The organism is Pseudomonas sp. 22189, assembly GCF_052045635.1.
Taxonomy (GTDB): Bacteria; Pseudomonadota; Gammaproteobacteria; order Pseudomonadales; family Pseudomonadaceae; genus Aquipseudomonas; species Aquipseudomonas parakoreensis.
Window position 1 is genome coordinate 115,344 of sequence record NZ_JBQEPG010000009.1, and the last position, 115,343, is coordinate 230,686.

Here is a 115,343-nt window from a genome sequence, read left to right on the forward strand (position 1 = left end):
TCGGCCCGCTTCCGCGCTCGCGGTTTCTCGGCCAACCAGTTCCGCCTGAGCATGTCGCGCAACGAAATCGGCAATTACCTGGGCCTGGCGGTGGAAACCGTGTCCCGGGTATTCACCCGCTTCCAGCAGAACGAACTGATCGCCGCCGAGGGCAAAGAGATCCACATCCTCGACCCGATCCAGCTCTGTGCCCTGGCCGGCGGCTCGCTCGAAGGCTGATCTCGATCCGCGGTTGAGCGAAGCGTTTCAGCCGCGGGTATACTGCGCCGTTTGCAGCCCTGCCAGGACACCTCGACGATGGTCTTCGACTCCTTCGACATCAAATCCCTGATCCGCCCCGTGATCGACTTCCCGAAACCGGGCGTGATCTTTCGCGACATCACCCCGCTGTTCCAGTCGCCCAAGGCCCTGCGCCTGGTGATGGACAGCTTCGCCCACCGCTATGTGGAAGCCGACTTCACCCACATCGGCGCGATGGATGCGCGCGGCTTCCTGATCGGTTCGGTGCTGGCCTACCAGTTGAACAAACCGCTGGTGCTGTTCCGCAAGCAGGGCAAACTGCCGGCGGACGTGTTGGCCGAAGGTTACGCGACCGAATACGGCGAAGCGTTCCTTGAAGTCCACGCCGACAGCCTGTGCGAAGGTGATTCGGTGGTGATGTTCGATGACCTGATTGCCACCGGTGGCACGCTGATCGCAGCGGCCAACCTGATTCGCCGCATGGGCGCGCGGGTGCATGAGGCAGCGGCGATCATTGATCTGCCGGAGCTGGGCGGTTCGCAGCGTCTGGAAGATATGGGCATCCCTACCTTCTGCCTGACGCAGTTTGCTTTGACCGATAAATAGTAAAGATCAAAAGATCGCAGCCTTCGGCAGCTCCTACAAGGGATGTGCGTTTCCCTGTAGGAGCTGCCGAAGGCTGCGATCTTTTGCTTTTAAAGCCCCATCTGCTTGCTGATGATCTCGTTCATCACCTCCCGTGTCCCGCCGCCGATCGACAGAATGCGGTTATCCCGATACAGCCGCTCCACAAGACTTTCGCGCATGAAACCCAGGCCACCAAGAATCTGCACCGCCTCGCTGGTGATCCGGTCCGAGGTGTCCGTGGCGACGTTCTTGGCCATGGAAATCTCCTTGATCACGCTCTGCCCCGCCGCCATTTTCGCCGCTTGCCGATAGGTGAACTCGCGCGATACTTCCAGCGCCGTGGCCATTTCGGCCAACCGATGTTTGATCACCTGAAACTTGCCGATCGGCTTGCCGAATGCTTCACGCTCGCGCGCCCATTTCAGCGCTTCTTCGAGCGCGAGCTGCGAGGTCATGTTGGCCATCAGCGCCAGCGCCAGTCGTTCACTCTGGAAATTGCCCATGATGCAGGCGAAGCCCATGTTCTCGGCGCCGATCAGATTGCCCACAGGCACCCTGCAATCGTCGAAGAACAGCTCAGCGGTGTCCGAGGCCCACCAGCCCATTTTTTTCAACTGGCGGCCGACGGTGAAGCCGGGGGTGCCCTTCTCGATCAACAGCAGGCTGATGCCGCCGAAACCCGGCGCTCCGGTGCGCACGGCGACGGTATAGAAGTCGGCGCGTACGCCACTGGTAATGAAGGTCTTGCTGCCGCTGACCCGGTAGACGTCGCCGTCACGCACGGCGCGGGTTTGCAGGCTGGCAACGTCGGAACCACCGCCGGGTTCGGTAATCGCCAACGCACTGATTTTCTCGCCGCTGAGCACTTGCGGCACGACGCGCTCGCGCACTTCGGGCCGGGCCCATTTGACGATCGGTGGCAGGCCGATATCCAGCGAGCCGAGGCCGGCAACCAGACCACCGGAACCGCAGCGCATCAGTTCTTCGCTGGCGGCAACCTTGGCGAACAGATCACCTTCGTGGCTGCCACCCAGCGCTTCGGGAAAACCGATGCCAAGAATCCCCGCCGCCCCGGCCTTCAGGTACAGCTCACGGGGAAAGCCTTCGGCTTCTTCCCACGCATCGACGTCCGGCAGGATCTCGCGCTCGACGAAACGTCTGACGCTGTCGCGGACCATTTGGTGGCTGGGGTCGAAGTATTCCTGGAAGGCAGGCATCGGCGAACTCCATCGAAGGATTGGCCGACGTTAACCGAGCGCTTGCTTGGTTTTCAACACAATTGTGTGAATCAGCCAAATCGAGGTGCGCCCATCGCTGGCAAGCCAGCTCCCACAGGTTTCTTTAGTGTGCACAACATTTGTGAACGACCGAAATCACTGTGGGAGCTGGCTTGCCAGCGATGGGGCCAGATCAGGCGATACACCTGTCAGAGGGAAATCGGTTTACGCCCTGCAAACGAATGCGCCAGCGTCCCGCCATCCACCAACTCCAGCTCACCACCCAGCGGCACACCGTGGGCAATCCGCGAGGCGATCAGGCCTTTGTTGGCCAGAAGCTGGGCGATGTAATGCGCGGTCGCCTCACCTTCCACCGTCGGGTTGGTGGCGAGGATGACTTCGGTAAAGGTGCCGGCCTCTTCAATGCGCGCCATCAACTGCGGAATACCGATGGCTTCCGGCCCCAGACCATCGAGCGGCGACAGGTGGCCCTTGAGCACGAAGTAGCGTCCACGGAAACCGGTCTGCTCCACCGCATACACATCCATCGGCCCCTCCACTACGCACAGCAGCGTGTCGTCGCGGCGCGTGTCAGCGCATTGTGGGCACAGATCGTCTTCGGTCAGCGTGCGGCACTGACGGCAGTGCCCCACCCCTTCCATGGCCTGGCTCAAGGCCTGGGCCAGGCGCGTGCCGCCGCTGCGGTCACGCTCGAGCAACTGCAACGCCATGCGCTGGGCGGTTTTCTGACCCACGCCGGGCAAGGTGCGCAGGGCGTCGATCAGTTGGCGAATCAAAGGGCTGAAGCTCATGGGTAAAAAGTCCGACAAAACAACGAGACGCGGTTTATACCCGCGCCTCTGGCCAGCGTCAAATGCTCAGTCCTGGGCAACCTTCACCACCAGTTTGCCGAAGTTGCGTCCCTCCAGCAGACCGATAAACGCCTCGGGTGCCTGCTCCAGACCTTCCACCACGTCTTCGCGGAATTTCACCTTGCCGTCGCGCACCCACGGCACCATGTGGCTGATGAACTCCGGCTGACGGTCGCCATAGTCATCAAACACGATGAAGCCCTGAATCCGCACACGCTTGGTCAGCAACGTACGCTGCAGCATTGGCAGACGATCCGGGCCCTGCGGCGCTTCAGTGGCGTTGTAACCGGCAATCAGCCCGCACAGTGGAATGCGCGCCTTGGGATTGAGCAGCGGCACCACCGCATCGAAGACATGCCCGCCCACGTTTTCATAATAGATATCGATGCCGTTCGGGCAGGCCTTGGCCAGTTGCTCGGCAAAGTCCGGCGCCTTGTGATCGATGCAGGCATCGAAACCCAGCTCTTCGACCACGTATTTGCATTTGTCGGCACCACCGGCCACACCCACGGCGCGCAGGCCTTTGATCTTTGCCACTTGACCCACCACCGAGCCGACGGCGCCGGACGCAGCAGCCACGACAAGCGTTTCACCTTCTTTCGGCTGACCGATGTCGATCAGCCCCATGTACGCAGTCATACCCGGCATGCCCAACACGCCAAGCGCCATCGACGGACTCGGCAGGCCGGACGGGATCGGCATGATATTGCGGCCATCGCTGATGCTGTGGCTCTGCCAGCCGGTGAGGCCGACCACCAGATCACCCTGGTGGAATTTCGGATGACGCGAATCCTCGACTCGGCTGACAGCACCACCGGTCATCACTTCACCGATTTGTACCGGCGCGGCGTAGGACGGTGCGTCACTCATGCGTCCGCGCATGTAAGGGTCCAGCGACAGGTACAAGGTTTTCAGCAGCACCTGGCCGTCTTCGAGATCCGGCAACGCTTCGCGCTCCAGACGGAAGTTTTCCGGGGTCGGCGCACCGACAGGGCGCGAGGCGAGGACAAAGCGTTGGTTGAGGGTCAGAGGGTCGGACATGTCAGCGTCTCCTGTGAATGAAGAATTCGGGGGTATAGGGAGCAGACCTTTGTGGCATTGGGGCGTTCGATGTTTATTCAATTGTACCGAGGTGAGTTCATTCGCGAGCAGGCTCGCTCCCACAGGGAAACGCATTCTAAGGTGGGAGCGAGCCTGCTCGCGAAGGCGGCCTCAGAGACACCCCACCTCCAGGAAGCAGAAACAAAAATGCCAGGCGCGATGCCTGGCATTTTGTGTAGCTCATCCAACTCGCGATGGCGAATCAGAATGGCAGTTTCATACCTGCTGGCAGGTTCATGCCGGCGGTCATGCTGCCCATTTTTTCCTGGCTGTTGGCTTCGATCTTGCGCACGGCGTCGTTGACGGCGGCGGCGACCACGGCTTCGAGCATTTCCTTGTCGTCTTCGCTCAGGCCTTCAACCAGGCTTGGGTCGATGCTGACGCTTTTCACGTCGTGACGACCGGTCATGACCACGGTGACCATATCGCCACCGGCCTTGCCAGTGACTTCGGCGTTGGCCAGTTCTTCCTGCATCTTGGCCATTTTTTCCTGCATCTGCTGCGCCTGCTTCATCAGGCCGGCCATGCCACCTTTCATCATGGGAATCACCTCAAAAGTACTTGGATCAAAACAGCGCCCGGCGCTTAACGCCGAACGCCCTCAGTTATTAGCCTTGGGCGACCAAGGCATCGACAGGTTCAATAGTATCGTGTCGCACGACCGCACCGAACTGCTGGACCATCTGCTGGATGAACGGATCGCCGTGGATCGATTCCTCCGCCTCGCGCTGACGGTTGGCCCGACGCCGCGAAGCAGCCTGCGCCGGGGTTTCCTGCTCGGGCTTGATCAGCTCGATGGTCAGGCTCAGCGTGCGACCGTGGAACTGGTTCAACGCATCGTTCAGGCGCCGCTGTTGCGTGGCGTTGAACAGTGCACTGTGCGCCGGGTCCAGGTGCATCAGCCAATGATCGCCATCGACCGCGATCAGCGTGCAGTTGGCGGCGATGCTGCCGGTCATGCCGGAGATCGGCAGTTGCGGGAACAGTTCCAGCCATTGCAACGCCAGACCGGTGGCCGGCGCGGCGGCAGGCTCCGGCTCGGGTTCCGGGGCCGGTTCGGCGGTGTGTTCGCTGGCCAGGTCGTCGAGGTAGCTGTAAGCCGAATCCATGTCCGGCTCGATGTAGTCTTCGTCCAGCGGCGGCTCATCGTCGAGGTCCATGCCCGGCGTGGCGGCATCGACGTCGGCGACCGACGGTTCGGGAATCGGCGCAGCGGCCCACTCCGGCGCATCCGGCACCACGCTGTCCGGGGTCGGCAGCGGCATCGGCGGCAATTCGGGCTGCTCGCTGGCGGTTTCCAGTACCGGCTCAACGGCCGGTTGCTGCACAGGTGCGGGGTCCGGCTCAGGTTCGACCGGATCGTTCCACGGCAGATCGACCACCGCTTCGGCGACTGGCTCTGGTTCCGGCGCGGCGGTCACCACAGGCGCTGCCTCCGGTGCCGGCGCAGCAACCGCCGCTGGCGTTGGCGCAACGGCCGCAGCGACTACCGGCGCAGGCTTGGGCGCGGCAGCCACGGAGTTTGCGGAATCAACTGTGGCCTGGCTGATCCCCACTGGCTTTAGCGGTTGCCTCGGGGCGTCCGCGGTGTCTGCGGGCCGGAAGGCCAGCATCCGCAGCAGCACCATCTCGAAACCGCCACGCGGGTCCGGCGCCAGCGGCAAGTCGCGGCGGCCGATCAGGCCCATCTGGTAATAGAACTGCACGTCTTCGGCCGGCAGCGCCTGAGCCAAAGCCAATACGCGGTCACGGTCGCCATGGCCGTTATCGACACCTTCAGGCAAGGCCTGGGCGATGGCGACGCGGTGCAGCACGTTGAGAATTTCCGAGAGCACGCCGTTCCAGTCCGGGCCTTGCTCGGCCAGGTGGCGCACGGCTTCGAGCAACGCCTTGGCGTCGCCTTCGATCAGTGCATGCAGCACGTCGAAGACCTGGCCGTGATCCAGCGTGCCGAGCATCGCCCGCACATCAGCGGCCAATACCTTGCCTTCACCGAAGGCGATGGCCTGGTCGGTCAGGCTCATGGCGTCACGCATCGAGCCGTCAGCGGCGCGGCCCAGCAGCCACAGCGCGTCGTCTTCGAACGGCACATTTTCGGCGCCCAGGACGTGGGTCAGATGCTCGACCACGCGCTCGGGCGTCATGTTCTTCAGCGAGAACTGCAGACAACGCGACAAAATCGTTGCCGGAAGTTTCTGCGGGTCGGTGGTCGCGAGGATGAACTTGACGTATGGCGGCGGCTCTTCAAGGGTTTTCAGCAGCGCATTGAAGGAATGGCTGGAGAGCATGTGCACTTCGTCGATCAGGTAGACCTTGAAGCGCCCACGGCTCGGCGCGTACTGCACGTTGTCGAGCAGTTCGCGGGTGTCCTCGACCTTGGTCCGGCTCGCGGCGTCGATCTCGATCAGGTCGACGAAGCGCCCTTCATCGATCTCGCGGCACACCGAACACTCTCCGCAGGGGCTGGAAGTGATACCTGTCTCACAGTTCAGGCATTTGGCAATGATCCGCGCAATGGTGGTCTTGCCGACCCCGCGGGTACCGGTGAACAGGTACGCGTGGTGCAGCCGCTGGCTGTCCAAGGCATTGATCAGAGCCTTGAGCACATGGGTCTGGCCGACCATTTCGCGGAACGAGCGCGGACGCCATTTACGTGCAAGAACCTGATAACTCATCGAAAACCGTCGCAACGAAGGAAGCTGAAGCGGCTAATGCTAGCGGAGCAAGGGCAAAATTGCATCCGGTGTGCTCGTCTAATCTGGCTAAGCTGCTGTTGGCGAGGAAATTTCGCTCGTGGTCGGGACTCATCGGAGCATTTATGCGTTGGGCCTTGGGAGCTTTGTTGGGGATCAGTCTGAGCGTGAACGCCGCCGAACCGCCGCTGCGCTTCGTCGTGGCCGACAGCTGGGCGATGCCCATGGTGCAAATCGAGCACGGCCGCCCCACCCAGGGCATTCTCCACGACATCATGCTCAGCCTGGCGACACAGGTCGGCGTACCCGCCGAATTCCATGTGCTGCCGCGCGCCCGGGTGCAGAACGCCATGGAACACGGTGAAGTCGACGTGCGCTGCTATGCCGCACAATCATGGTTGCCGAATCAGTCCGGAGACTACATCTGGAGCCTTCCGCTGCTGTTCCAGCGCGATCTGCTGATCAGCCGCGACGATCAACCGCTCCACGTCGATCCCGCCCGCCTGCCCCGCCAATCGATCGGCACCGTGCTCGGCTACACCTACCCGACTCTGCAGCCGCTGTTCGACGCCGACCACCTGCAACGCGACGACGCGCGCAATCAGGAACAAGTGCTGGAAAAACTCCTGGCCGGGCGTTATCGCTATGCGGTGAGCAATCAATGGACGCTGGACTGGTTCAATCAGCGCCTGCTGCCCACGCAGCAACTGCAGGGGGTGGCGGTGCTGCAGGAACAGCATGTCGGCTGCTATGTGAGGAATGACCCGCAGGTGCCGGTGCAGCGGATCCTGCGCACGTTGCTGCGGATGAAAATGTCGGGGGAGATTGATGACATCATCCGGCTGTATACCGGATCCTCGGAAACCACCCCATAACCCCTTTTTTTGGGAGGAAATTTCCCACAGAGAATTATTCAGTAACCGTGCGACTCACGGAATTTCTGGTAGTCGTGAAACTCGATCCACTCGACCACATCGTACGGCAGGTAAAGCTGCTGGCGGGCGCGGGAGATGGCGATGTACACGGCGCAGATCCGCTGATCGAACGCGTAGGCGTCCTTGAACTGCACGTTGGTCAGCAGCTCGGGCGTCAGCAGAACGCGGTCGAACTCCATGCCGCCCGCCTCCTGGGCCTGCATCAACAAGCAGCTTTTGCCGGGGCTGCCGATCATCCGGTTGAGCCGGGTCAGGTCAGCCACCTTGAAGCCCTTCTCCAGCTCGGCCTCGACCCACAGAAACGCCTCGTCGTACTGGTTGGCCTCGCGCACCTGCTGCCACTTCGGCACGTCGCTGAAATAGCGATGCGGGCCCTTCTCGCTGTGTTCGGCACTGTAGAAGTCGACCCTGAACAGTTCGATGGCGGTGATCATGAAGTGTTCGAGGTCGCGCTGCGCTTTCATGTCGGCAAAGCTGAACGGGCAATTGGCATCGTGCAACTGCATCGCCCACTTCATGGTGTCCCAGAGTGACGCCGTCAGCACCACACAACCTTGCGGCGGGACAAAGCCCTGTGGATAAAACTCGATGCCGACGTCCGCCTCACGCGCGCCTTCGAAGGGTATCTTGCTCTTTTCCGAGTGCCGGGAAATCAGCGGATTGACCAGACGCTCGACGTTGCGCCCCGAACGCACTGAATAAGTGATATCGCTCTGGCGCACTTCACGCTTTCTTTTCACCAGATCACGCTCGGCATGCTGGTACTCATCGCCCAGCGTGATCAGCACCTGCCGGCCGCGCTCGATAATCTGCAGCAGCGACGCAGGAATGTCCTGGCTCTCGTCGATCAGCACGTGGGTATACCGCGGCGGCACCACGCAGCCCGCGAGGCTTGCCCGCTTGATCAGTAACAAGGCTTCGAAGCCGCTCTGCCGGCCCCACGCCGGGTTGGCCTCGAGATAAGTCCAGACGCGGCTCGAATACTCCAGCAACACCTTGGACTCAAGGCTGGACAAGGACAGCTTGAAATACGGCAGATGATGCGCCGACAGGCTGTAGTCCCGGGATTGGCAATAGCGCTCGAGGGTTTCCAGACAGACGCTCAGGGTGCGTTGCGCATCGTGCTCGCGAAAGCCCAGGATGTTCAGCGCCTGCGCCAGACTCTGTTTGCTCGCGACTCGGCCAGCGGCGCTTGCCGGCTGTGGCTTGCGCCCATAAATCAGCCCGCGCGCGAACGCCTCAAAGGTGATGCCGGGCTTGCGCTCACTGGCAACACCCATGCGCTGACACAGGGTCGCGAGTTTTTCCGGTGTGCGTGCCAGCAGCAGGGTTTTCCCGGGACCCAGACACTCGGTCAAGGCGCCGATCAGATGACTCTTGCCGATCCCGGCGTAGCCTTGGACGTGCAGGTCTTCATCGAGGTTGGCGCGGAAGGTTCTGACCAGTTTGTCTTGCGCGGCGCTGAGCCAGCGCTCGCGGTGTGCCGGGCTGATCATCTGCTGGCTGAACGGATTGTTGGCCGCGTGGTGGCGCGTTTTGAACTCGTCATCCCACTTGCCATCGGGCAGCAGGTAATCCTGCGCCGACACCTCGTCAGCCAACAGCAAACGCAGATTCAATCCCCTGATGGCGTTCAGGCCGAAATACAGCTGACGCGGATCGAACAGGCGTTGCGCCTCGGACAGCAGCCCTGTCCGGCCATCGACCGCCCACGCAATCAGCCGCGCCAACACCTTCTCCGCCGCAGCGGCAGTGAGATCCTTTTCGGTGGCCTGGGCCAGATTCTGGATGACCAGGACGGCGGCGAGCTGCGCATCTGTCAGCGTGTCGAGGATTGTCACGCCATCGGACTGCAACAGGCTCGCGCAGGTCTCGTCCGTCACGGGCAAATAAACGGCGGTGGATAAATCGTGATGTTCCGGGTGCATACAACCTCGTAGCCAGGACGCGAACTTGTCAACGGCGCGCGCAGCAAGACGGTGGAGTATGCCACTGTTCAACCTTGGTGGCTGAACAGGCATCGGGGCGGCTGCCTTCGCGAGCAGGCTCGCTCCTACAGGGGCTGGCGTGATAGCTCAAATCGCGGGCATAAAAAAACCGCAGTGGGCGAAACCCATGCAGTTCTGTTGAAGCGTTCTTTGTTCGTTAAGGTGGTAACCCCACCAGCCACACCCCGGCACACAATGTTCCCGCTGTGGCTGCTTCCTTCCGGATCTGACCAGGTTCACGGGTAATCGTTGCGGGGGGACCGATGGGGTCACCATAACGACACTCACCTGTCGGCGAGCCGCGCCATTGTACCTATCTGAGATGAAGTTACAACCGTTGGTTTCAGATAAAAAATATGAACGGGTTCAAGGACATGCGCTGCGCCTGAAAAGATCGCAGCCTGCGGCAGCTCCTACAGGGTCAGCACCTCGTCCGCTTTGCCGCCTGCCTGCTGGATCACCAGATGAATGAAGTGCAGCTTGGCAATCGCCGCCGCCGGCAGCACGAACGGGTAGAAATCCGGCTGGCCCATGCTGCGTGACAGCTCGTTGAGCATGCCCGCCAGTTCGATCCACGCATTGACGAACGACAGGAACGCCGCGCCGCCGGGATGCTCCGGGTCATACAGCGTGCTCGGTGGAAACGGCTGATAGTCGAAGTCCATTTCCCGCGCACTCATGCCGAAACCCAGTGCAGTGTCCACCGCGTCCATCATGTGCAGGTAATGCGCCCAGGTCTCGGCCCAGTCTTCCCACGGGTGCATGGTCGCGTAGGCGCTGACGTAGTGTTGCGGCCAGTCCAGCGGTGCGCCTTGCTGGTAGTGACGGTCGAGCGCTTCGGCGTAACTGGCGCGCTCGTCGCCGAACAGCTTGCGGAAAGGTTCAAGCCACGGGCCGTTGGCGATCAGACGATCCCAATAATAATGCCCGACCTCATGCCGGAAATGCCCGAGCAGCGTGCGATAGGGTTCATGCATCGCCGCCCGCACCTGCTCGCGATGGGCGTCGTCGGCTTCTTTGATGTCGAGGGTGATCAGGCCGTTGGCGTGGCCGGTCATTGGCGCGTTGCCTTCGAGGTCGACGCCGATGAAATCAAAGGCCAGGCCGCGCTCTTCATCCACGGTTTTCGGGATGACCGGCAGCCCGAGGGTGATCAGTTGCGCCACCAGCCGGCGTTTGGCGATTTCGACTTTGCGCCAGCGCTCAGGGTTTTCCGGCACCGAGAGGTCGGGGATGGTGCGATTGAGGCTGCAGGCGACGCACAGGCTGTCGCGGCCGTTATCCGGCAGCAGCCAATTGCAGGCGGCGGGGGTGTCGAGATTGGCGCAGCGACGAAACAATCCGGCGTCAGGATCGGCATCGAGTGTCCAACTGCCGTCCTGTGGCCCCGGTTGCAGCGAGGTCAGGCGACTTGCTTCAGGCTGATAGCCGAGCATGGCGCTGCAAGCCAGGCACTGGCTGTTGCGAAAGAACAGCGACTGGCCGCAGCGGCACGGCCAGATTTTGCTGTTGCGTGAAGATTCGCCCATGAACGGCGCGACGATGCGAGAACTGAGCTGCTCGAAAAAGCGGTACATGGCGATCTCTCCCTGGGGCTTGCCAAGACTAGATCATCCTCGTGCGCTGATCGTTCCCACGCTTTGTGTGGGGAAAAGCAAAAGATCGCAGCCTTCGGCAGCTCCTACAGGGGGTCAATGTGGCAAGACACTAATTCTGTAGGAGCTGCCGCAGGCTGCGATCTTTTGTTCTTAAACGGACAGGCCGTGTCCCTTCAGGAAAGCGATAAACGCCTCTTCGTCCATCACCTTCACGCCCAGCTCATTGGCCCTGGTCAGTTTCGAGCCGGCACCGGGCCCTGCGACCACGCAATGAGTTTTCGCCGATACCGAGCCGGCGACCTTGGCGCCGAGGCTTTCCAGGTGTTCCTTGGCCACATCGCGGCTCATCAGCTCGACCTTGCCGGTCAACACCCAGGTTTCGCCGGACAGCGGCAAGCCTTCGACGACTTTCTTCTCGCTCAGCCAGTGCATGCCGAAATCACGCAGTTGTTGCTCCGCCGCTTCGGCAATCTGCCGGTGCTCGGCCACAGCAAAAAAATCGCGCACCGAATTGGCCTGCTTCTCCGGCAGCGCCTGGCGCATGTCCAGCCAGTCGGCATTCATCACCGCGTCCAGCGAACCGAACTTGTCTGCCAGTTTCTGCGCGCCGCCCGGGCCGACAAAGGGAATGTGCAGTTTGTCGAGCAGACCGCCGAGGGTGGTGCTGGCGGCAAATTCGGCGCCCAGATCGCCCTGATCCTGAATTTGCAGGCCATGCCCCAGCAACTCGCTGATCACCTGCTGGTTGTGCGCATCTTCAAAGAAGCTGTGAATCTCGTACGCCACTTCCAGACCGATGTCCGGCAGGTAGGTCAGCACCTGTGGCAGCGCCTGTTGCACGCGCTCCAGCGAACCCAGCGAGCGCGCCAGGACTTTGGCCGTCTCTTCGCCGACATCGGGAATGCCAAGGGCGTAGATGAAACGCGCCAGCCCCGGCTGCTTGCTGTCTTCAATCGCCGCCAGCAGCTTGTTGCTGGAGACTTCAGCGAAGCCTTCCAGATCAACAATGTCGTCGAACTTCAGCGCATACAGATCGGCCGGCGAATTGACCAGACCTTCGTCGACCAGTTGCTCGACGCTCTTGTCGCCAAGGCCTTCGATGTCCATCGCCCGACGCGAGACAAAGTGAATGATCGCCTGCTTCAGTTGCGCACCACAGGCCAGACGGCCAACGCAGCGGTACACCGCACCTTCGCTGATGGTTTCCTTGCCTTTGCTGCGCTTGACCAGTTGCGTGCGTTCGACATGGGAGCCACAGACCGGGCAGCTCTCTGGAATCGCTACAGGACGCGCATTCTCGGGGCGACGCTCGGTGACCACTTGCACCACCTGCGGGATCACGTCTCCGGCGCGGCGGATGATCACGGTGTCGCCAATCATCAGGCCCAGGCGCGCCACTTCATCCATGTTGTGCAAGGTGGCGTTGGCCACGGTGACGCCCGCCACCTTGACCGGTTTCAGCCGCGCCACCGGGGTGACCGCGCCGGTACGGCCGACCTGAAATTCCACGTCGAGCAGCTCGGTGAGCTCTTCCATGGCCGGGAATTTGTGCGCAATCGCCCAGCGCGGTTCGCGGGCACGGAAGCCCAGCTCGCGCTGATCGGCGATGCTGTTGACCTTGAACACCACACCGTCGATTTCGTAGGCCAGCGCGTTACGCCGTTCGCCGATGTCGCGGTAGTAATCCAGGCACTCGCCGATGCCTTTGGCCAGTTTCAGCTCGTGGCTGATCGGCAGGCCCCATTTCTGCAACTGCTTGAGGTTGCCGATGTGGGTGTCGGAAATATCGTGGGAGACTTGGCCGATACCGTAGCAGCAGAATTCCAGCGGGCGGTTGGCGGTGATCTTCGAATCCAGCTGGCGCAGGCTGCCGGCCGCAGCGTTGCGCGGGTTGGCGAAGGTCTTGCCGCCGACTTCCAGTTGCGAGGCGTTGAGGCGCTCGAAACCGGCCTTGGACATGAACACTTCACCACGCACTTCGAGGGTCGCCGGCCAGCCGTCGCCATGCAGCTTCAACGGAATGTTGCGCACCGTGCGCACGTTGACGCTGATGTCTTCACCGGTGGTGCCATCGCCACGGGTAGCGCCGCGTACCAGCACACCGTCCTGATACAGCAGGCTGACCGCCAGGCCATCGAGTTTCGGCTCGCAGCTGTATTCCACTGCCGCGCCGCCACCGAACAGATCACCGGCCGGCAGATCCAGACCTTCGGTCACCCGGCGGTCGAACTCGCGCATGTCGGTTTCTTCGAAAGCGTTGCCGAGGCTGAGCATCGGCACTTCGTGACGCACTTGGGTGAAGGCAGTCAACGCCACGCTGCCGACACGCTGGGTCGGCGAGTCGCTGGTGATCAGTTCGGGATTGGCCGCCTCCAGCGCCTTGAGCTCGTGGAACAACCGGTCGTACTCGGCGTCCGGAATGCTCGGCTCGTCGAGGACGTGGTACCGGTAGTTGTGCTGATCGAGTTCAGCGCGCAGCTCTAGAATGCGGTTTTTGGCGGCAGTCATGGGTGTTCTCTCATAAAGCAAAAGAGCAGCCGAGGCTGCTCCAGTTTCATCATTCAAAGATCGCAGCCTCGTTGCACTCGACAGCTCCTACAGGGATCGCGTTCCTCTGTAGGAGCTGCCGAAGGCTGCGATCTTTTGATCTCGGCCTTAGCGCTTCTGGGTCAGGGCGCGGCGTTCGAATTCGACGATGCGCTGACGGTAGTGCTCGATGGTCTGTGCGGTCAGCACACTGCGCTGGTCGTCTTTCAGCTCGCCGTTCAACTCCTGGGACAGCTTGCGCGCTGCCGCCACCATCACGTCGAAGGCCTGCTTCGGATGACGCGGGCCTGGCAGACCGAGGAAGAAGCTCACCGCCGGGGTGCTGAAATGGTCGATGTCGTCCAGATCGAAGATGCCCGGCTTGACCGCGTTGGCCATGGAGAACAGCACTTCACCGTTGCCGGCCATGCTTTCGTGGCGGTGGAAAATATCCATCTCGCCAAAACGCAGACCGCTTTCGAGAATGTTCTGCAGCAAGGCCGGGCCTTTGAAGCCGGCGGCGTCACGGCAGATCACGCTGATCACCAGGACTTCTTCGGCTTGCGGCTGATCCTTGTCGGCCACGGCCGGCGCCGGCTTGCTGTCTTCGACGAAGTCATCATCACGGCTGCTGAAGCTCGGGCCGCCGTCCAGATCCAGGTCGAGGTTCAGGTCGCCCTGGGCCGGACCATTGCTGCCGCGCTTGCCACGCTTGGAGCCGGATTCGCGAGGCTCGCGTGCTTCGCGGGCCGGCATGCTCACCGACGGCAGATCGTGTTCGTCCAGTTGCGGCTCTTTATGCGTATCCAGCACGCGGGCCGGGCCCAACAGCTCAGCGCTGGTGTCCTCGTCCGGCAGGTTGGACAGACTTCGGTCAAGACGGAATTTCAGTTTTCCCTTGCCGCCGCGCATACGGCGCCAGCCATCGAAAAGAATACCGGCTATCACAATGATGCCGATGACGATCAGCCACTCGCGCAGACCGATTTCCATGTAATCCCGTGCCTCTATAAAAAATGCTGAAAAATAAGGGGTTTACATTGTGCAAACCGCTTTAAAACGTGGCGCCAACTCTATGTTCTGACAGGCGTTTTGCCCACGTATACGAAAAATTGACATTAAACTAGCACGACCAAAGACAACTTTACACCGTCTGTCACGTTGGCTTGCGCGAATATGTCGATTGGCCAGCAAGTCGAAGTCGGTAAAAAAGTCCTACAGACTACTTATACCCTTCCGACACCACGCTGACTCAGGCGTCCACCATCGCCATTGCCTCCTCGACATCCACTGCAACCAGTCGCGAACAACCCGGCTCGTGCATCGTCACGCCCATCAGTTGATCGGCCATTTCCATGGCGATTTTGTTGTGGGTGATATAGATGAACTGCACAGTCTGCGACATCTCTTTAACCAATCGTGCGTAGCGTCCAACGTTAGCGTCATCCAGTGGCGCGTCAACTTCATCGAGCATGCAGAACGGCGCCGGATTCAATTTGAAGATCGCAAAAACCAGTGCCAGTGCGGTCAGGGCTTTTTCCCCGCCAGAGAGCAAATGGATGGTGCTGTTCTTCTTTCCTGGCGGCCGCGCCATGATCGTCACCCCTGTATCGAGTAGATCTTCGCCCGTCAGTTCCAAATACGCGCTGCCGCCACCGAAAACTTTCGGGAAAAGCGCCTGTAAACCGCCATTGATCTGATCAAAGGTATCTTTGAAGCGGTTACGGGTTTCCTTGTCGATCTTGCGAATGACGTTTTCCAGGGTCTCCAATGCTTCGACCAGATCGGCGTCCTGCGCATCCAGATAACGTTTACGCTCGGATTGTTGGGTGTATTCGTCGATGGCCGCGAGGTTGATCGCGCCCAGGCGCTGAATCCGCGCATTGATCCGTTCGAGTTCTTCTTCGGCTGCGCGTTCACTGGCCTCAGGCGTCAAGGTCGCGAGCACGCCATTGAGATCGTAGCCGTCTTCGAGCAATTGATCCTGCAACGCCTTGCGCCGCACGGTCAGTGCTTGCCATTCCATGCGCTGCTGTTCGAGCTGGCCACGGATCAATTGCGATTGCTGCTCGGCCTGGGTCCGGCGCTTTTCCGCCTCGCGCAGTTCGCGGTCGGCGTCTTCCAGCGCGATCTGCGCGGTCTTCAGCTCCTCGTCGACGGTCATGCGCTTGTCGAGCAGTTCTTCGAGTTTCAGGCGCAGCTCTTCCAGCGGTGCCTCGCCCTCCTCCAGATTCAGACTCAACTGCTCACGCTTTTCGGTCAGGCGCTCGGCCTGCATCTCCAGACGTTCCAACGCCTGACGCGTGGAATCGTGCTGCGCACGCAGCGAACCGAGACGCACCGCCAGTTGATGGGCGTGATCCTTGTGCTGCCGGGCTTCCTGACGCACGCGATCAAGGCGTTCGCGCAGGCTGTCACGCTGGGCCAGCAGCAACTCGCGCTGCTCGGTGTCCAGCGCCATGGCATCGAGCGCTTCCTGCAATTGCATGCGCGCTTCGCCGACCTGTTCGTGCTCAAGCTCGCGCTGCTCGGCGAGCTCGATCAGCTCTTCGTCAAGCCGCGTGCGGCGCAGCGTCAGTTGTTCAGCCTTGGCTTTACCGGCAGACAACTGGGCTTTCAATTCACCTTGGGAACGGGCTTCATCCTGCAGCAGGCGACGCAAATGTTCGCGGCCGTTTTCCTGCTGACGCTGTTGCGCACGCAAAGTCTGCAAGCGGGTTTCCATGGCTTCGACCGTGGCTTCGCGCTCTTCGCGCTCGGCCTGCAACGTCTCGATTTCCTGGCCACGGGCGAGCATGCCGCTCTCGGCTTCACTGGCGCGACGTACGCGCAGAAAGTGTCGGCCAACCCAGTAACCGTCGCGACTGATCAGGCTCTGCCCGGCACTCAACTGCCCGCGCAGGGCCAGCGCCTGTTCGAGGCTGTCGACCGGTTTGACCTGGCCGAGCCATGGCGACAGATCGATCTGCGCCTCGACTTTATCCAGCAAACTGCCCGCGACGCGCACGCCATCACTGGCGGGGCTGAGCAGGCGCAAATCCCCTTGGGTGAAACCGGACAGATCGAAACCGTTGAAGTCGTCCACCAGCACCGCTTGCAGATCGGCGCCGAGCACGGTTTCCACCGCCAGTTCCCAACCAGCCTCGACCTTCAAGCCTTCGGCCAGACGCGGCCGTTCGGCGAGGTTGTGTTCCTTCAGCCATTCGGCGGTGCCGGTGCCCGGGTCGAGCGCGGCTTGTTGCAAGGCTTCCAGCGAGGCCAGTCGTCCGTTGAGCCGCTGCAAATCGCCCTGCGCCTGTTGCTGCGCGGTCAGTGCCTGCTGCAATTCCTGACGCAGTTGTTCAAGTTTTTCGACCTGCGCTTCTTCGCTGGTCTGCAAATCTTCGAGGGTCGCTTCGGATTCGGCGAGCTGCTCGTTGAGTGCCATGATCGCCGCGTCTTCCGGGTCGGCGGAGAGCAAGTCGCGCTCCTCGGCGAGACGCTTTTGCCGATCGGCCAGCCGTTCCATGCTGGTTTCCAGTTGCTGGATCCGCGACTGCTGCACTTCGGCCTGACGCCGGGGTTCGGCGGCGGTCAGGTTGAAGGTGTCCCACTGCTCCTGCCAGCCGTGCATGACGCTTTCGGAATCTTCAAGCGCGGCGGCGGCTTCTTCGGCGGCGGCGCTGGTGACTTCCTGCTCGGGGATGAGCATGTCCAGCTCTTCGCCGAGGGTCAGCAGCAACGTGCGGTCGTGGCCCAGGTGCGATTCGGTTTCCAGACGCGCGCGCTCGGCTTCTTTCAGATCGTCCTGCAACTGACGCAAGCGCTGCTGGCCGTGCTGGATGCTCTGCTCGACCCGGGCGATGTCGCCGCCGACCGAATAGAAGCGTCCCTGCACCAGATTGAAGCGTTCGGACAGTTCATGGTGCCCGTCGCGCAGGCGCTCGATGGCGGCATCGGCATTGCGCTGCTCGGCGACCAGCGCTTCGAAACTGACTTCCTGGTTGCCGATGATCGATTCGCGCTGGCCGACCTGATCATTCAGATCCTGCCAGCGCAGGGCCGACAGTTGCGCCTTGAGCTGGCGCTCTTCGGCTTTGTATTCCTGATACTTCTTGGCGGACTCGGCCTGCCGGTGCAGGCGTTCGAGCTGGCGCTCCAGCTCTTCACGCAGGTCAGTCAGACGCGCCAGGTTTTCGTGGGTGCGGCGGATGCGGTTTTCGGTTTCGCGCCGACGCTCCTTGTACTTGGAGATGCCCGCCGCTTCTTCGATGAAGTTACGCAGGTCTTCCGGCTTGGCTTCGATCAGCTTGGAGATCATCCCCTGCTCGATGATCGAGTAGCTGCGCGGGCCGAGGCCGGTGCCGAGGAAGATGTCGGTGATGTCGCGACGGCGGCATTTGGCGCCGTTGAGGAAATAGCTGTTCTGGCTGTCGCGGGTGACCTTGCGGCGAATGGAAATCTCGGCGTACGCCGCGTATTCGCCGACCAGGGTGCCGTCGGAGTTGTCGAACACCAGTTCGATGCTCGCCTGACTCACCGGTTTGCGGCTGGTCGAGCCATTGAAGATGACGTCGGTCATCGACTCGCCACGCAGGTTCTTCGCCGAACTCTCGCCCATCACCCAGCGTACGGCGTCGATGATGTTCGACTTGCCGCAACCGTTCGGCCCGACGACTGCCGCCATGTTACTGGGGAAGTTCACCGTGGTCGGGTCGACGAAGGACTTGAACCCCGCCAGTTTGATGCACTTTAGCCGCACGCTCAGGCAACCGTCAGGGCGGAGACCACCAGATCGCTGCTGCGCTGGGCATAAGCCGTCAGCACGATGCGAATCTGCGGCAAATTACGGGCGAGCACAGCGGCCAGCAGGCGTTCGAACAGTTCGAGGAACTCGCTCATTTCGGCCTTGCGCTGTTCGAGGGCGAGGAAGTAGGCGCGACTCATGGCCGGCTGCAGATTCTCGACGGTCTCTTGCAGGTACGGGTTGTTGGCAAACGGGTACGCCGCGCGCATCACGGCGAAGCTGTCGTCGACGAAGGTGCGGATGTCCTGACGCTCGTAGCTGGCGGTCAGGCGCTGCTGGATCTGCACGAACGGCGCCATGTCGGCCTGGGTCTGCCAGCCGTTGGCAACCGCATTGCCGAGCAGGATGTACAGCTCGCTCATCAGCGTGCACAGGCTCTGCACCTTGTGCGCGGTGAGTTCGGTGACATGGGCGCCACGTCGCGGCAGGATCGCGATCAGGTGGCGGCGTTCGAGGATCAGCAAGGCTTCGCGGACCGATCCGCGGCTGACATTGAGGGCCAGCGTGACCTTCTGTTCCTGAATGCGCTCTCCCGGCTTCATTTCGCCGCGAATGATGCGTTCGGCGAGGTGGTGAGCGATTTGCTCGGCGAGGCTGTCCGGCGCCTTGAACGTCATGGTTGTCCTTCAAACTCTTCGATCTGCACAAGCGGCGCAGTGTAGCGCAAATGCACGTGCATGGCGGAGTGCCCGCACGGCGCTTTTTGGCACGATTCAAGCAAAAAAGCAGTGGTTCCGCTCAGGGTCAATACTCAATAGAGCACGCGTTAATCGACAAAACCGATTTTCCTGACCTTTAAGTCAGAAAACCATTGACCGAAAAGTCAGACCTGCTAAATTCGGCTCACGTCGGTTAACAACAATAATGAGTCTGCGAGGCCTTCCGTGATCCAGTTTTTACTTAACCAGGAACTCCGTAGCGAGCACGCCCTGGACCCGAATCTGACCGTGCTCAATTACCTGCGTGAGCATGTAGGTAAATCCGGCACCAAAGAAGGCTGCGCCAGCGGCGACTGCGGCGCCTGCACGGTGGTGGTCGGCGAGTTGCAAACCGATGACGCCGGCCGCGAATACATTCGCTATCGCAGCCTCAACTCGTGCCTGACCTTTGTGTCGTCGCTGCATGGCAAACAACTGATCAGCGTCGAAGACCTCAAGCACCAGGGCGAACTGCACAGCGTGCAGAAAGCCATGGTCGAGTGCCACGGCTCGCAGTGCGGCTTCTGCACCCCCGGTTTCGTCATGTCGCTGTTCGCCCTGCAAAAGAACAGCGATGCACCGGATCAGGCCAAGGCGCACGAAGCGCTGGCCGGCAATCTCTGCCGCTGCACCGGCTACCGGCCGATCCTCGCCGCCGCCGAGCAATCGTGCTGTGGCAAGCAACCGGACCAGTTCGACGCCCGCGAAGCCGAGACCATCGCCCGCCTCAAAGCCATCGCCCCGACCGATATCGGTGAACTCAACAGTGGCGACAAGCGCTGCCTGGTGCCGCTGACCGTCGCCGATCTGGCCGATCTGTATGACGCTTACCCACAAGCGCGACTGCTGGCCGGCGGCACCGATCTGGCGCTGGAAGTCACCCAGTTTCACCGCACCCTGCCGGTGATGATCTACGTCGGCAACGTCGCCGAAATGAAGCGCATCGAAAGCTTCGATGACCGCCTCGAAATCGGCGCCGCCACCGCCCTCTCCGATTGCTACGAAGCGCTGACTGCCGAATATCCGGACTTTGGCGAACTGCTGCACCGCTTCGCCTCGCTGCAGATCCGCAACCAGGGCACCCTCGGCGGCAACATCGGCAACGCCTCGCCGATCGGTGACTCGCCACCGCTGCTGATCGCCCTCGGCGCGCAGGTGGTGCTGTGCAAAGGTGAAACCCGGCGCACGCTGAACCTAGAAGATTACTTCATCGACTACAAGGTCACCGCCCGTCAGGAAAGCGAGTTCATCGAGAAGATCATCGTCCCGCGCGCCACGGCCGAGCAGCGTTTCCGCGCCTACAAGGTCTCCAAGCGTCTGGACGATGACATTTCCGCCGTCTGCGCCGCCTTCAATCTGCGCGTCGAAAACGGCGTGATCACTGACGCACGCGTGGCGTTCGGCGGCATGGCCGCGATCCCCAAACGCGCCGCGCATTGCGAAGCCGTGCTGCTCGGCCAGCCGTTCAACAACGCTGTGATCGAACGCGCCTGCGCCGCACTGGCCGAAGACTTCACGCCGCTCTCGGACTTCCGCGCCAGCAAGGAATATCGCCTGCTCAGCGCGCAGAACCTGCTGCGCAAATACTTCATCGAACTGCAAACACCGCACATCGAGACTCGGGTGACCGCTTATGTCTAACCATCACGCCGTAGAGAAGACTCAAGCCGAACTGGCGGAACTGTTCGCCAGGGACCTGACCACCGGCGTCGGCCGCAGCGTCAAGCACGACAGCGCCGCCAAGCATGTGTCCGGTGAAGCGCAGTACATCGATGATCGCCTGGAATTCCCCAATCAACTGCACGTTTACGCACGGCTGTCGGACCGCGCCCACGCGAAAATCCTCCGCATCGACACCAGCCCCTGCTACGCCTTCGAAGGCGTGCGCATTGCGATCACCCACGAAGACGTGCCGGGCCTGAAAGACATCGGTCCGCTGCTGCCGGGCGATCCGCTGCTGGCGATCGATGACGTGCAGTTCGTCGGGCAACCGGTACTGGCCGTGGCGGCGAAAGACCTGGAAACCGCACGCAAAGCGGCCATGGCGGCGATCATCGAATACGAAGATCTCGAACCGGTGCTCGACGTGGTCGAAGCCCTGCGCAAACGTCACTTCGTGCTCGACAGCCACACCCATCAGCGCGGCGATTCGGCCTCGGCATTGGCCACCGCCGAACACCGCATTCAAGGCACGCTGCACATCGGCGGCCAGGAACACTTTTATCTGGAAACCCAGATCTCCTCGGTCATGCCCACCGAAGACGGCGGCATGATCGTCTACTGCTCGACGCAGAACCCCACCGAAGTGCAGAAGCTGGTGGCCGAAGTGCTCGACGTGTCGATGAACAAGATCGTCGTCGACATGCGCCGCATGGGCGGTGGTTTTGGCGGCAAGGAAACCCAGGCCGCGAGCCCGGCGTGCCTGTGCGCGGTGATCGCGCACCTCACCGGCCAGCCGACCAAGATGCGCCTGCCACGGGTCGAAGACATGCTGATGACCGGCAAGCGCCACCCGTTCTATGTCGAGTACGACGTTGGCTTCGACAGCAGCGGGCGCCTGCACGGCATCGCCATGGACCTGGCCGGCAACTGCGGCTGTTCGCCGGACCTGTCCGCCTCGATCGTTGACCGGGCGATGTTCCACTCGGACAACTCTTATTACCTCGGCGACGCGACCATCAACGGTCACCGCTGCAAGACCAACACCGCGTCGAACACTGCTTACCGTGGTTTCGGCGGCCCGCAAGGGATGGTCGCCATCGAAGAAGTGATGGACGCGATTGCCCGTCATCTCAACCTCGATCCGCTGGCGGTGCGCAAGGCTAACTACTACGGCAAGACCGAGCGCAACGTCACCCACTACTACCAGACCGTCGAGCACAACATGCTCGAAGAGATGACCGCCGAGCTGGAAGAAAGCAGCCAGTACGCCGAGCGCCGCGAAGCGATCCGCCGCTACAACGCCAACAGCCCGATCCTGAAAAAAGGCCTGGCGCTGACCCCGGTGAAATTCGGCATTTCCTTCACCGCCAGTTTCCTCAACCAGGCCGGTGCGCTGATCCACGTCTACACCGACGGCAGCATCCACTTGAACCACGGCGGCACGGAAATGGGCCAGGGCCTCAACACCAAAGTCGCGCAGGTGGTGGCCGAAGTGTTCCAGGTGGAAATGGATCGGGTGCAGATCACCGCGACCAACACCGACAAAGTGCCGAATACCTCGCCGACTGCGGCTTCCAGCGGTGCCGACCTCAACGGCAAGGCTGCGCAGAACGCCGCCGAGATCATCAAGCAGCGTCTGGTGGAATTCGCCGCGCGGCACTACAAGGTCAGCGAAGAAGACGTGGAATTCCACAACGGCCATGTGCGCGTGCGTGACCACATCATGACCTTCGAAGCGTTGATTCAACTGGCGTATTTCAATCAGGTCTCGCTGTCGAGCACCGGCTTCTACAAGACCCCGAAAATCTACTATGACCGCAGCCAGGCCCGTGGTCGGCCGTTCTACTACTTCGCCTTCGGTGCGGCGTGCTGCGAAGTGATCGTCGACACCCTGACCGGCGAGTACAAGATGCTGCGTACCGACATCCTCCACGACGTCGGTGCCTCGCTGAACCCGGCGATCGACATCGGTCAGGTCGAGGGTGGTTTCGTCCAGGGCATGGGCTGGCTGACCATGGAGGAGCTGGTCTGGAACAACAAGGGCAAGCTGATGACCAACGGCCCGGCCAGCTACAAGATCCCGGCCGTGGCGGACATGCCGCTGGACCTGCGGGTGAAGCTGGTGGAAAACCGCAAGAACCCGGAAGACACGGTGTTCCATTCCAAGGCTGTGGGTGAGCCGCCGTTCATGCTCGGGATTGCCGCGTGGTGCGCGATCAAGGACGCGGTGGCGAGCCTCGGTGACTATAAGCATCAGCCGCAGATCGACGCACCGGCGACCCCGGAGCGGGTGTTGTGGGGGTGTGAGCAGATGCGCCAGCTCAAGACGGTGAAAGCGGTCGAAGCTGAAACCGAGTTGGCTCCGCTCTAGACCGAGGCGCGGCCAATCGCTGGCAAGCCAGCTCCCACAGTGATCCGTGGTGATTTCAGGATTTGCGGTACACCACAAAACCTGTGGAAGCTGGCTTGCCAGCGATGCGGCCCGAACAGACAACGACAGATGTCGAGGTGAACATGTACAACTGGATCGACGCCCTCGCCGACCTGCAGAACCAGGGTGAACCCTGCGTTCTGGTGACGATCATCGAAGAACTCGGCTCGACCCCGCGCAACGCCGGCTCGAAGATGGTCGTCAGCGCGAAACAGACCTTTGACACCATCGGTGGCGGGCATCTGGAATACAAAGCCATGCAGATCGCCCGCGAGATGCTCGCCAGCGGCAAGCAGGACACCCATCTGGAGCGTTTCAGCCTGGGTGCCAGCCTCGGCCAGTGCTGCGGCGGCGCAACCGTGCTGCTGTTCGAACCGATGGGCCAGGTGCAGGCGCAGATCGCCGTGTTCGGCGCCGGGCATGTCGGCCGCGCGCTGGTGCCGCTGCTCGCCAGCCTGCCGTGCCGGGTACGCTGGATCGATTCGCGGGAAGAGGAATTCCCCGAACAGATCCCCCATGGCGTGCGTAAAATCGTCGCCGAAGAGCCTGTGGATGAAATCGATGACCTGCCCGCCGGCAGCTACTGCATCGTCATGACCCACAACCATCAGCTCGACCTGGAACTCACTGCCGCGATCCTCAAGCGCAACGACTTCGCTTACTTCGGCCTGATCGGTTCGAAGACCAAACGGGCCAAGTTCGAACATCGCCTGCGGGATCGCGGTTTCGACAGCGGCGTCGTGCAACGCATGCGCTGCCCGATGGGCATTGGCGAAGTCAAAGGCAAACTGCCTGTGGAAATCGCCATCTCCATCGCCGGCGAAATCATCGCCACCTATAACGCCAATTTCGGCCAGCACAGCGCCAGCGCCGAACCGATTGCCAAACTGCTGCCGGTTTCCCGGCGCAGTCAGGCCGCCACACTCAAAGCCTCAAACTGATTAGAGAACCCTCATGCCTCTGACTCGCAAAGCCTACCGCGCCGCCATCCTGCACAGCATCGCCGACCCCGCCGAGGTCGGGATCGAAGCCTCCTACGAATATTTCGAGGACGGCCTGCTGGTGGTCGATGGCGGCAAGATCAGTGCCCTCGGCCACGCCAGCGAATTGCTGCCGACCCTGCCGGCGGACATCGAGATCACCCACTATCAGGACGCGCTGATCACCCCGGGCTTCATCGACACCCACATCCACCTGCCGCAAACCGGTATGGTCGGGGCCTACGGCGAGCAACTGCTGGACTGGCTCAACACTTACACCTTCCCGTGCGAAAGCCAGTTCGGTGACAAGGCCCACGCCGACGACGTGGCCGATATCTTCATCAAGGAACTGCTGCGCAACGGCACCACCACTGCGCTGGTGTTCGGCAGCGTGCATCCGCAGTCGGTGAATTCGTTTTTCGAGGCCGCCGAGAAGCTCGACCTGCGGATGATCGCCGGCAAGGTGATGATGGACCGCAACGCGCCGGACTATCTGATCGACACCGCCGAATCCAGCTACGTCGAGAGCAAGGCGCTGATCGAGCGCTGGCACGGCAAGGGCCGCCTGCATTACGCGGTTACCCCGCGCTTCGCCCCGACCAGCACCCCGGAACAACTGACCCTCGCCGGCCAACTGCTGACCGAATACCCGGATCTGTACATGCAGACCCACATCAGCGAGAACCTCAAGGAAATCGAGTGGGTCAAGGAACTGTTCCCGGAGCGCAAGGGCTATCTGGACGTCTACGATCACTACCAGCTGCTCGGCGAGCGCTCGGTATTCGCCCACGGCGTGCACCTGTGCGACGACGAATGCGCGCGGCTGGCGGAAACCGGCTCGGCGATCTCGTTCTGCCCGACTTCGAACTTCTTCCTCGGCAGCGGCCTGTTCAACCTGCCGATGGCCGAGAAGCACAAACTGAACGTCGGTCTGGGCACTGACGTCGGCGGCGGTACCAGTTTCTCGCTGCTGCAAACCCTGAACGAAGCCTACAAAGTCATGCAATTGCAGGGTGCGCGGTTGAGTCCGTTCAAGTCGCTGTACCTGGCGACCCTGGGCGGTGCGCGGGCACTGCGCCTGGAAGACAAGATCGGCAACCTGCAACCGGGTTCTGATGCGGACTTCCTGGTACTCGACTACAACGCCACGCCGCTGCTGAGCTATCGCCTGAAACAGGCCAACAACATTGCCGAAACGTTGTTTGTGCTGATGACGCTCGGGGATGACCGCACGGTGCAGCAGACGTATGCGGCGGGGGCTTTGGTGCATCAGCGCTGAGTTTTTCCGAGGCATAAAAAATCCCCCAGCGCTTTTCAGCCTGGGGGATTTTTGTTGCCTGTCAGATTGCTATCGCTGGCAAGCCAGCTCCCACAGGTTTTCCGGTGTATCGCAGATTCGGTGAACACCACAAATCCCTGTGGGAGCTGGCTTGCCAGCGATTGGGGCGACTCGGTGTCAGCTCAAAGCTTGGCCGCCGGGCGCCCAGGCTTCTTGGTTTGCAACAGATGCGAGAACACCGCATGCAGGTCATCCGACGCACTTTCCTCATCGAGGTTGAGCTTGCTGTCGATGTGATCCATGTGGTGCATCATCAGGTCCACCGCCAGCTCACCGTTGCGCGCTTCGATGGCGTCGATCAACTGGGTGTGCTCGTCGTAGGAGCAATGCGAGCGGTTGCCGCTTTCGTACTGGGCGATGATCAGCGAGGTCTGCGAGACCAGGCTGCGCTGGAAGCTGATCAGTGGCGCGTTCTTCGCCGCTTCGGCCAGTTTCAGGTGGAATTCGCCGGACAGACGGATACCGGCACCACGATCGCCACGGGAGAAGCTGTCACGCTCGTCGTTGACCATCTGGCGCAGTTCGGCGATCTGCTCGGCGGTGGCGTGCTGCACGGCCAGTTCGGTGATCGCGCGCTCCACCAGACGGCGGGCCATGAACACCTGGCGCGCTTCTTCTACGCTCGGGCTGGCGACGACGGCGCCACGGTTCGGCCGCAACAGCACCACGCCTTCATGGGCCAGACGCGACAGCGCGCGGCGAATGATGGTGCGGCTGACCCCGAAGATTTCCCCCAGCGCTTCTTCGCTCAATTTTGTGCCGGGCGCCAGACGCTGTTCGAGGATGGCCTCGAAGATATGCGCGTAGACAATATCGTCCTGGGTTCCGCTGCGGCCGGCTTTGCCTGCTCGCGGTTGTTTCTTGAGGGGTTGCAACTGTTCGTTCATGGGCACTCGAGTCGGGAGAACTGCGGCGAATAGACCGTGACTGTAATACGGCACAGTAGGTCGCTGGCAAGTATCGCGTAAAAAACAGCGCGATTGTACACAATGGATGGTGGCAACACGACTGTATGGCTGTTTGTGACCACGGCTGTATTGCAACGATCCGTTACGATTGAGTTTAGGCTTGATCGCAGAATCCGCCTTTGCGCACACCTGCTCTTATGTAGGAGCTGCCGAAGGCTGCGATCTTTTGATCTTGCTTTCAAACATCAAAATCAAAAGATCGCAGCCTTCGGCAGCTCCTACACAGTTCAGCGTAATTGCGGGGATCTTCATCTGTATAAGGAACACCGCCGTCATGAACGACGCCACCTACACCCGCCTGCGCCCTCTCGCCGACACTTCGCCCTCAGCGATCGTTGCCGGGTTCATTGCAATGATGACCGGCTACACCAGTTCGCTGGTGCTGATGTTCCAGGCCGGGCAAGCGGCGGGCCTAAGCAGCGGACAGATTTCCTCGTGGATCTGGGCGATCTCGATCGGCATGGCGGTGTGTTCGATCGGCTTGTCGCTGCGCTATCGCACACCGATCACCATCGCCTGGTCGACCCCCGGTGCAGCCCTGCTGATCACCAGCCTGGGCGGTGTCAGCTACGGTGAGGCCATCGGCGCCTACATCACTTGCGCAGTACTGGTGACCATTTGTGGGCTGACCGGCAGCTTCGAACGCTTGGTGAAAAAAATCCCGGCATCGCTGGCGGCGGCGTTGCTGGCGGGGATTCTGTTCAAGATCGGCAGCGAAATCTTCGTCGCCGCACAACACCGTACCGGGCTGGTGCTGGGGATGTTTTTCACCTATCTGCTGGTCAAGCGCCTGTCGCCGCGTTACGCGGTGCTCGCTGCATTGCTGATCGGCACCGCGCTGTCGGGCTTCATGGGGCTGCTGGATTTCAGCGGCTTTCATCTGGAAGTGGCGACGCCGGTCTGGACCACGCCGCACTTCTCCCTCGCGGCGACCATCAGCATCGGCATTCCGCTGTTCGTGGTGGCGATGACCTCGCAGAACATGCCCGGCATCGCCGTGCTGCGCGCCGACGGCTACAACGTCCCGGCCTCGCCACTGATCACCACCACCGGCATCGCCTCGCTGTTGCTGGCGCCGTTCGGCTCCCACGGCATCAACCTCGCGGCGATCAGCGCAGCCATCTGCACCGGGCCGCACGCCCATGAAGATCGCAACAAACGCTACACCGCCGCGGTCTGGTGCGGGATTTTCTACGGGATTGCCGGGGTGTTCGGCGCGACATTGGCGGCGCTGTTTGCCGCGCTGCCGAAAGAACTGGTGCTGTCGATTGCCGCATTGGCGCTGTTCGGTTCAATCATCAACGGTTTGAGCATTGCCATGACCGAGGTGAAAGAACGCGAGGCGGCGCTGATCACGTTCATGGTCACGGCGTCGGGGTTGACGCTGTTTTCCATCGGTTCGGCGTTCTGGGGAATTGTTGCTGGAGTGCTGACCTTGCTGATACTCAACTGGCGTAAAGCTTAAAGCAAAAGATCGCAGCCTTCGGCAGCGCCTACAGGGAAACGCATATCCCGATGTAGGAGCTGCCGAAGGCTGCGATCTTTTGATCTTGCAAAAAAACGGCGACCCGAAGGTCGCCGTTTTTTTCAGTATCACTTGGCCGCGTTGATCGGCTTTTCCGGATACCAGACGTCCAGCAGCGGGCTGACGGTCATGCCGGTCAGTTCGCTACGGTTTTTCAGCCAGGCTTCAACGGCAGCGCGCTGCTCTTCGTTGACCGAGCCACGCTTCTGCAGGCAAACCAGACCGAAGTCATCGCCGCCAACATAACCCAGACCGTTGGCTTCCATGGCTTCTTTGATGAATGCTTCGAGGAAAGCGTCAATGGCTTCTTCGGACAAGTCTTCTTTGAAGTCCAGGTTCAGTTCGAAACCCAGCTCTTGGAATTCATCAACGCACAGTTTTTTGCGCAGACGCTGGGAACGGTTAGTCGCCATTGGAACAATCCTCTTAAGTAATAACGGCCGGCACTTTACCAGTTTAAGCGGTCAATTGCCCGACTCTCTGGGTACGGTGGCCGACCGCCTGTAAAAAAAATAACGAAATGGCCGCTCCGGGCAAGGCACAAGCTGTTACACCTTGGGGCATAATGCCGACACTTTCATGACCACTGAGGGCTTTTTCATCCATGCCCTCGTTATTTTTCCCCTCTTCTGCAGGGTTTTATTTCATATGATCAAATCGTTGCGTCCTCTGTTTCTTGCCGGCCTTCTTCTGCCCCTGGCCCTGCCGGTTGCCGCTGCCACTATCAATACCGCCCTCACCCCTAACGTCGAAAAAGCCCTCAAGGCCAGCAAACTGCAGCCGACCGCGCTGTCGCTGGTGATGATCCCGCTCGACGGCCCGGGCAATCCGACCGTGTACAACGCCGACGTCTCGGTCAACCCGGCCTCGACCATGAAACTGGTCACCACCTACGCCTCGCTGGAAATGCTCGGCCCCAACCATCAGTGGAAAACCGAGTTCTACACCGACGGCGACCTGAGTGGCGGCATCCTCAATGGCAACCTGTACCTCAAGGGTGGCGGCGATCCGAAGCTGAACATGGAAAAACTCTGGCTGCTGATGCGCGACCTGCGCGCCAACGGCGTGACCCAGGTCACCGGCGACCTGATCCTCGACCGCAGCTTCTTCATCCAGCCACAACTGCCGGAATTCAACGACGACGGCAACGACGAGAACAAACCGTTCCTGGTCAAACCCGACTCGCTGCTGGTCAACCTCAAGGCCCTGCGCTTCGTCGCGCGCAATGACGGTGGCCGGGTGCTGATCTCGGTGGAACCGCCGATTGCCAGCGTGCGCATCGAAAACACGGTCAAGGCGCTCAACTCCAAGCAATGCACCGGCGGCGTGCGCTACAACCCGGTGACCCAGCCTGACGGCAGCGTGACCGTGACCGTCGCCGGTCAGTTGGGCGATGGCTGCAGCTCGCAGACTTATCTGTCACTGCTCGACCATGCGACCTACACCGCTGGCGCCGTGCGCGCGATCTGGAAAGAACTGGGCGGCAGCATCCAGGGCAAGGATCGCCTCGCCGCGACCCCGAGCAGCGCCAAGCTGCTGGCCCGCGCCTACTCGCCGGATCTGGCGGAAATCATCCGCGACATCAACAAATACAGTAACAACACCATGGCCCAGCAGCTGTTTCTGAGCCTCGGTCAGAAGTACCGCAACGAAGCCGACGGTGACGACGCCAAGGCCGCACAACGCGTAGTCCGCCAGTGGCTGGCGAAGAAAGGCATCACCGCGCCGCACCTGGTGATGGAAAACGGCTCCGGGCTGTCGCGCGCCGAACGCGTCAGCGCCCGCGAGATGGCCAACATGCTGCAAGCGGCCTGGCACAGCCCATACGCTGCCGAGTACATCAGCTCGCTGCCGATTGCCGGCACCGACGGCACCATGCGCAAACGCCTGAAAACCACCGCGATGCGCGGCGAAGCCCACGTCAAGACCGGCACCCTGAACACCGTGCGCGCCATCGCCGGCTTCAGCCGCGACGTCAACGGCAATACCTGGGCGGTGGTGGCGATCCTCAACGACAAAGCCCCGTTCGGCGCGTCGTCGGTGCTGGATCAGGTGCTGCTGGATCTGTACAAGCAGCCACGTTTGCCGCAGACCGCTTCGGCCCTGTAAACCACCGTTGAACCTGTGGACGCAACTCTCTGTGGCGAGGGAGCTTGCTTCCGCTGGGCTGCGCAGCGGCCCCAATGATTTTGTGAGCGCTACGCACTCATGCGGGAGCAAGCTCCCTCGCCACAAAACAGGGTTCCACAGGGGATTGGTGTAACGGCTTAGCTCATCTGCTCCACCCGATCGCGCCCACCCTGCTTCGCCGCATACACCCCGGAATCCGCCCGCAGCAGCAGCGCATCCGCGCCTTCCCCCGGACGCCAGCTGGCGATGCCGAAACTGGCCGTCACCACCCCGACCACGTCCACCGGCGCGCTGCGCAGGCCTTGCCACAATTCCACCGCCAGCATGTACGCGTGCTCGCCGTCGATGTCCGGGCACAGCACCATGAATTCCTCGCCACCGAGACGACAGAACACATCGGTCCGCCGCAAGCGATGGCCGATGCGCTCGCACACCGCCTGCAGCACCCGATCGCCGACGGCATGACCGTACTGGTCATTGATGCGTTTGAAGTGGTCGATGTCGAGCATGATCACCGACAGCTCACCGCCGCCGCGCTCGACCCGGGCCATTTCGGTGGTCAGGCGTTCCTGGAAGTAGCGGCGGTTGTGGATGCCGGTCAGCGAGTCGGTGACCGACAGCGCCCGCAGTTCCTCTTCCACCCGTTTCAAGTCGGAAATGTCCGAGATGTAGCCGTGCCACAGCACGCCGCCGCCCGGCAGTTCCTCCGGCGTCGCCTCGCCGCGCACCCAGCGCAGGCCACGCTCGGGCAACTGCACGCGGTATTCCTCGCGCCATGGGCTGAGGCTGTCCGCCGAAGCGCGGATCGAGCTGCGCACTCGCGAGACGTCCTGCGGATGAATGCGGGTGAAAATCGCCTCGGCATTGAGCAGCAGCACGTCCGGCTCCAGCTCGTAGATCTCGCGGATGCCGTCGCTGGCATAAATCACGCTGAAACGCCCGTCGAACTCCATCTTGAACTGGTAGATGCCGCCGGGCACATGAGCACTGAGTTTTTTCAGCAATACATCGCGCGCCGCCAGTGCTTCGTGCACGCGCTTGCGCTCGGTGATGTCGATGCAGATCGCCAGATGCCCGACCCACAAACCCTGCTCATCCAGTACCGGGGTGGCAAGCATGTTCACCGGCAGATAACTGCCGTCGCTGCGCACCAGCGTCCACTCGCGCGCCTCGTGACCGCCCACTTCACCGCCCTCGACCAACATCGCGTGGCAGGTCGGAATGCTCTTGCCGTAACGCGCACTCAACTCCGCGGAACGCGCGGCCAGCTCTCGCGGCAGATGCAGGTTTTCCAGGGTCATGTGGCCGACCACATCGGTGCTGCTGTAGCCGAGCATCTGTTCCGCGCCGGGGTTGAAGGTGTTGATCACCCCGCGCAGATCCGTGGCAATGATCGCCACCTGGGTCGCGGCATTCAGCACCCCGCGCAACTGACCGTGGGTGCCGCGCAACTCCTGCTCGCGGGCGTGCAGTTCCTGCGTGCGCAGTTCAACCATGCGCAGGGCGCGCTGGCGTTGACTGACCAGCACATACAGCAACGCGCTGAGCAACAGGCTCAGCAGCGCGCCCAGCACCACTAGGCTGCTGATGGAAGAATGGTTGGCCTGTAAAAATGCCTCGCTGGGCTGAATGTCCACTTGATAATCATGGTCGGCCATGCGAACCAGACGTGTCGCGGACAGGTCGCTGGCCCCGGCCTTGTTGGCGGACTCGTAGAGCACTTCATGCTGATCGTCGGTGGACAGGTCGAGAATACGCACCGTGAGGAAATCCTGGGTTTCCTCCGGCAGTCCGTCGGCCAGCAACTGCTGCATGCTGATCACCGCCATCACGTACCCTTGCGCAGAACCTTTCGCCGCGCCCTCCTCGGTGACCGGCGCCAGCAGCAAGACGCCCCGGGCATAGGCCGGATCAATCCCCACCAGATGCAACGGCTGCGACACCGCCATGTGCCCGCTGCGGTCGGCGCGTTCCAGCGTCGCCCGGCGCAACGGTTGCGCCAGCAGGTCATAGCCCAGCGGGGTGGGCAAGCGGCTCTGGCTCTGGGTGTAGATCACCGGAACGTATTCGGGACGATCACCGGCGGTCTGCAACTGGCCGTCAGCATTCAGCTCGCGAAAGGTGAAGGTGCTGAACCCTTCGCTACGCACCGCTTGTTCGATCGCCGAACGCTCGGCATGGCTGACCCGCGGCGCATAGGAATAGGCCTGGGTGCGTAACAGAAGCGGTTTGGCATAGCCGTCGAATTCGCTACGTGAGACCGAATCGGAGTTGGCGAAAAAACGGCGCAGGCCGTCGAGACGCTGTTCCTGATCCTGGAAACGTTCTTCGATGCGGCTGTAACGCTCATTGGCCAGCAGCTGAAAGCGTTGGCGCAGTTGATGGTGAAACTGATTGAGGGTGGCCCAGGCGAGCAGCCCCGTGAGAATCCCGCCGGCGAGCAATACCAGTATCGCGACCAGCCAGGCCGAGACGTCTTCACTGATAAAACCCAGAATCTTTGGGCGCACGGGGTGCAACGACATAGGGGCAACTCACGACGCCATTGTTTCGGGGGGAAAACCCCATTGGCCATGCGTTGAGTTATAGCTATTAGCCATTAATTTGGCTAGCGCTGATCGGATCCAAGAGCCTTTAAAAATCAAGGCTCTGTGGATCCAACCATGGCAAGTGTCAACGCGCCGTGATTTTCCAGGCGCGGTGAATCTTGGTATTGCGGGCGAAATCCGGATCAATGGTCTGCGCGCTGATTTCCTCGACCGCGTAACGCTCGGCGAGGTTCTCCTCCAACTGGAACTTTCGGAAGTTGTTGGAGAAGTACAGCACGCCACCCGGAGCCAGACGTGCCATGGCCAGGTCGATCAACTGCACCTGGTCACGCTGCACGTCAAAGATGCCTTCCATGCGCTTGGAGTTGGAGAAGGTCGGCGGGTCGATGAAGATCAGGTCGTACTCGTCGCGGCTGCTTTCCAGCCACGCCATCACGTCGCCCTGCTCCAGACGGTTCTTGTCGGAGAAGCCGTTCAGCGACAGGTTGCGCCGCGCCCAGTCGAGGTAAGTCTTCGACAGGTCGACGCTGGTGGTGCTGCGCGCACCGCCCTTGGCCGCGTGCACACTGGCGGTCGCGGTGTAGCAGAACAGATTGAGGAAGCGCTTGCCGGCCGCCTCTTTCTGAATGCGCATGCGCATTGGCCGGTGATCGAGAAACAGCCCAGTGTCGAGGTAGTCAGTGAGGTTCACCAGCAGCTTGACGCCGCCTTCGCTGACCTCATTGAACTTGCCCTGCGCCGCCTGACGTTCGTATTGCTTGGTGCCGCTCTGGCGCTCGCGGCGTTTGACCACCACGCGGCTCTTGTCGACGTTCAGCGCCTGGGGGATCGCGGCCAGGGCGTCGAACATGCGTGCCGAGGCCTTTTCCGGATCGATCGACTTCGGCGCGGCGTATTCCTGCACGTGCACCCAGTCGTGATACAGGTCGATGGCCATGGCGTATTCCGGCATGTCGGCATCGTAGACGCGGTAGCAGTCGATGCCTTCGCGCTTGACCCACTTGCTCATCGCCTTGAGGTTTTTCTGCAGGCGGTTGGCAAACATCTGCCCGCCTTCGCTCAGGCGCGGCTGCTCGATCACCGGGGCCGGGGCTGGCGTCGGTTTGATCGGGTTGCCGTTCTTGTTGAACTTGCGCTCTTGCGGCTCGTTCGGGGTTTGATCGTAAGCAGCTTGCTCACGCTCGGCCTGACGCTGTTCCGGGGTCCGCCGCTCGCCGGTGACGAACTGATCCGGCAGCACTTTGATCAACAGCAGTTTGCACGGCAACGCGCCGTTCCAGAACGAATACTGTTTGTGGCTGCGAATGCCCATGCGCTTGCCCAGATCCGGCGCGCCGGTGAACACCGCCGCTTCCCAGTTCAGGCAGGCCTGACGCAGTCGCTCGCCAAGGTTCTGATAGAGGTAAAGCAGGCTGGCTTCGTCGCCCAGACGCTCGCCGTACGGCGGGTTGCAGATCACCAGACCTTTCTGGTTCTGGTCCGGACGCGGCTCGAAGGTCGCGACTTCGCCCTGATAGATCTTGATCCACTCGCTCAGACCGGCACGCTCGACGTTGTTGCGACCCGGTTGAATCAGGCGCGGGTCGGCTTCGTAACCGCGAATCCACAGCGGCGGCTTGGCCAGACCGGCAGCGGCACGCTCGACGGCTTCTTCATGGAGTTTTTTCCACAGCGCCGGGACGTGGCCCAGCCAGGCGGTAAAGCCCCACTGCTCACGGCGCAGGTTCGGCGCCATGTCGGCGGCGATCATCCCGGCTTCGACGAGGAACGTACCGACACCGCACATCGGGTCAGCCAGCGCGCCGCCTTCGGCCGCAATGCGCGGCCAGCCGGAACGGATCAGGATCGCTGCCGCGAGGTTTTCCTTCAACGGCGCCGCGCCCTGCTGCAGGCGGTAGCCGCGCTGGTGCAGGCTGTGACCGGACAGGTCGAGGGACAGAATCGCTTCGCCGCGATCCAGGCGCAGGTGAATGCGCAGATCCGGGTTGAGCTTGTCGATTGACGGACGGTCGCCTTGCGGGGTACGCAGTTTGTCGACGATGGCGTCTTTGACTTTCAGCGCGCCGAAGTGGGTGTTGTCGATGCCCGAGCCGTGGCCGCTGAATTCCACGGCCAGGGTGCCGTCGGCGAGCATGTGATCCTGCCACTCGACGTCAAGCACGCCGTGGTACAGGTCTTCAGCGTCTTTCATCGGGAAACGCTTGAGCACCAGCAGCACCCGGTTGGCCAGACGCGACCACAGGCACAGGCGATAAGCGGTTTCCATGGTCGCCATGCCACGCACGGCAGAGGTGTGCTCGCGGGCCTCTTCAAGGCCAAGCCCGACGGCTTCCTCGATGAGCAGGCCTTCAAGGCCTTTGGGGCAAGTGAGGAAGAGTTCGAAACGATCGGACATGGTATTTCCAGAGCCTTTGGCTAGTGAACCGGCAACGCATTGCCGATCCGGTTTTCAATCAGGCGCTTTTCCACAAGAACGCCCGCGTGGCACGAAGGTGTGCCGTTCCATCCCCGCTGCTCGGGTTAAAAGAGCTTAGATGCCGGGACAGATAAAAAAGTTGATGAAACAAAAAGTCTTAAAGCGACCCTTCGTCGCATATTACCCAAGCGCAAACGTGGGTCATTCTCACTAAAGGATTAACCCCATCATCCAGCGCGGGGCCGATCATACCGGGGTTTGCTGCAGAAACCTTCATGAAACCCGTCGTTACTTATGGCTGTAGCACTACTTTCGTTACGTCCTTATGACAAAACGATCATTCCCTCGCTGTGACTCATTGGTTAGAACTGACCACAGGTTGACGTCGCAACGGCGTCAACACCTTGGCTCGCCACGCCGGCAGCGAGCCGCCCAACGGCAGAGTTTTTTCTGCCAGACCTCGATTGAGGTCAACGCGACGAAAACAGTCAACAAGTGAGGGGAAACACCCTATGAGAAGACTTAAGCGTGATCCGTTGGAAAGAGCATTTTTGCGCGGATATCAATATGGCGTTGGTGGCAAATCCCGCGAGCTTTGCCCATTTACTCTACCGTCGGTACGCCAAGCCTGGATCAACGGCTGGCGAGAAGGACGCGGCGACAACTGGGACGGTATGACCGGCACTGCGGGGATCCACAGACTCAACGAACTTCACGCCGTCGGCTGACACAGGGCACTTATTGCAACACGACAATCTGAATTTCTAGCGACTTACCATGCACGTCCTTCCCGGACGGCGGGCTACGGCCCAGGGGCTCCTTCGAGGAGCCCTTTTTTATGCTTGCCCCGGACGATACAGATCCCTGTGGCGAGGGGATTCATCCCCGATGGGCTGCAAAGCGGCCCCGAATCCATCCACCCGAGTGAGCCAGGCGAACGGCGGATGCAAATTTTACGACTGCTGCGCAGTCGATCGGGGATAAATCCCCTCGCCACAAAAGCCCCTCATCACGAGTCCTCAACAGCCTCAGCGCAGCGCGGCAATCGCGTCGACCGATTCACGAATCAAGGCCGGGCCTTTGTAGATGAAGCCCGAGTAAATCTGCACCAGACTCGCACCCGCCATGATTTTCTCGGCCGCATGCTTGCCTTCAGTGATGCCACCCGCCGCAATGATCGGCAACCGACCACCCAGTTCCTCAGCCAACACCTTCACGGTATGCGTGCTCTTGTCGCGCACCGGGGCGCCGGACAAACCGCCCGCCTCGTCACCGTGCTCCATGCCTTCGACGCCGACGCGACTCAGGGTGGTGTTGGTGGCGATCACCGCGTCCATCCCGGTTTCGATCAGCGCCTGAGCCACCTGCGCCGTTTCTTCGTCGGTCATGTCCGGAGCGATCTTGATCGCCAGCGGTACATGTTTGCCGTGACGCAGGGCCAGTTCGGCACGGCGCGTGGCCAGATCCGCCAGCAACTGCTTGAGCGAATCACCGAACTGCAGGCTGCGCAGGCCCGGGGTGTTGGGCGAACTGACGTTGACCGTGACATAGCTGGCGTGGGCATACACCTTGTCCAGGCAAATCAGGTAGTCATCTACCGCGCGCTCGACCGGAGTGTCGAAGTTTTTGCCGATGTTGATCCCCAGCACGCCCTTGTATTTGGCCGCCGCGACCCGCGCCAGCAGGTTATCCACACCGAGGTTGTTGAAGCCCATGCGATTGATGATCGCCTCGGCCTCCGGCAGGCGGAAGATCCGTGGTTTCGGGTTGCCCGGCTGCGGACGCGGGGTCACGGTGCCGATTTCGACAAAGCCGAAACCCAGTTGCGAGAAACCGTCGATGGCCGCGCCGTTCTTGTCCAGACCCGCCGCCAGACCCACCGGATTCGGGAAGTCCAGGCCCATGACCGTCACCGGCAGGTTCGCCGGCTTCTTGCACAGCATGCCGTTGAGGCCCAAACGCCCACCCGCGCCGATCAGATCCAGCGACAGATCGTGGGAGGTTTCCGGGGAAAGTTTGAACAACAGCTGACGGGCCAGGGTGTACATGGGCGGCGATGACTCGGGCGGCGAAAAGAGGCGGCGATTATAGCCGGGCATCGCCCCCCGGCGCGAGGCGCACAGGCAAATCAGCCTGACTGGCATATGCCTTGCACTTTCAGGGTTATCAGCCCCCAGGCCAATGACGGCGTGCGGGCACGGACAATGGCGTCGTTCGCAGGTTTTGCCTGAGCAAAACCTGGGACGGCGTTTTTTTGAGGGTGGCTTTATATGAGTGATTCGTCCGTCGGGCCACTGGCCTGGGTCAACGGCAGTGATGCCCCGGAAAAAAGCGTGATCAATCTCGGTTTCATGGCCTTGAGCGACTGCGCCTCGGTGGTCGTGGCCGCCACGCAAGGCTTTGCCCAGCCCTACGGCCTGACAATCAACCTCAAGCGTCAGGCGTCCTGGGCGACGTTGCGCGACAAACTGGTCAGCGGTGAACTGGATGTCGCCCACAGCCTGTACGGGCTGATTTACGCGGTGCATCTGGGCATCGGCGGCGTGGCGCCGAGTGACATGGCGGTGCTGATGGGGCTGAACCAGAATGGCCAGAGCCTCAACCTGTCCCACGGCTTGCAGCAACTGGGCGTGACCAGTCCTGAAGCGCTGGATCGGCACGCGCACCAAACCCGCGCAAAACTGACCTTCGCCCAGACTTTTCCCACCGGTACCCACGCGATGTGGCTGTATTACTGGCTGGCGAGTCAGGGCATTCATCCGTTGCAGGACGTCGACAGCGTGGTGGTGCCGCCGCCGCAAATGGTCGCGCACCTGCAAGCCGGGCGCATCGATGGTTTCTGCGTCGGTGAGCCGTGGGCGGCAGCCGCCGTGCAGCAGGATCTGGGGTTCACCCTGGCGACCAGCCAGAGCATCTGGCCCGATCATCCGGAGAAAGTCCTCGGCTGCACCCGCGCGTTCGTCGAACAATACCCCAACAGCGCCCGGGCGCTGGTAATGGCGATTCTCGAGGCCAGCCGCTTCATTGAACAAAGCGCGGAAAACCGCCGCAGCACCGCGCAGTTGCTGAGCGCCCCGGAATATCTCGACGCCCCGCTGTCCTGCATCGAACCGCGTTTTCTCGGGGATTACGCCGATGGCCTCGGCAACCGCTGGCAGGACCCGCACGCCTTGCGTTTTCACGGCAACGGCGAGGTAAATTTGCCGTATCTGTCCGACGGCATGTGGTTCATGACCCAATTCCGTCGCTGGGGCCTGTTGCGCGAGGATCCCGACTACCTCGCGGTGGCCCGCCAGGTTCAGCAACTGGACATCTACCGCGAAGCCGCCACCGCCGTCGGTGTCGCCGCGTGGGGCAAAGAGATGCGCAGCAGCCAGTTGCTCGATGGCAAAGTCTGGGACGGCAGTGATCCGGCCGCTTACGCCCGCAGTTTCAAGCTGCACGCCCTGAGCGACGCCGCTCCTCTGCTCGCCCGCCGCTGACAGGAGACCGCCAATATGCTGCGCATTCTGCTGATCAACGACACCGCGAAAAAAGTCGGGCGCCTGAAAGCCGCGCTGATCGAGGCGGGTTTCGAGGTCATCGATGAGTCCGGCCTGATCATCGACCTGCCGGCCCGCGTCGAAACGGTGCGCCCGGACGTGATCCTGATCGATACCGAGTCACCGGGCCGCGATGTGATGGAGCAAGTGGTGCTGGTCAGCCGTGACCAGCCCCGACCGATCGTGATGTTCACCGACGAACACGACCCGGGGGTGATGCGTCAGGCGATCAAGTCCGGGGTCAGCGCCTACATCGTCGAAGGCATCCACGCCCAGCGCCTGCAGCCGATTCTCGATGTGGCCATGGCCCGCTTCGAAAGCGATCAGGCCTTGCGCGCGCAACTGCTGGCCCGCGACCAGCAACTGGCCGAGCGCAAACGCATCGAGCTGGCCAAAGGGCTGCTGATGAAGATGAAGGACTGCAACGAAGAAGAGGCCTACACCCTGATGCGCCGCCAGGCCATGAGCCGCCAGCAGAAACTGATTCAGGTGGCGGAGCAAATCATTGCCATGAGTGAGTTGCTCGGCTGATTGAAGAGCAAAAGATCGCAGCCTTCGGCAGCTCCTACAAAGGCACGCAATTTCCTGTAGGAGCTGCCGAAGGCTGCGATCTTTTGATCCTTGGCACAAATCTGGCTAAGCATTCAGCACAGGTAACCAACGGCGGTTGCCCCACCCACGACAAAGACGTCGCTCACCCCGCTCGCCCCATCGGCGAACCAGGTAGCGGCGTTTTTGCGTTTTGGCCCCACAGCCCGGGGCCGGTGGTGCGGCCGTGGCGGCGCGCCACCTGCTGTGACTCCTTTCGAGACTCTTTTCAGCTGAGGTGCGCGATGAATTCAAGCTTCTGGAAATCCGGCCACACCCCGACCCTGTTCGCAGCGTTCCTGTATTTCGACCTGAGCTTCATGGTCTGGTACCTGCTCGGCCCGTTGGCGGTGCAGATCGCCGCCGACCTGCACCTGAGCACCCAACAACGCGGGCTGGTGGTGGCGACGCCGATACTCGCCGGTGCGGTGCTGCGATTTGTGATGGGCATGCTGGCTGATCGTCTGTCGCCGAAGACCGCCGGGCTGATCGGCCAGGTGATCGTGATCTGCGCGCTGTTCGGTGCGTGGAAACTCGGTATCCACAGTTATGAACAGGCGCTGCTGCTGGGGCTATTCCTCGGCATGGCCGGTGCCTCGTTTGCTGTGGCCCTGCCGCTGGCCTCGCAATGGTATCCACCACAACATCAAGGCAAGGCGATGGGCATCGCTGGCGCCGGTAACTCCGGCACCGTGTTCGCCGCGCTGATCGCCCCGGTGCTGGCCGCGTCGTTCGGCTGGAGCAACGTGTTCGGTTTTGCCCTGATTCCGTTGATCCTGACGCTGGTGCTGTTCGCCTGGCTGGCGAAAAACGCGCCGCAGCGGCCCAGGGCCAAAGCCATGGCCGACTACTTCAAGGCCCTCGGCGACCGCGACAGTTGGTGGTTCATGTTTTTCTACAGCGTGACCTTCGGCGGCTTCATCGGCCTGGCCAGCGCCCTGCCCGGCTACTTTAACGATCAGTACGGTCTGAGCCCGGTAACCGCTGGTTACTACACCGCTGCCTGTGTGTTCGGTGGCAGCCTGATGCGCCCGCTGGGTGGTGCGCTGGCGGATCGCTTCGGCGGCATCCGCACCTTGCTGGCGATGTACACCGTGGCGGCGATCTGCATCGCCGCCGTCGGTTTCAACCTGCCCAGCTCCTACGCCGCACTGGCGCTGTTCGTCTGCACCATGCTCGGGCTCGGCGCCGGCAATGGCGCGGTGTTCCAGTTGGTGCCGCAACGCTTCCGTCTGGAGATCGGCGTGATGACCGGGCTGATCGGCATGGCCGGCGGCATCGGCGGTTTTGCCTTGGCGGCCGGCATGGGCGCGATCAAGCAAAGCACCGGCAGCTATCAACTGGCGCTGTGGTTGTTCGCCAGCCTCGGCGTGCTGGCGTGGTTCGGCCTGCACGGGGTCAAACGTCGCTGGAGAACCACCTGGGGTTCGGCGGCGGTCACTGCTGCACGCGTGTGAGGCGGCAATGCCCCTGCAACTGAGCTTTGCCCAGGCCAGCGCCACCGGACCGCGCGCGGAAAACCAGGACGCCCTGCGCCTGGTGACACCCGCCCCGGCGCTGGCCGCGAGCAAAGGCTATCTGGTCGCCATTGCCGACGGCGTAAGCCAATGCGCCGACGGCGGCCTGGCTGCACGCTCGACCCTGCAGGCACTGGCGCTGGATTACTACGCCACACCGCAAACCTGGAGCGTGCCGCAGGCGCTGGATCGCCTGCTGCTCGCGCAAAATCGCTGGTTACAGGCCAATGGCGGCGGGCAACCGTTGCTGACCACGGTCAGCGCGCTGGTTCTGCGCGGTCGGCGTTTCACCCTGGCCCACGTCGGCGATTGCCGGGTCTATCGCTGGCAGGCCGACGCTTTGCAGCGGATTTCGCAGGATCATGTCTGGGAGCAGCCGGGCATGCAGCACGTGCTCAAACGCGCGCTGGGGCTGGATCAGCATCTGGTGCTGGATTTTCTCGACGGTGAATTACGCGAGGGCGAATGTTTCGTGCTGCTCAGCGATGGCGTGTGGTCGACCTTGGGCGATACCGCAATCGCGGCGATCCTGCGCGATCAACCGGATCTCGACCGTGCCGCACACACGCTGGTCAATGCCGCGCATCTGGCCGGCAGCCAGGACAACGCCAGTGCGTTGCTGGTGCGGGTCGATGTGCTGGGCGAGGCGAGCATTGGCGACGCGCTGATCCATTTGCAGCAATGGCCACTGCCGCCAGCGTTGAAAACCGCGCAGATGTTCGAAGGCTGGCAGGTGCAGAACGTTGTCGCTCAGAGCCAGCAATCGCTGCTGTATCGAGTGCTGGACGGGCAAGGTCGGAGCTGGTTGTTGAAAACCCTGCCGCCACGGCTGGCCGATGATCCACAGGCCGGGCAGGCCTTGTTGTCGGAAGAATGGTTCCTCAGGCGTGTCGCCGGGCGGCATTTTCCTGAAGTCCACAGCGGCACCCAGCGTCAGCATTTGTACTATGTGATGCGCGAATATTCCGGGATGACCCTGGCGCGGCTGTTTCAACACAGCAGCCCGTTACCGTTGGCACAGTGGCAGGACATTGCCGAGCGTCTGCTGCGGGCGGTGGGCCTGCTGCATCGGCGGCAGATTCTGCACCGCGACATCAAACCGGAGAATCTGCACCTGGGCGACGATGGCGAGTTGCGCCTGCTGGATTTCGGTCTGGCGTATTGCCCCGGCCTGTCCGAAGACGCACCGTCAACGCTGCCGGGAACCCCGAGTTATATCGCCCCGGAAGCGTTTCGCGGTGAGCCACCGAGTGCGCAACAGGATCTGTACGCGGTGGGCGTGACCTTGTACTTCCTGCTCACGGGGCATTTTCCCTATGGCGAAATCGAAGCCTTTCAACGGCCGCGCTTCGGCGTGCCGGTGAGTGCCGGTCGCTACCGCCCGGACGTGCCGGAATGGCTTGCGCAGAGTCTGGAGCGAGGCGTGGCTGCCGATCCGCAACAGCGCTTTGAAACGGCTGAAGAATGGTTGCTGGTGCTGGAACAGGGTGAGCGACGCAGTTTGAGTGTGCGGCCCAGACCTTTATTGGAGCGCGAGCCGTTGAAGGTCTGGCGGACGGTGGCGTTGTTGGCGCTGTTGGGAAATCTGGTGCTGCTGGTGGTGGTGTTTCACCGCTGATACCGCGTCGCGCCCTTCGCGAGCAGGNACGACACCGATCCACTGTGGGAGCGAGCCTGCTCGCGAAGAGGCCACTCCAATCACAGCAATTCTGTCTGCCTGAATGCCCCGCGAACGAGCAACCCGCGTCGATTCGGTGCAAAAAATCCCGTCTATAACCGCTTCCGCCTAATAAACACGCCATCCTGCCACTTGGCACAACCACTGCATTACCCGTTTCACCATACATAAAGCCCAACCTTCAACGACGAAGGTTGCGCTTCCCGAGAGAACGGGACCAGGACAAAGGCGTCCTCGCTAGGCAACTAGCGGGACGCCTTTTTTTGTTTGCGCAACATTTGTCGAGCACGGCCTGACTGCCCACAAGAGGCCAGCCACCGCTCCCCGGAGAACCTGATGAAAAAACTCAAACTGGTGATGATCGGCAATGGCATGGCCGGGGTTCGCACCCTGGAAGAACTGCTCAAGCTGAGCAACGAGCTGTACGACATCACGGTCTTCGGTGCCGAACCGCACACCAACTACAACCGCATCCTGCTGTCGCCGGTGCTGGCCGGTGAGCAGACCTTCGAAGAGATCGTGCTCAACGACCTCGACTGGTACCTGGAAAACCACATCAAGTTGCTGCTCAACCGCAAGGTGGTGCAGATCGACCGGGTCAAACGCCGGGTGATTGCCGAAGACGGCACCGAGGCCGAATATGATCGCCTGCTGATCGCCACTGGTTCGACACCGTTCATCCTGCCGATCCCCGGCAATGACTTGCAGGGTGTGATCGGTTACCGCGACATCGCCGACACCCAGGCGATGATCGACACCGCCAGAACCCACAAGCACGCGGTGGTCATCGGCGGCGGCCTGCTAGGCCTCGAAGCCGCCAACGGCCTGATGCTGCGCGGCATGCACGTCACGGTGGTGCACATCGGCGAATGGCTGCTGGAGCGGCAACTGGACAAGACCAGCGGGCAACTGCTGCAAAGCGCCCTCGAAGCCCGTGGCCTGCACTTTCGCTTGTGCGAGCAGACCCAGGCCCTGCACGACGCGGGCAATGGCCGGGTCGGCTCGGTGCAGTTCAAGAACGGCGAGATCATCCCTGCCGATCTGGTGGTGATGGCTGCCGGCATCCGCCCCAACACCGAACTGGCGGAGCGCGCCGGCATCCCGTGCAATCGCGGGATTCTGGTCAACGACACCCTGCAAACCTACGATCCGCGCATCTATGCCATTGGCGAGTGCGCCAGCCATCGCGGCATCGCGTATGGCCTGGTGGCGCCGCTGTTCGAACAGGCCAAGGTGTGCGCCAACCACCTCGCGCAACTGGGTTTCGCCCGGTATCAGGGTTCGGTGACCTCAACCAAATTGAAAGTCACCGGCATCGACCTGTTTTCCGCCGGCGATTTCATGGGCGGCGAAGGCACCGAAACCATCACCCTCTCCGACCCGATCGGCGGCGTGTACAAAAAACTGGTGATCAAGGATGACGTGCTGGTCGGCGCCTGTCTGTACGGCGATACGGCAGATGGCGGTTGGTATTTCCGACAGATTCGTGAGAATCACGCCATCGGCGAGATCCGCGATCACCTGATGTTCGGTGAAAATTCTATCGGCGACGTAGGACATCAGGGCCAGGACAAAGCCATGGCCATGGCCGACACCGCCGAAGTCTGCGGCTGCAACGGCGTGTGCAAGGGCACCATCGTCAAGGCGATTCAGGAACACGGCCTGTTCAGCGTCGATGACGTGAAGAAGCACACCAAGGCTGCAAGTTCCTGCGGCTCCTGCGCCGGGCTGGTCGAGCAGATCCTGATCAACACCGTCGGCGGCGCGGCGGACGTCAAACCGAAAAGCGAAAAAGCCATCTGCGGTTGCAGCGACCTCAACCACGGGCAGATCCGCCAGGCGATCCGCGAACAGCATCTGCTGACCATCGCCGACACCATGAGCTACCTCAACTGGCGCACCCCGAATGGCTGCGCCACCTGCCGTCCTGCGCTGAACTACTACCTGATTTCCACCTGGCCCGGCGAAGCCAAGGACGATCCGCAATCGCGCCTGATCAACGAACGCGCCCACGCCAACATTCAGAAGGACGGCACCTATTCGGTGGTGCCACGGATGTGGGGCGGCGTGACCAACCCTGCGGAATTGCGGCGCATCGCCGACGTGGCCGACAAGTACAACGTACCCATGGTCAAGGTCACCGGCGGTCAGCGCATCGACCTGCTGGGGATCAAGAAGCAGGACTTGCCGGGCGTCTGGAAAGACCTCGACATGCCCTCCGGCCACGCCTACGGCAAATCCATCCGCACCGTGAAAACCTGCGTCGGCAGCGAGTTCTGCCGCTTCGGCACGCAGAATTCGACGCAGTTGGGCATTGAGCTTGAGCACGACCTGTTCAACATGTGGTCGCCACACAAAGTGAAACTCGCTGTCTCCGGATGCCCACGCAACTGCTCGGAAGCGGGGATCAAGGACGTAGGAATCATCGGCGTCGACTCCGGCTGGGAGATGTACATCGGCGGCAACGGCGGGATCAAGACGGAGGTCGCCGAGTTCTTCGTCAAGCTGAAAACCGCCGAGGAAGTCCGCGAGTACAACGGCGCGTTTCTGCAGCTCTATCGCGAAGAAGCCTTCTACCTCGAACGCACCGTGCACTACCTGCAACGGGTCGGCATGGAGCACATCAAGAAAGCCGTGCTGGAAGACCCCGAGCGCCGCAAGGCCCTGAATGAGCGCCTGCAGTTCTCCCTGTCGTTCGAACAAGACCCGTGGAAAGAGCGCCTCGCGCAGCCGCAACTGAAGAAAGAATTCGAGGTGATCCCCGTGAAAAACCTGGAGGTGCCGGCATGAACTGGCTCGATATCTGTGCCCTGGAAGAGATCAATGCCCTTGGTTCGCGGATCATTGCCGGGCCGAAAGGCGACATCGCGATTTTTCGGACGAGCGATGACGAGGTTTTCGCCCTTGACGACCGCTGCCCGCACAAGGGTGGGCCGCTGTCACAAGGTTTGATCTACGGCAAACGCGTGGCCTGCCCGCTGCACAACTGGCAGATCGACCTGCAAACCGGCGAGGCCCAGGCTCCGGACATCGGCTGCGCGCACCATCATCCGGCCCGGGTCGAAAACGGCCGCGTGCAATTGGCACTGCGGGAAGCGGTCTGATGAACCGCCAGACGACCGCCTCGACCTGCTGCTACTGCGGCGTCGGCTGCGGCGTGCTGATCGAGCATGACGGCGAGCGCATCCTCGGCGTCAGCGGCGATCCGGCGCACCCGGCCAACTTCGGCAAACTGTGCAGCAAAGGCTCGACCCTGCACGTGACCGGCGATCTGGCTGCCCGGGCGCTGTACCCGGAGCTGCGCCTGGGCAAAGGCCTGGCGCGCAGCCGTTGCGACTGGGACACGGCGCTGGATCACGCAACTCAGGTCTTTGCCCAAACCATCGCCGAACACGGCCCGGACAGCGTGGCGTTTTACATTTCCGGGCAGTTGCTGACCGAGGACTATTACGCCTTCAACAAATTGGCACGAGCACTGGTCGGCACCAACAACATCGACAGCAATTCCCGGCTGTGCATGTCGTCGGCGGTGGTCGGTTACAAGCGCAGCCTCGGCGCCGATGCGCCGCCGTGCAGTTACGAGGATCTGGAGCTGAGCGATTGCGTGATGATCGCCGGCAGTAACATGGCCTACGCCCATCCAGTCCTTTTCCGACGCCTGGAAGAGGCAAAATCGCGCCGGCCGCAGATGAAAGTCATCGTCATTGATCCCCGGCGCACCGACACCTGTGAGTTGGCCGACTTGCATCTGGCGATTCTGCCCGGCACCGATGTCGCACTGTTCCATGGGATTTTGCATCTGCTGCTGTGGGAAGACTGGATCGACCGCGACTTCATCAAGGCGCACACCGACGGTTTGCCTGAGCTGAAAAATCTGGTGCGCGACTACACCCCGCAAATGGTTGCGCAACTGTGCGGGATCAGTGTCGAGCAATTGCAGCAGTGCGCCGAATGGGTGGGCACCGCGCCAAGTTTCCTGTCGCTGTGGTGCATGGGCCTGAATCAGTCCACCGCTGGCAGCGCAAAAAACAGCGCGCTGATCAATCTGCACCTGGCCACCGGGCAAATCGGCCGCCCGGGTGCAGGACCTTTCTCTTTGACCGGTCAGCCAAATGCCATGGGCGGGCGGGAAACCGGCAGCCTGTCCAATTTGCTGCCCGGTCATCGTGAAGCGGCCAATCCTAAGCATCGCGACGAAGTGGCAGCCTGTTGGGGTGTCGATCAACTGCCTCAAACCAGCGGCCTCAGCGCTATCGAGCTGTTCGAGCGGATGCGCAGCGGGCAGATCAAGGCGCTGTGGATTGCCTGCACCAATCCCGCACAGTCCATGCCTGATCAACAGGCGGTGCGCGAGGCGCTGCAGACCTGCCCGTTCGTGGTGTTGCAGGAAGCCTTCCGCACCACCGAGACCGCCGCCTTCGCCGACCTGTTGTTACCCGCAGCCAGTTGGGGCGAGAAGCAAGGCTCAGTGACCAACTCCGAACGGCGCATTTCCCACGTACGGCAGGCCATTCTCCCACCGGGCGAAGCACGGCCGGACTGGGCGATCACCGTGGATTTCGCACAGCGGCTGGAGAAACGTCTGCGCCCACTTCAGCCGAGCCTGTTTGCTTTCGAGCAGCCGGCGCAGTTGTTCGACGAATACAAACAACTGACCCGTGGACGCGATCTGGACTTGTCGGGCCTCAGCCATCAATTGATTGATGAACTGGGACCGCAGCAATGGCCTTTTCCGGCCGGCGCCCGGCAAGGCACGGCACGCTTGTATGGCGACGGGATTTTTCCCACGGCTAACGGTCGCGCGCAGTTCGTCGCCGATCCTTATCGCGCCGCCAAAGAACAACGCGATGCACGGTTCCCACTGACGCTGATCACCGGCCGCCTGCGCGATCAATGGCACGGCATGAGCCGCACCGGCACGGCAGCGCAATTGTTCGGGCATGTCAGCGAAGCCGTGTTAAGCCTGCACCCGGACGAGTTACGCCGGCAGCGCTTGCAGCCGGGGGATCTGGTCAACCTGAAGAGTCGGCGCGGTGCCGTGATCGTCGCGGTCGACAGCGATGACGGCGTGCGCCCCGGTCAGGCATTTCTGCCGATGCATTGGGGCGACCGGTTTCTCAAGGGCGGGGTCAACAGTCTGACCTTGCCGGCCTTCGATCCTTTGTCGAAACAGCCCGAACTCAAACACAGCGGCGTGCGTCTGGAAGCGGTAAATCTGCCATGGCACTTGTTCGCCCTGATCGAGGGCGATGTTCAACGGCATTTCGAGACGCTACGACCTCTCTGCGAGGCGTTTTCCTATGTGAGCCTCAGCCTTGTCGGACGTGAGCGGCCCGCGCTGCTGATACGCGCTGCCAGCGTCACGCCGCCAGAGCCGCAACGGCTGCGCGACATCGACCAGTGCCTGACGCTGCTCGACGGTCCAGTGCTGGCCTACGACGACCCGCGCCGCGCCATTGGCAAACGGGTACGCATCGAAAACGGCCGAATCACCGCAATCCGCCTCGCGGGCGAAACCCTGGCTCAGCACTGGCTGCAAGGCTTGTGGCTGGAGGGTCGCGCCGATGAACAACTGCGCCGCTGGCTTCTGGCGCCGATGAGTGCGCCACCCGGCAATGCCGGCATTCAGGCCAATCCGGGCAAAACCCTGTGCAACTGCAAAAACGTCAGTCACAGCGCGGTGTGTGCCGGAATTCGCCAAGGCCTGGATCTGCAAGGTCTCAAACAACAACTGGGGTGCGGCACGCAATGCGGCTCGTGTGTCCCTGAAATCAAGCGTTTGCTGGCCGCTGATCTGCAGCCGGTATCGGTCATCTGAAGGAAAACACCATGAATGCAAAAGTCTGGCTGGTGGGCGCAGGCCCCGGTGATCCCGAGTTGCTGACGCTCAAAGCGGTACGCGCGTTGCGCGAAGCAAAGGTGGTGTTGATTGACGACCTGGTCAATGACGCCCTGCTGGAGCATTGCCCTACGGCGCGAATCATTGCCGTGGGCAAGCGCGGTGGCTGTCGCTCGACGCCGCAGGCCTTCATCCATCGGCTGATGCTGCGTTATGCCCGCCAAGGCCTATGCGTGGTGCGGCTCAAGGGCGGTGACCCGTGCATTTTCGGCCGTGGTGGTGAGGAGGCGCAGTGGTTGCGCGAACGTGGGGTTGAGGTCGAGCTGGTCAACGGCATTACCGCCGGCCTTGCTGGCGCGACACAGTGTGATATTCCGCTGACGTTGCGCGGTGTGGCGCGCGGGGTGACGCTAGTCACCGCGCATACCCAGGACGATAGCCAATTGAACTGGCAGGCGCTGGCGCAAGGCGGTACGACACTGGTGATCTACATGGGGGTGGCCAAACTGGACGAGATCCGCGATCAGTTGTTGGCGGGCGGGATGGCGGCGGATATGCCAGTGGCGATGATCGAAAATGCCTCTCTGCCAGAACAGCGCGAGTGCCGCAGTGATCTGATGAGCATGGGTGACGACGCTTGCAGGTTTGGACTGAAGAGCCCGGCCATTCTGGTCATTGGCGCGGTGGCCGCAGTTGCTGAAAATCAAAGAATCGCAGCCTTCGGCAGCTCCTACAGGATGTGTGCGGATACCGTGTAGGAGCTGCCGCAGGCTGCGATCTTTATAGCTTCAAAGCCAAATCGCAGGCAAAGAAAAGCCCGGCCTGAGCCGGGCTTTTCTCGTAGCGGCAGCTAATTACTTAGCTTGAGCTTCAACCTGCGCTTCTACGCGACGGTTAACAGCACGGCCAGCTTCAGTTTTGTTGTCAGCAACTGGGCGGGATTCGCCGTAGCCGATCGACTGAACGCGGGACGACTCAACACCGTACTGCTGGGTCAGAACTTGCTTAACGGCGTTTGCACGACGCTCGGACAGTTTCTGGTTGTAAGCGTCAGGACCGACGGAGTCAGTGTGACCTTCAACAGTGGTGTGAGTGGCTGGGTACTGCTTCATGAAGTCAGCCAGGTTCTTGATGTCAGCGTAGCTGTTTGGCTTGACGACCGACTTGTCGAAGTCGAATTTCACGTCCAGCTCTACACGAACAACTTCAGCAACTGCTGGGCAGCCATCAGCGTCAACAGTTACGTTGGCTGGGGTGTCCGGGCACTTGTCAACGTTGTCGCAAACGCCGTCGTTGTCGCTGTCGGAGCAGACTTCAGCCGGAGCTGGAACTGGAGCAGCAGCTGGCTTGCCGCCGCCACCGAAGTTCACACCCAGACCAACCGATGGAGCGTAGTCCCAACGGCCGTTGTCCAGTTTGTAGTCAGCTTCTACGCCAGCACGGGCGAAGAAGTTTTCGGCGAAGTAGTACTTAACGCCAGCGCCAGCAGTCAGGAAAGTCGACTGGTCGCGACCGGTGTGGCCGTCAGCAGCTACGTTGGTCAGGTTGCCATGCTTAACGCCACCTTCAACGTATGGACGCAGAGCGTCGCCAGCGTTGTTGAAGTGGTATTGAGCGGTCAGACCGAAGTTGTCACCACGCAGTTTCTGGCTGCCGGTACCGTCGTTCGAACGGGTGTGGTTGTTACGATCCCAGCCGAAGTTGATCGAGACGTCATCGGTCAGGAAGTAACCGATTTTGGCGCCTGGGTTGAAGCCGTCTTCGACATGATCAATGCTGTCGTTGTACTGCTTCTTGTAGTTGATCTCGCCTTCAACTGCGCCTTGGCCTTGTGCCAGTGCGCCGAACGAAGTAGCGGCAATAAGAGAACCAATGGCCAAGCCCAAGGTGTTTTTCAGTTTCATCCGTTAAATCCCCATCTGGTGATTGTGAAGCAGTCCCGCAAACCGGGGGACAACTCGGCGGCAAGTCTATCAGAACTTGCCTACACGTAAGAGATATTTGCGCTGAACTAAGTTTCAGCAATGCCTGCAAATTTCTCACGCAATTTGTCTAGAGCACGTTTGTACCGCATTTTTGTCGCACTCAAACCCATGTGCATGATGTCTGCGATCTCCTGAAACTCCAGCTCTGCGACAAATCGTAGCACCAGAATTTCACGGTCAATCGGGTTCACATACACCAGCCAGCGATCGAGTCCGCCCTTCTCCTCGGGTTTCGGCGCCTTTTCTTCCGACGCTTCTTCCAGCGGGTCCAGACTCAAGGCGTCCATCAAGCGACGCTTTCGCCGTTCCTTCCGATACTGCGTGATGCATTCGTTATACGTGATGCTGTAGAGCCAGGTTTTGAACTTCGATTTCCCCTCGAAGTTCTTCAGGCCATACAGCACCTTAAGCATCACTTCCTGACAGACATCGTCTGCGTCGCGATCGTTCCCAAGATATCTCGCACAAACGTTAAATAATGTTCTCTGGTAACGCCGCATCAGCTCTTCATAGGCGCGCGTCACGTGAAACAGCTCGGTATGCGCGCGCGCGACCAGCTCCTCATCAGAGAGCTCACGGGGGTCATAGCGCGTGGATAGCGTTTGGGCTTTATTCAAAACAAGTCGTGCCGACAGTCAGGTCAATGTCCGCCGCACCCCTTTCAGGGCATTTTGCGGCGGCATACATTAGCAGGGTTTGCCGGGTTAGCGGCTACTCACATGCTGTTCCAGCAGGATCCGATTGGAAAGTGAGACTAGCTCACCCTCATCGGTCAGCAATGTGGTTTTAACCGTGCCGATCTCTTCGATCTGGCCTTCGACCTCACCAACACGCACTTGTTGCCCAACCTGGTACAACTCACGCACATAGATTCCCGCAAGAATCTGACCGGCAATTTCCCGGCTTCCCAACCCCATGGCCAGCGCTACGGCCAGACCAACGGTAATCAATACGATGACGATTACGTGGTTCAGCAGGTCGGTCTTGACCTCAAGCTGACTGATCGCGACCGAGATGCTGATGATGATCACCAGCCCCTGGGCAATGCGGCCCAAACCCGAAGCGTAGTCCAGCCCTACACCTTCTGCCGCCCCGCGCACGAGGCCGTTGGCCAATTGCGCGAGCAAAACACCCACCAGCAACACCAGCGCGGCGCCGAAAACTTTCGGCAAATACAACGCCAGCATGTCCAGCGTAGCTGAAACTCGCTCAAGTCCAAGGGACTCTGCTGCAGAAACCAGAAAAATCAGCAGAACGAACCAGTAAACGATCTTGCCAATCAAGGTCGAGATCGGCACTTGCAGGCCGGCTCGCGACATCAATTTGGTCAGACCGGTGCCGCCCATCAGGCGATCAAGGCCCAGCTTGGCCAGCAGCTTGGACAGCAGGGTATCGAGCAACTTGGCCACCACGAAGCCCAACAGCAGCACGACCAGTGCGCCGAACAGGTTCGGGATGAAATTGGCGACTTTGGTCCACAACGCAGTCATTGCAGTGACGAGGCTCTGAGTCCAGAGATCAAGTTCCATATTCAATCAGCCTTATCAGCAGTGCGTGCAGTAGTTTTACGAAGACGGGAAACCGGCGAAACGTGGGCCGATCCGTTATTCAGGGCGATCATCAGCGCGGGCAACCAGCGGCCCAGCAGGCTGAACAGATCACCGGCGCCCACCTGGCGGTTGGCGGTTTTGAGTACGCGACCCAGGCAGGCATCGTCGTCGCGGCTGGACGGCGAGGCGTTGAGCATGTCGCGCAAAGACTGTTCAAACGGATCGTGCATACGCACCTCTCGTGATGTCTGTGAAAGACGCGGGCAAATTTGGTCGGGTCACATGTTGCATATTCACACCCAGCGCAAACGGCGGAATAACCACCATTGACCGATGGCCATCGCCAGCACTGTCAGACAGGCAATCAGGAAACCATAAGGGCTGCTCGAGAACGGAATGCCGCCCACGTTGATACCCAATAGACCGGTGAGAAAACTCATCGGCAAAAAGATGCAGGTGATGATGCCGAAGCGGTACATCGTGCGATTCATGCGCACGTTCAAACGCCGGTCTTCGGCCTCCAGCACCAGCCCCATGCGCTCTCGGGTCAGTTCCAGCTCTTCGAGATAGCGGGTCAGGCTGTTGTTCAATTCGTTCCAGTAGTCAGCATCATCATCGACAAACCACGGCAGTTTTATCCGCGTCAGTTGTCCGAAAATATCCCGCTGCGGCGCCAGAAAACGCTTCAGTCCGGCCGCCCTGCGACGGATGTGCAAAATCGAGCCATGTTCGGGGGTATACCGTTCGTCGGCATCGAGCTTTTCTTCCTCTTCATCGACCAGTTCCGACAGGCACGTGACCAGATCCTGCACCTTGTGGGTGAGGAATTGCGCCAGATACAGGATCAGCTCAGAGGAGGTTTTCGGGCCTTTGCCTTCGTTCAGCAGCGCCAGCAGTTCATCGGTGGCGCGCAACGGGCGCAGACGCAGCGAGATGACGCGCTGGGCGGAGGCGAAAATCCGCACCGAGACCATGTCTTCCGGCTCGGCCCCCGGGTTGAGGTTGACCCCGCGCAGAAACAGCAGCAACTCGGCATCCGGCAACGGCAGCAGGCGCGGCCGAGTGTTCTCTTCCAGCAGCAGGTCGCAGGCGAATTCATTCAGGCCGCTGGATTTGCGCAGCCAGGTCTGGGTTTGCGGATGACTGCGATCCCAATGCAGCCACAGGCTCTCATGGGCCTGCAGCTGCAGATCGTCGAGTTCAGTCCGGGCAATCGAACGCGCACCGCCTTTACCGTCCAGCACCAGGGCGTGCACCAGCCCCCACTGCGCGTTTTCTTCCTCGAACATCCGCATCCCTTTGTCGAAAAACTTATTCGGGCATCTGCAGCGGACTTGGCGAAACGATCACGCCGTTGTTGTCCGCATAGATGTAATGGCCCGGATGGAACGTCACGCCGGCGAAAGTCACCGCTACGTTGAGGTCACCGATGCCACGTTTTTCGGTCTTCATCGGATGGCTGGCCAACGCCTGAACGCCGAGATCGGTCTGGGCAATAACGTCGACATCACGGATGCAACCGTAGATGACCATCCCTTCCCAGCCGTTTTTCGCGGCTTTCTCGGCGATCATGTCGCCCAGCAGCGCGCGGCGCAGCGAACCGCCGCCATCGACCACCAGCACCTTGCCGCTGCCCTTGAGTTCGGCTTGCGCCTTGACCAGCGAGTTGTCTTCGAAACATTTGATGGTCACGATTTCGCCGCCGAAGGAATCACGGCCGCCGAAATTGCTGAACATCGGCTCCAGCACCTGAACCAGCTCCGGATAGGCGTCGCACAGGTCAGGCGTAAGGTAATGGTTCATCGAAAAACTCCTGTAAAAAGGAAGACGATCTAGGATGTCGCACTCTGTTGAAACGAGTCCCGGCGGTCGCTGTTTACCTTAGTTCATGCAATGGTCGCTGAACGAACCTGAACAAACGCTGAAACGTAATAGCTAAACAGCCACCAAATATGACCAGAACCGCACAATGCGTCATATCTTAGCCGCAAGCCGACCTGAACGAAATGCCCTTTTCAGAGCACCCGGCTCAGACCGCAGCAGCAAGATCCGGCTTGTCGCCGAGCAACGGCGTCTGCTGATCGCTCAACCAACGCGCCACCAGTGGCCAGACCTCGGCCTGCGCCGCTTTGCTCACCAGCATCTCGACATGCCCGAAGTTGTCGCTGAAGCCCTGCTCGCGCCCCAGATTGACGAACTGTTTGTGCTCGGAGCCGATCTGCTCGAACAGTTTGCGACAGGCCCACGCCGGATCCTGGTGATCCCCCGCTGCCGTCACGGCCAGCACCGGCACCTGCACCTCGGCAAGCCCTGCCCACCAATCCTTGTCCTTGTCGCCAAACCGCCCGAACAGGCCGTACCAGCGCATGCTTTCCAGCGCCAGACCGATGGGTTCGTCTTCCGGGCCGCGCTTGAGGCGCGAGCCGGACAATTGCGCGAAACGCTTGAGAATGAAGCGCCCGCTCCACTCCACCGGCGGAATCTTCAACGGCCAATAAGTGCGGCTGACCTGCGTGCCGAAAAACGCCGCCGAGGCCACCGCCGGCTCGCCGAGGTATTCGCCACCGAGCGCCGCCGCCAGGGTAATGCCACCCAGCGAATGACCGATCCAGTGCGGGACCTGCCCGCTCTGCTCACGGACGAACGCGGCAATCACCGGCAGATCGTAACGGGCGTAGTCGGCCACGCGGTTGCGCCGGTAGTCCTCGTTGCGTTGCGACAGGCCGTGGCCGCGCATCTCCGGGATCCACACGTCGAAGCCCAGACGCGTCAGGTAAGCGCCCAGGCCCAGGCCTTTGGGGGAAAACCAGAAGCGCCGGTTGGAAAAACTGCCATGCAGCAAAATCACCGGCACGCCGCGCGGCGCCGTGTCATCCGCCATGCCCAAGCGGGTCACGGCGATCTCCACGGACCAGTCGGGACTGTTGCCGGGTTTGAGTCGATAGACATCTTCGCTCAGATCACCGCGACGTTCGGCGCTGATCAGGGCGACAGGAAACAGGTTGCTGCTGCTTTGCATAATGCTCTTGCACAAAAAAGGGCGGCATCTACAGGAGCCCGCCCTACTCAAATCTCAAACCCGCCTCCCGTGGGAGCCAGCCTGCTCGCGAAAGCGGAGTGTCAGCCAACATCACTGATGAATGTTGCTACGTCTTCGTCGGAACGCCGCCCGGAGCAGGCTCGCTCCCACAAGGGGAACGGGCCGTTCACACCTGATTACGCCTGCGCTTGGCCTTCGGCGAGGAAGAACCAGGTTTCCAGTACGGAGTCCGGGTTCAGCGACACGCTTTCGATGCCCTGCTCCATCAGCCATTTGGCCAGGTCCGGGTGATCCGAAGGGCCCTGACCGCAAATGCCGATGTACTTGCCGGCCTTGTTGCACGCGGCAATCGCGTTGGCCAGCAGCTTCTTGACCGCCGGATTACGCTCGTCGAACAGGTGCGCGATGATCCCGGAGTCACGGTCCAGGCCCAGGGTCAGCTGGGTCAGGTCGTTGGAACCGATGGAGAAACCGTCAAAGAATTCGAGGAATTCTTCAGCGAGAATCGCGTTGGATGGCAGTTCGCACATCATGATCACGCGCAGGCCGTTGTCGCCACGGGCCAAGCCGTTTTCGGCGAGCAGATCGACCACCTGGCTGGCTTCGCCCAGGGTACGGACGAACGGCACCATGATTTCGACGTTGGTCAGGCCCATCTCGTTGCGCACGCGTTTCAGCGCGCGGCACTCAAGCTCGAAACAATCGCGGAACGATTCGCTGATGTAGCGCGAAGCACCACGGAAGCCGAGCATCGGGTTTTCTTCTTCCGGCTCGTACAGCTTGCCGCCGATCAGGTTGGCGTACTCGTTGGACTTGAAGTCCGACAGACGCACGATGACCTTCTTCGGCCAGAACGCGGCCGCGAGGGTGCTGATGCCTTCCACCAGTTTTTCGACGTAGAAACCGACCGGATCGTGGTAACCGGCGATGCGCTTGTCGACGCTGTCCTTGATTTCCTGCGGCAGGCCGTCGTAGTTCAACAGCGCTTTCGGGTGTACGCCGATCATGCGGTTGATGATGAACTCCAGACGCGCCAGACCGACACCGGCGTTCGGCAACTGCGCGAAGTCGAAGGCGCGGTCCGGGTTGCCGACGTTCATCATGATTTTGAACGGCAGCTCCGGCATGGCGTCCACGGAGTTTTTCTTGACGTCGAAGCCCAGTTCGCCTTCGAAGATGTAACCGGTGTCGCCTTCGGCGCAGGACACGGTCACGCCCTGGCCATCCTTCAGCAGTTGGGTGGCGTTGCCGCAACCCACCACCGCCGGAATCCCCAGTTCACGGGCGATGATCGCCGCGTGACAGGTACGGCCGCCACGGTTGGTGACGATGGCGCTGGCGCGCTTCATCACCGGCTCCCAGTCCGGGTCGGTCATGTCGGAGACCAGCACGTCACCGGCCTGGACTTTGTCCATTTCCGAGACGTCCTTGATGATCCGCACTTTACCGGCGCCGATGCGCTGGCCAATGGCACGACCTTCCACCAGCACAGTGCCGGTTTCTTTCAGCAGGTAACGTTCCATGACGTTGGCCTGGGTGCGGCTCTTCACGGTTTCCGGACGGGCCTGCACGATGTACAGCTTGCCGTCGTCACCGTCCTTGGCCCACTCGATGTCCATCGGGCAGCCGTAGTGCTTCTCGATGATCATCGCCTGCTTGGCCAGCTCGCTGACTTCAGCGTCGGTCAGGCAGAAACGTGCGCGTTCAGCCTTGTCGACATCGACGGTCTTCACCGAACGACCGGCCTTGGCCTCGTCGCCATAGATCATTTTGATGGCTTTGCTGCCCAGGTTGCGCCGCAGGATCGCCGGGCGACCGGCCTCCAGCGTGCCTTTGTGCACGTAGAACTCATCCGGGTTGACCGCGCCTTGGACGACGGTTTCGCCCAGACCGTAGGCGCCGGTGATGAACACCACGTCACGGAAACCGGATTCGGTATCGAGAGTGAACATCACACCGGCGGTACCGGTTTCCGAACGCACCATGCGCTGCACGCCAGCCGACAGGGCGACCAGTTTGTGGTCGAAGCCCTGGTGCACGCGGTAGGAGATGGCGCGGTCGTTGAACAGCGAAGCGAACACCTCTTTGGCGGCGCGGATAACGTTTTCCACGCCACGGATGTTCAGGAAGGTTTCCTGTTGACCGGCGAACGAGGCGTCCGGCAAGTCTTCGGCGGTGGCGGAAGAGCGCACGGCCACGGCCACGTCAGGGTTACCGGCCGACAGCGCAGCGAACGCGGTGCGGATCTCGGTATTCAGTTTTTCGGGGAATTCGGCTTCCATGATCCATTGACGGATCTGTGCACCGGTCTTGGCCAGCGCGTTGACGTCATCGACGTCCAGGGCGTCGAGAGCCTTGTGGATCTGGTCGTTGAGGCCGCTCAGTTCGAGAAAGTCGCGATAGGCCTGCGCGGTGGTGGCAAAGCCGCCGGGGACCGACACACCGGCACCTGCCAGGTTGCTGATCATCTCGCCCAGGGATGCGTTCTTGCCCCCCACATGCTCAACATCGTGTTTGCCGAGCTTATCGAGGGAAACTACGTACTCTACCAAGGTGATCTCTCCACTAACTGTGTTGGAAAAGCTCAGAAACCGGCAGCTCGGGGGAGCGTTGGCCGGCTGTATGGCCTGGACCTGGAAAATAAGTGAGAATGCGGGCCAATGGCGGCCGGCAAATCGCGCCTATCATATCCAAGAATGCTCATTAGCTTAAGGCCCAAGGTGCAAATGAAACGATCTGCTTTCTTTATCTCCGATGGCACCGGCATTACCGCCGAAACCCTGGGTCAAAGCCTTCTGGCGCAGTTCGAAAACATTACCTTCACCAAGCTCACGCGGCCGTATATCGACAACGCGGACAAAGCGCGGGCCATGGTACAACAAATCAACAAAGCCGCTGAAACCGACGGCTTCCGCCCGATCATCTTCGACACCATCGTCAATCAGGACATCCGTGAGATTCTCGCAACGTCCAATGGTTTCATGATCGACATTTTCTCGACCTTCCTCGCCCCGCTCGAACAGGAGCTGACCGAGCATTCCTCCTACACCGTCGGCAAGTCGCATTCGATCGGCCACAACTCCAATTACATGGAGCGTATCGAGGCGGTGAACTTCGCCCTCGACAACGATGACGGCGCACGCACCCACTATTACGACAAGGCCGACCTGATACTAGTGGGCGTGTCGCGATGTGGTAAGACGCCGACGTGCCTGTACATGGCGATGCAATTCGGCATCCGCGCGGCCAACTACCCGTTGACCGAAGACGACATGGAGCGTCTGACCCTGCCAACCGCCCTGCGCGCCCATCAGCACAAACTGTTCGGCCTGACCATCGACCCGGACCGCCTCACCGCGATTCGCAACGAACGCAAGCCCAACAGCCGCTATTCGAGCTACGCCCAATGCGAATTCGAAGTGCGCGAAGTGGAAAACCTGTTCCGCCGCGAGAACATCCCGCACATCAACTCCACGCATTTTTCGGTGGAAGAGATTTCGGCGAAGATTCTGGTGGAGAAAGGCGTCGAGCGGCGTTTCAAATAGCGTTGCGGTGCCTGCTCTGGCGCCTTCGCGAGCACGCTCGCTCCCACACTGGACCGCATTCCACTCGATCAAACCGCGGGAGGGGGCTTGCTCGCCACGGCCAATCTCGCTGATCCGCTCATTCAGCAAGCCCTCGGCCATGCCGCTGTCGGTCCGGCGGCTCGCGACGCGGCACCCTGCACGTGAAAATTTCTTCACCCAAAACCGACAGGTTCTTTACGTCTTTGTAACATCGCAAAACATACAATCCGCGCAAGCAGCGCATCCGGGCTGAAAACCCCGCTATGCCTGCCCTTCCGGCCTGTCGAATGCGCCAGGTCCGCAACATCCACTTCCCACTTGAACCTGAAGAACGAGCATCCGCTCATTCTCGGTGGGTCGTGCAGACAGAAGCTACGCTCAGACTGCCGCGCCCCTTTGGAAACCGCTGGAATCACTGCGTATGAAGAAAGTGTTCCGTCACTACATCCCGGCCACGGCCCGGCGCTTGCTGCCCAATCGCTGGGACCTGATCGCCATGCCGCTGGTGATCGGCTTCCTGCTGTTTTTCTCGATCACCGCCCGGGAAACCTGGGCGCCCATCGCCACCTTGCAGAGCGAAGTGATTTCCCTCGACCCAGGCAACCTGCAGGAATACGCCATGCGCACTACCCTGCGCATGCTTGCGGCGATGGTCGCGGCATTGGTGTTCACCCTGCTTTACGGCACCCTGGCCGCAAAAAGCCGCCGCGCGGAAAAACTGCTGGTGCCGGTGCTGGATATCCTGCAATCGGTGCCGGTGCTGGGCTACATCTCGTTCACCGTGACCTTCTTTCTGCTGTTGTTTCCCGGCCGGGTGCTCGGCGCAGAGTTCGCCGCGATCTTTGCGATTTTCACCAGTCAGGCGTGGAACATGACCTTCAGCTTCTACCAGTCGCTGCGCATGCTGCCGCGGGATCTGGTGGAGGTGTCGACCAACCTGCAACTGTCAGGCTGGCAGCGATTCTGGAAACTCGACGTGCCGTTCGCCATGCCCGGATTGATCTGGAACATGATGATGAGCATGTCCGGCGGCTGGTTCTTCGTGGTGGCGTCGGAAGCGATCACCGTCGGTGACCAGACCATCACCCTGCCAGGCATCGGCTCGTATCTGGCGTTGGCAATCGCACAGAAAGACCTGCACGCGGTGGGCTGCGTAATCCTGACGATGATCGTGGTGATCCTGATCTACGACCAGTTCCTGTTCCGCCCGCTGGTGGCCTGGGCCGACAAGTTCCGCATGGAGAACACCGCCTCGCAGACCGCCGCACCGGAGTCGTGGGTGCTGAACCTGATCCAGCGCACCCGCTTGATCCAACGCCTGCTGCGCCCGTTCAGCCGCGCCATCAGCCGGCTGGGCAACATGCGATTGAACCTGCCGCGCGCGGCGCGTCAGGCGATGACCTCTGACAACCCGGCGACATCCAGGAGAATCGACTGGATCTGGGGCGCGCTGATCGCGCTGCTGACCGCTTATGCGCTGTACCACATCGTGCTGTATGTCGGCACCGAGGTGACGATCGCTGAAGTCGGTCACGTGTTGCTGCTGGGGTTCTTCACCCTGCTTCGGGTCGCGGGGCTGATTTTCATCGCCTCGCTGATCTGGGTGCCACTTGGCGTGATGATCGGCCTGCGCCCGGCGCTGGCGGAGAAGATCCAGCCGCTGGCGCAGTTTCTCGCCGCGTTCCCGGCCAACCTGCTGTTTCCGGTGTTCGTCATCGTCATCCTGCGCTACCAGTTGAACCCGGACATCTGGCTCAGCCCGCTGATCGTGCTCGGCACCCAGTGGTACATCCTGTTCAACGTGATCGCCGGGGCCAGCGCCTTCCCCAATGATTACAAGGAGGCCGCAACCAACTTCCGCATTCGCGGCTGGCTGTGGTGGCGCAAGGTGATGCTGCCGGGGATCTTCCCGTACTACGTGACCGGCGCCATCACCGCTTCGGGCGGTGCGTGGAACGCCAGCATCGTTTCCGAATTCGTTTCCTGGGGGCAGGACAAGGTCGTCGCCCACGGTCTGGGCGCCTACATCGCCCAGACCACCGCCGCCGGCGACTTTCCGAAAATCACTCTGGGCGTGGTGGTGATGGCGATCTTCGTCGTGGCCTTCAATCGCTTGGTCTGGCGACCGATGTACGCCGTCGCCGAAAACAAACTCCGACTGAATTAACGGGATTCGCTGCGATGAATACCTACACCGAACCAACCGCCGCCAGCCCGGAAATCTATGCGCTCAACGACGTGAACCGGGTGTTTGGCAAGGGCAAGGAAGAACTGCAAGTGCTCAGCGGGGTCGATCTGACCCTGCGCGAAGGCGAGATCGTCGGCATGCTCGGCCGCTCCGGCTCCGGCAAGTCGACGTTGCTGCGGATTATCGCCGGACTGATCGAACCGTCGTCAGGCACAGTCCTGTACAACGGCCAGCCGCTGCACGGCCCGGCCGAAGGCGTGGCCATGGTGTTCCAGACTTTTGCATTGTTCCCGTGGCTGACCGTACTGGAAAACGTCGAGGCCGGCCTGCAAGCCTTGCAGGTCGAACGCAAAGCTGCGCGCAAGCGCGCGCTGGCCGCCATCGACCTGATCGGCCTCGACGGGTTCGAAAACGCCTACCCTCGCGAGCTGTCCGGTGGCATGCGCCAGCGCGTCGGATTCGCCCGCGCCCTGGTGGTCAACCCGACTTTGTTACTGATGGACGAACCGTTCTCGGCGCTGGACGTTCTGACCGCCGAAACCTTGAGGACCGATCTGCTGGACTTGTGGAGCGGCAAGCAATTGCCGATCAAATCGATCCTGATCGTCACCCACAACATCGAGGAGGCCGTGCTGATGTGCGACCGCATTCTGGTGCTGTCGTCCAACCCCGGACGTGTAGTGGCGGAAATCAAGGTACCGTTCACCCACCCACGCAATCGTCTCGATCCGACTTTCCGGCAGATGGTCGATGACATTTACGCGCAGATGACCGACCGCCGCAGCGCCGACGCCAGCGCCGGCAAGCCCGAGCTGAAAATGAGCAGCCCGCTGCCGGAGGTCTCGACCAACCTGATGGCCGGCCTGATCGAAACGATCGCCGCCGAACCCTACAACGGCCATGCCGGCCTGCCCACCGTGGCCGAACGGCGCTTGCTGGAGGTCGATGACCTGTTTCCGGTGGCCGAAATGATCGAACACCTCGGTTTTGCCGAACTCAAGGGCGCCGACATCACCCTGACCGAGGCCGGCAAACTGTTCGCTGACTACGGCACCCAAGAGCGCAAAACCCTGTTCGCCGAACATCTGATTCGCCATGTGCCGCTGGCCGCGCGCATCCGCCAGGTACTGCTGGAGCGCAACGGTCACCGCGCGCCACGGGTGCGTTTCGAGCAGGAACTGCAGGATTCGCTGACCGAAGCGTTCGTCGAGAAAACCCTGGAAGTGGTGATCGCCTGGGGCCGTTACGCGGAAATTTTCTCCTACGACGACCACACCGAAACCTTCAGCCTGGAGGATGTCGAGGGCAGCCTGTAGCCCTCGTCATCTCGGGCACTGCGTCTAGATCACGAACAGATCGACGAAGCGATTGACCGGTGTGGCTTCGAGCGCTTGCTGATCCTTGCACAGGGTGAAGATCTCGTTGCTGCGCTGCGCGGTGAAACGCGTCGCCAGGTTGGCCTTGAACTTGTCCTCCAGCAACGGGATGCCATCGGCGCGGCGGCGACGGTGACCGATCGGGTATTCGACCACCACGTTTTCGGTGCTCGTCCCGTCCTTGAAAAACACCTGCACCGCGTTGGCAATCGAGCGCTTGTCAGCCTCCAGGTATTCGCGGGTGAAACGCGGATCTTCGACGATGACCATCTTCTCGCGCAGTACATCGATGATCGGGTGCGCGGCGTGGAAGTCGTCCTCGTACTGCTCGGCCAGCAGGTTGCCGAACGCCAGCGGCACGGCGGTCATGTACTGCAGGCAGTGATCGCGGTCGGCGGCGTTGGCCAGCGGCCCGACCTTGGAGATGATGCGAATCGCCGACTCATGGGTGGTGATGACGATGCGGTCGATTTCATGCAAGCGGTTGCGCACCAACGGATGCAAGGTCACCGCCGCTTCGCAGGCCGTTTGCGCGTGGAATTCGGCGGGGAAGCTGATCTTGAACAGTACGTTTTCCATCACGTAACTGCCGTAGGGCCGCGAGAAGCTGAAGATGCGCTTGCCCTCCGGCTTGAGCGCCAGATCGTGGTTGGTGTGGCTGAACGATACGTCGTAGAAGCCCCACTGTTTGGCCGTCAACACCCCGGGAATGCCCATCTCGCCGCGTAGCGCGATGTCGGCCAGACGCACGCCGCGGCTGGTCGCATCCCCCGCCGCCCAGGACTTGCGCGACCCGGCGTTCGGCGCATGACGATAAGTGCGCAGCGCCTGACCATCGGCGAACGCATGGGACAACGCCGACAGCAGTTGTTCGCGACGGGCGCCCATCAATTTGGCGGTGACGGCGGTCGAAGCGACTTTCACCAGTAGAACGTGGTCGAGGCCGACGCGGTTGAACGAATTTTCCAGAGCGATCACGCCTTGAATCTCGTGGGCCATGATCATCGCTTCGAGCACGTCGCGCACGGTCAGTGGCGCTTCGCCGTTGGCGATACGTTTCTGCGACAGGTGATCAGCCACCGCGAGAATCCCGCCGAGGTTGTCCGACGGATGCCCCCATTCGGCCGCGAGCCAGGTGTCGTTGTAATCAAGCCAGCGCACGATGCAGCCGATGTCCCACGCGGCTTTCACCGGGTCCAGGCGATAGGGAGTGCCAGGCACGCGCGCCCCGAATGGCACCACGGTGCCCTCGACGATGGGGCCGAGGTGTTTGGTGCATTCGGGAAAACGCAGCGCCAGCAGGCCACAGCCCAGGGTGTCCATCAGGCAGTTGCGGGCGGTGTCGAGGGCTTCGGCAGATTCGATATTGAAGGTGAGGACGTAATCGGCAATGTCCTGCAGGACACGGTCGTAGTCGGGGCGGTTGTTCAGGTCGACGTTGGCGCTCATGTTCGATTCACTCTGGCAGTGGTTCGTTGATGGGACCTCGGTTCAGGCGATGGATTTTTATTTTTGAAAAGCAATCTCTGTAGGAGCTGCCGCAGGCTGCGATCTTTTGATCTTGATCTTGAAAAGCAAAATCAAAAGATCGCAGCCTGCGGCAGCTCCTACAGTTCTGTTCGGTGCTGGATTCAGAAGGAGTCGCCGGGGATGCGGACGAAGCCTTCCATCAGCACCCGCGCACTGCGGCTCATGATGGCTTTTTTCACCACCCACTCACCGTTTTCCAGACTGGCCTCGGCCCCCACGCGCAGGGTGCCGGACGGATGGCCGAAGCGCACAGCGTTGCGCTCGACACCGCCCGCCGCAAGGTTGACCAGCGTCCCGGAAATCGCCGCCGCCGTGCCGATCGCCACCGCTGCCGTGCCCATCATCGCGTGGTGCAGTTTGCCCATCGACAACGCACGCACCAGCAGATCGACATCAGCGGCAGCAATCGATTTGCCGCTGGACGCGACGTAATCCGCAGGCTTGGCGACAAACGCGACTTTCGGCGTGTGCTGCCGCTTGGCCGCTTCATCCAGACTCGAAATCAGGCCCATGCGCAACGCACCGTAAGCGCGGATGGTCTCGAACATCTGCAGTGCTTTCGGGTCGCTGTTGATCGCGCCTTGCAGCTCGGTGCCGGTGTAGCCGATGTCTGCGGCGTTGACGAAAATCGTCGGGATCCCGGCGTTGATCATGGTTGCCTGGAACGTGCCGACTCCCGGCACCTCCAGCTGATCGATCAGGTTGCCGGTGGGGAACATCGAACCGCCGCCGCCCTCTTCTTCCGCCGCCGGGTCCATGAATTCGACCTGCACTTCGGCGGCCGGAAAGGTCACGCCGTCGAGTTCGAAATCACCGGTCTCCTGCACTTCGCCGTTGGTGATCGGCACATGGGCGATGATGGTCTTGCCGATGTTGGCCTGCCACACGCGCACCACCGCCACACCGTTGTGCGGAATGCGGTTGGCATCGACCAGACCGTTGCTGATGGCGAACGAACCGACCGCTGCCGAGAGGTTGCCGCAGTTGCCGCTCCAGTCCACGAACGGTTTGTCGATGGAGACCTGACCGAACAGGTAATCGACGTCGTGATCAGCCTTGATGCTTTTCGACAGGATCACGGTTTTGCTGGTGCTCGAGGTGGCGCCGCCCATGCCGTCGATCTGCTTGTCGTACGGGTCGGGGCTGCCGATCACCCGCAGCAGCAAGGCATCGCGGGCCGGGCCGGGAATCTGCGCGGCTTCGGGAAGATCCTTGAGGCTGAAAAACACGCCTTTGCTGGTGCCGCCGCGCATGTAGGTGGCGGGTATTTTGATCTGCGGTGCGAACTTAGCTGCGTGAGCCATGGTGCTCCTTATCCGCAAACGCGGGTCAACCGACCCGCGCTCGCACTACGTGATTTAAACGGCAACCGCCGACTCTTCGAGGAAGTCCTGGGCGAAGCGCTGCAGCACGCCGCCGGCCTCGTAGATCGACACTTCTTCAGCGGTATCCAGACGGCAGGTCACCGGCACTTCAACGCGCTCGCCGGACTTGCAATGGATCACCAGCGTCAGGTCGGCACGCGGGGTGCGGGCGCCGATCACGTCGTAGGTTTCGCTGCCGTCGATGGCCAGCGTGTGACGGTCGGTGCCCGGTTTGAACTCCAGCGGCAACACGCCCATACCCACCAGGTTGGTGCGGTGGATACGCTCGAAGCCTTCGGCGACGATCGCTTCCACGCCTGCCAGACGCACGCCTTTCGCCGCCCAGTCGCGGGACGAGCCCTGGCCGTAGTCGGCGCCGGCAATGATGATCAACGGCTGCTTGCGCTCCATGTAGGTTTCGATGGCTTCCCACATGCGCATCACCTTGCCTTCCGGCTCGACCCGGGCCAGCGAACCCTGTTTGACCTTGCCGTTTTCCTGGACCATTTCGTTGAACAGTTTCGGGTTGGCGAAGGTTGCACGCTGCGCGGTCAGGTGGTCGCCACGGTGCGTGGCGTAGGAGTTGAAGTCCTCTTCCGGCAGGCCCATTTTCGCCAGGTATTCGCCGGCGGCACTGTCGAGCATGATCGCGTTCGAGGGCGACAGGTGATCGGTGGTGATGTTGTCCGGCAGCACCGCCAGCGGGCGCATGCCCTTGAGCGGACGAGCGCCGGCCAGCGCGCCTTCCCAGTACGGCGGACGGCGGATGTAGGTGCTCATCTCGCGCCAGTCGTACAGCGGCGTGACTTTCGGGCCGGTGTCTTCATGGATGGCGAACATCGGAATGTAGACCTGACGGAATTGCTCCGGCTTGACCGACGACTTCACCACCGCGTCAATTTCTTCGTCGCTCGGCCAGATGTCTTTCAGGCGGATTTCCTTGCCATCGACCACGCCGAGCACGTCTTTTTCAATGTCGAAACGGATGGTCCCGGCGATGGCGTAAGCGACCACCAGCGGCGGCGAAGCGAGGAACGCCTGTTTGGCGTACGGGTGAATGCGGCCGTCGAAGTTGCGGTTGCCGGAGAGCACGGCAGTCGCATACACATCGCGGTCGATGATCTCTTGCTGGATCACCGGATCGAGGGCGCCGGACATGCCGTTGCAAGTGGTGCAGGCAAACGCGACGACGCCGAAACCGAGTTGCTCCAGCTCCGTGGTCAGCCCCGCTTCATCGAGATACAGCGCCACGGTTTTCGAACCCGGCGCCAGCGAGGATTTGACCCACGGCTTGCGCGTCAGCCCCAGCTTGTTGGCGTTGCGCGCCAAGAGGCCGGCGGCGATCACGTTGCGCGGGTTGCTGGTGTTGGTGCAGCTGGTGATAGCCGCGATGATCACCGCGCCATCGGGCATTTGCCCCGGCACGTCATCCCACTGCCCGGAAATGCCTTTGGCCGCCAGATCCGCTACCGCCACACGGGCGTGCGGGTTGCTCGGGCCGGCCATGTTGCGCACCACCGAAGACAGATCGAAACTCAGGCCACGCTCGTATTGCGCGCCTTTCAGGCTGTCAGCCCACAAGCCGTTGAGTCTGGCGTACTGCTCGACGAGCTGCACTTGCTGGTCTTCGCGACCGGTGAGTTTCAGGTAGTCGATAGTCTGCTGGTCGATGTAGAACATCGCGGCGGTGGCGCCGTACTCCGGGGCCATGTTGGAGATGGTTGCGCGGTCGCCGAGGGTCAGCGCCGAGGCGCCTTCGCCGAAGAACTCCAGCCAGGCGCCGACGACTTTCTGTTTGCGCAGGTATTCGGTCAGCGCCAGCACCATGTCGGTGGCGGTGATGCCCGGTTGCAGCTTGCCGGTCAGTTCGACGCCGACGCTCTCCGGCAGGCGCATCCACGAGGCGCGGCCGAGCATCACGCTCTCGGCTTCGAGGCCACCGACGCCGATGGCGATCACGCCCAGCGCATCGACGTGCGGGGTGTGGCTGTCGGTGCCGACGCAGGTGTCGGGGAACGCCACGCCGTCGCGCACCTGGATCACCGGAGACATTTTCTCCAGGTTGATCTGGTGCATGATGCCGTTGCCCGGCGGGATCACGTCGACGTTCTTGAAGGCCTTTTTGGTCCAGTTGATGAAGTGAAAACGGTCTTCGTTGCGCCGGTCTTCGATGGCGCGGTTCTTCTCGAACGCCTGCTTGTCGAAACCGCCCGCTTCCACCGCCAGCGAGTGGTCGACGATCAGTTGCGTCGGCACCACCGGGTTGACCTGCGCCGGGTCGCCACCCTGCTGGGCAATCGCGTCACGCAGGCCGGCGAGGTCCACGAGCGCGGTCTGGCCGAGAATGTCGTGGCAGACCACGCGCGCCGGGAACCACGGGAAGTCGAGGTCGCGTTTGCGTTCGATCAGTTGCTTGAGGGAATCGGTGAGCGTGGCCGGGTCGCAGCGACGCACCAGGTTCTCCGCCAGCACGCGGGAGGTGTACGGCAGGGTGTCGTAGCTGCCGGGCTGAATCGCCTCGACCGCCGCACGGACGTCGAAATAATCCAGGGAACTGCCAGGCAGGTTTTTGCGGAATGCTGTGTTCATCGGGTCAGGGCTCGGGTCACGGTGGTTTCAAAGGGTGGCTGACACAACCTGAGTTGCACACCATCCACTGTGGGAGCGAGCCTGCTCGCGAAAGCGGTCGATCAGTCGACATCCATGTTGGATGTCAGTCCGTCTTCGCGAGCAGGCTCGCTCCCACAGGGTCTAGCGGTGTTCTCTGGTTCCGGGTCAGCCCACCATTCAGCGACGTTCGATTGGCACGAACTTGCGCTGTTCGACGCCGATGTACTCGGCGCTTGGACGGATGATGCGGTTGTTGGCGCGCTGTTCGAACACGTGCGCGGCCCAGCCGGTCAGGCGCGAGCAGACGAAGATCGGCGTGAACAGCTTGGTCGGGATGCCCATGAAGTGGTACGCCGAGGCATGGTAGAAGTCGGCATTGGGGAACAGTTTTTTCTGCTCCCACATGGTCTTGTCGATGGCTTCGGAAACCGCGAACAACACCTTGTCACCGACCTCGTCGGCGAGTTTTTTCGACCAGCCCTTGATCACCTCGTTGCGCGGATCGCTGTCCTTATAGATTGCGTGGCCGAAGCCCATGATCTTGTCCTTGCGCTCGAGCATGCCGAGGGTGCCCTTGATCGCCTCTTCCGGCGACGAGAAGCGCTCGATCATTTCCATCGCCGCTTCGTTGGCGCCACCGTGCAGCGGGCCGCGCAACGAACCGATGGCCGCGGTAACGCAGGAATACAGGTCGGACAGGGTCGATGCACAAACGCGAGCGGTAAACGTCGAGGCGTTGAATTCGTGTTCGGCGTACAGAATCAGCGACACGTTCATCACTTTGACGTGCAGTTCGCTCGGCTTCTTGTCGTGCAACAGGTGCAAGAAGTGGCCGCCAATCGATGGCTCATCACTGACGCAGTTGATGCGTTTGCCGTCGTGACTGAAGCGATACCAGTAGCACATGATCGCCGGGAACGCGGCGAGCAGACGGTCGGTCTTGTCGCGCTGCTCGGAGAAGTCTTTCTCCGGTTCGAGGTTGCCGAGGAACGAGCAACCGGTGCGCATGACGTCCATCGGGTGAGCGTCGGCAGGGATGCGTTCGAGCACTTCTTTCAGTGCCTGCGGCAGGTCGCGCAGCTTGCTCAGCTTTTGCTGGTAAGCGTCGAGTTGCGCCTGGGTCGGCAGTTCGCCGTACAGCAGCAGGTACGCCACCTCTTCGAACTGCGCGTCGGCTGCCAGTTCACGCACGTCGTAGCCGCGATAGGTCAGCCCGGCACCGGCCTGGCCCACGGTGGACAGTGCGGTTTGCCCGGCCACCTGGCCCCTGAGCCCGGCGCCACTGAGTACTTTTGCTTCGGCCATTGCTGTCTCCAATCTTGAATTTGTTAGGGAATCTGCAATTACGGTGTTGTTGGCAAAAGATCGCAGCCTTCGGCAGCTCCTACATCGACCGCGTTCCTGTAGGAGCTGTCGAGTGAAACGAGGCTGCGATCTTTTGATCTTCGCCTTTATTTTTTAGCGGCAAACAACGCATCGAGCTTCTGCTCGAAGGTGTGGTAATCGATGCGATCGTAAAGCTCCATGCGCGTCTGCATGGTGTCGATGACATTCTGCTGGGTGCCGTCGCGGCGGATCGCGGTGTAGACGTTTTCCGCTGCCTTGTTCATAGCGCGGAACGCCGACAGCGGATACAGCACCAGCGACACATCGGCGCCAGCCAGTTGCTCGGTGGTGTACAGCGGCGTCGAACCGAACTCGGTGATGTTGGCGAGGATCGGTGCCTTCACCCGGTTGGCGAACAGCTTGTACATCTCAAGTTCGGTGATGGCTTCCGGGAAGATCATGTCGGCGCCGGCCTCGATGCACGCGGCGGCGCGATCCAGTGCCGACTCCAGACCTTCAACCGCCAGCGCGTCAGTGCGGGCCATGATCACGAAGCTGTCATCGGTACGGGCATCGACTGCGGCCTTGATGCGGTCGACCATTTCCTGCTGGGTGACGATTTCCTTGTTCGGTCGGTGGCCGCAGCGCTTGGCGCCGACCTGGTCCTCGATGTGAATCGCCGCCGCGCCGAACTTGATCATCGACTTCACGGTGCGCGCCACGTTGAACGCCGAGGCGCCGAAACCGGTGTCGACGTCCACCAGCAGCGGCAAGTCGCAGACGTCGGTAATGCGCCGCACGTCGGTCAGCACGTCATCCAGGCCGGTGATGCCCAGGTCCGGCACGCCGAGCGAGCCTGCGGCCACCCCGCCACCGGACAGGTAGATCGCCTTGAAACCGGCACGCTTGGCCAGCAGCGCATGGTTGGCGTTGATCGCGCCGACCACCTGCAATGGATGCTCGCTGGCGACCGCATCGCGGAAACGCTGGCCTGGAGTGTTCTGCTTGGAACTCATGACTCACCTCGTTCAGTGGCTGTCTTATTGTCGGCGCCGTCCTGGTAATGACGGGCGATGTTGCGTTTCGAGGCGCCGATGTGGCGACGCATCAACAATTCCGCGAGCTCGCCGTCACGGTCGGCGATGGCATCGAGAATCCGGTGGTGTTCGGCAAAGGCCTGACGTGGCCGATTGGGCGTGGTGGAAAACTGGATGCGGTACATGCGCACCAGTTGATACAACTCGCCGCAGAGCATCTGGGTCAGGGTGCGATTGCCGCTGCCCTGAATGATTCGATAGTGAAAGTCGAAATCGCCTTCCTGCTGGTAATAGCCGACGCCGGCCTGAAACGCCGCGTCGCGCTCGTGGGTTTCCAGCACCCGGCGCAGTTCGTCGATGTCTTCGACGCTCATGCGCTCGGCCGCCAGCCGACAGGCCATGCCTTCAAGGGATTCGCGGATTTCGTAGAGTTCGAGCAATTCGGCGTGGCTGAGCGACACCACCCGCGCGCCGACATGCGGTACGCGCACCAGCAGGCGTTGGCCTTCGAGCCGATGAATGGCCTCGCGCAGCGGCCCGCGACTGATGCCGTAGGTGCGCGCCAGCTCCGGCTCGGAGATTTTGCTGCCGGGGGCGATCTCACCTTTGACGATGGCCGCCTGGATGCGCCGGAAGACGTTTTCCGAGAGCGTCTCGGAATCGTCGCCGCTGATGACCGGGGGATCGAGTTGATCCAGCATGATTGTCGACACCTTCAAATCCAATGCGGCAAAAACTAGCCAATTAGCCCGCATCAGTCAAAGGATAAATCTACATTGTCGACAATCGTCTAATAACCCTCTCCAACAACCCCAAGGGTTATAGACCGGCGCGAGCGCTGGCGCCATAAAACCACCGTGCTAGAATGCCGCCCGCATTTGCTGGCCATTTGTACGGCTTGTCATAAAAAGCTGATAGGCACACGCAGGCGCTTGCGCAAGTTTTGCCAGGAACCTGAACCGAAAACGGAACGCTGCGCACCAGGATTTATGAGACTCAAGCCCTTCCCCACATTTTTTGCGCTGTTTTGCCTGCCCGGCCTCGCCGCGGCGGGGGAAAAAACCGTGTACGGCCTCAACGAATATGCATCGCTTGACGGCATCAATCTGCAAGTCGCGGCCAAACTCGACACCGGCGCCAAAACCGCCTCACTGAGTGCCCGCGACATCAAACGCTTCAAACGCAACGGCGAGTCCTGGGTGCGTTTCTACCTGGCGATCGACGCTGCGCATTCGCATCCGATCGAACGGCCGCTGGCCCGGGTCAGCAAGATCAAGCGCCGTGCCGGCGATTACGACCCGGAAGAAGGCAAGAAGTACACCGCGCGTCCGGTGATCGAGCTGGACATCTGCATGGGCACGGCGCTGCGCAGCATCGAAGTGAACCTGACCGACCGTAGTGCGTTCCAATATCCGCTTTTGATCGGCTCCGAAGCGCTGAAACGCTTCGACGCGCTGGTCGACCCCAGTCTTAAATACGCTGCCGGCAAACCCGCCTGCACCATCGCCGCTCATACCGCCGAGTAATTTCCATGCGTTCTCTAACCTTCCACCTGAAAATCCTGATCACCATTCTGGTGCTCCTGGGCGTTTCGGTTACGGCCTATCAGATTTTCGTGCTCGGCATACCGGTGACCGAAGATGCCACCGACGACCTGTGGAACATCGACGCCAAAGTCGAGTTCGTCGCCAGCACCAAGGATCCGGTGAAAGTCCAGATGTTCGTGCCGCCGCTGAGCCGCGATTACGTCAGCCTCAACGAAAGCTTTATCTCCAATAATTACGGCGTGGCGGTCAACCGCGTCGACGGCAACCGCAAGGTCACCTGGTCCGCGCGCCGGGCCAAGGGCAACCAGACGCTTTATTACCGTCTGGTGCTGACCAAACGCTATACCGCAGAAAAATCCAAGATCAAAGGCCCGACCTTCCGCGACAGCATCGCCATCGAAGGCCCGGAAAAAATCGCTGCCGAAGCCCTGCTCGCACCGATCCGCCAGCACTCGGCCGACGTCGAGACCTTCATCGGCGAAGCGATCAAACGCGTCAACAACGTCAACGACGACAACGTCAAACTGCTGCTGGCCGGCGATCCGTCGACGCCGCACAAGGCGAAGATCGTCGAACTGCTGTTGTCGATCGCCCACGTACCGGTAGAAAAAGTCCACACCATCCGCCTCGTTGCCGATCAACCGCAAACCCCGGAGTTGTGGCTGCGCAGCTTCAATGGCAACGACTGGCTGTACTTCAATCCGGAAACCGGTGAGCAAGGCCTGCCGACCGACCGTCTGCTGTGGTGGACCGGTGATGAAAACCTGATCACCGTCGACGGCGCGAAGAAAGCCAACGTGACCTTCAGCCTGAACAACAGCGAGATGAACGCGATTCGTCTGGCCAAGCTGACCGACGAAAACACCGATGCCAACTTCCTCGAATACTCGTTGTACGGCCTGCCGCTGCAGACCCAGCAGACGTTCATGATCATGGTGATGATCCCGATCGGCGTGCTGGTGATCCTGATCCTGCGCAACCTGATCGGCCTGCAAACCCTCGGCACCTTTACCCCGGTGCTGATCGCCCTGGCCTTCCGCGAAACGCAACTGGGCTTCGGCATCCTGCTGTTTACCGTGATCACCGCGCTGGGGCTGTCCTTACGGTCGTACCTGGAACACCTGAAGCTGCAGATGCTGCCGCGCCTGTCGGTGGTGTTGACCTTCGTGGTGGTGCTGATTGCCGCCATCAGCCTGTTCAGCCACAAGCTGGGGCTGGAGCGTGGCTTGTCGGTGGCGCTGTTCCCGATGGTGATTCTGACCATGACCATCGAACGCCTGTCGATCACCTGGGAAGAACGCGGCGCCAGCCATGCCATGAAAGTGGCGATCGGCACGCTGTTCGCGGCGTCCCTGGCGCACTTGATCATGACTGTGCCGGAGCTGGTGTACTTCGTGTTTACCTTCCCGGCGATCCTGCTGATTCTGGTCGGTTTCATGCTGGCGATGGGTCGCTATCGCGGTTACCGCCTGACCGAACTGGTGCGCTTCAAGGCTTTCCTGAAGAAGGCTGACGCCTGATGTTCGGTTTCTGGAAGACCTGGAAGGCTCTGGAGGCGCGGGGCATCATGGGCATCAATCGGCGTAACGCCGACTACGTGCTCAAGTACAACAAGCGCAGCCTGTACCCGATCGTCGATGACAAGATCATCACCAAGGAGCGCGCGATCGAGGCCGGCATTCATGTGCCGGAGCTGTATGGCGTGATCTCCACGGAGAAGGAAATCGACAAGCTCGACGCGATCATCGGCGGGCGCAACGATTTCGTGATCAAGCCGGCTCAAGGTGCGGGCGGTGACGGCATCATCGTCATCGCCGACCGCTTCGAAGGCCGCTATCGCACGGTCTCGGGCAAGATCCTTGCCCACGAAGAGCTCGAGCACCACATCTCAAGCATTCTCACCGGCCTGTATTCGCTGGGCGGTCACCGCGACCGTGCACTGATCGAATACCGGGTGACCCCGGATCAGATCTTCAAGAGCATCAGCTACGAAGGCGTGCCGGACATCCGCATCATCGTGTTGATGGGCTATCCAGTGATGGCCATGCTGCGCCTGCCAACCCGTCAGTCCGGCGGCAAGGCCAACCTGCACCAGGGCGCCATCGGCGTCGGTGTCGATCTCGCCACCGGCCTGACCCTGCGCGGTACCTGGCTGAACAACATCATCAACAAACACCCCGACACCACCAACGCGGTGGATGGCGTGCAACTGCCCTACTGGGACGGTTTCATGAAACTCGCCGCCGGCTGTTATGAACTGTGCGGCCTGGGCTACATCGGTGTGGACATGGTGCTGGACCAGGAAAAAGGCCCGCTGATTCTGGAGCTGAATGCGCGGCCGGGGCTGAATATCCAGATAGCCAACGACTGCGGGCTGACTCAGCGTACGCATGCGGTCGAGGCACATCTGGAGGCGCTGAAGGCGCGTGGTGTGACCGAGTCGGTTGAAGAGCGGGTGGCGTTTACTCAGGAAATGTTTGGGCATATTCCGGCGGTCGAGGGCTGATCCAGTACCGAGTCGCCGCCTTCGCGAGCAGGCTCGCTCNCGTTCCAATGTGGGAGCGAGCCTGCTCGCGAAGGCGGACTGCCGGTCACCGCAGGTTTCAACTCGGCCCCCAACCTGCCAATCCCCGACATCCCCTCTAGGAGCAATTCCCGCAGAGGACTACAATCCCCACCCCGCCTCGATGGCCGATCTGCCCCGCCCATGTTGACCTGTTCCGTACACCCGCTGCCCTACCGTGCCAACCCCGCCGATTACTTCGCGGCCATCCGCCATGCGCCCGGTGCGGTGCTGCTCGACAGCGGCCGGCCGAGTGCCGACCGTGGCCGTTATGACCTGCTCAGCGCCTGGCCGCTGGCACAACTGGCGGTGTTGCCTGATGAAAGCGGCGACGTATTCCTGCAACGCCTGCGGGATAATCTGACTCGCCTGGGCGAAGCGCAACTGCCTGCCGAATATGACCTGCCTTTCGCCGGCGGCCTGATCGGCTATCTGAGCTACGACTTCGGCCGACATCTGGAGAATCTGCCGAGCCTGGCCCGGGACGATCTGCAACTGCCCGACGCGCGGTTCGGCCTGTATGACTGGGCGCTGATCAGCGATCACCAGACCGCCACCAGTCAATTGGTGTTTCACCCGTCCCTGGCCGACAGCGAGCGGCAACGGCTGATCGCGCTGTTCAGCCAACCGACCTCAGCGCCTCTGATGCCGTTCAAGTTGCACACGCCGATGACTGCCGATCTTTCGCCGGACGACTATCGCCAGGCGCTGGAGCGCATTCATCAATACATCCAGGCCGGCGACTGTTATCAGGTCAACTTCGCCCAGCGTTTCCGCGCAACCTGCCAAGGCGATCCATGGCTGGCCTACTGCGCGTTGCGCGAGGCTTGCCCGACACCGTTTTCCGGTTTCCAGAGCCTGCCCGACGGCGACGCGGTGTTGAGTCTGTCGCCAGAGCGTTTCGTCAAAGTCAGCCAGCGCCAAGTGGAAACCCGCCCGATCAAAGGCACTCGGCCGCGCGGTCTGACGCCTGCCGAAGACGCGGCCAACGCCGCCGAACTGCTGGCCAGCCCCAAGGATCGCGCAGAAAACCTGATGATTGTCGACCTGCTGCGCAACGACCTCGGCCGCACCTGCCGCATCGGCTCGGTGCGGGTACCGGAGCTGTTCAGCCTGGAAAGCTATCCGAACGTGCATCACCTGGTCAGCAGCGTGACCGGGGAACTGGCGGATGACCGCGACGCACTCGACCTGATCGCCGGCAGCTTCCCCGGCGGCTCGATCACCGGCGCGCCGAAGATCCGCGCGATGCAGATCATCGACGAACTGGAGCCGACGCGACGCGGGTTGTATTGCGGCTCGCTGCTGTACCTGGACGTACGCGGCGAGATGGACAGCTCCATCGCGATTCGCAGTCTGTTGGTCAAGGATGGGCAGGTGTGTTGCTGGGGGGGTGGCGGGATCGTGGCTGATTCGGATTGGCAGGCGGAGTATCAGGAGTCGATTACCAAGGTCCGAATCCTCCTCGAAACCCTGCAAAACCTCTGAATGACGCAACCCCTGTAGGAGCTGCCGAAGGCTGCGATCTTTTGATCCTGTTTTTAAACAATCAAGATCAAAAGATCGCAGCCTTCGGCAGCTCCTACAGAGGGATTGAGGGTTACAGGGACAGGTCGCGGTTCGAAGCCTTGAGGAACTCCTGCTTCAACTCGGCAAACGTATGCACCGCCGGGAACTGCGGGAACTCGCGAATCACGTTGTCCGGCGCATGGAACAGAATCCCCGCGTCCGCCTCGCCGAGCATGCTCGTGTCGTTATACGAATCGCCCGCCGCAATCACTCGGTAGTACAGGCTCTTGAATGCCAGCACCGACTGACGCTTGGGGTCTTTCTGACGCAGTTGATAGCTGGTCACCCGCCCACTGTCATCAGTGATCAGGCGGTGGCAGAGCAAGGTCGGGAAGCCCAGTTGGCGCATCAGCGGCTGGGAGAATTCGTAAAAGGTGTCCGAGAGAATCACCACCTGAAAGCGCTCGCGCAGCCAGTCAACGAACTCCACCGCGCCATCCAGCGGCTTGAGGGTGGCGATCACTTCCTGAATGTCCGAGAGTTTCAGGCCGTGCTCGTCGAGGATGCGCAGACGCTGCTTCATCAGCACGTCATAATCGGGAATGTCCCGGGTGGTGACCTTGAGGGATTCGATTCCGGTTTTTTCGGCGAAGGCGATCCAGATTTCGGGTACCAGTACCCCTTCAAGATCCAGGCAAGCAATTTCCACAAGACACTCCCGTTTGTAGTGATTATCGAGTCGAGCGAGCCCGAACTCTAGCGACTCCCCCGCGACCGCGCAACGCAGCGGGCGCCCCTTACTCCGCCGCTTTTTGTTACCATCGGCGCCATATAGAGCGCCCAGCGCCACCGACCTGTAGGAAGCCGCCCTGATGAGCCCAACGTTCGATGTCGTGGAACTCGCCACGACCTATGCCAACAAATCCGCCCAGGACATCCTGAAACTCGCGTTCGCCGGGTTCGGTGATGAACTGTGGATCTCCTTCAGTGGCGCCGAGGATGTGGTGCTGGTGGACATGGCCTGGAAGCTGAACAAGAACGTCAAGGTGTTCAGCCTCGATACCGGCCGCCTGCATCCGGAAACCTATCGCTTCATCGATCAGGTGCGCGAGCACTACAAGATCGACATCGAACTGGTGTCGCCGGACTACACGAAACTCGAACCGTTCGTGAAGGAAAAAGGCCTGTTCAGTTTCTACAAGGACGGTCATGGCGAATGCTGCGGCATCCGCAAGATCGAGCCGCTGCGCCGCAAACTGTCTGGCGTCAAAGCCTGGGCCACCGGCCAGCGCCGCGATCAGAGCCCGGGCACCCGCAGCGCCGTGGCGGTGCTGGAGATCGACACCGCGTTCTCCACGCCCGAACGCACCCTGTACAAATTCAACCCGCTGGCGCAAATGACCAGCGAAGAGATCTGGGGTTACATCCGCATGCTTGAGCTGCCCTACAACAGCCTGCATGAGCGCGGCTTCATCAGCATCGGCTGCGAACCGTGCACCCGCCCGGTCCTGCCGAACCAGCACGAACGCGAAGGCCGCTGGTGGTGGGAAGAAGCCACGCAGAAAGAGTGCGGGCTGCATGCGGGGAATATCATCAGCAAGGCGTAAATCTCTGCCTCAATGATGCCCCCTGTGGGAGCGAGCTTGCTCGCGAAAGCGTTCTGACAGTCACCGGATTTGTTGACTGGAAAGACGCCTTCGCGAGCAAGCTCGCTCCCTCATTTGCTTCGTGGTGCCATGAAAAAATGTGTACACACGATTGTCACCATCGGTGCCATTTATGTGTGCACTTTTTGCTTTCACGCCCTGAAAAGTTACATCCCTTGGCAAAGCGCCTCTGTCTTGCCACCTCCGCAAAATCCTCCGCAAAAAATAAATAGCTGTTCAATCGGTCAATTTATAACCAAATATTTTCAACCACTTAGCGCTTATCGATAACTTTTCGAAATGAGCGCAGCGCTCCATAGATCGCTAACTGGCACAGATCTGGCTTTGGTGCATACATGTTTTGTATACAAAACTGCAAAACATCTATCCACACTTTCGATCCGCAAGCCTGAAGCGCCCTATCCCGTACAGGCTGCAGATGCCCCGTAACCAGTGATGTCTGCTGGCCGCGACGAAGATTTGTCGAGCCCTGAGCTCATGCACAGTCATCGCGGCCCCGCCCATCAGGAGCCTGCCGGAATGCGTACAAGTCTTTCCAACAACATCGCGTTGAATCTGCCCGCCTCTGCCCTCGACCAGCCATCGCCCGACGCGGGTCTGGCCGACCCGTGTCAACTGAGCCCACGCCTGCACAACAGCGACCTCGCACCGACCCGGGCCGAAGGGCGGCGCTGGGGCAAGTACAGCATCTTCGCCCTGTGGACCAACGATGTGCACAACATCGCCAACTACTCGTTCGCCATCGGCCTGTATGCGTTGGGCCTGGGCGGCTGGCAGATTCTGTTGTCGCTGGGTATCGGTGCGGCGCTGGTGTACTTCTTCATGAACCTGTCCGGCTACATGGGGCAGAAAACCGGGGTGCCGTTTCCGGTGATCAGCCGGATCAGTTTCGGCATTCACGGCGCGCAGATTCCGGCGTTGATTCGCGCGGTGATCGCCATCGCCTGGTTCGGCATTCAGACGTATCTGGCGTCGGTGGTGTTTCGCGTGCTGCTGACGGCGATTCATCCCGGTTTCGCCGATTACGACCACAACTCGATCCTCGGCCTGTCGACCCTCGGCTGGGTGTGTTTTGTGGCGATCTGGTTCGTGCAGCTGGCGATCCTCGCTTACGGCATGGAAATGGTCCGTCGCTACGAAGCTTTTGCCGGCCCGGTGATTCTGCTGACCGTTGCGGCGCTCGCTGCGTGGATGTACACCCAGGCCAACGCGACCATTGCCTGGTCGATCCGCGACCCGCTGACCGGTGGCGAGATGTGGCGCAATATCTTTGCCGGCGGCGCCCTGTGGCTGGCGATCTACGGCACGCTGATCCTCAATTTCTGCGACTTCGCCCGCTCCTCGCCATGCCGCAAGACCATCAAGGTCGGCAATTTCTGGGGCCTGCCGGTGAATATTCTGGTGTTCGCTGCCATCACCGTCCTGCTCTGCGGTGCGCAATTTCAGATCAACGGGCGGATCATCGAAAGCCCGACCGAAATCATCGCCTCGATTCCAAATACGTTCTTTCTGGTGCTCGGTTGCCTGGCGTTCCTGATCGTCACCGTTGCGGTGAACATCATGGCCAACTTCGTCGCCCCGGCCTTCGTCCTCAGCAACCTGGCGCCGAAGTACCTGACCTTCCGCCGCGCCGGGCTGATCAGCGCGACCATCGCCGTGCTGATCCTGCCGTGGAACCTCTACAACAGCCCGCTGGTGATCGTGTATTTCCTCTCAGGTCTCGGCGCCCTGCTCGGCCCGCTGTACGGGGTGATCATGGTCGACTACTGGCTGATCCGCAAAGGCCGGATCAACGTCCCGCAGTTGTACAGCGAAGATCCCAACGGCGCTTATTACTACAGCCACGGAGTGAATTTCCGCGCGGTGGCGGCGTTCATTCCAGCAGCGTTGATCGCCATTGTCCTGGCGCTGGTGCCGGGTTTCCACAGCATTTCGCCGTTCTCCTGGCTGGTGGGTGCCGGCATTGCCGCGATGCTCTATCTGATCATCGCCAAACGTCAGCCGCACTACGCCGACGTCAGCGGCGAATCGATCGCCGTCGACAACGTCAGCCATTAACTTCCTTGCGGCCCGGGTTTGGGCCGCTGAACTGCCCGCAATAAGGACTTCTCATGCGTATTCTTGTGGTCAACGTCAACACCACCGAATCCATCACCCAGGCCATCGCCCGCTCGGCGCAGACGGTCGCGTCTCCCGGCACGGAAATCGTCGGCTTGACGCCGTTCTTCGGCGCCGACTCGGTGGAAGGCAATTTCGAAAGTTATCTGGCGGCCATCGCCGTGATGGATCGGGTGATGTCCTACGACCAGCCTTTCGACGCGGTGATTCAAGCGGGTTACGGCGAACACGGTCGCGAAGGTTTGCAGGAACTGCTCAACGTGCCGGTGGTGGACATCACCGACGCCGCCGCCAGCACTGCGATGTTTCTCGGCCACGCCTATTCGGTGGTCACGACGCTGGATCGCACTGTGCCGCTGATCGAGGATCGGCTGAAACTGTCCGGCTTGTGGGATCGCTGTGCATCGGTGCGGGCCAGCGGTCTGGCGGTGCTGGAACTGGAGCACGAGCCACAACGGGCGCTGGAAGCCATCGTGCAACAGGCGGAACTGGCAGTCACCCAGGACAAGGCCGAAGTGATTTGCCTGGGTTGCGGCGGCATGGCCGGGCTGGACGAACAGATCCGCCGCCGTACCGGGGTACCGGTGGTGGATGGCGTGACGGCGGCGGTGACCATTGCTGAATCGCTGGTGCGACTGGGGTTGTCGACGTCCAAGGTGCGGACTTATGCGACGCCCCGGCCGAAGCAGATCATAGGCTGGGCGGAGCGGTTTGCCCGGTAGACCGCGTTATCGTTCATCGCGGGCAAGCCTCGCGCCCACAGGTTTCGCGTTGTATCACCATCATGTGAACGACGAAGAACCTGTGGGAGCGTGGCTTGCCCGCGATGGCCACACCTCGGTCCCAAAGTCCTGCTCAAACAGCACTGAACCGCCGAGCCAACCCCTGCTGCGCAAACTGCTCAATCACAAAATCGACAAACGCCCGAGTCTTGCCTGGCAACAATTTATGCTCGGCGTAGTAGATCGAAATGTTGCCGTCATCGATGTACCAGTCCGGCAGTACGCGCTGCAATGTGCCAGCCTCCAGATACCCCACGGCAAACGGCATGCTAACCAGCGCGATCCCCAGCCCCTGCGCTGCCGTGGCGCAGGCGGCTTCGGAGTCGCTCATGGTCATTCGCGTCTTCAGGGTCAAGGGCTGACAGAGCTGACTGCCGCTACTGATCAACTGCCAGGAGCGCACACGACCGGTTTGCGGCGAACGAATCAGGATGCCATCGTGACGTTGCAGATCGTCCGGTTCGGCAATCGCCTCGTGCTTTTGCAAGTAGTCAGCAGACGCCACCAACACACGATGCGCGGGTGCCAATCTGCGTGCGACCACGCCTTGGGGCAATTCAAAGCCCCCGCCAATCGCCGCATCGAAACCCTGCCCAATCAAGTCGACCTGACGGTTATCAAAATGCCAGTCAGGGTTGATCGCCGGAAACCGACGTAAAAACTCTTGCAGCAACGGCACGATGTACAAACGCCCGAATACCGTGCCCATGCTGACTTTCAACGTCCCCGCCGGCAGTCCTTCCACACTCGACAGATTGGCCACCGCATTCTGAATCGTCGTCAGACTGCCACTGACCTGACTCAAAAACAGCTGGCCGGCCTCGGTCAGGGTCAGGCTGCGTGTACTACGCTGGAACAGCCGTACACCGAGCCGCACCTCGAGCTTCGCCACACTCTTGCCGACGGCGGCCGGGGTCAGGCTCAAGCGCCGGGCGGCTTCGGCAAAGCTGCCGACTTCGGCGCTGCGCACGAAGCATTCGATACTGCTGAAAGTTTCCATGATCGCCACTATAAACTTCTGGTTTACACAGACTATAGCAATCATGGTCTACACGGTTGTCGATGCGAGGCCGATACTCGGCTCCAACAACAAGGCACCCCGCCTTGAATTTTCTGGAGATCGAACATGACCACTCAACACCTCAGCGGCAAAGTCGCTCTGATTCAAGGCGGTTCCCGTGGTATCGGCGCCGCCATCGTCAAACGTCTGGCCGCCGAAGGCGCCGCTGTCGCCTTCACCTACGTCAGCTCCACCGCCAAGGCCGAAGAGTTGCAGCACAGCATCACCGCCAACGGCGGCAAAGCGTTGGCGATCAAGGCCGACAGCGCCGACGAAGGTGCTATCCGCAACGCCGTCAGCGCCACCGTCGAAGCCTTTGGCCGCCTGGATATTCTGGTGAACAACGCCGGCGTCCTGGCCATCGCGCCGCTGGAAGACTTCAAACTGGAAGACTTCGACCAGACGCTGGCGATCAACGTACGCAGCGTGTTCATCGCGTCTCAGGAAGCCGCCAAGCACATGAGCGAAGGCTCGCGCATCGTCAACATCGGCAGCACCAACGCTGACCGCATGCCCTTCGGCGGTGGCGGTGTGTACGCGATGAGCAAATCAGCACTGGTCGGTCTGACCAAAGGCCTGGCCCGCGACCTCGGCCCGCGCGGCATCACCATCAACAACGTGCAACCCGGCCCGGTCGACACCGACATGAACCCCGCGCACGGTGATTTCGCTGAAAGCCTGATCCCGCTGATGGCGGTGGGCCGTTACGGCACTGCCGATGAAATCGCCGGTTTCGTCGCCTATCTGGTGGGCCCGGAAGCCGGTTACATCACCGGTGCCAGCCTGACCATCGACGGTGGTTTCGGCGCCTGATTGCGCTGAATCCCGGATACAAAAAACGCCGCACCTCTTTGCAGAGGGCGGCGTTTTTTATCGGCGCTTATTGGCTGATCAAGCCCACTCCAGCGCCGGCAAACCGCAGGCACTCGGGGTGAACGCCTTGAGCGTGCGCAGAATCCCGTCGGCGTGAGCGTATTTTTCATCAGCCATGGCCGCGTCGGGGATCGCGATGGCCGTCATCCCCGCCGCTTTCGCCGCGGTAACGCCAAATGGTGAATCCTCGAACACCAGGCAATCCTCAGGCGCGACACCCAGACGCCGGGCCGCAGTGAGGAAGATGTCCGGCGCTGGCTTGGCTGCGCCGACTTCCGGGTCGTCCGCCGTCACAATGAAGTCGAACAGCGCAAACCAGTCGCGGTGCAAGGTGGTTTTCTGGCCGAACGACTGCCGCGACGAACTGGTGCCCACGGCGATCGGAATGTTGTGTGCCTTGAGGTGGCGAATCAGCTCCTCCGCGCCCGGCATCGCCTGGGCCCTGGGAAAGCGTTCACGCATCAGCGGCTCGCGGATCACCAGAAACTCTTCAGCGCTGATCGGCAGATCCAGCGCCTGCACCACGTAGTTCGCCAAGTCATTGGCGCCGCGACCGATGATGTTCTGTTTAACGCTCCAGTCGAAGGTCCGCCCATAGCGCTCGGCAATGAGCGAGGTGACCTCGGTGTAGATGCCTTCGGTGTCCAGCAGCAAACCGTCCATGTCGAAAATCACGGCCTTGATCGGGCCAAACGTCTTCATCGGTGCATTCATCATCGGATCCGTTATCAAAAACATCCCGGGCGGCCCAGCTGGCGCCGCTGCTTGGATCTGATTAATGGGTTCAGCAGCATAGCGAGGCCAGCAGAGATTGAGCAACGGGCAATGTTTACGATCTGCGGAATGACTCGCTGATGTTTAGCGAAATGCCCTACAGATAACGCCTGATTTCCCGATTTTTTTACCTCGTGATCCCCGCAAAGTCCGCGCACTTTTTTCGAGTGCGCGACTGAGAAGCCGAGCTATTCCTCATTGGAAAGGCAAGCAATCACTGCTCGTCCTCCTCCTCTTCATAATCGTCCAAAGCCTCATCCGCATCATTCAACGGCACCGTCGCATCATCCATCAGCGACCCCGGATCCTCGTTCCCAGGATCATTGATAAACGGCAGACCGCTCGGGCCTTTTTCTTCCTTGCCTTCGGTTTCGGGCGTCATGGCAAACCTCTACGTCTGGTGGGTTGTATAACGTTCGAAAAGCCCTACAGCCAATCGTTCCAGTGTCCGACCGCCAGACACGAAAAACCCGGCACCAGGCCGGGTTTCCTTTCGAATATTCAATCAATGATGGCGGTTTTTGTGTTTGTACTTGTTGTGCTTGTGACCCCCGCCGGAATGCCCGCTTCCACCGTCGTCACCCAGGTTGTTGCCCACCGCACCACCCGCTGCACCGCCCAAACCGGCACCGATGGCGGAGCCGGTGGAGCCGCCCAGACTATTACCAACCACCGAGCCGCCGGCGGCGCCGAGACCACCGCCGATGGCGGCTTCGGTGCGATTGTGTTTATTTGCTCCGACCGCGCTGCCCGCCGCGCCACCGACGCCCGCGCCAACCGCGGCACCGGTGCTGCCGCCGAGCTGGCCACCGACCACGTTACCGAGCACACCGCCCAGTCCGCCACCGACGGCGGCGCTACCATCGCCGGCGGCCATCGCACCTTGGGCGACCAGTAATCCGAAAAACAGTGCAGATAATGACAAACGCATTTGAACCTCACAGTTCCCGAATCGGGACGGTATGCCCACAGGGCCTATGTCAGATTGGAGACATTTTTCGGAAAAACGTTCAGCCATGAAAAAGCCCGGCGTCGAGCCGGGCTTTTTCTGACAAACGTTCGCAATCAGTGACGCTTGTGACCTTTGGACAGGTTGGCGCCGACGGCACCACCGGCCGCGCCACCCAGGCCGGCGCCAATGGTCGCGCCATTTCGGCCGCCCAGGCTGTTGCCGATCACCGAACCACCGGCCGCGCCGACACCACCGCCGATAGCCGCCTTGGTGCGGCTGCCTTTGCCGGCGGCCATCGCACTGCCGGCCGCGCCTGCAACACCGGCACCAATCGCCGCGCCGGTGCTGCCGCCCATTTTCTGGCCGACCACATTACCCAGCGCGCCACCCAGACCGCCGCCGAGTGCCGCAGTGCCTTCACCAGCCACCGCACCTTGAGCAACCAGAAGCCCCAGAACCAGAGCGGGCAATGTTAGACGCATGACAAAAACCTCAAAAATAGGGAGATCAAAAGGGGCCGAGATTGAAAGCTGCCGACGCGCTGAAGTCTAGAAAAATCAGCTGCCGCCGAGCACTTGGCGCCGATTGGACAGCGATTTGGCAAAAGGTTTTATCGCAGGCAAAAAAAAGCCCGCTGGGGAGACGGGCTGGAGACTTGCTTTCTAACGGATGGCTTCACCCTACGTCCGTGGACGTGAAAAGTTTGTGAAAAAAAACCGAATCTGCCCGATCACTTGTAGGAGATTTCCTTTCATAAACATCAGGCATAAAAAACCCCGTTCATAGACGGGGTTGTTTGGTCTCACCTTACTTTCTTGACCGGGCCGAAACCTTCGGAAGGAATTTGGCTTTCGGCCCCTTGGGCACGGTGGACTTGATCTTGCCGGTCTGCACCGGGTCCTCGCCAAAGCCCGATTGATACTCCGTCTGGCCGCAACGGACACAGTTATTGAATGAAAACTCAGCTCCATCGTCTTCGATATACGGATCAGTCATAGCCTCTCCCCTTTGCAATAGATCGACACTGGCAAAGCCCTTTTGCCCGAAAAAATATCGACCTCCAAGGCTTTTGAGACTAGTCGGTCATTACTGGACTTGCGGTTCAGTTCGACCGATGCCCGACGAATGGCCTACACCTCTTCAACATCCCATTACCCGAAGACGCCCTGAAGCTTGTGGGATCCAAGCCATGGCGCTGACCTGCACAACCTCAACGCAACTTGACCGCTGTGCCGGTCGCGAACACCACAACCATGCCGCCCTTGCCCGCCGGCATACTGATCTCGAAATCCAGCCCGACCACCGCATCCGCCTGCAACGCTCGAGCCCGCTCCTTGATCTCGTCCGTCGCCTGAACCCGCGCCTCTTTCAACGCCCGCTCCAGCGTCTGCGAGCGCCCACCGAAAAAGTCGCGCATGCCGGCAAACAGGTCACGAATCACATTGACGCCCTGCACCGACTCCGCGCTGACAATGTCCAGGTACGCGGTGATCTGGCGGCCTTCGATGGCGTGGGTGGTGGAGATGATCATGGGAACCGTCCTTTTTCAGCGGATAAAGTGGCGATTGTAATGTGCTATGGCCATCCTGGCCGAGCACTGCCAGCGCAACTTGCGCGGCGGATTAAAATCCAGACGCCAGAAACCACAAAACCCCTGATCTCTTTCGAAATCAGGGGTTTTGTGTATTGAATGTGGCGGTGAAGGAGAGATTCGAACTCTCGATACAGTTTCCTGTATACACACTTTCCAGGCGTGCTCCTTAAGCCACTCGGACACTTCACCGTATCTCTTCAAACATGTTCTGTCTGTCGAGGCGCGCTAATGTAGTCGAAAGCTTTTCTGATGGCAAACTTTTTTTCAGAATTTTCATGCGCTTAAGGCATAAAGGCGTTTCGACCCACCCTGGGCGATGGCAAACCGGACAATCTCTGGTGACGGCCACCCTTTTATATAGAAGCAGAACGGTGTGCTACGCCGGGCGCGGCCGGAAACGGTGACTGGCGGGTCAGTCACGGCGCTTTACCTGGCCTGCGGCGGTGGGTAACGTCTGCCCATCTTTCTTACAAGGAATAGCGTCATGAGTGAGTTGATTGCCTACCACCTCGAAGACGGTATCGCGACCCTGACCTTGAACAACGGCAAGGTCAATGCCATTTCCCCGGACGTGATTGCGGCGTTCAACGCGGCGCTGGATCAGGCGAAGACTGATCGTGCCATCGTGATCATTACCGGTCAGCCGGGAATTCTGTCGGGCGGCTACGACTTGAAGGTGATGACCGCCGGGCCTAAAGAAGCCGTGGCACTGGTCACTGCTGGCTCGACCCTCGCCCGCCGCCTGCTCTCTCATCCGTTCCCGGTGATTGTCGCCTGCCCTGGTCACGCTGTGGCCAAAGGCGCGTTCCTGCTGTTGTCTGCCGATTACCGCATCGGCGTCGGTGGCCCGTTCAGCATCGGCCTGAACGAAGTGCAGATCGGCATGACCATGCACCACGCCGGCATTGAGCTGGCCCGTGATCGCCTGCGTCGCTCGGCGTTCCACCGTTCGGTGATCAACGGCGAGATGTTTGATCCGAAAAGCGCGGTGGATGCCGGTTTCCTCGACAAGGTGGTGGCTGCCGAAGAGCTGCAAGGTGCAGCCCTGGCAGCGGCGCGTCAGCTGAAGAAGATCAACATGAACGCGCACAAGAACACCAAGCTCAAAGTGCGCAAGGCACTGCTCGAAGCCCTCGACAACGCGATCATTCAGGATCAGGAGCATCTGGGTTAAACCCACGCTTCCCGAGCCGAAGAAAAGCCCGACCGTCGTGTCGGGCTTTTTCTTGCGCGTTCGGTTGGTCATCTGCCGACAGCTCTAGGACGCGTCTGACGATCAACTTGGAAACATGCGCTTAAACATCGCCTATCTCCGGACTCTATAGCAGCAATTGCCGAAAACAGTGCACATCCGTACACTGCGCCACCTTTTGTCCCGGTGGGGCCTGAAAATGCTGTTTGTGTTTCGTATGTTATTGATGGGCCTGCACTTTATTCTGGCCGGCGTGTTGGGGGTGATCCTCGGGCTGTGCCGTCCGTTCAATCCGGACAACAGCCGACTGTGCGCCCGCCTCTACGCGCTACCGGCCATGTGTATTTTGCGTTTGCGTGTGAAGGCTGAAGTCGGCCCGTTGATGAACAAGCCCGACAGCTGCGTGATCGTGGCCAACCATCAGTCCAACTACGACCTGTTCGTGTTCGGCAACGTGGTACCCCGCCGGACTGTGTGCATCGGCAAGAAGAGCCTGAAATGGGTGCCGCTGTTCGGGCAACTGTTCTGGCTGGCAGGCAACGTGTTGATCGATCGCGGGAACGCGCACAAGGCGCGCAAGTCGATGCTCACCACCACCCACACCTTGCAACACGAAGACACGTCGATCTGGGTGTTCCCGGAAGGCACGCGCAACCTCGGTGAAGAACTGCTGCCATTCAAGAAAGGCGCGTTCCAGATGGCGATCGCCGCCGGTGTGCCGATTGTGCCGGTGTGCGTCAGCAGCTACATCAAGCACATGCGCCTGAACCGCTGGCGCAGCGGGAAAATTCTCATACGCTCGCTGCCGGCGATTCCTACAGCCGGGCTGACCATGGATGACATGCCCATGCTCATGTCCCAATGCCGCGAACAGATGCGCGAGTGCATCGCCGCGATGGATCAGCAGCTGCAAGCTGCGTGAAAAACCAACCCGCCTCGTGCGGGTTTTCTTTTGCCGGGTGAACTGTGCAGATTTCACTGACTCTCAAGCAGCGACACGGCTAAGCTGAAGCCTTGTATTCCCTGCCATCTGCCAAGAAGAAGTGAACCACCACCATGGGTCGAGTTGTTGCTGCTGCGGTTTACAGCGCCGGTAAGAAAGTCACCAATATCACGCTTGACGAAGGCGCCGCCTGGGCCGCAAAAACCGGGCATTTTGTCTGGATCGGCCTGGAAGAGCCGGACGCTCAGGAGCTGGCCAATCTGCAACGCCAGTTCAACCTGCACGAACTGGCCATCGAAGATGCCCTGGAAAAACACAGCCGGCCAAAGCTGGAAACCTTTGGTGACGCCTTGTTTATCGTCACCTACTCGCCGATCCGCGAGCATGGGATTTTGCAGTTCATCGAAACGCATATCTTCGCTGGCAAGGGCTACATCATCACCGCCCGCAACGGCCACTCGGCGTCCTATGCGCATGTCCGCCAGCGCTGTGAGGCGCGGCCGCTGTTGCTCGAGCACGGCGAAGATTTCGTCCTCTATGCACTGCTGGATTTCGTGATCGAAAACTACCAGCCAGTCGGCGAAGCGATTCATGCCGAGATTGATGAATTGGAGCGCAACGTGCTGTGCAGTGCGTTGAACGAGCATGACATCCAGAAACTTCACGGCCTGCGCCGCGATGTGTTGCGCCTGCGCCGTTATGCAGCGCCGATGGTAGAGATCGGCGAGGAGCTGCAGAAACTGAGTTTCCCGTTCATCGACAAGAACATGCGCCCGTACTTCCGCGATGTGCAGATTCACGTCACGCGGCAGATGGAAGACCTGACGACGCTGGCGGACATTGCCAGTCAGACCATCGAGATCGGCGTGTTGCTGGAGGCGTCACGGCAAAGTGTGGTGCAACGCAAATTTGCTGCGTGGGCGGCGATTCTGGCGTTCCCGACGGCGGTGGCGGGAATTTACGGGATGAACTTCCAGAACATGCCGGAGCTGAGCTGGCATTACGGCTATTTCGCCGTGCTGGGGTTTATCACGGTGGGGTGCGTGAGTTTGTGGGCGAGTTTCAAGAGGTCGGGGTGGTTGTAGGGAAGCAAAAGCAAAAGATCGCAGCCTGCGGCAGCTCCTACATTGGGATGGTGTACACCCTGTAGGAGCTGCCGCAGGCTGCGATCTTTTGATCTGCTATCAAGCAGCTTCTGGCTTGTGCGCCACAAACCGCATCATCCATTCCGCCACGGTCGTGCCATGGTGCTCCTGCTCCAGGCTGGCCACGCCTTTGGAATAGATCTGTGACCCCAGCGCGTCCTGGCGCAGATCCAGCAGCGCCCGCGAATAGTCGTGGATAAATTCCGGGTGGCCCTGGAAGCACAGCACCTGATCGTTGATGTGATACGCGGCAAACGGGCAGAAATCGCTGGAGGCAATGACCGTGGCGTTTTCCGGCAACGCCGTGACCTGATCCTGGTGGCTGATCAGCAACGTTAACTCTTCCCGCACCGGGCTCATCCACGGCGCCTTGGCCGCCAGTTTGTAGTTGTGGGTGCCGACACCCCAGCCCTGAGTGGCGCGCTCACTCTTGCCACCGAGCAACAGCGCCAGCAGTTGGTGGCCGAAGCACACGCCGAGCAGCTTGTCGCCACGCTCGTAGCGAGTCAGCAGGTATTGCTTGAGAGTCTGGATCCACGGGTCGGTGCCGAACGAATCGGCCTTGCTGCCGGTGATCAGGTACGCATCGAAGGTCAGGTCGTCGCTTGGGTATTCACCCTGCATCACGTTGTACACGGTGAACTCGGCGGCAATCGGTTGCTGCGAGAACAGGCGCTGGAACATCTGCCCGTAACCCTGATATTGATCGACCAGTTCCGGACGCAGGATGTCGGTTTCCAGAATGCAGATGCGTAGCGACATAAAAAATACCTGACACGTGATGGGAATAATGAACACCCAGAGCCTGCCTTGAAACACCCCGGCAAGGCAAGCCCCGCAGCGCTCAGCCGATCACTTAAAACAACTCGCCTTTCGCGGCTTTTTCCAGCAACAACGCCGGTGGCGCAAAGCGCTCGCCGTACTGCTCAGCCAGATACTGCGCGCGTGCGACGAAGTCCTGCACGCCGTACTGATTGATAAATTGCAATGCGCCGCCGGTCCATGGGGCAAATCCAATGCCGAAGATCGAGCCGACGTTGGCATCTGCCGTCGAAGTCAGTACACCCTCCTCCACGCAGCGCACGGTTTCCAGAGCCTGCACGAACAGCAGACGATCACGCACATCCTTCGGTGAAATCTGCCCGTCAGCCTTCTCGAAACGCGTCTTCAGCTCCGGCCACAGATGCTTCTGACCACCCGCCGGGTAATCGTAGAAGCCCCCGCCGGCGGCTTTACCCGGGCGCTTGTATTCGTTGAGCAGCAAGTCAATCACAGCGAACGCCGGATGCTCTGTCAGCGGTTTCCCTTCCGCTTGCAGGTCCTTGGCCGTTTGCTGATGGATATGGTTCATCAGGCTAAGGGAGACTTCGTCGGAGATCGCCAGCGGCCCGACCGGCATCCCGGCCTTGCGCGCTTCGGTCTCGATCATCGGCGCACTCACACCCTCGCCGAGCATGGCGATGCCTTCGTTGGTGAAGGTGCCGAACACCCGCGAGGTAAAGAAGCCACGACTGTCATTGACCACGATCGGGGTTTTCTTGATCTGCAGGACGAAGTCGAAACCGCGCGCCAGGGTTTCAGCACTGGTCTGCGCACCCTTGATGATTTCCACCAGCGGCATTTTGTCCACCGGGCTGAAGAAATGCAGACCGATGAACTTGCTCTGATCGGGTACTGCCGTCGCCAGTCCGGTGATCGGCAACGTTGATGTGTTGGAGGCAATCACCGCGTCAGCACCGACAATCTTTTGCGCTGCAGAGGAAACGTTGGCCTTCAGTTCACGGTCTTCGAACACCGCCTCGATGATCAGATCGCAACCCGCCAGATCGGCATCGCTCTCGCTGGCCTGGATCCGCGCCAGCACCGCCTCGCGTTTTTCAGCCGTCATCTGCCCACGGGCGACTTTCTTGTCCAGCAATGCCGCCGAGTGGGCCTTGCCCTTCTCGGCCGCCGCCAGGTTGATGTCCTTGAGTACCACGTCGATACCGGCCGAAGCACTGACGAAGGCGATACCGGCGCCCATCATGCCTGCGCCGAGCACACCGACCTTGCGCGTGACATAGGGCTCAAAGCCCTGCGGCCGCGAACCGCCGGCATTGATTTCGTTGAGCTGAAACCAGAAGGTGCCGATCAGGTTTTTCGAGATCTGCCCGGTGGTCAGTTCGGTGAAGTAACGGGTTTCGATCAGGTGCGCGGTGTCGAAATCGACCTGCGCACCCTCCACCGCCGCGCAGAGGATTTTCTCCGGCGCGGGCAGCGTGCCCTGAGTCTTGCTGCGCAGGATTGACGGCGCAATCGCCAGCATCTGCGCGACCTTCGGATTCGACGGCGTGCCGCCGGGAATCTGGTAGCCCTTCACATCCCAGCGCTGCATCGCGCTCGGGTTGGCGACAATCCAGGCGCGCGCCTTGGCCAGCAACTCGTCACGATCCGCCGCCAACTCATCGATCAGACCGGCCTGCAACGCCTGCTGTGGGCGGATCTTCTTGCCTTCGAGCAGATACGGCAGCGCCTTTTCGATCCCCAGCATACGCACCATACGCACCACCCCGCCGCCGCCCGGCAACAGTCCGAGGGTCACTTCCGGCAGACCGAGTTGCACCGCCGCATCGTCCAGCGCCACCCGGTGATGGCACGCCAGACAGATTTCCCAGCCTCCGCCGAGTGCGGCACCGTTGATCGCTGCGACCACCGGTTTGCCGAGGGTTTCCAGGGTGCGCAATTGCCCCTTGAGGCTCAGCACCATGTCATAGAACGCTTTGGCCTCGGGTTTACCGACTTTGATCAGCTCATTGAGGTCGCCGCCGGCAAAGAAGGTTTTCTTCGCCGAGGTGATGATGACCCCGGCAATGCTGTCCTTTTCCGCCACCAGCCGCGCGACGCAGGCGCCCATGGCCTGGCGGTATACGGCGTTCATGGTGTTGGCGCTCTGGCCCGGCATGTCGATGGTCAGCACGACGATGGCGTCCTGACCTTTTTCGTAACGAATGGCTTCGCTCATAACAAGATTCCTTGAATTCGGGGCTCAAAGGCGTTCGATGATGGTGGCAATGCCCATGCCGCCGCCGACGCACAGCGTCGCCAGGCCGTAACGCAGACCCCGGGTTTCCAGCTCATCGAGCAAGGTGCCGAGGATCGCGCAACCGGTTGCGCCCAGCGGATGGCCCATGGCGATCGAGCCGCCGTTGACGTTGACCTTGTCCGGGTCGACCGCCATGTCCTTGATGAACTTGAGCACCACCGAAGCAAACGCCTCGTTGACCTCGAACAGGTCGATGTCTTCCACGCGCAAACCGGCCTTGGCCAGCGCCTTGCGGGTGGCCGGCGCCGGGCCGGTGAGCATGATCGTCGGGTCAGTACTGGTCACCGCCGTGGCGACGATACGCGCCCGAGGCTGCAAACCCAGCGCACGGCCCTTGGCTTCGGAACCGATCAACATCAGCGCCGCACCGTCGACGATCCCGGAGCTGTTGCCCGGCGTGTGTACGTGGTTGATTCGCTCGACGTGGCTGTAAACCCGCAGCGCGGTGGCATCGAAGCCCATCTGGCCGATCATTTCGAAACTTGGCTTGAGTTTGCCCAGGCCTTCCATCGTCGATTCGGCGCGAATGAATTCGTCGTGGTCGAGCAGGATAATGCCGTTCTGGTCCTGCACCGGCACCAACGACTTGTTGAACGAACCGTCGGCCCGGGCACGTGCAGCTTTTTGCTGCGAGTGCAACGCATAGGCATCGACATCCTCACGGCTGAAGCCCTCAAGGGTGGCGATCAGATCCGCGCCAACGCCCTGCGGGGTGAAGTGGCTGTGCAGGTTGGTCTGCGGATCCAGCGCCCAGGCGCCGCCGTCGCTGCCCATCGGCACCCGCGACATCGACTCGACGCCACCGACCACCACCAGGTCTTCGAAACCGGAGCGGACTTTCATCGCGCCGAGATTCACCGCTTCCAGACCGGAGGCGCAGAAGCGGTTGATCTGCACACCGGCGACGCTGACGTCCCAATCCGCCACCTGCACCGAGGTTTTGGCGATATCGGAACCTTGATCGCCAATCGGCGTGACGCAACCGAGTACCACGTCATCGACCTGGCTGGTGTCCAGCGCGGTACGGCTCTGCAGCGCGGTCAACAGCCCCGCGACCAGATTCACCGGTTTGACGCTGTGCAGCGCGCCATCGGCCTTGCCTTTGCCACGGGGCGTACGTAGCGCATCGAAAATCAAAGCTTGGGTCATGACGTCCTCGAACCTGTGCGGTGAGTGAATTTCGTGGTCTCACTGTTGTCCCGCGCCGTCGAGGATTCAATGACCACAGCGCTCAATGATGTTGACGCGCACGCTCAGACGGACGGTCATCCACCCTCAGGTGAACCGGTTCAGGTCGGCGAGTTGTCTAGCAAGCGGTCGGCGCAGAAGCTGGCAATACGCCTCATGTCTTTTTTATTGCCAGCAGCAGCAAATACATACGAAATGGATCTAAGCCGCGCGTGACGCGGGCTCTAAGGTAGTAAATGTACGTCAGGGTCGTCGGGTTTTGCCGGGGCCGACGTTCTTCTACAGGAAGTGCAGCGTTTGCCGTCATGGATATGCAGGCAAACATCAGGAAATAACAATAAAGGCGGTCAAGCCATGTTCAAACAACCGAAAGTTCGTCAAGCCGGGCTCATTCTTTTCGCCACCACGCTGTTGCTTATTTTGCCGAACCTGACCAAGGTCATCGGCTGACTCGCCGGCCGGTGCATTTCATTGCCATCAACAATGTGACTGGCCCGCTTCCCGGGCCAGCGTGGCTGTGCCAACCTTTGCGCACTCCTACGACATGGACGGCGATCATTTGAAAACGCTCATTATGTTCTGGGCCTTGCTGCTGAGCATGCCCTTGTCTGCCGCACAGCTGGATCTGCAGCTGGGCGCAACTCGTCACACCTGGCAGACCGAGGAATTGCTCAAGCACCCTCAGGTACAAACCCTGACCATCAACAATGATGTGTCTTACAAGAAGGACATGATTTATCGCGCCGTCCCGGTCGCGGCGCTGCTCACGGGCATCAAACCGGACGATCATCTGCAAGCGGTGGCGCTGGACGGCTTTGCCGCCGAGCTGAGCGCTGCACCGTTGCTCAATACCAAAGGCGCACGGGCCTGGCTGGCGATCGAAGACCCGGCGCAGCCGTGGCCGCCGCTGTCCGAAGGCAAGCACAGCGCAGGGCCGTTTTATCTGGTATGGACCGACCCGCAGGCCGGCAATATCAGCCCGGAACAATGGCCGTTCCAGGTGGCAAGCATCAAGCGCATGGCGCCAGTGGCCGAACGTTTCCCTGCCCTGTTGCCGGATCCCGCGCTGAAAGCGAATGACCCGGTGAATCAGGGTTTTGCGCTGTTCCAGAAGAACTGCCTGGCCTGCCACCGCTTGAACGGTGCGGGCGATGCGCAGTTCGGGCCGGACCTGAACATTCCGTACAACCCGACCGAGTATTTCGGCGCGGACTTCCTCAAGCGCTACATTCGTGATCCACAGAGTTTGCGCCAGTGGCCACAGGCGAAGATGCCGGGGTTTTCGGCGGAGGTGTTGCCGGAGGGGGATTTGCAGTTGTTGATTGGCTATTTGCAGCACATGGCTGGGCGGAAGATCAAGCCATAAGCGTTGCGGTGATATCACCGGCCTCTTCGCTGGCAAGCCAGCTCCCACAGGATTACCGCGGATTCAGAGTCAGCGCATAACCTGTGGGAGCTGGCTTGCCAGCGATAGCGGTATCCCGGATCTACTGTTGCTGCACGGAAATGACTGGCGTCGGCGACACCAACACCTTCGCATGCATCTGCTCGCTCCCCCCGCCCCGGCGCATGCCGCGCACCGGGCAGGCGTCCAGATAATCCAGGCCCACCGCCAGTTTCAGGTGCCGCTCCGGGCGGGCCAATTGGTTGGTCACGTCAAAGCTGTACCAGGCGTCATCCAGCCATGCTTCGGCCCAGGCATGGCTGGCCAGGTGCTCGGCGTCTTCGCTGTACAGATAGCCGGAAACGTAGCGAGACGGGATCCCCAGGCTGCGTGCACAGGCGAGAAAGGCATGAGTGTGGTCCTGGCAAACCCCGGCGCGCCCGGCGAAGGCTTCGGCGGCACTGGTGTCGACTTCGGTGGAGCCCGGCGTGTAGGTCATGTGCTGATTCAAGCCGTGCATCAGATCGATCAGGGCGGTGCGGTCACGTCGCTGCTTGCAGGATTTGTCGGCAAACGTACGCAACGCTTCGTCCGCCTCGGTCAGGCGAGTGAAGCGCAGGAACGGCAGCGCCGACTGACTCTCATGCTCGGCCTCGCGCAACTCGTCGATATCTACCTGGCCGCGGGCGCCGATGATGATCGCTTCGTGCGGTTCATCCATGGTCAGCACATGCAGAATATTGCCGAACGGATCGAGCTGCGCGCGCACCGGTCGCGGCAGGTCGAGCTGCCAGCTCAACACGTGCTGACGCTCGCTGTCGTGCGGGGTCAGGCGCAGATACTGGATGCTCGCCCGCACCTGATCTTCATAGTGATAGGTGGTCTCGTGGCTAATGGAAAGTCTCATGCAGCCTCCAGGTATGAACTGTGAATCGCGTTGCCCAACTGGCGCACCAGCGGGATGAATTCGGTGAGCCAGGCGTGCAGGCCTTCGGCAAGGATTTCGTTGATGCCGGTGTAGCGCAGACGCGCGTCCATCTCAGCGGCCAGACGTTGCGCCGGACGGCCGTTGGCCCCTGGCAACTGGGCGAGGATCTGGTCGATTTCCTCGGTGCAGGCACGCAACGAACGCGGGACATCGGCGCGCAACAGCAGCAGCTCGGCGACATGCCGGGCGCCGGGGGCGTCGCGGTAGATCTCGGTGTAGGCCTCGAAAGACGACAGCGCCCGCAGCAGCGCACTCCATTGATAGTAAGCGTGGGCGGTGCCGTCACTGACGGCCTCGGCCTGATCGCCAGCCATTTCGTAGCGCGCATCGAGCAGGCGCAGCGTGTTGTCTGCACGCTCGATGAAGGTGCCCAGGCGAATGAAGCGGAACGCATCGTTGCGCATGATCGTGCCGTAGGACGCGCCACGGAACAGGTGCGAGCGCTCCTTGATCCACTCGCAGAAACGGCTCATGCCGTAACGGCTGAGGCCCTGCTCGGCAATGCCGCGAATCTCCAGCCAGGTGGCGTTGATGTTCTCCCACATGTCTGCGGTGATTCGTCCACGCACCGCGTGCGCACTGGCCCGCGCCGCGCCGAGACAGCTGTAGATGCTCGCCGGGTTGGCCGCATCGAGGGCGAAAAAATGCAGCAAGCGTTCGGCATGCAGTTCGCCGTGACGCTCAAGGTAATCGTCGAGGGTGCCGGTAATCAGCAGCGGCATGGCCAGCTCGTGCAGACCGTCGCCGCGACCGTCCTGCGGCATCAGCGACAGCGAATAACTGACATCGAGCATCCGCGCGAGGTTTTCCGCCCGCTCCAGGTAACGCGACATCCAGTACAGATCCGAGGCAGTTCTACTTAACATGGCAAGCTTCCTTCAATCCTCGACCACCCAGGTGTCCTTGGTTCCGCCACCCTGGGAGGAATTCACCACCAGGGAGCCTTCACGCAGGGCGACACGGGTCAAACCGCCGGGCACGACCCGGGTTTCGCGGCCAGACAGTACAAACGGACGCAGGTCGATATGGCGCGGCGCAATGCCGTTTTCGACAAAGGTCGGACAGGTCGACAGTGACAACGTCGGCTGCGCGATGTACGCGTGGGGTTTAGCTTTGATCCGGTCGCGGAATGCATCGATTTCCGCCGCCGTCGCCGCCGGCCCCACCAGCATTCCGTAACCGCCGGAGCCTTGGGTTTCCTTGACCACCAGATCCGGCAGATTGGCCAGTACATGGGAAAGTTCCGAGGGATTGCGGCACTGCCAGGTCGGCACGTTCTTCAGGATCGGCTCTTCGTCGAGGTAAAAGCGGATCATGTCGGTGACAAACGGGTACACCGACTTGTCGTCCGCCACGCCGGTGCCTATAGCGTTGGCCAGCACCACGTTGCCCGAGCGATAGGAGGACAGCAGTCCCGGTACGCCGAGCATTGAGTCCGGGCGGAACGCCAGCGGGTCGAGGAAAGCGTCGTCGAGACGCCGGTAAATCACGTCCACCGCTTTCGGCCCGTCGGTGGTGCGCATGAAGACCTTGTCGTCACGCACGAACAGATCCGCGCCCTCCACCAGCTCGACGCCCATTTCCCGTGCCAGAAAGGCGTGTTCGAAGAACGCACTGTTGAAGCGCCCCGGCGTCAGTACCACCACGCTCGGGTCGTCGATCGGGCTGGAGCTTTTCAGGGTGTCGAGCAACAGGTTCGGGTAGTGATCGATAGGCGCGATGCGCTGGGCGGCGAACAGCTCCGGAAACAGGCGCATCATCATCTTGCGGTCTTCAAGCATGTAGCTGACGCCGCTCGGGGTACGCAGGTTGTCTTCGAGCACGTAGTAGGTGCCGTCGCCGTCGCGCACCAGATCAACGCCGGAAATATGCGAATAGATATCGCGGTGCAGGTCCAGGCCCTGCATCGCCAACTGGTACTGCTCGTTGGCCAGCACCTGTTCGGCGGGAATGATCCCGGCCTTGATGATGCGCTGCTCGTGATAGAGGTCGGCAAGGAACATGTTCAGCGCCTTGACCCGCTGGATACAGCCACGCTCGACGATCCGCCACTCGCTGGCGGGAATGCTGCGCGGAATGGTGTCGAACGGAATCAGGCGCTCGGTGCCCTGCTCGTCGCCATAGAGCGTGAAGGTGATCCCGGCCCGGTGGAACAGCAGGTCGGCCTCGCGCCGCCGTTGCGCCAGCAACTCGTCAGGCGTGTCGGCAAGCCAGCGGGCGAACTCCCGGTAATGCGGGCGAACCTGGCCGCCGGCATCGTACATTTCATCAAAATAGGTGCGGATCATGCCGTACTCCTTGTCACCCGGACCTACAGGCCTTCGCAAGGCCCGTGCCATCGGCATAAACGCTTTGATTTCAATCGGTTGGATAATCAAGCCGCAAGCACCGCACCATTCCTGTGCGGCAAATGCTCCAACAGGATTGCCCCCGCTTCATTGCGACGCACTGCATCGCCTATCACCAGCATAGTCAGAGTTGATTTCACTGCTTGCGCCGGGCTGCGGATAATCGGCGCATTCGCTGAAAACTTCCCCACTGAAGGCTTCAGCTCCACTGATCCGGACTGCCCGCGCAGTCCCCGCAGGCCGTAACCCTGACCGGTTTCCTCTCCTTATCGGTCTTCCCTTTTAGCCACCCTCTCCGGTGGCTTTTTTTTGCCTTTCTGAAATGTTTTGAAAGTAAAAAGCAAAAGATCGCAGCCTCCAGCAGCTCCTGCAGGTGATTGGTGCAGAAGCTGCCGGAGGCTGCGATCTTTTGATCTTTGAAAACGACAACGGCCAACCCGAAGGTCAGCCGTTGCTCAATACCTGAATCCAGAGATCAGTTCAGACGATGGCGGTTGCGCACCTCCTGCTTGACGCCCCAGCCTTCGATGATGCCGCCCAGCGGCTCGACCACGGCAGAAAAGCCCTGCTCGAAATCGCCAATGTCGTCATAGGTCGCGTGCATCACTTTGCTCAGTTCCAGTGACCACGCGCCATCTTCGCGCGCACTGACCTGGGCATTGATGGATTCACCGCGAAATTTGCCCGCCGCCCTGCGCGCCCGCTCCTCGTCCGGAAAAATGGCGTAGAACTCGATGGGATGGAACCGGGAAAAGTCGAAACCGCCTTCTTTCATGCGGCGCAGTACGTTGCTGCTGATGTCTTCTTGATAGGCTGTGCTCATGAAACGTCCCCCTCGGATAGATGGATAGACTTTCCGTATTCCCGCCCCGGGCCTTACAGGCCAGAAGTACATCGGCAAACCGGTTGCCGGCGGGAAACAAGCATGTAGCTGACAAGACCAGACCTTAGCGATTCGTTCGCTGATCTCGCTTGCAGAGTAGCCCCAAGATAGAGCTGCTGCCAAGGCCTGGTTGTTGCGGATGAAAGGAAGATTTTCAGATTGGAGTGATGCTGCGGATCTTGATGCTGTTCTGGGTTTCGAGGCTTTTGACGCCAGCATCAGGGGTTCGCCCTTCCAGATCGTTCAGATCCAGTTTGGCGGCCACCGGCAGGAGCCGTTCCTTGATCAGGCGTGCAGCCTCGTCGTCACTGGGGCATTCCGCGCGCTCGAACACCTCATCGACAATTTCACCATGATCGTCCACGAAAGTGACTTTCCACTTTTGCATCGGTGCCTCCTCGATCAAACCCGCAAATGGGCTTACTACTATCTCGACTTTTGGCGAGATTGATCGTTCAAAAGGATTGCAGCGCACGAACATGAAAAAAAATTAACCGATGGGGAAACAGGCTTGTGTGGCGAGGGGATTCATCCCCGATGGGCGCGAAGCGTCCCTGAATTCAGCGAACGCATAGTGTCAGTTCCAACGCGTCTGCCGATTTTCCGACTGCTGCGCAGCCGGTCGGGGATAAATCCCCTCACCACAGGGGATCTATCACCGATCCGGGAATAGTGCGTCAGTCGTTGCTCGGCTTGTTGATCGCCTGCAGCACGTACTGTGGCAGCGCGAACGCGCCGATGTGGATTTCCGGGTTGTAGTAGCGGGTGACGATGCCGCTGCCGATGAAGCGCTGCTGCAAGGTTTCACGGCTCAGTTTGCGGTAGGCCGGGTTGGTCGAGCCCCAGGCGAAGGTCATCGAACCGCCAATGTAGGTCGGCACGGCCGCTTGATAGAAGTGCCAGTCCGGGAACAGGCTGCGCAGGCGACCGGCGGTGGTTTTGACTTCATCGATCTGCATGAACGGCGTGCCGTTCTGGGTCACGAGGATTCCGCCTTCGTTCAGGCAACGGTGACAGGCCTGGTAGAAGTTCTCCGAGAACAGCACTTCGCCCGGACCGATCGGGTCGGTGGAGTCGGAGATGATCACGTCGAATTTTTCTGTGGTGGTGGCGACGAAACGCATGCCGTCGTCGATCACCAGATTCAGGCGTGGATCGTCATAGGCGCCCTTGGAGTGGTTCGGCAGAAATTCCTTGCACATGTCGACCACGGTGCCGTCGATCTCGACCATGGTGATGTGCTCGACGCTGGCGTGCTTGGTCACTTCGCGCAGCATGCCACCGTCACCGCCGCCGATGATCAGCACGCGCTTGGCTGTGCCGTGGGCGAGGATCGGCACGTGGGTGAGCATTTCGTGGTAGATGAATTCGTCGGCTTCGGTGGTCTGGATCACTCCGTCCAGCGCCATCACCCGACCCATGCGCGGGTTCTGGAAGATCACCAGGTGTTGATGTTCGGTGCGCACTTCGTGCAGCAGTTTTTCCATGCGAAAACGCTGGCCGTAGCCTTCGTAGAGGGTTTCCAGGTACTCGCTGGTCTTGGTGACGGTCATGGTCAAGTGCTCCGATGAATGCGCGGGCGCCAATCGTGGGGGACGATTGCCCGGGAAAGGCGCGCATTCTACGTTGCCGAAGATGACAGGTCGAACCTCTGTTTATCGACAATCCACAATCCATGTAGGAGCTGCCGAAGGCTGCGATCTTTTGATCTCTGTTTTAAAAAAAACAAAGTCAAAAGATCGCAGCCTTCGGCAGCTCCTACAGGGGTATTACAGTGTTCTTCAGACCCGCACATTGCCCCGCGGCCCGGCAATCGCCCAGATGATCAGACCCAGCACCGGCAGGAGGATAATCAGCAGGACCCAGAGGATTTTCATCCCGGTCTCGGCACCGCTTTTCAGTACGTTGATAATGGCCCAGATGTCGAGGGCAAGAATGATCAGGCCAATCAGCCCGTTGAACGTGGAACCCATGGTGTCACTCCAGATTAGTGGCATGCACTTTTAGGATAGACGGTCGCGCGCAGGGTTCCCTTTTATTGCGTTCAGACGTGAACGGCGACTTTCAGCGCTTCCAGGGACGGCGCCGCCGCGATGCCGACTTCGGCACACAGCTCCAGCACTCGTGGCACGTCGTTGCCGTAGACCAGCACCACTTGCAGCTCGTCATCGAGCAGCTGACTGAAGTTCATCAGCGTGTAACCGCCGTTTTCCTTGTTCAGGCTGCTCATCTGCACCTGAATGCGGTTGAGTGCGGTCAGTGCCTCGGTCTTGGCCAGTTGCTTGGGCTTGAGGTTGAATTCGACGCCCGGGCCGAACGAGGCGACGATCTGCGCGAACAGGTCAACGTAGGTGTCGGCCTGGAACAGCACGGTGTCCGGCAGGCTGCCGACCACCACCCACTCACCCAGCGGAATCGGGAAGGTGTCGTCGTAGTTGATGTCCGGGTTGGCCGCGAGGAACGCATCGGCATCGGCGTAGGCCTGCGCCGCTTCGTCGGCCACGTTCAGGATCTCGTCCTCGCCCATGCAGCCGGAGCTGATTTTGCTAATGAGTTCGACGAGTGCGGCTTTCATGAGGGCGGATCCTGTGGAAGGTTGAATTTGAGGGCGCGGAGGATAGCGCACAAAGCAAAAGATCGCAGCCTGCGGCAGCTCCTACAAGTTCCGCGCCCATTTGGCGAACGAATGTGAGACCTGTAGGAGCTGCCGCAGGCTGCGATCTTTTGACCTTATCAGCCCAACAGCTTTTCCAGCTGCGCCGTGGTATCGACCGCCCCCATGGTCCGCGCCGCATCCAGCGCGGTGATGCCATTGGCATCTTTGGCTTGCGGATCCGCGCCTTTGCCGAGCAGGTAATCGACGATTTCAACGCGGTTGAACATCGCCGCCATCATCAACGCCGTGCGTCCGTCAAAGGACGAGCCTTCGATCTCGGCCCCCGCTTCCACCAGCGCCTTGACCACCGCCAGATCGCCTTTGAACGCGGCACCGGCAATCGGGCTCTGGCCGTTGCCGTTGCGCATTTCCGGGTCGGCCTTGTGCTTGAGCAGCACCTGCACCGCGTCGACGTGGCCGTAGTAACTGGCGAGCATCAAGAGCGTGTCGCCCTTGCTGTTTTTCAGGTTCACCGGCAAACCGGCGCTGATCAGCCGATCAAGCATCAGCGCATCACCTTCGCGCGCCTTGTTGAAAACCTGCTCGGTGAATTCGGCAGCTTCTTCAGGGGTCATCTGGCGGCTTTGGTCAGACATGGGCAACTCCACTTTCGGTTATTCGCAAAGCCGACAGTTTCCCGAGCGCGACGATAGCTGTCACCCCCTTTTTCTCAAGTCCGGCCATAGCCAATCTCAATAGCGGTACTTGCCCTGATGAATATCGGTCAGCACCTGATCCGTCACCTGCACGTAAGTCTGAGTGCCGGGCAACCAGGCATAGATTGGGTCATCCCCCGTCTGGGCGGGGTCGAAGCCCTCGTTTTTCAAACGGGTCTTCTGGTATTTGAACGTCCCGGTGGTTTCCATTTTCACCTTCACCCGCAGGAACAGCGGCACCGCATAGGCCGGCATGCGCTGACGGGCGAATGCGAGCAATTCAGTGAAATCCAGGGTCGCCAGTGACTCGGCGGGCGTAATGGCGGCCATCCCGGCGCGACCGTTGGTGTTGCGCACTTCCACACCGTAGGCCACCGCCTCGGAAATGTGCGGATGCTGCAACAACAGGTTTTCCACTTCCGTGGTCGAGACGTTTTCGCCCTTCCAGCGGTAGGTATCGCCGAGGCGATCGACAAACTGCGCATGGCCGAAACCGATATTGCGCAGCAAGTCGCCGGTATTGAAGAAGCGGTCGCCCTTGCTGAACACATCATGTAGCACCACTCTGGCGGTTTTCTCTGGGTCGGTGTAACCGTCCAGCGGGGCCTTTTCATCGATCCGTGCCAGCAGCAAGCCCTGCTCGCCCTTGCCGACCTTGCGCATGAAGCCGTTGGCGCTGCGCAGCGGCTGCCCGCTGTCGTGGTCGTATGCCACCAGTTCCCAGGCCATCAGCGAGAAACCAATGGTGTTGTCGAAGTTGAGAATGTTGCTGAAGCCGATATTGCCGTCACTCGCCGCGTACAGCTCGCAGATGTGCTCGACGGCAAACCGGGTCTTGAACTCGGCCCAGGCGCCGGGACGCAAGCCGTTGCCGATCATCTTGCGCACGGCGTGACGGCTGTCATCGGCGCTGGGTGGTTGATCGACCAGATAGCGGCACAATTCGCCGACATACCCGAGGGTGGTCGCGTTATAGCGACGCACGTCCGGCCAGAACTGGCTGGCGCTGAACTTGCGGCGGATGGCGAACCCGGAAGCACCGTTGATCGCCGAGCCCCAGCACACGCAGAGCCCCGTGGCGTGGTACAGCGGCAAAGTGCAATAGACGACGTCGTCGGGCGTCATGTTCAGGGCGATCATGCCGAAGCTGGCCGAACTGCGCATCCAGCGACCGTGCTTGAACACCCCGGCCTTGGGCAGGCCGGTGGTGCCGGAGGTGTAGATGTAAAAACACGGATCGTTGAAGAACACTTCGCCGCTGCTGGGCGGGTTGTCACCGGACGCATCGGCACTGGCACTGATCAGGTTGAGGTAGCCCTCGGGCGCAATGCCCGGGTGGCTGTAGGTGTCGCGGTCAGCGATAAACCAGGTGCGCTGCGCCGGGATCGACACCTGCTCGCGGATCGCGGCAAACGCCGGCTGCAGTTCTTCACCGAGCACGATCGCCACTGGCGCCACCAGATTGATGCTGTGAATCAGCGTATCGCGAGTCTGCGAGGTGTTGAGCAATGCGCTAACGGCACCGAGTTTGGCCAAGGCCAGAATGGCCACCAGCAGTTCCGGGCGGTTTTCGATGAACACCGCGACCACATCGCCCTTGCCGATGCCCTGCGCACTCAAATAGTGGGCGATGCGATTGGCCCATTGGTTGACCTGCGCGTAGGTCAGCAAGACGTTGTCCTGCAGGATCGCCAGGCCTTCAGGGTTACGCAGGGTTGCCTGCTCGAAGGTCCAGCCGAGGCCACACGTTTGGGTCGGATCCGTGACGTTGGCGACTTTCATGCCCTTGACCACCCGCGGGATGGCTTTGGCGATTGTCGGCAGTTTGCGGAGCATCATGCTCCAGGTAATCGTGTCGCTCGGCGCGTGACTCATGGCAGTTCCCCGTTCGACCTGGCTGGCCGGTTTCTTATTGTTCGGGCCGTGGCATGACCTGCGTTGCGGGCAAGGTCGGGATCGAAAATACGACAGCGCTTCTCAAGCTGTACACGCGGTTTTTGCAATGTTTTGTATCCGCCCGCTCATGCCTGGCAGCGGAGATTGCGCCTTTGCCATTTGGTTCCGTCCAACTGAAGAGAATCCCGCAAAATGCAGGATGCACGATGGCCATTCATGCAGTTTGCACGACCCGTGCAAATTTCATGATTTTCAAACTATTGATTTTAAAGGATTTTTTATTTTTCAAATACTGGCACAATCGCTGCAACCTCCTCTGCATGCTTGCCCTTCAAGTGCATACGGAGCTGAAAGACATGAGCCTGATTCAAGAAAAATTTACCTCCCTGTTCTCCAACTTCAACGTCACCACTGCACCGCGTCCTGATGGCGGGATTTTGCTGACCTTGCGCAGCAGCGAAGGCAAAGTGTTCAAGCGCGCCTTGACCTACCAGCAAATGCACAACGCCGACCAACTGTCATGGGCAATCAGCGCCATCCGTCGTGACCTGGCAGAAGAAGCCAGTGAACTGCCGCAGATTGCAATGCTGCAAAGCCAGCAGCGTTTTGCCCTGCCGACGTATCACTCGCTGTAAAAATGTAAACGCATTAAACAAAAAAGGCCGTGAAGCATCTGCTCCACGGCCTTTTGTTTGTACGCAATGCTTATGTAGGAGCTGCCGAAGGCTGCGATCTTTTGATCTTGATCTTTAATACCAAATCAAGATCAAAAGATCGCAGCCTTCGGCAGCTCCTACAGGGGTTGTGTGTGGTTAGAAGGCTTCGGGTTCGATGCCGGTGAAGCTGTCGACGGTGATATGGCTTCCCAGCTCCCCACCCTCGCGAGCCAGGCCGCAGGTCTGCAAACCGGCAGCCTGCGCGGCATCCAGTTCCTCGACGATGTCCGACAGAAACAGAATCTCCCCCGGCTCGACGCCAATTGCCTGTTGGATGTTGCGATAGGACTGTTCTTCGCGTTTAGGCCCCGACGTGGTGTCGAAGTAACCGCTGAACAGCGGTGTCAGATCCCCCGCCTCGGAGCAGCCGAAAATCAGCTTCTGCGCCTGGATCGAACCCGACGAATACACAAACAGTTGATAACCGGCCTGATGCCAGCGCTTGAGCGCTTCAACGGCATCCGGGTAGACGTGGCCTTTCAACTGCCCGGCTTGATAGCCCTGCGCCCAGACCATGCCTTGCAGCGCTTTGAGCGGCGTGGCCTTGCGGTCTTCGGCGATCCAGCTCAGGAGGATTTCCACCACCCGTTCAACATCGGCCTGCGGCTCGTTGTTGTCGCGGCGCACGGCGGCGATCTGCTCGGCGACATCGGCGCGCTCGGCATTCTGCCGCACGAAGTCCGGCAGGTGTTTGGCCGCATACGGGAACAGCACATCAAAAACGAAACTCACCGCGCTGGTGGTGCCTTCAATGTCGGTGAGGATGACTTTGATCGACATCGGCTCAGTCCTCCAGACGCGGGAAGCGCCCGGCGATGTCTTCGCCGGTGAAGTTGGCGACCCAGCCTTCCGGGTTGTTGAACAGGCGAATCGCCACGAAATGCGGGTGCTCGCCCATGTCGAACCAGTGTTTGGTGCCGGCCGGCACCGAGATCAGGTCGTTCTTCTCGCACAGCACCGCGTACACGTAATCGTCGATGTGCAAAGTAAACAGGCCCCGACCGGCGACGAAAAAGCGCACTTCGTCCTCGCCATGGCGGTGTTCTTCAAGGAACTTGGCGCGCAGTTCGGCTTTTTGCGGGTGATCGCTGTTGAGGCTGATCACATCGACGGTGATGTAACCGCGCTCGGTCATCAGCTTGTCGATCTGCTCCTGATAGGCGCTGATCACCTCTTCCTGGCTGGCACCGGGCTGGATCTTCGTCGCGGCTTGCCAGCGGTCGAAGCGTACGCCCTGCTCGGCGAGCGTCGAGGCGATGTCTTCGAAATGGGTCAGCACCTTGTTCGGAATCTCGGGGCTGGATACGTGATAAACGGACAGGCTGCTCATGGGCAATTCCTCGGTAACGGCCTTGCCGTCCGGTTCTTGCAGACCGGTCGGGCAGTGCATTTCATCAGGCAAATGGGCGGCTTCTGGTGAAGTCAGCCTTGGCGGTTCATGACGCTGCGGGTTTTCAACTCGCATTCAAACAGAAATTCAAAAGCCTCGATCTGCCGCAGGGCATCGCTCATCTGCGCACCCCAGGTGTAGAGGCCGTGGCCGCGAATCAGGTAACCGACGCAATCGGGATGGGCGTCGAGCCAAGGCTGCACCTTGGCCGCGAGGCGCGCAATGTCCTGATCGTTGTCGAAGATCGGCACGCGCACCCGGGATTCGTGGGTGGAGATGCCGCTGAAGGCTTTTTGCAGTTCGTAGTCTTCGAACTCGATAAAGTCTTGCGGTGTCAGCCGCGACAGGACCGTGGCGTTCACCGAATGGGTGTGCAGCACCGCACCGATTTCCGCGCGCCAGCTGTAGAGCTGAGTGTGGAGCAGGGTTTCGGCCGAGGGCTTTTTGCCCGGTTCCAGGCTGTTGCCGGACAAATCCGTGGCGAGCACATCGTCCAGGCCCAACTGGCCCTTGTGCTTGCCGGACACGGTCAGCAGCGCTTCGCTCGGCGACAGGCGCGTCGAGTAATTGCTGCTGGTGGCCGGCGACCAGCCGCGACCATAAAGAAAACGCCCGGCGTCGACGATTTGCTGGGCGAGCTGTTCACGCGTAAGGCTCATGGCCTGTCCTCTTGCATACGTGTGGCAATGATAACGGCAGCAGCGAGCGCCGCGAGACTGGCAATACTAAAGGTCAATGTCGCGCCGAGGGCATTCCAGCTGTAACCGGAATACAACGCACCGAGCGCGCCACCGGTGCCGGCCAGCGCGGCGTAAAGCGCCTGACCCTGACCTTGCTGACGCGCACCGAAGCTACGTTGCACGAACGCGATGGCAGCCGCATGAAAGCTGCCGAAGGTCGCCGCGTGCAGCACTTGCGCAAACAACAGCAGCCACAGGAATTCGGCGAACGAACCTAGCAGCAACCAGCGCAGCGCCGCCAGCAGAAAACTCACCATCAGCACCCGACGCAAGGAAAACCGCGCGAGAATCCGGCTCATGGCCATGAACATCAGCACTTCCGCCACTACACCGACGGCCCACAGCATACCGATCACACCACGGCTATAACCGAGTCGCTCAAGGTGCAAAGTCAGAAACGTGTAATACGGGCCGTGGCTCATCTGCATCAGCGCGACGCAGGCGTAAAACGCCAGCACACCAGGGCTGCGCAGCTGCTTGAGGAAACCTTCGCCGCTTGGCCGGTTACCTTGCGGGGGTTGCGCGTTCGGCACCCACAGGCTGCTGAGGACGATGCCGGCCATGATCAGCACCAGCGCGGCCGGGTAGATATCGAGACTGAGCCATTCGAACAAACGGCCCAGCGCGACCACGGTGATGATGAAACCGATCGAACCCCACAGGCGAATCTGGCTGTAGCGCGAGGTTTGTCCCTGCAAATGCGCAAGGGTGATGACTTCGAATTGCGGCAATACCGCATGCCAGAAGAACGCATGCAGCGCCATGACCATCGCCAGCCAGGCGTAGGTCTTGCTGACGAAAATCAGCGAGAACGTCAGCAGCGTGCACACGGCGCCAAAGCGCACGATGGCCAGGCGTTTGCCGGTGTAGTCACCGAGCCAGCCCCAGATGTTCGGCGCCACACAGCGCATCAGCATCGGGATCGCCACCAGTTCGCCGATGCGCGCGGGGCTGAAGCCGAGGTGATCGAAGTACAGCGCCAGAAACGGCGCTGTCGAACCGAGCAAGGCGAAATAGAACAGATAGAAACTGGACAGCCGCCAGTACGGGAGCGCCGCCACGGTCAGGCCGCGACGGCTTGGCGATCAACCATCAAAGCTGACCCAGCACCGGGGTGCTGACGCGCACGTCGGCGTTCTGCCCACGGTGACGCAGCAGGTGGTCCATCAACACGATGGCCATCATCGCTTCGGCAATGGGCGTGGCGCGGATGCCGACGCACGGGTCATGGCGGCCCTTGGTAATCACGTCCACCGGGTTGCCGTGGATGTCGATCGAACGGCCCGGGGTGGTGATGCTCGATGTTGGCTTCAACGCCAAGTGAGCCACAATCGGCTGACCGGACGAGATCCCGCCAAGAATGCCGCCAGCGTTATTGCTGAGGAAACCTTCCGGGGTCAGTTCATCACGATGCTCGGTGCCGCGCTGAGCGACGCAGGCGAAACCGGCGCCTATTTCCACGCCTTTCACCGCGTTGATGCTCATCAGTGCGTGCGCCAGTTCAGCGTCGAGGCGATCGAAAATCGGCTCGCCCAGGCCCGGCATCACGCCCTCCGCAACCACGGTGATCTTCGCCCCGACCGAGTCCTGATCGCGGCGCAATTGGTCCATGTAAGCTTCCAGCTCCGGCACCTTGTCCGGGTCCGGGCTGAAGAACGCGTTCTGTTCCACCGAATCCCAGGTCTTGAACGGGATTTCGATCGGACCGAGCTGGCTCATGTAGCCACGGATGACAATGCCTTGGGTGGCGAGGAATTTCTTCGCAATCGCCCCGGCCGCCACGCGCATGGCGGTTTCGCGCGCCGAGCTGCGTCCGCCGCCGCGATAATCGCGCTCACCGTATTTGTGGTGGTAGGTGTAGTCGGCGTGCGCCGGGCGGAACAGATCCTTGATCGCCGAGTAGTCCTTGGACTTCTGGTCGGTGTTGCGGATCAACAGGCCGATCGAGCAACCTGTGGTGCGCCCTTCGAACACGCCGGAGAGGATTTCGACTTCGTCGGCTTCCTGGCGCTGGGTGGTGTGGCGGCTGGTGCCCGGCTTGCGGCGATCGAGGTCGCGCTGCAGGTCTTCGAGGGAGATCTCCAGGCCCGGCGGGCAGCCGTCGACAATGGCGACCAACGCCGGACCATGGCTCTCGCCAGCGGTGGTGACAGTGAACAACTTGCCGTAGGTATTGCCGGACATGCAGGACGCTCCGTGAAATCAAACCCGAATTCGTGATGCGCGCCAGTATACGCAGGCTAACCGAGTAGTTCATCCTCGAACCTTAGTGGTGTTGGTGAGTCCAACCGGCACCTTGGCGAATGATGGCGTGATGATGCTGCGAGTTCTGATCTTGAGTCTTACCCTGTTTACCGGCTTTGCCCACGCGACTGTCCTGCAGCGCCCGATCTCTCTGGACACCGGCAACGGTGAACTTTTCGGCTCGCTGTTGCTGCCAAAATCCGACAGCCCGGTGCCGGTTGTCCTGATCCTTGCCGGCTCCGGTCCCACAGATCGCGACGGCAATAACCCCGATGGCGGGCGCAATGACAGTCTCAAACGGCTGGCCTGGGTGCTGGCCAAACACAACATTGCCAGCGTGCGCTACGACAAGCGCGGTGTCGCTGCGAGCTTCGCGGCCACGCCTGACGAGCGCAATCTGTCGGTGGAGGCCTACGTCAACGATGCTGTGGCCTGGAGCCAGAAGCTGAAAAGTGATCCGCGTTTCGGCCCGTTGATTCTGCTCGGTCACAGCGAAGGTGCACTGATTGCCACCCTCGCCGCCCCGCGTGCCGACGCCGCTGCGCTGATTTCGCTGTCCGGCAGCGCGCGCCCGGTGGATCAGGTGATCCGCGAGCAACTGGCGCGCAGCCTGCCGCCACCGTTGATGTTGCGCAGCAACCAGATTCTCGACAGCCTCAAGGCCGGTCACACCGATGCCGACGTGCCGGCGCCGTTGCAACCGATCTTCCGCCCGAGCGTGCAGCCGTATCTGATTTCGCTGTTCCGTCAGGATCCGGCCAAGGCATTTGCACAGTTGAAGATGCCGGCGCTGATCGTTCAGGGCAGCAACGACATGCAGGTCGGCGTCGGCGATGCACAGGCGCTCAAAGCGGCCAATCCCAATGCCGAACTGGTGGTAATCGACGGCATGAACCACGTCATGCGCATCGTCGCTGCCGATGTGAAGCGCCAATTGGCCTCCTACAAGGACCCGAATTTGCCACTGGCGGCGGAACTGGGCGGCAAACTCATCGAATTTATTGACGGACTTCGCAGCCGTTAAACGGTGTTTACCCTCCAGTCCTGAAAAAAACGGCCGATAAGCCTTTGTCGCCAGCGAACCGGCTGGCGACAAGCAGGGCTTGGACAGGATCTCGCCGTTATGACTGATACCCCGACTTCACCCGACACCACCGCTGAAAAAGACGCACCGCCAGCGGTCGAGCTGCCATGGGCGGACGTCAGCGTCGAGCACCACAAGATGCTCCGCCTGGCCCCGCTGCAAACTGACCGTCACACCGGTGGCCGGCCGTTGCGTTTTGTCGAATTCGGCTATGCCGAGCGCAACAGCAAAGAGCACAGCCTGATGCGCATGGCGATCAAACTGCCCGGCCAGCGCGTGCGCAAAGAGCAGAACCATCTCGATGTGTGGGTCAATCACGCCAGCAAGCGTGTGCATTTCGGCCCCGACAGCGGCTTGCAGATCGAACCGCTGAACCGTGGCATCGGTCGCTTCCTGGCCGCGCAAGGCATCAATTGGGCGAAAAAACGCTGGCCCGCCTACACCGTCGACGGCATGGACCTGAACAACAAGGACGCGCTGAACGAAGACACCCGCCTGCGTCGCGATCACTTCTTGCGCGTGCATGGTTTTGACGTGGTCTACGCCGACGCCCAGCATTTGAAGGGCAGCGTCAAAGAGGTGCAGGTCGGTGACTTGCTGGGCGACTGGAACAGCGAGAAGCTGCAGATCGTCGAGATTCTCGAAGCGGCGCAGATGCTGCAGCAGGCCGAGCAGAACCTGGCCGAGCAGGAAGTGAAGCTGAAGAAGCAGGAAGAGAAGGTCAGCAAGTTCAAGCGTGAAGATGCTGGTTTGCGTTTTACCATTACTTGCCTGGTGGCATTTGCGGTGTTTCAGGCGGGGTTGTTGATCTGGATTGCTACGCACCGGTAGATCAAAAGATCGCAGCCTGCGGCAGCTCCTACAGGGGATCCGTGTAGGAGCTGGCGAAGCCTGCGATCTTTTGCTTTTCGCCCTTAAACGCGGGAGGCGAACAGGGCCTGATGAGCACGGCACTGCTCTGCGGTCAGCATGAACACGCCATGCCCGCCGCGCTCGAAATCGAGCCAGGCGAAGTCGACTTCCGGGTACAGCGCTTCGACGTGCACCTGGCTGTTGCCCACCTCAACGATCAGCAAACCCTTCTCGGTCAGGTGATCCGCCGCCTCGGCGAGCATCCGTCGCACCAGGTTCAAGCCGTCATCACCACAGGCCAGGCCCAGCTCCGGTTCGTGCTGGTATTCGTCCGGCATGTCGGCGAAATCTTCTGCGTCAACGTACGGCGGGTTCGACACGATCAGATCGAAACGCTGACCTGGCAACCCGTCAAACCCATCGCCCTGCACCGTGTACACACGCTCATCGACGCCGTGGCGCTCGATGTTCTGGTTGGCCACCTCCAGCGCTTCGAACGACAGATCGGCCAGCACCACTTCAGCGTTCTGGAACTCGTAGGCGCAGGCGATGCCGATGCAGCCGGAGCCGGTGCACAGGTCGAGAATGCGTGCCGGCTCGTCGCCGATCCACGGCGCGAAACGGTTTTCGATCAGCTCGCCAATCGGTGAACGCGGGATCAGCACGCGCTCATCAACGATGAACGACATGCCACAGAACCACGCCTCGCCCAGCAGGTAGGCAGTCGGGATGCGCTCTTCGATGCGGCGCTTGAGCAGGCGTTGCAGGTTGACCAGTTCGTCGTCTTCCAGCGCACAGTCGAGGTAGCTGTCGGCGATCTCCCATGGCAGGTGCAAGGCACCGAGGACCAACTGCCGGGCTTCATCCCAGGCATTGTCGGTGCCATGGCCGAAAAACAGATCCTCCCCATGGAAGCGGCTGACGGCCCAACGGATGTGGTCGCGCAGGGTACGAAGTCGGGAAGTGATCACGGGGCAGAACTCCAGAAAAAACGACTGGCGATTCTACCAGCCAAAACGCCCGCCGACGACGCAGGAAAATCAGCGGAGCGACAGTAGGACCTTTCTGATTTTTGCATCAGCTATTGAACAGAACGTGTAACTTGACAAGGCTGCAGGCCAGTAACGACGGCGCCTACGATGGTAGCGGTTCACAGAAGCGCTCAGCCAGAGGACAATGCCGCAAAAGCCCCACCCCAAGGAGCCCCAGAATGTCCGTTCCAAAAACGATGTTTCAACTCAGCGGCCGCGGTTACGCAGCGGCCACACTGAGCCATGCCACCGTGGTCATCATCGATGCCCAGAAAGAGTACCTCAGTGGCCCGCTGGCCCTGAGCGGCATGGACGCGGCCGTCGCGAACATCAAACAACTGGTCGCTGCGGCCCGTGCAGCCGGTCGGCCGATCGTGCACGTGCGTCATCTCGGCACCGTCGGTGGCCTGTTCGACCCACAGGGCGAACGTGGCGAATTCATCCCCGGCCTTGAGCCACAGGGCGATGAAACCATCATCGGCAAACTGCTGCCGAGTGCGTTTCACGGTACCGAACTGCTGGACCGTCTGCAGAACCTCGGCTCGCTGGACCTGATCGTCTGCGGCTTCATGAGCCACTCCAGCGTCAGCACCACCGTGCGTGCGGCGAAGAACCTGGGTTTCCGTTGCACGCTGGTCGAAGACGCCTGCGCCACCCGCGACCTGCCGTTCAAGGGCCGCGTGCTCAGCGCTGCCGTGGTACAGGAAGCGGAAATGGCGATCATGGCCGACAACTTCGCCACCCTCGCCCTGACTCAAGATCTGATCTGATCTCTGCGAATGAGCGGCTCACCGCGCCGCTCATCCGCAAAAGCCTCGCATTTGCTTCAATTGCCTTAGCCTCAGGAACAACCCGGTCAACTCCCGGTCGAAGGGCCGATACCCATTGAGGAAGGTCGGAATGAAGTTATCCGATGGATTTGACGCACGCCGCTTGCGGCCCAAAGGCCAAAGCAACTGGCGTTTTCGATTCGGCGCAGCGATCGCCGCCATGCTGGCGACGTTCGGTGTGCTGCTGGCGATGGCCGGTGCCGCCAGCCTGCTGGGACGCCCGCCGGCGCTCGGCGACTTGAATGCCACGCCGATGGGTTCGGCGATCATTCTCGCGGTCGGCTTGTTGTTCCTGTACTTCGGCGTGGCCCTGTGGCGTCGATGCCGGCGTCGCGCCCGGCAATCGCGGGAACTGAACATGTCCCCGCACCTGATGAAAAAACACGACTGACTGCACGGCCTGGCTTTTTGCCGGGCCGTTTTGTTTCGACTTGGGTAAACTGGCCGCCCTTCGCGGAGGCTGACATGCAAGACGACGATTTTTCCCTGTTCAAAAGTGCGATCCAAGGCGTCAAGCCGATCAAGCACGACCGCGCCGACACCGGCAAACCCAAGGCTGACCGCGCGCACATTGCCAAGCTGCGCCAGTCCGCCACTGTGCGCACCGACAACACCACCGTGGATGGCCTGTCCGATCAGTTCGTGATCGACGTCGGCCCCGAAGACGAGTTGATGTGGGCCCGCGACGGGGTGCAGGAAAGCCAGATGCGCAAGCTCAAGATCGGGCAGATCCCGTTCGAAGGCAGCCTCGACCTGCACGGCATGAACGTGGAAAAGGCCCGCGAGACGCTTTGGGCGTTTCTCGCCGAAGCAACCCGATTCGAAATCCGCTGCGTGCGCGTCACCCACGGCAAGGCCGTGCGCCTGGACGGCAAGCGGCCGATGATCAAAAGCCACGTCAACACGTGGCTGCGCCAGCATCCGCAAGTGCTCGGTTTCTGCTCATGTCAGGCAAAACACGGCGGTGCCGGTGCGGTGTACGTGATGCTCAAACGCACCATGATGGAAGGCCGCGACGAATAATCGCGTTACACCGAACTTGCAGGGTTGTGTCCGCCACCGTACCCTTGCCCTTTGCGAAAATCCCCACAGGTAGTTTCATGTCCCTGGAACAGAATTACACCGCGATTCTCGGCCAACTGGGCGAGGACGTCTCCCGCGAGGGCCTGCTCGACACGCCAAAGCGTGCCGCCAAAGCCATGCAGTACCTCTGCCGCGGTTATGAACAGACGCTCGAAGAGGTCACCAACGGTGCCCTGTTCAGCTCCGACAACAGCGAAATGGTGCTGGTCAAGGACATCGAGCTGTACTCGTTGTGCGAACACCACCTGCTGCCGTTCATCGGCAAGGCCCACGTCGCGTACATTCCGAGCGGCAAAGTGCTGGGCCTGTCGAAGGTCGCGCGGATCGTCGACATGTACGCCCGCCGCCTGCAGATCCAGGAAAACCTCAGCCGCCAGATCGCCGACGCGGTGCAGCAAGTCACCGGTGCGCTGGGCGTGGCCGTGGTGATCGAGGCCAAGCACATGTGCATGATGATGCGCGGTGTCGAGAAACAGAATTCGTCGATGATCACTTCGGTGATGCTCGGTGAGTTCCGCGAAAACGCGGCGACTCGCAGCGAGTTCCTCAGCCTGATCAAGTAATCGGCTGCAGAAAAAACCGGCGTTGATCGCCGGTTTTATTTCGTCCGTGAAAAATCGGGTAAGCTGCGCGCCCTTCTCTCTTTGCACCGTGAGGCTTTCAACGTGTTCGTAAAAGCGCTTCGTGTCGGCCTTGGCCAACTGATCATCTTCATCGACTTCATCACCCGTCCGGGCAAGAAGCAGCGCCCGGCCGAAGTACAGGCACAAGTCAACGCCGCCGCCAAAGGCCTGACCCTGTATCAGTTCCACGCCTGCCCGTTCTGCGTGAAAACCCGCCGCACCCTGCGTCGCCTGAATGTGCCGGTCGCACTGAAGGACGCGAAGAACAACGAACAGGATCGCCAGACCCTGCTGAGTCAGGGCGGCAAGATCAAGGTGCCGTGCCTGCGCATTGAAGAGAATGGGCAGACGACCTGGATGTATGAGTCCAAGGTGATTATTGATTATCTGGATAAGCGGTTTGCGGCGGTCTGATGATTATGTGGTGGGTTGATTGACGCCTTCGCGAGCAGGCTCGCTCCCACCCTTTGAAATGCATTTCCNGAGCGAGCCTGCTCGCGAAGAGGCCTACTCAGCCACCCCAAATTCCAGTCAAAAATAAACCGGCCCTCGAGCCGGTTTATTTTTTTCAGGCTGCTTTGTCTAGTTGCGCCTGTCTCACCACCGCCGCCAGTCGCTTCAACCCTTCATCCAGTCGCGCCGGGTCGATGTGGCTGAAATTCAAACGCAGGTGCCCGAGGTTTTTATCCGGCTCGGGAAAGAACGGCTCGCCCGGCATGAACGCCACATCATTGGCCAGCGCCTCGTTAAGCAACGTCCGCGTATCCAGCGGTTGCTTCAGCGTCAGCCAGAAGAACAGCCCGCCCTGCGGCATGTTCCAATTCGCCAGATCGGCAAAGTGCGTTTCCAGCGCTGACTGGAAAGCATCCCGCCGCTGCCGGTAAAAGCCGCGCAACTCGCTCAGGTGCTGCTGATATTTTTCACTGCCAATCC

General features: G+C 60.8%; 99 protein-coding genes, 1 tRNA gene and 1 other RNA gene (2 of these 101 cut by a window edge). 41 read left to right on the forward strand and 60 right to left on the reverse strand.

Annotated elements, in window-relative coordinates; all coding sequences use genetic code 11:
• Positions 1-219, forward strand: partial view of a fumarate/nitrate reduction transcriptional regulator Fnr gene (fnr, locus tag ACTJKS_RS11770; RefSeq protein ID WP_025110355.1) — the final stretch only. It extends 516 nt beyond the left edge of the window; only the last 219 of its 735 coding nucleotides appear in the window; its start codon lies off the left edge, out of view; its stop codon occupies positions 217-219.
• A gap of 78 nt (positions 220-297) precedes the next feature.
• Complete coding sequence (locus ACTJKS_RS11775; protein WP_003223345.1) at positions 298-846, forward strand: adenine phosphoribosyltransferase; 549 nt, start codon at positions 298-300, stop codon at positions 844-846.
• A gap of 89 nt (positions 847-935) precedes the next feature.
• On the opposite strand, the gene ACTJKS_RS11780 is transcribed toward ACTJKS_RS11775, so the two are convergent.
• The 5 genes from ACTJKS_RS11780 to dnaX all read right to left on the reverse strand — a co-directional run bounded on the left by ACTJKS_RS11780 (position 936) and on the right by dnaX (position 6,732).
• Positions 936-2,084: an acyl-CoA dehydrogenase family protein gene (locus tag ACTJKS_RS11780; RefSeq protein ID WP_108182175.1), complete on the reverse strand. Its 1,149-nt coding sequence runs from the start codon at positions 2,082-2,084 to the stop codon at positions 936-938.
• 209 nt (positions 2,085-2,293) lie between these two features.
• On the reverse strand, positions 2,294-2,896 hold the full coding sequence (gene recR / locus ACTJKS_RS11785; protein ID WP_007965550.1) for a recombination mediator RecR: 603 nt from the start codon (positions 2,894-2,896) through the stop codon (positions 2,294-2,296).
• A gap of 66 nt (positions 2,897-2,962) precedes the next feature.
• A complete protein-coding gene (locus ACTJKS_RS11790) occupies positions 2,963-3,997 on the reverse strand; it encodes an NADP-dependent oxidoreductase (RefSeq protein WP_086794902.1) in 1,035 nt (344 codons plus the stop codon).
• Between the two features lie 262 nt (positions 3,998-4,259).
• Entirely contained in the window at positions 4,260-4,598 is a 339-nt protein-coding gene (locus ACTJKS_RS11795; protein ID WP_003223337.1) for a YbaB/EbfC family nucleoid-associated protein, read from the reverse strand.
• 67 nt (positions 4,599-4,665) lie between these two features.
• A complete protein-coding gene (dnaX, locus tag ACTJKS_RS11800; RefSeq protein ID WP_108182174.1) occupies positions 4,666-6,732 on the reverse strand; it encodes a DNA polymerase III subunit gamma/tau in 2,067 nt (688 codons plus the stop codon).
• 143 nt (positions 6,733-6,875) lie between these two features.
• Between dnaX and ACTJKS_RS11805 the strand changes: the two genes are divergently transcribed.
• Entirely contained in the window at positions 6,876-7,625 is a 750-nt protein-coding gene (locus ACTJKS_RS11805; RefSeq protein ID WP_108182173.1) for a substrate-binding periplasmic protein, read from the forward strand.
• 38 nt (positions 7,626-7,663) lie between these two features.
• Here the strand turns inward: ACTJKS_RS11805 and ACTJKS_RS11810 are convergent, their stop codons facing one another.
• The 7 genes from ACTJKS_RS11810 to ACTJKS_RS11840 all read right to left on the reverse strand — a co-directional run bounded on the left by ACTJKS_RS11810 (position 7,664) and on the right by ACTJKS_RS11840 (position 19,200).
• A complete protein-coding gene (locus ACTJKS_RS11810; protein WP_108182172.1) occupies positions 7,664-9,613 on the reverse strand; it encodes a hypothetical protein in 1,950 nt (649 codons plus the stop codon).
• Between the two features lie 229 nt (positions 9,614-9,842).
• Positions 9,843-9,939, reverse strand: an RNA gene (ffs, locus tag ACTJKS_RS11815) — signal recognition particle sRNA small type.
• 147 nt (positions 9,940-10,086) lie between these two features.
• Complete coding sequence (locus ACTJKS_RS11820; RefSeq protein WP_108182171.1) at positions 10,087-11,250, reverse strand: zinc-binding metallopeptidase family protein; 1,164 nt, start codon at positions 11,248-11,250, stop codon at positions 10,087-10,089.
• Between the two features lie 171 nt (positions 11,251-11,421).
• The gene (gene ligA, locus ACTJKS_RS11825) at positions 11,422-13,779 is read right to left on the reverse strand and encodes an NAD-dependent DNA ligase LigA (protein ID WP_108182170.1); all 2,358 of its coding nucleotides are present in this window, start codon (positions 13,777-13,779) and stop codon (positions 11,422-11,424) included.
• Between the two features lie 147 nt (positions 13,780-13,926).
• Entirely contained in the window at positions 13,927-14,790 is an 864-nt protein-coding gene (gene zipA / locus ACTJKS_RS11830) for a cell division protein ZipA (protein ID WP_047293036.1), read from the reverse strand.
• Between the two features lie 259 nt (positions 14,791-15,049).
• Positions 15,050-18,538, reverse strand: a complete 3,489-nt coding sequence (gene smc, locus ACTJKS_RS11835) for a chromosome segregation protein SMC (protein WP_108182169.1) — start codon at positions 18,536-18,538, stop codon at positions 15,050-15,052.
• Between the two features lie 2 nt (positions 18,539-18,540).
• The gene (locus tag ACTJKS_RS11840; RefSeq protein ID WP_262949062.1) at positions 18,541-19,200 is read right to left on the reverse strand and encodes a GntR family transcriptional regulator; all 660 of its coding nucleotides are present in this window, start codon (positions 19,198-19,200) and stop codon (positions 18,541-18,543) included.
• Between the two features lie 267 nt (positions 19,201-19,467).
• On the opposite strand from ACTJKS_RS11840, the gene xdhA reads away from it, so the two are divergent.
• The 4 genes from xdhA to guaD all read left to right on the forward strand — a co-directional run bounded on the left by xdhA (position 19,468) and on the right by guaD (position 25,633).
• Entirely contained in the window at positions 19,468-20,922 is a 1,455-nt protein-coding gene (xdhA, locus tag ACTJKS_RS11845) for a xanthine dehydrogenase small subunit (protein WP_108182168.1), read from the forward strand.
• The gene (gene xdhB, locus ACTJKS_RS11850) at positions 20,915-23,314 is read left to right on the forward strand and encodes a xanthine dehydrogenase molybdopterin binding subunit (RefSeq protein WP_108182167.1); all 2,400 of its coding nucleotides are present in this window, start codon (positions 20,915-20,917) and stop codon (positions 23,312-23,314) included. Before xdhA ends, xdhB begins: the two co-directional genes overlap by 8 nt.
• A 143-nt stretch (positions 23,315-23,457) precedes the next feature.
• Entirely contained in the window at positions 23,458-24,315 is an 858-nt protein-coding gene (xdhC, locus tag ACTJKS_RS11855) for a xanthine dehydrogenase accessory protein XdhC (protein WP_108182166.1), read from the forward strand.
• A gap of 13 nt (positions 24,316-24,328) precedes the next feature.
• On the forward strand, positions 24,329-25,633 hold the full coding sequence (gene guaD / locus ACTJKS_RS11860) for a guanine deaminase (RefSeq protein WP_108182165.1): 1,305 nt from the start codon (positions 24,329-24,331) through the stop codon (positions 25,631-25,633).
• A 182-nt stretch (positions 25,634-25,815) separates the two neighbouring features.
• Here the strand turns inward: guaD and ACTJKS_RS11865 are convergent, their stop codons facing one another.
• Complete coding sequence (locus ACTJKS_RS11865; protein ID WP_007961054.1) at positions 25,816-26,580, reverse strand: GntR family transcriptional regulator; 765 nt, start codon at positions 26,578-26,580, stop codon at positions 25,816-25,818.
• A gap of 355 nt (positions 26,581-26,935) precedes the next feature.
• Here ACTJKS_RS11865 and ACTJKS_RS11870 point away from each other — a divergent pair, with 355 nt between their 5' ends.
• Positions 26,936-28,126, forward strand: a complete 1,191-nt coding sequence (locus ACTJKS_RS11870; protein WP_041067769.1) for a benzoate/H(+) symporter BenE family transporter — start codon at positions 26,936-26,938, stop codon at positions 28,124-28,126.
• Positions 28,127-28,254: 128 nt separating this feature from the next.
• On the opposite strand, the gene ACTJKS_RS11875 is transcribed toward ACTJKS_RS11870, so the two are convergent.
• Positions 28,255-28,599 carry a YggL family protein gene (locus ACTJKS_RS11875; RefSeq protein ID WP_003223308.1) on the reverse strand — a complete coding sequence of 115 codons (345 nt, stop codon included), beginning with the start codon at positions 28,597-28,599 and terminating at the stop codon, positions 28,255-28,257.
• Between the two features lie 235 nt (positions 28,600-28,834).
• Here ACTJKS_RS11875 and dacB point away from each other — a divergent pair, with 235 nt between their 5' ends.
• Positions 28,835-30,295 (forward strand): D-alanyl-D-alanine carboxypeptidase/D-alanyl-D-alanine endopeptidase, encoded by a 1,461-nt coding sequence (gene dacB, locus ACTJKS_RS11880; RefSeq protein ID WP_086794912.1) that lies wholly within the window; start codon positions 28,835-28,837, stop codon positions 30,293-30,295.
• A gap of 158 nt (positions 30,296-30,453) precedes the next feature.
• On the opposite strand, the gene ACTJKS_RS11885 is transcribed toward dacB, so the two are convergent.
• Positions 30,454-32,841, reverse strand: a complete 2,388-nt coding sequence (locus tag ACTJKS_RS11885) for a sensor domain-containing diguanylate cyclase (RefSeq protein WP_108182164.1) — start codon at positions 32,839-32,841, stop codon at positions 30,454-30,456.
• Positions 32,842-32,989: 148 nt separating this feature from the next.
• On the reverse strand, positions 32,990-35,260 hold the full coding sequence (rlmKL, locus tag ACTJKS_RS11890; protein ID WP_108182163.1) for a bifunctional 23S rRNA (guanine(2069)-N(7))-methyltransferase RlmK/23S rRNA (guanine(2445)-N(2))-methyltransferase RlmL: 2,271 nt from the start codon (positions 35,258-35,260) through the stop codon (positions 32,990-32,992).
• Between the two features lie 533 nt (positions 35,261-35,793).
• Between rlmKL and rmf the strand changes: the two genes are divergently transcribed.
• Positions 35,794-36,009: a ribosome modulation factor gene (rmf, locus tag ACTJKS_RS11895; RefSeq protein ID WP_003223300.1), complete on the forward strand. Its 216-nt coding sequence runs from the start codon at positions 35,794-35,796 to the stop codon at positions 36,007-36,009.
• A 300-nt stretch (positions 36,010-36,309) separates the two neighbouring features.
• On the opposite strand, the gene ACTJKS_RS11900 is transcribed toward rmf, so the two are convergent.
• A complete protein-coding gene (locus ACTJKS_RS11900; RefSeq protein WP_108182162.1) occupies positions 36,310-37,329 on the reverse strand; it encodes a quinone-dependent dihydroorotate dehydrogenase in 1,020 nt (339 codons plus the stop codon).
• Positions 37,330-37,551: 222 nt separating this feature from the next.
• On the opposite strand from ACTJKS_RS11900, the gene ACTJKS_RS11905 reads away from it, so the two are divergent.
• The 8 genes from ACTJKS_RS11905 to cobA all read left to right on the forward strand — a co-directional run bounded on the left by ACTJKS_RS11905 (position 37,552) and on the right by cobA (position 49,203).
• Complete coding sequence (locus ACTJKS_RS11905; protein ID WP_108182161.1) at positions 37,552-38,763, forward strand: CmpA/NrtA family ABC transporter substrate-binding protein; 1,212 nt, start codon at positions 37,552-37,554, stop codon at positions 38,761-38,763.
• Between the two features lie 15 nt (positions 38,764-38,778).
• A complete protein-coding gene (locus tag ACTJKS_RS11910) occupies positions 38,779-39,354 on the forward strand; it encodes an ANTAR domain-containing response regulator (RefSeq protein WP_086794916.1) in 576 nt (191 codons plus the stop codon).
• Positions 39,355-39,656: 302 nt separating this feature from the next.
• On the forward strand, positions 39,657-40,868 hold the full coding sequence (locus ACTJKS_RS11915; RefSeq protein WP_108182160.1) for a nitrate/nitrite transporter: 1,212 nt from the start codon (positions 39,657-39,659) through the stop codon (positions 40,866-40,868).
• A gap of 7 nt (positions 40,869-40,875) precedes the next feature.
• Positions 40,876-42,546 (forward strand): bifunctional protein-serine/threonine kinase/phosphatase, encoded by a 1,671-nt coding sequence (locus ACTJKS_RS11920; protein ID WP_108182159.1) that lies wholly within the window; start codon positions 40,876-40,878, stop codon positions 42,544-42,546.
• Positions 42,547-42,942: 396 nt separating this feature from the next.
• Positions 42,943-45,396 (forward strand): nitrite reductase large subunit NirB, encoded by a 2,454-nt coding sequence (gene nirB, locus ACTJKS_RS11925; protein WP_108182158.1) that lies wholly within the window; start codon positions 42,943-42,945, stop codon positions 45,394-45,396.
• Positions 45,393-45,710 (forward strand): nitrite reductase small subunit NirD, encoded by a 318-nt coding sequence (nirD, locus tag ACTJKS_RS11930; protein WP_041067740.1) that lies wholly within the window; start codon positions 45,393-45,395, stop codon positions 45,708-45,710. Before nirB ends, nirD begins: the two co-directional genes overlap by 4 nt.
• On the forward strand, positions 45,710-48,424 hold the full coding sequence (locus ACTJKS_RS11935) for a nitrate reductase (RefSeq protein WP_108182157.1): 2,715 nt from the start codon (positions 45,710-45,712) through the stop codon (positions 48,422-48,424). Before nirD ends, ACTJKS_RS11935 begins: the two co-directional genes overlap by 1 nt.
• Positions 48,425-48,435: 11 nt before the next feature.
• Positions 48,436-49,203 (forward strand): uroporphyrinogen-III C-methyltransferase, encoded by a 768-nt coding sequence (cobA, locus tag ACTJKS_RS11940; protein WP_108182156.1) that lies wholly within the window; start codon positions 48,436-48,438, stop codon positions 49,201-49,203.
• 96 nt (positions 49,204-49,299) lie between these two features.
• Here cobA and ACTJKS_RS11945 read toward each other — a convergent pair whose 3' ends face one another.
• From ACTJKS_RS11945 to ppsA, 8 genes are all read right to left on the reverse strand, one after another.
• Positions 49,300-50,349, reverse strand: a complete 1,050-nt coding sequence (locus ACTJKS_RS11945) for an OmpA family protein (protein ID WP_027613290.1) — start codon at positions 50,347-50,349, stop codon at positions 49,300-49,302.
• 107 nt (positions 50,350-50,456) lie between these two features.
• The gene (gene sigX, locus ACTJKS_RS11950; RefSeq protein WP_064116922.1) at positions 50,457-51,047 is read right to left on the reverse strand and encodes an RNA polymerase sigma factor SigX; all 591 of its coding nucleotides are present in this window, start codon (positions 51,045-51,047) and stop codon (positions 50,457-50,459) included.
• An 87-nt stretch (positions 51,048-51,134) separates the two neighbouring features.
• Positions 51,135-51,959 carry a mechanosensitive ion channel family protein gene (locus ACTJKS_RS11955; RefSeq protein WP_007916401.1) on the reverse strand — a complete coding sequence of 275 codons (825 nt, stop codon included), beginning with the start codon at positions 51,957-51,959 and terminating at the stop codon, positions 51,135-51,137.
• A gap of 2 nt (positions 51,960-51,961) precedes the next feature.
• On the reverse strand, positions 51,962-52,210 hold the full coding sequence (locus ACTJKS_RS11960) for a hypothetical protein (protein WP_003223293.1): 249 nt from the start codon (positions 52,208-52,210) through the stop codon (positions 51,962-51,964).
• A gap of 63 nt (positions 52,211-52,273) precedes the next feature.
• Positions 52,274-53,269, reverse strand: a complete 996-nt coding sequence (locus ACTJKS_RS11965; protein ID WP_108182155.1) for a zinc transporter ZntB — start codon at positions 53,267-53,269, stop codon at positions 52,274-52,276.
• Positions 53,270-53,291: 22 nt separating this feature from the next.
• Positions 53,292-53,783, reverse strand: coding sequence for a ribonuclease E activity regulator RraA (gene rraA, locus ACTJKS_RS11970; RefSeq protein WP_108182154.1), 492 nt, complete (start codon positions 53,781-53,783; stop codon positions 53,292-53,294).
• A gap of 226 nt (positions 53,784-54,009) precedes the next feature.
• Positions 54,010-54,999, reverse strand: a complete 990-nt coding sequence (locus ACTJKS_RS11975; RefSeq protein ID WP_108182153.1) for an alpha/beta fold hydrolase — start codon at positions 54,997-54,999, stop codon at positions 54,010-54,012.
• A 197-nt stretch (positions 55,000-55,196) separates the two neighbouring features.
• Positions 55,197-57,572: a phosphoenolpyruvate synthase gene (gene ppsA, locus ACTJKS_RS11980; protein WP_041067660.1), complete on the reverse strand. Its 2,376-nt coding sequence runs from the start codon at positions 57,570-57,572 to the stop codon at positions 55,197-55,199.
• 174 nt (positions 57,573-57,746) lie between these two features.
• Between ppsA and ppsR the strand changes: the two genes are divergently transcribed.
• From ppsR to ACTJKS_RS11995, 3 genes are all read left to right on the forward strand, one after another.
• Positions 57,747-58,565 carry a posphoenolpyruvate synthetase regulatory kinase/phosphorylase PpsR gene (gene ppsR, locus ACTJKS_RS11985; protein WP_007960912.1) on the forward strand — a complete coding sequence of 273 codons (819 nt, stop codon included), beginning with the start codon at positions 57,747-57,749 and terminating at the stop codon, positions 58,563-58,565.
• A gap of 442 nt (positions 58,566-59,007) precedes the next feature.
• Complete coding sequence (locus tag ACTJKS_RS11990; RefSeq protein WP_108182152.1) at positions 59,008-60,753, forward strand: ABC transporter permease; 1,746 nt, start codon at positions 59,008-59,010, stop codon at positions 60,751-60,753.
• A 14-nt stretch (positions 60,754-60,767) separates the two neighbouring features.
• Complete coding sequence (locus ACTJKS_RS11995) at positions 60,768-62,090, forward strand: ABC transporter ATP-binding protein (RefSeq protein WP_108182151.1); 1,323 nt, start codon at positions 60,768-60,770, stop codon at positions 62,088-62,090.
• Positions 62,091-62,114: 24 nt separating this feature from the next.
• Here ACTJKS_RS11995 and prpD read toward each other — a convergent pair whose 3' ends face one another.
• The 6 genes from prpD to ACTJKS_RS12025 form a co-directional block, all read right to left on the reverse strand.
• Positions 62,115-63,599 (reverse strand): 2-methylcitrate dehydratase, encoded by a 1,485-nt coding sequence (gene prpD, locus ACTJKS_RS12000; protein WP_108182150.1) that lies wholly within the window; start codon positions 63,597-63,599, stop codon positions 62,115-62,117.
• Positions 63,600-63,781: 182 nt separating this feature from the next.
• Entirely contained in the window at positions 63,782-64,984 is a 1,203-nt protein-coding gene (prpF, locus tag ACTJKS_RS12005; RefSeq protein WP_262949595.1) for a 2-methylaconitate cis-trans isomerase PrpF, read from the reverse strand.
• 54 nt (positions 64,985-65,038) lie between these two features.
• Positions 65,039-67,633: a Fe/S-dependent 2-methylisocitrate dehydratase AcnD gene (gene acnD, locus ACTJKS_RS12010; protein ID WP_262949596.1), complete on the reverse strand. Its 2,595-nt coding sequence runs from the start codon at positions 67,631-67,633 to the stop codon at positions 65,039-65,041.
• A 198-nt stretch (positions 67,634-67,831) separates the two neighbouring features.
• A complete protein-coding gene (gene prpC, locus ACTJKS_RS12015; RefSeq protein ID WP_108182147.1) occupies positions 67,832-68,959 on the reverse strand; it encodes a bifunctional 2-methylcitrate synthase/citrate synthase in 1,128 nt (375 codons plus the stop codon).
• Positions 68,960-69,105: 146 nt separating this feature from the next.
• The gene (gene prpB / locus ACTJKS_RS12020; protein ID WP_041067638.1) at positions 69,106-69,996 is read right to left on the reverse strand and encodes a methylisocitrate lyase; all 891 of its coding nucleotides are present in this window, start codon (positions 69,994-69,996) and stop codon (positions 69,106-69,108) included.
• Positions 69,993-70,715, reverse strand: coding sequence for a GntR family transcriptional regulator (locus tag ACTJKS_RS12025; RefSeq protein WP_174377155.1), 723 nt, complete (start codon positions 70,713-70,715; stop codon positions 69,993-69,995). The genes prpB and ACTJKS_RS12025 overlap by 4 nt, the downstream gene beginning before the upstream one ends.
• A 291-nt stretch (positions 70,716-71,006) precedes the next feature.
• On the opposite strand from ACTJKS_RS12025, the gene rloA reads away from it, so the two are divergent.
• The 4 genes from rloA (at position 71,007) to pabB (ending at position 75,615) form a co-directional block, all read left to right on the forward strand.
• The gene (gene rloA, locus ACTJKS_RS12030; RefSeq protein WP_025110318.1) at positions 71,007-71,543 is read left to right on the forward strand and encodes a retropepsin-like aspartic peptidase RloA; all 537 of its coding nucleotides are present in this window, start codon (positions 71,007-71,009) and stop codon (positions 71,541-71,543) included.
• A 5-nt stretch (positions 71,544-71,548) separates the two neighbouring features.
• On the forward strand, positions 71,549-73,084 hold the full coding sequence (gene rloB, locus ACTJKS_RS12035) for an osmotic stress tolerance membrane protein RloB (protein WP_041067624.1): 1,536 nt from the start codon (positions 71,549-71,551) through the stop codon (positions 73,082-73,084).
• Positions 73,084-74,070 (forward strand): alpha-L-glutamate ligase-like protein, encoded by a 987-nt coding sequence (locus tag ACTJKS_RS12040; protein ID WP_108182146.1) that lies wholly within the window; start codon positions 73,084-73,086, stop codon positions 74,068-74,070. Before rloB ends, ACTJKS_RS12040 begins: the two co-directional genes overlap by 1 nt.
• 201 nt (positions 74,071-74,271) lie before the next feature.
• Positions 74,272-75,615: an aminodeoxychorismate synthase component I gene (gene pabB / locus ACTJKS_RS12045; protein WP_108182145.1), complete on the forward strand. Its 1,344-nt coding sequence runs from the start codon at positions 74,272-74,274 to the stop codon at positions 75,613-75,615.
• 112 nt (positions 75,616-75,727) lie between these two features.
• Here the strand turns inward: pabB and thrH are convergent, their stop codons facing one another.
• Positions 75,728-76,345 (reverse strand): bifunctional phosphoserine phosphatase/homoserine phosphotransferase ThrH, encoded by a 618-nt coding sequence (gene thrH, locus ACTJKS_RS12050; protein WP_440828832.1) that lies wholly within the window; start codon positions 76,343-76,345, stop codon positions 75,728-75,730.
• A gap of 163 nt (positions 76,346-76,508) precedes the next feature.
• Between thrH and ACTJKS_RS12055 the strand changes: the two genes are divergently transcribed.
• The 3 genes from ACTJKS_RS12055 (at position 76,509) to ACTJKS_RS12065 (ending at position 80,143) form a co-directional block, all read left to right on the forward strand.
• Positions 76,509-77,243 carry a phosphoadenylyl-sulfate reductase gene (locus ACTJKS_RS12055; RefSeq protein ID WP_108182144.1) on the forward strand — a complete coding sequence of 245 codons (735 nt, stop codon included), beginning with the start codon at positions 76,509-76,511 and terminating at the stop codon, positions 77,241-77,243.
• Positions 77,244-77,822: 579 nt separating this feature from the next.
• Positions 77,823-79,361, forward strand: coding sequence for an NCS1 family nucleobase:cation symporter-1 (locus ACTJKS_RS12060; RefSeq protein ID WP_108182143.1), 1,539 nt, complete (start codon positions 77,823-77,825; stop codon positions 79,359-79,361).
• Positions 79,362-79,414: 53 nt separating this feature from the next.
• On the forward strand, positions 79,415-80,143 hold the full coding sequence (locus ACTJKS_RS12065) for an aspartate/glutamate racemase family protein (RefSeq protein WP_041067608.1): 729 nt from the start codon (positions 79,415-79,417) through the stop codon (positions 80,141-80,143).
• 133 nt (positions 80,144-80,276) lie between these two features.
• Here the strand turns inward: ACTJKS_RS12065 and ACTJKS_RS12070 are convergent, their stop codons facing one another.
• Positions 80,277-81,203 (reverse strand): LysR family transcriptional regulator, encoded by a 927-nt coding sequence (locus ACTJKS_RS12070; RefSeq protein WP_041067885.1) that lies wholly within the window; start codon positions 81,201-81,203, stop codon positions 80,277-80,279.
• Positions 81,204-81,329: 126 nt separating this feature from the next.
• On the opposite strand from ACTJKS_RS12070, the gene ACTJKS_RS12075 reads away from it, so the two are divergent.
• Positions 81,330-82,076 carry a 3-oxoacyl-ACP reductase family protein gene (locus tag ACTJKS_RS12075; protein WP_086794940.1) on the forward strand — a complete coding sequence of 249 codons (747 nt, stop codon included), beginning with the start codon at positions 81,330-81,332 and terminating at the stop codon, positions 82,074-82,076.
• 78 nt (positions 82,077-82,154) lie between these two features.
• Here ACTJKS_RS12075 and ACTJKS_RS12080 read toward each other — a convergent pair whose 3' ends face one another.
• The 7 genes from ACTJKS_RS12080 to ACTJKS_RS12110 all read right to left on the reverse strand — a co-directional run bounded on the left by ACTJKS_RS12080 (position 82,155) and on the right by ACTJKS_RS12110 (position 85,645).
• Positions 82,155-82,850, reverse strand: a complete 696-nt coding sequence (locus ACTJKS_RS12080; protein WP_108182142.1) for an HAD-IA family hydrolase — start codon at positions 82,848-82,850, stop codon at positions 82,155-82,157.
• A gap of 274 nt (positions 82,851-83,124) precedes the next feature.
• A complete protein-coding gene (locus ACTJKS_RS12085; protein ID WP_174377150.1) occupies positions 83,125-83,292 on the reverse strand; it encodes a hypothetical protein in 168 nt (55 codons plus the stop codon).
• A gap of 123 nt (positions 83,293-83,415) precedes the next feature.
• The gene (locus ACTJKS_RS12090; RefSeq protein WP_041067599.1) at positions 83,416-83,841 is read right to left on the reverse strand and encodes a YMGG-like glycine zipper-containing protein; all 426 of its coding nucleotides are present in this window, start codon (positions 83,839-83,841) and stop codon (positions 83,416-83,418) included.
• Positions 83,842-83,975: 134 nt separating this feature from the next.
• The gene (locus ACTJKS_RS12095) at positions 83,976-84,344 is read right to left on the reverse strand and encodes a glycine zipper domain-containing protein (RefSeq protein ID WP_007960728.1); all 369 of its coding nucleotides are present in this window, start codon (positions 84,342-84,344) and stop codon (positions 83,976-83,978) included.
• A gap of 325 nt (positions 84,345-84,669) precedes the next feature.
• A complete protein-coding gene (locus ACTJKS_RS12100; RefSeq protein ID WP_108182141.1) occupies positions 84,670-84,858 on the reverse strand; it encodes a hypothetical protein in 189 nt (62 codons plus the stop codon).
• 214 nt (positions 84,859-85,072) lie between these two features.
• Positions 85,073-85,393 carry a YbjQ family protein gene (locus ACTJKS_RS12105; protein WP_007960724.1) on the reverse strand — a complete coding sequence of 107 codons (321 nt, stop codon included), beginning with the start codon at positions 85,391-85,393 and terminating at the stop codon, positions 85,073-85,075.
• 162 nt (positions 85,394-85,555) lie between these two features.
• Positions 85,556-85,645 (reverse strand) — tRNA-Ser (locus ACTJKS_RS12110).
• 295 nt (positions 85,646-85,940) lie between these two features.
• Between ACTJKS_RS12110 and ACTJKS_RS12115 the strand changes: the two genes are divergently transcribed.
• From ACTJKS_RS12115 to ACTJKS_RS12125, 3 genes are all read left to right on the forward strand, one after another.
• Positions 85,941-86,630, forward strand: a complete 690-nt coding sequence (locus tag ACTJKS_RS12115) for a crotonase/enoyl-CoA hydratase family protein (protein ID WP_108182140.1) — start codon at positions 85,941-85,943, stop codon at positions 86,628-86,630.
• Positions 86,631-86,847: 217 nt separating this feature from the next.
• The gene (locus tag ACTJKS_RS12120; RefSeq protein WP_108182139.1) at positions 86,848-87,570 is read left to right on the forward strand and encodes a 1-acylglycerol-3-phosphate O-acyltransferase; all 723 of its coding nucleotides are present in this window, start codon (positions 86,848-86,850) and stop codon (positions 87,568-87,570) included.
• Between the two features lie 134 nt (positions 87,571-87,704).
• Positions 87,705-88,676, forward strand: coding sequence for a magnesium and cobalt transport protein CorA (locus ACTJKS_RS12125; protein WP_027613314.1), 972 nt, complete (start codon positions 87,705-87,707; stop codon positions 88,674-88,676).
• 99 nt (positions 88,677-88,775) lie between these two features.
• On the opposite strand, the gene ACTJKS_RS12130 is transcribed toward ACTJKS_RS12125, so the two are convergent.
• From ACTJKS_RS12130 to ACTJKS_RS12140, 3 genes are all read right to left on the reverse strand, one after another.
• Positions 88,776-89,498, reverse strand: a complete 723-nt coding sequence (locus ACTJKS_RS12130; RefSeq protein WP_041068915.1) for an amidotransferase — start codon at positions 89,496-89,498, stop codon at positions 88,776-88,778.
• 94 nt (positions 89,499-89,592) lie between these two features.
• Entirely contained in the window at positions 89,593-91,737 is a 2,145-nt protein-coding gene (locus tag ACTJKS_RS12135) for a 3-hydroxyacyl-CoA dehydrogenase NAD-binding domain-containing protein (RefSeq protein WP_108182138.1), read from the reverse strand.
• 24 nt (positions 91,738-91,761) lie between these two features.
• Positions 91,762-92,967: an acetyl-CoA C-acetyltransferase gene (locus tag ACTJKS_RS12140; protein ID WP_108182137.1), complete on the reverse strand. Its 1,206-nt coding sequence runs from the start codon at positions 92,965-92,967 to the stop codon at positions 91,762-91,764.
• 583 nt (positions 92,968-93,550) lie between these two features.
• Here ACTJKS_RS12140 and ACTJKS_RS12145 point away from each other — a divergent pair.
• On the forward strand, positions 93,551-94,372 hold the full coding sequence (locus ACTJKS_RS12145; RefSeq protein ID WP_108184373.1) for a c-type cytochrome: 822 nt from the start codon (positions 93,551-93,553) through the stop codon (positions 94,370-94,372).
• 121 nt (positions 94,373-94,493) lie between these two features.
• On the opposite strand, the gene ACTJKS_RS12150 is transcribed toward ACTJKS_RS12145, so the two are convergent.
• The 10 genes from ACTJKS_RS12150 to ACTJKS_RS12195 all read right to left on the reverse strand — a co-directional run bounded on the left by ACTJKS_RS12150 (position 94,494) and on the right by ACTJKS_RS12195 (position 103,796).
• Entirely contained in the window at positions 94,494-95,297 is an 804-nt protein-coding gene (locus ACTJKS_RS12150; protein WP_108182136.1) for a transglutaminase family protein, read from the reverse strand.
• Positions 95,294-96,244 carry an alpha-E domain-containing protein gene (locus tag ACTJKS_RS12155; RefSeq protein ID WP_007960702.1) on the reverse strand — a complete coding sequence of 317 codons (951 nt, stop codon included), beginning with the start codon at positions 96,242-96,244 and terminating at the stop codon, positions 95,294-95,296. Before ACTJKS_RS12155 ends, ACTJKS_RS12150 begins: the two co-directional genes overlap by 4 nt.
• 12 nt (positions 96,245-96,256) lie before the next feature.
• Entirely contained in the window at positions 96,257-97,666 is a 1,410-nt protein-coding gene (locus ACTJKS_RS12160; RefSeq protein ID WP_108182135.1) for a circularly permuted type 2 ATP-grasp protein, read from the reverse strand.
• A 535-nt stretch (positions 97,667-98,201) separates the two neighbouring features.
• Complete coding sequence (locus ACTJKS_RS12165; RefSeq protein WP_041068892.1) at positions 98,202-98,549, reverse strand: ribonuclease E inhibitor RraB; 348 nt, start codon at positions 98,547-98,549, stop codon at positions 98,202-98,204.
• A gap of 214 nt (positions 98,550-98,763) precedes the next feature.
• Positions 98,764-98,997 carry a hypothetical protein gene (locus tag ACTJKS_RS12170; RefSeq protein ID WP_041068889.1) on the reverse strand — a complete coding sequence of 78 codons (234 nt, stop codon included), beginning with the start codon at positions 98,995-98,997 and terminating at the stop codon, positions 98,764-98,766.
• 289 nt (positions 98,998-99,286) lie between these two features.
• A complete protein-coding gene (gene speE, locus ACTJKS_RS12175) occupies positions 99,287-100,162 on the reverse strand; it encodes a polyamine aminopropyltransferase (protein ID WP_041068886.1) in 876 nt (291 codons plus the stop codon).
• A gap of 228 nt (positions 100,163-100,390) precedes the next feature.
• Positions 100,391-100,582, reverse strand: a complete 192-nt coding sequence (locus ACTJKS_RS12180; RefSeq protein ID WP_007960694.1) for a PLDc N-terminal domain-containing protein — start codon at positions 100,580-100,582, stop codon at positions 100,391-100,393.
• A 71-nt stretch (positions 100,583-100,653) separates the two neighbouring features.
• Positions 100,654-101,184, reverse strand: a complete 531-nt coding sequence (locus ACTJKS_RS12185) for a hypothetical protein (RefSeq protein ID WP_047292960.1) — start codon at positions 101,182-101,184, stop codon at positions 100,654-100,656.
• A 158-nt stretch (positions 101,185-101,342) separates the two neighbouring features.
• Positions 101,343-101,861 (reverse strand): ankyrin repeat domain-containing protein, encoded by a 519-nt coding sequence (locus ACTJKS_RS12190; protein WP_108182133.1) that lies wholly within the window; start codon positions 101,859-101,861, stop codon positions 101,343-101,345.
• A 96-nt stretch (positions 101,862-101,957) separates the two neighbouring features.
• A complete protein-coding gene (locus ACTJKS_RS12195; RefSeq protein WP_108182132.1) occupies positions 101,958-103,796 on the reverse strand; it encodes a long-chain-acyl-CoA synthetase in 1,839 nt (612 codons plus the stop codon).
• 377 nt (positions 103,797-104,173) lie between these two features.
• Between ACTJKS_RS12195 and ACTJKS_RS12200 the strand changes: the two genes are divergently transcribed.
• The gene (locus ACTJKS_RS12200; RefSeq protein WP_027613327.1) at positions 104,174-104,452 is read left to right on the forward strand and encodes a DUF3509 domain-containing protein; all 279 of its coding nucleotides are present in this window, start codon (positions 104,174-104,176) and stop codon (positions 104,450-104,452) included.
• A gap of 177 nt (positions 104,453-104,629) precedes the next feature.
• Here the strand turns inward: ACTJKS_RS12200 and mtnC are convergent, their stop codons facing one another.
• The 5 genes from mtnC to aroC all read right to left on the reverse strand — a co-directional run bounded on the left by mtnC (position 104,630) and on the right by aroC (position 108,847).
• Complete coding sequence (mtnC, locus tag ACTJKS_RS12205) at positions 104,630-105,313, reverse strand: acireductone synthase (protein ID WP_108182131.1); 684 nt, start codon at positions 105,311-105,313, stop codon at positions 104,630-104,632.
• A 4-nt stretch (positions 105,314-105,317) separates the two neighbouring features.
• Positions 105,318-105,863, reverse strand: a complete 546-nt coding sequence (locus tag ACTJKS_RS12210) for a 1,2-dihydroxy-3-keto-5-methylthiopentene dioxygenase (protein WP_047293056.1) — start codon at positions 105,861-105,863, stop codon at positions 105,318-105,320.
• A 92-nt stretch (positions 105,864-105,955) separates the two neighbouring features.
• On the reverse strand, positions 105,956-106,582 hold the full coding sequence (locus ACTJKS_RS12215) for a methylthioribulose 1-phosphate dehydratase (protein ID WP_041068872.1): 627 nt from the start codon (positions 106,580-106,582) through the stop codon (positions 105,956-105,958).
• The gene (locus ACTJKS_RS12220) at positions 106,579-107,724 is read right to left on the reverse strand and encodes an MFS transporter (protein ID WP_108182130.1); all 1,146 of its coding nucleotides are present in this window, start codon (positions 107,722-107,724) and stop codon (positions 106,579-106,581) included. Before ACTJKS_RS12220 ends, ACTJKS_RS12215 begins: the two co-directional genes overlap by 4 nt.
• Positions 107,725-107,755: 31 nt before the next feature.
• Positions 107,756-108,847 (reverse strand): chorismate synthase, encoded by a 1,092-nt coding sequence (gene aroC / locus ACTJKS_RS12225; protein ID WP_041068866.1) that lies wholly within the window; start codon positions 108,845-108,847, stop codon positions 107,756-107,758.
• A 130-nt stretch (positions 108,848-108,977) separates the two neighbouring features.
• On the opposite strand from aroC, the gene ACTJKS_RS12230 reads away from it, so the two are divergent.
• Positions 108,978-109,931: an alpha/beta hydrolase gene (locus ACTJKS_RS12230; protein WP_262948037.1), complete on the forward strand. Its 954-nt coding sequence runs from the start codon at positions 108,978-108,980 to the stop codon at positions 109,929-109,931.
• Between the two features lie 99 nt (positions 109,932-110,030).
• Positions 110,031-110,822: a hypothetical protein gene (locus tag ACTJKS_RS12235; RefSeq protein ID WP_262948038.1), complete on the forward strand. Its 792-nt coding sequence runs from the start codon at positions 110,031-110,033 to the stop codon at positions 110,820-110,822.
• 83 nt (positions 110,823-110,905) lie between these two features.
• Here ACTJKS_RS12235 and prmB read toward each other — a convergent pair whose 3' ends face one another.
• On the reverse strand, positions 110,906-111,814 hold the full coding sequence (prmB, locus tag ACTJKS_RS12240) for a 50S ribosomal protein L3 N(5)-glutamine methyltransferase (RefSeq protein ID WP_047292951.1): 909 nt from the start codon (positions 111,812-111,814) through the stop codon (positions 110,906-110,908).
• A 239-nt stretch (positions 111,815-112,053) separates the two neighbouring features.
• Here prmB and ACTJKS_RS12245 point away from each other — a divergent pair, with 239 nt between their 5' ends.
• The 5 genes from ACTJKS_RS12245 (at position 112,054) to ACTJKS_RS12265 (ending at position 114,824) form a co-directional block, all read left to right on the forward strand.
• Complete coding sequence (locus tag ACTJKS_RS12245; protein ID WP_003223193.1) at positions 112,054-112,644, forward strand: cysteine hydrolase family protein; 591 nt, start codon at positions 112,054-112,056, stop codon at positions 112,642-112,644.
• Between the two features lie 130 nt (positions 112,645-112,774).
• Positions 112,775-113,095 carry a hypothetical protein gene (locus ACTJKS_RS12250; RefSeq protein WP_041068857.1) on the forward strand — a complete coding sequence of 107 codons (321 nt, stop codon included), beginning with the start codon at positions 112,775-112,777 and terminating at the stop codon, positions 113,093-113,095.
• A 74-nt stretch (positions 113,096-113,169) separates the two neighbouring features.
• Entirely contained in the window at positions 113,170-113,727 is a 558-nt protein-coding gene (locus ACTJKS_RS12255; protein ID WP_041068854.1) for a Smr/MutS family protein, read from the forward strand.
• A gap of 77 nt (positions 113,728-113,804) precedes the next feature.
• Positions 113,805-114,350 carry a GTP cyclohydrolase I FolE gene (gene folE / locus ACTJKS_RS12260; protein WP_003204506.1) on the forward strand — a complete coding sequence of 182 codons (546 nt, stop codon included), beginning with the start codon at positions 113,805-113,807 and terminating at the stop codon, positions 114,348-114,350.
• A 102-nt stretch (positions 114,351-114,452) separates the two neighbouring features.
• Positions 114,453-114,824 (forward strand): glutathione S-transferase N-terminal domain-containing protein, encoded by a 372-nt coding sequence (locus ACTJKS_RS12265; protein ID WP_041068931.1) that lies wholly within the window; start codon positions 114,453-114,455, stop codon positions 114,822-114,824.
• A gap of 154 nt (positions 114,825-114,978) precedes the next feature.
• Here the strand turns inward: ACTJKS_RS12265 and ACTJKS_RS12270 are convergent, their stop codons facing one another.
• Positions 114,979-115,343 carry the final stretch of an aminotransferase-like domain-containing protein gene (locus ACTJKS_RS12270; protein WP_108182127.1) on the reverse strand. The gene runs 802 nt beyond the window's last position, so only the last 365 of its 1,167 coding nucleotides appear in the window; its start codon lies beyond the right edge, outside the window; the stop codon is at positions 114,979-114,981.

Excerpts from the sequence above, each read along its gene's own strand:
- ACTJKS_RS11885 (WP_108182164.1), bottom strand. The coding sequence starts at position 32,841 with ATGTCGTTGCACCCCGTGCGCCCAAAGATTCTGGGTTTTATCAGTGAA.
- ACTJKS_RS12155 (WP_007960702.1), bottom strand. The coding sequence starts at position 96,244 with ATGTTAAGTAGAACTGCCTCGGATCTGTACTGGATGTCGCGTTACCTG.
- dacB (WP_086794912.1), top strand. The coding sequence starts at position 28,835 with ATGATCAAATCGTTGCGTCCTCTGTTTCTTGCCGGCCTTCTTCTGCCC.
- rloB (WP_041067624.1), top strand. The coding sequence starts at position 71,549 with ATGCGTTCTCTAACCTTCCACCTGAAAATCCTGATCACCATTCTGGTG.
- ACTJKS_RS11870 (WP_041067769.1), top strand. The coding sequence starts at position 26,936 with ATGAACGACGCCACCTACACCCGCCTGCGCCCTCTCGCCGACACTTCG.
- ACTJKS_RS12210 (WP_047293056.1), bottom strand. The coding sequence starts at position 105,863 with ATGAGCAGCCTGTCCGTTTATCACGTATCCAGCCCCGAGATTCCGAAC.
- ACTJKS_RS12190 (WP_108182133.1), bottom strand. The coding sequence starts at position 101,861 with ATGTCTGACCAAAGCCGCCAGATGACCCCTGAAGAAGCTGCCGAATTC.
- ACTJKS_RS12185 (WP_047292960.1), bottom strand. The coding sequence starts at position 101,184 with ATGAAAGCCGCACTCGTCGAACTCATTAGCAAAATCAGCTCCGGCTGC.
- ACTJKS_RS12160 (WP_108182135.1), bottom strand. The coding sequence starts at position 97,666 with ATGATCCGCACCTATTTTGATGAAATGTACGATGCCGGCGGCCAGGTT.
- ligA (WP_108182170.1), bottom strand. The coding sequence starts at position 13,779 with ATGACTGCCGCCAAAAACCGCATTCTAGAGCTGCGCGCTGAACTCGAT.
- ACTJKS_RS12180 (WP_007960694.1), bottom strand. The coding sequence starts at position 100,582 with ATGGGTTCCACGTTCAACGGGCTGATTGGCCTGATCATTCTTGCCCTC.
- ACTJKS_RS11945 (WP_027613290.1), bottom strand. The coding sequence starts at position 50,349 with ATGAAACTGAAAAACACCTTGGGCTTGGCCATTGGTTCTCTTATTGCC.
- ACTJKS_RS11910 (WP_086794916.1), top strand. The coding sequence starts at position 38,779 with ATGCTGCGCATTCTGCTGATCAACGACACCGCGAAAAAAGTCGGGCGC.
- acnD (WP_262949596.1), bottom strand. The coding sequence starts at position 67,633 with ATGAACACAGCATTCCGCAAAAACCTGCCTGGCAGTTCCCTGGATTAT.
- ACTJKS_RS12140 (WP_108182137.1), bottom strand. The coding sequence starts at position 92,967 with ATGACCCAAGCTTTGATTTTCGATGCGCTACGTACGCCCCGTGGCAAA.
- ACTJKS_RS12115 (WP_108182140.1), top strand. The coding sequence starts at position 85,941 with ATGAGTGAGTTGATTGCCTACCACCTCGAAGACGGTATCGCGACCCTG.
- ACTJKS_RS12150 (WP_108182136.1), bottom strand. The coding sequence starts at position 95,297 with ATGAGACTTTCCATTAGCCACGAGACCACCTATCACTATGAAGATCAG.
- rlmKL (WP_108182163.1), bottom strand. The coding sequence starts at position 35,260 with ATGTCCGATCGTTTCGAACTCTTCCTCACTTGCCCCAAAGGCCTTGAA.
- recR (WP_007965550.1), bottom strand. The coding sequence starts at position 2,896 with ATGAGCTTCAGCCCTTTGATTCGCCAACTGATCGACGCCCTGCGCACC.
- ACTJKS_RS12075 (WP_086794940.1), top strand. The coding sequence starts at position 81,330 with ATGACCACTCAACACCTCAGCGGCAAAGTCGCTCTGATTCAAGGCGGT.
- ACTJKS_RS12165 (WP_041068892.1), bottom strand. The coding sequence starts at position 98,549 with ATGAGCACAGCCTATCAAGAAGACATCAGCAGCAACGTACTGCGCCGC.
- ACTJKS_RS11780 (WP_108182175.1), bottom strand. The coding sequence starts at position 2,084 with ATGCCTGCCTTCCAGGAATACTTCGACCCCAGCCACCAAATGGTCCGC.
- rmf (WP_003223300.1), top strand. The coding sequence starts at position 35,794 with ATGAGAAGACTTAAGCGTGATCCGTTGGAAAGAGCATTTTTGCGCGGA.
- speE (WP_041068886.1), bottom strand. The coding sequence starts at position 100,162 with ATGACCGTCACCAAGACCAGCGAGTACCTGGAAACCCTCTACGAAGGC.
- ACTJKS_RS12080 (WP_108182142.1), bottom strand. The coding sequence starts at position 82,850 with ATGAATGCACCGATGAAGACGTTTGGCCCGATCAAGGCCGTGATTTTC.
- pabB (WP_108182145.1), top strand. The coding sequence starts at position 74,272 with ATGTTGACCTGTTCCGTACACCCGCTGCCCTACCGTGCCAACCCCGCC.
- ACTJKS_RS12230 (WP_262948037.1), top strand. The coding sequence starts at position 108,978 with ATGATGCTGCGAGTTCTGATCTTGAGTCTTACCCTGTTTACCGGCTTT.
- ACTJKS_RS11920 (WP_108182159.1), top strand. The coding sequence starts at position 40,876 with ATGCCCCTGCAACTGAGCTTTGCCCAGGCCAGCGCCACCGGACCGCGC.
- ACTJKS_RS11840 (WP_262949062.1), bottom strand. The coding sequence starts at position 19,200 with ATGACGTTCAAGGCGCCGGACAGCCTCGCCGAGCAAATCGCTCACCAC.
- ACTJKS_RS12145 (WP_108184373.1), top strand. The coding sequence starts at position 93,551 with ATGGACGGCGATCATTTGAAAACGCTCATTATGTTCTGGGCCTTGCTG.
- ACTJKS_RS11900 (WP_108182162.1), bottom strand. The coding sequence starts at position 37,329 with ATGTACACCCTGGCCCGTCAGCTGTTGTTCAAACTTTCCCCGGAAACC.
- ACTJKS_RS12055 (WP_108182144.1), top strand. The coding sequence starts at position 76,509 with ATGAGCCCAACGTTCGATGTCGTGGAACTCGCCACGACCTATGCCAAC.
- ACTJKS_RS11935 (WP_108182157.1), top strand. The coding sequence starts at position 45,710 with ATGAACCGCCAGACGACCGCCTCGACCTGCTGCTACTGCGGCGTCGGC.
- xdhC (WP_108182166.1), top strand. The coding sequence starts at position 23,458 with ATGTACAACTGGATCGACGCCCTCGCCGACCTGCAGAACCAGGGTGAA.
- ACTJKS_RS12085 (WP_174377150.1), bottom strand. The coding sequence starts at position 83,292 with ATGACGCCCGAAACCGAAGGCAAGGAAGAAAAAGGCCCGAGCGGTCTG.
- guaD (WP_108182165.1), top strand. The coding sequence starts at position 24,329 with ATGCCTCTGACTCGCAAAGCCTACCGCGCCGCCATCCTGCACAGCATC.
- ACTJKS_RS11975 (WP_108182153.1), bottom strand. The coding sequence starts at position 54,999 with ATGCAAAGCAGCAGCAACCTGTTTCCTGTCGCCCTGATCAGCGCCGAA.
- nirB (WP_108182158.1), top strand. The coding sequence starts at position 42,943 with ATGAAAAAACTCAAACTGGTGATGATCGGCAATGGCATGGCCGGGGTT.
- folE (WP_003204506.1), top strand. The coding sequence starts at position 113,805 with ATGTCCCTGGAACAGAATTACACCGCGATTCTCGGCCAACTGGGCGAG.
- ACTJKS_RS12235 (WP_262948038.1), top strand. The coding sequence starts at position 110,031 with ATGACTGATACCCCGACTTCACCCGACACCACCGCTGAAAAAGACGCA.
- prpC (WP_108182147.1), bottom strand. The coding sequence starts at position 68,959 with ATGGCCGAAGCAAAAGTACTCAGTGGCGCCGGGCTCAGGGGCCAGGTG.
- ACTJKS_RS12255 (WP_041068854.1), top strand. The coding sequence starts at position 113,170 with ATGCAAGACGACGATTTTTCCCTGTTCAAAAGTGCGATCCAAGGCGTC.
- ACTJKS_RS12100 (WP_108182141.1), bottom strand. The coding sequence starts at position 84,858 with ATGACTGATCCGTATATCGAAGACGATGGAGCTGAGTTTTCATTCAAT.
- ACTJKS_RS12130 (WP_041068915.1), bottom strand. The coding sequence starts at position 89,498 with ATGTCGCTACGCATCTGCATTCTGGAAACCGACATCCTGCGTCCGGAA.
- ACTJKS_RS12070 (WP_041067885.1), bottom strand. The coding sequence starts at position 81,203 with ATGGAAACTTTCAGCAGTATCGAATGCTTCGTGCGCAGCGCCGAAGTC.
- ACTJKS_RS11960 (WP_003223293.1), bottom strand. The coding sequence starts at position 52,210 with ATGCACGATCCGTTTGAACAGTCTTTGCGCGACATGCTCAACGCCTCG.
- ACTJKS_RS12105 (WP_007960724.1), bottom strand. The coding sequence starts at position 85,393 with ATGATCATCTCCACCACCCACGCCATCGAAGGCCGCCAGATCACCGCG.
- ACTJKS_RS12060 (WP_108182143.1), top strand. The coding sequence starts at position 77,823 with ATGCGTACAAGTCTTTCCAACAACATCGCGTTGAATCTGCCCGCCTCT.
- ACTJKS_RS12250 (WP_041068857.1), top strand. The coding sequence starts at position 112,775 with ATGAAGTTATCCGATGGATTTGACGCACGCCGCTTGCGGCCCAAAGGC.
- ACTJKS_RS11795 (WP_003223337.1), bottom strand. The coding sequence starts at position 4,598 with ATGATGAAAGGTGGCATGGCCGGCCTGATGAAGCAGGCGCAGCAGATG.
- ACTJKS_RS11915 (WP_108182160.1), top strand. The coding sequence starts at position 39,657 with ATGAATTCAAGCTTCTGGAAATCCGGCCACACCCCGACCCTGTTCGCA.
- ACTJKS_RS12245 (WP_003223193.1), top strand. The coding sequence starts at position 112,054 with ATGTCCGTTCCAAAAACGATGTTTCAACTCAGCGGCCGCGGTTACGCA.
- ACTJKS_RS12215 (WP_041068872.1), bottom strand. The coding sequence starts at position 106,582 with ATGAGCCTTACGCGTGAACAGCTCGCCCAGCAAATCGTCGACGCCGGG.
- ACTJKS_RS11790 (WP_086794902.1), bottom strand. The coding sequence starts at position 3,997 with ATGTCCGACCCTCTGACCCTCAACCAACGCTTTGTCCTCGCCTCGCGC.
- ACTJKS_RS11990 (WP_108182152.1), top strand. The coding sequence starts at position 59,008 with ATGAAGAAAGTGTTCCGTCACTACATCCCGGCCACGGCCCGGCGCTTG.
- ACTJKS_RS11955 (WP_007916401.1), bottom strand. The coding sequence starts at position 51,959 with ATGGAACTTGATCTCTGGACTCAGAGCCTCGTCACTGCAATGACTGCG.
- ACTJKS_RS12040 (WP_108182146.1), top strand. The coding sequence starts at position 73,084 with ATGTTCGGTTTCTGGAAGACCTGGAAGGCTCTGGAGGCGCGGGGCATC.
- ACTJKS_RS12065 (WP_041067608.1), top strand. The coding sequence starts at position 79,415 with ATGCGTATTCTTGTGGTCAACGTCAACACCACCGAATCCATCACCCAG.
- ACTJKS_RS12095 (WP_007960728.1), bottom strand. The coding sequence starts at position 84,344 with ATGCGTCTAACATTGCCCGCTCTGGTTCTGGGGCTTCTGGTTGCTCAA.
- aroC (WP_041068866.1), bottom strand. The coding sequence starts at position 108,847 with ATGTCCGGCAATACCTACGGCAAGTTGTTCACTGTCACCACCGCTGGC.
- ACTJKS_RS11805 (WP_108182173.1), top strand. The coding sequence starts at position 6,876 with ATGCGTTGGGCCTTGGGAGCTTTGTTGGGGATCAGTCTGAGCGTGAAC.
- rraA (WP_108182154.1), bottom strand. The coding sequence starts at position 53,783 with ATGAACCATTACCTTACGCCTGACCTGTGCGACGCCTATCCGGAGCTG.
- ACTJKS_RS11865 (WP_007961054.1), bottom strand. The coding sequence starts at position 26,580 with ATGAACGAACAGTTGCAACCCCTCAAGAAACAACCGCGAGCAGGCAAA.
- ACTJKS_RS11810 (WP_108182172.1), bottom strand. The coding sequence starts at position 9,613 with ATGCACCCGGAACATCACGATTTATCCACCGCCGTTTATTTGCCCGTG.
- ACTJKS_RS12125 (WP_027613314.1), top strand. The coding sequence starts at position 87,705 with ATGGGTCGAGTTGTTGCTGCTGCGGTTTACAGCGCCGGTAAGAAAGTC.
- ACTJKS_RS12135 (WP_108182138.1), bottom strand. The coding sequence starts at position 91,737 with ATGAGCGAAGCCATTCGTTACGAAAAAGGTCAGGACGCCATCGTCGTG.
- nirD (WP_041067740.1), top strand. The coding sequence starts at position 45,393 with ATGAACTGGCTCGATATCTGTGCCCTGGAAGAGATCAATGCCCTTGGT.
- ppsR (WP_007960912.1), top strand. The coding sequence starts at position 57,747 with ATGAAACGATCTGCTTTCTTTATCTCCGATGGCACCGGCATTACCGCC.
- rloA (WP_025110318.1), top strand. The coding sequence starts at position 71,007 with ATGAGACTCAAGCCCTTCCCCACATTTTTTGCGCTGTTTTGCCTGCCC.
- prpD (WP_108182150.1), bottom strand. The coding sequence starts at position 63,599 with ATGAGCGCCAACGTCGACCTGAACAACCGCCCCGACTACGACCGTGTC.
- xdhB (WP_108182167.1), top strand. The coding sequence starts at position 20,915 with ATGTCTAACCATCACGCCGTAGAGAAGACTCAAGCCGAACTGGCGGAA.
- ACTJKS_RS12200 (WP_027613327.1), top strand. The coding sequence starts at position 104,174 with ATGAGCCTGATTCAAGAAAAATTTACCTCCCTGTTCTCCAACTTCAAC.
- ACTJKS_RS12195 (WP_108182132.1), bottom strand. The coding sequence starts at position 103,796 with ATGAGTCACGCGCCGAGCGACACGATTACCTGGAGCATGATGCTCCGC.
- ACTJKS_RS11875 (WP_003223308.1), bottom strand. The coding sequence starts at position 28,599 with ATGGCGACTAACCGTTCCCAGCGTCTGCGCAAAAAACTGTGCGTTGAT.
- ACTJKS_RS11820 (WP_108182171.1), bottom strand. The coding sequence starts at position 11,250 with ATGTACCGCTTTTTCGAGCAGCTCAGTTCTCGCATCGTCGCGCCGTTC.
- cobA (WP_108182156.1), top strand. The coding sequence starts at position 48,436 with ATGAATGCAAAAGTCTGGCTGGTGGGCGCAGGCCCCGGTGATCCCGAG.
- ACTJKS_RS12170 (WP_041068889.1), bottom strand. The coding sequence starts at position 98,997 with ATGCAAAAGTGGAAAGTCACTTTCGTGGACGATCATGGTGAAATTGTC.
- ACTJKS_RS12120 (WP_108182139.1), top strand. The coding sequence starts at position 86,848 with ATGCTGTTTGTGTTTCGTATGTTATTGATGGGCCTGCACTTTATTCTG.
- ACTJKS_RS12090 (WP_041067599.1), bottom strand. The coding sequence starts at position 83,841 with ATGCGTTTGTCATTATCTGCACTGTTTTTCGGATTACTGGTCGCCCAA.
- ACTJKS_RS11965 (WP_108182155.1), bottom strand. The coding sequence starts at position 53,269 with ATGTTCGAGGAAGAAAACGCGCAGTGGGGGCTGGTGCACGCCCTGGTG.
- ACTJKS_RS11995 (WP_108182151.1), top strand. The coding sequence starts at position 60,768 with ATGAATACCTACACCGAACCAACCGCCGCCAGCCCGGAAATCTATGCG.
- zipA (WP_047293036.1), bottom strand. The coding sequence starts at position 14,790 with ATGGAAATCGGTCTGCGCGAGTGGCTGATCGTCATCGGCATCATTGTG.
- prpB (WP_041067638.1), bottom strand. The coding sequence starts at position 69,996 with ATGAGTTCCAAGCAGAACACTCCAGGCCAGCGTTTCCGCGATGCGGTC.
- ACTJKS_RS11775 (WP_003223345.1), top strand. The coding sequence starts at position 298 with ATGGTCTTCGACTCCTTCGACATCAAATCCCTGATCCGCCCCGTGATC.
- prpF (WP_262949595.1), bottom strand. The coding sequence starts at position 64,984 with ATGGCTCACGCAGCTAAGTTCGCACCGCAGATCAAAATACCCGCCACC.
- ACTJKS_RS11905 (WP_108182161.1), top strand. The coding sequence starts at position 37,552 with ATGAGTGATTCGTCCGTCGGGCCACTGGCCTGGGTCAACGGCAGTGAT.
- dnaX (WP_108182174.1), bottom strand. The coding sequence starts at position 6,732 with ATGAGTTATCAGGTTCTTGCACGTAAATGGCGTCCGCGCTCGTTCCGC.
- mtnC (WP_108182131.1), bottom strand. The coding sequence starts at position 105,313 with ATGTCGATCAAAGTCATCCTCACCGACATTGAAGGCACCACCAGCGCG.